Below are 90,195 nucleotides of genomic sequence, written 5' to 3'. Positions count from 1 at the left end.
GTTTCTAGTCTTATTAGGTCTGCTTGATCGTAAAGCTACAGAGGAAGCAAAAGATTATTTGATGAGTTCCATTGAAGGATTAAACCAACAATCCAATTTTTACACTAACGACAGTGTACTAAATTATTTATTGAATGAGAAAATCTCAATTGCTAAAAAGGAACAAATTGATTTCAAAGTTAAGATCTTTCTATCAGAAAAAATTAGTATTGATAACGATATTCTTGCAATAATAATTGGAAACTTAGTCGACAATGCATTAGAAGCTTGCATTAGAATAAAAAGAAGTGAAGACAATGAAATATTACTAGTAATTAAGCAGTTCAATAGAAACCTCTTGATTGATATATCTAATACTTTTGTTCCCTTAGAGACTAATTCTAGAAGAAATCGTCAATATGAAGGAATAGGTGTTAGAAGTATAAATGCTTTAGTTGAAAAGAATGGTGGTCTATATAAGCAGTGGATTGAAAACAAGAAGTATTTTGTAAGTATTGTACTTTTTGATATCTATTAACTTTATACAATCTATTCTTAATCAAATATTTTTAATAGATAATCGCTCGGCCTCAAAATTCTAGCTTTTAAGGTCGAGCGATTATCTATTTTTTGTTTGTTCTGAAAAGGCACATTTGATTCCGAATAAGCGAAGTATTACTGATAGAGTTCGTTATATAGTCTCGCTTTCATCTATTCTTTTACCAACATAACGAAGTATAGGGAGCATCGCCAATAATACACATAAAGCTCCTATGGATGCGAAAAATTGAAAGTTTATCAATGACAGTGCAGAAACGTTAGCTAATACAACAATAGAAATAATGCTAGTAATCACTGTATACATTGTTGATGAAAAATAAATACCAATAAAGCTAGAAAAGAGGACGATTGATAAAGTTAATAGTACACAAACTACTGCAACAAAAATAAAATCCACCCAATAACTTTTAATTGGTTTACCCAGTATTGGAAAAATAGTTTCTCCTATTGAAAAAATTGAGTTGACCAATAGAAGTGCTACAAATTGAGGCAAACCCAAAATACATCCAAATACTATGTTCTTGATTAAATACAATCTACTTCGCTTTATTGGATATAAAAAAACTCTATTTCTATGATCACCAACATAATTTTTAACAATATAACGGCTTATTGCTACAGCTCCATATACTGAAATAATACACATAGTTATTGTGCTTGCTAAACTAAGTATTGCTGGATAACTTGTTAAAATATCATCTCCATCATTTCCCTCAAATTTCCCCACGATTACAAAAAAATAAGTAAAAATCAATTGAGAGAGAAAAGTTAATGCAAATGTTGGAAATATAATTTTCTTCATTTTAGAAATCTCAAAATGATAATAATTCATTTAATAAATACCTCCATTTACTTTCATTTTTCCGCAGTTAATTGGTGATAATAGTCTAATATTCCACCTTCATAAGTACGGTTGATATCATCAATTTTTCTCATCTCACTCGTTCTACCATTTGACATCAAAACAATATCAGTTGAAATATCTTCAAGGTCAGTGAAAGTATGACTTGATATAAGTATAATTTTTTTTCTTGCTAACGATTTCAAAATGTTCTTAACTAATTCAATTCCATCAGGGTCTAGTCCATTAAAAGGTTCATCTAAAATTAAAATTTCCGGATTGTGTGTCAGAGCTACTGCCAATTGTAGCCTTTGCTTCATCCCTAAAGACATTTTTCCAATAACCGCTTCTGGAGAAACATTCAATTTCACTTGCTGCAAAAGAGGGCCCCATGAACTAGGTTTTTTTAACCCATAATAGTGAAAATGTTCTTCAAATAACTCATGAACAGTAAGTTCAGAAATACTGTCTAAAGAAGTAAATATCGTTCCTATTTTCAGTAAGTTTTTATAATTATCCTTTTGTGAAACAAGATTATCACCAAACCAGATTTCTCCCTCATCAACAACAACCAATCCACAGATACTTTTCAACAAAGTAGTCTTCCCAGCACCATTTGGCCCTATTAGTGCATGTATTCCTCCTCTTTTGAAACACAAATACTCCACATCAATCACTAGATCATTCTTAATATATTTTTTTAAATTTATTAGCCTAACTTGATCCATATTGACTTACTCCTTTCTCGATAGGGCAAATAATGATAATCCAAAAGTAAATAGTACCCATATAATAACCACAAATAAATCCACAAATGAAATTGATCCTAGGCCAAATAATGTAGCTCTAATCAAATTACTTGTTGGTACAAAGGGAAGTACATTGTATATAACTGTCATCCAATCCGGAAGTCTATCAGCAGGGTAAGTAATAGGAGAAAACAGTAGACCACCTATCATAATAATTTGTGTCACCAATGCAACAAAATTCGATGGAAGCCAATATGCTATCGCAAAGCCAATAGAAATCATTGTTACTTGTGCCAGCAGGATAACAAGAATACTTGTAAGAGATATGTTGATTGATATATTAAATCTAATCATAGCAGCCAAGCATGACATTAATATTCCGGGTAGTGAAGCGATACCCCATATGATAATATCCGCAATTAGAATACTCATACGATTGACAGGTAAAGTCTTTTGATATTTTACAATTCCATCTTGTTTAGCAGTATTAACTATTTGAGCTGCTAAAACACAACCAACAGCAATAATTCCCAAAGTAATCGCACCTGAAGATAGATATAGTGAAGTTCCTTCATCTATTTCCGGTATCAATAAAGCTAGCCCATATACAATGGCGAGAGCTAAAGCTGCTTGAGCTATACTAAAAGTTGGCAATAAATATTTGTGCCTAATCAGACTCCAACGAATCAAACCCCAAAACTGTAGTAAACTATAGTTTTTTGGCATTACTTCAGCATGTATTTCAAGTCTACTCTTCATTTGTCAACTCTCCGTATAGATTATTTATTGAAGATGGTGCAAGCCGATAGTTGACTACTTCATTTTGACTGATTTTTCTTAACACCCAATTCAAAGCATCTGGAACTTGTTTATGTGTTAGCTCGAAATCATATTGCATCTCTTCATTATTAAAAACAATATCTAATGCTTCTGGAAAATCATTTAAGTCCGACGAATTATTAACCGTTATTGTTAGTAAGTTTGATACAGATAACCCTAATTTCACTTCTCTAATGGGAGAATCCTTAATTAATTTTCCTCGATCCATAAGAAGATATCTGTCAGTGTATTGTTCTACTTCTAACAAATTGTGCGTGACTACAACGATAATATGCCCTTTTTGCGCAAGCTTCCTCAAGTATCTCCAGATGATTTTTCTTCTCACAGGGTCTACATCATTTGTAGGTTCATCTAATAAAATAATAGGTGGGGGTGCTACAACTGCCATAGCAAATGAGGTAAGTCTTTGCAATCCCCCTGATAATTTTTCTCCAGGTTTATTTGCCCATTCCTCAATCTGCAATTCCTGAATTATGTCATCAGTCAGTTGCTTATTTTCATATCCACTAACACCTTTTATTCTTAAAACTGACTCAACAGATTGTCTCAATGTCACACCAGCTAACGGTGCATGAAACTGCGGCATCATTGATATTAAACTTCGGGCAACTTTAGTTTCTTTAACCAAAGAATGTCCCTGATAAGTTATAAAACCTCTATCTGGTTTTGTTACACCAATTATTTGGTTTAAGAATGTTGTTTTACCAGCACCATTGTGACCTGTTAAAGCTACAACTTCACCAGCAGAAAAACAAGTCGATATGTCATCGTTTGCTTGTACATTGCCTTTTCGATAGCTTTTACTAATTGAATAGATGCATAGATCATTTTTCATTTCTTCACCCCTTTATTTTCTTTAAAAATTTAGTGCACTATGTTAATTACACTATGCACGAAAGGAATAAACCATAGAAAAACTAATATGAACGTAACGAAGTATCCTATTAAACGAATTTTACTTAGAAAGGGATTCTGGCTGTTTGAAGCCTTTGAACTAAAATCTATGAAAGGATCATCAATAATCATAGATACCAAAAATTGTCCATCACTTTTTTTGTGAAAGCGCAACTGCCAAAGAATCCTAATCCACAATATGGAACAAGATACAGGAAGAACCCAGCTATTAATCCAGAACTGAGAATAAGTCAAAATTGAAAGGAGGAATAAATCAAAAATTACTCCCGCACTAATTGCAGTAACTCTACCTAAGAATGACCATACCCAGATATGGGACATTGCAACTGTTGCGGTTGCCTTTTTAAAATTCAGATTCAATCCTCCTTTTGTTTTTTTCCAACTATTAGCGAATAGCATGTGCATTACCTCATGAATAGAAGTAGTTACCATGGATAAGAGTATAATAAAAGGAATATTCACCCATATGTTTGTATCTTTAGAGATTAATTTGCTACCAATTGGAATACCAAAAAAGAATGTAGAAACAATTATACTTATTAAAGAAATGAAGCCAACAATCAATATCCCTTTTCTAAGAGTAGTCCACTTTTTCGCGACATTCTCTTCTAAAAATTCAAATTCTTTTGATTCAATAGACTGGATAAATCCAGTTTCAGTAAGAGTATTTATGAACTCTTGGTCATAAATTTCTGGATTAAGAACTCCTGATGATAAAACAGTAACAATCTCTTCGTCAACAACAATTGGTTCGGATTTAGTTGATAAGATTATATAGTCCCCACACTTAAGCTTTCTACTAAACGTTGGATTTAAGACCAATAATTCGGACATAATATACTCACTTTCCACCTTCATAGTATTGAAAGATTTCCCAATCATCTACATTTCCTTCACCACAAGTTGGACATTCTTTTGGAAATCTCGGCCATGAAGGATGTCTAAAAGAGGAACCATCTTCATAATTAATTTCATATTGAGTTCCCAAACTTCTTGGTGCAGCATAATTAGTCACCAATCTGACTAATTCATCAACAATCCCTGAGGTTAATTGGAAAATTCCTGGTCCGTATGCAATGGATGGGGGATCAAAATTAATTTCTCTAAATCCCACAAATTGTTCGATGAACTTTGGATCATTTTTACTGAAATTCAAATTTAAACAGTCGAAACAACCTGTTTCCCTTGGAATCACTGTGTAAACTCGTCCTCTACTTACTTGAGAGGCTCCAAATACGCATGGTAATCCAGCCCGCACAATCGCTTGATTAACAATTCTTTGAATAATAAAAGGAGGTTCATCAATTGCGCAAATTACCACATCCACGTCATTCGTAAATAATAGGACATCCTCAACAGTGACAATTTTTTTATTATGACTCTCAATGATTATGTTTGAATTCATTTGAGAGAGTGCTTCCTCAGCTACTTCGGTTTTCAACCTACCAATATCAGATTCTCTATATAGAAATTGTCTCCCAAGGTTACCTGCTTCAACTCTATCATAGTCAACAATAGTAATTTTTTTTGGACCTAATCCAGCTAAAAGGGTCAAAATATTTGACCCTCCACCTCCAAGTCCCAATAAAAGTATACGTGTATCATTCATTTTTCTTTGAATGTCAAATCGATTACCTTGTGTATTCGTAAATCTGCTGAAATAGTTAACATTGGCAATGTATCTGTCTTGAGTTTCTTGTTCAGGTAGTGCTTCTTCAAGGACTCCTTCACTATCAAGTAATTCTATTCCACCAATAACATCTTCCTCAGTCAAGCTAGGAAACAAGGTCTGCATTTCCTTTACTACTTCATCTATATGTCGTCCGTCCAGTATTTTAGCTAGTTCCCAATACTGTTTTTCTGGATCTTCGAATTCTGTTGTAATCCCCAGTTGAGCTCCAATTCTGAATACTTCGGGATTTAATTGATATAACGGATAAATCGGTTTTATTCGCGGATTTTGAAATGACATAACTAAAGACCTCCTTATGTTATAATTTCTCTGGCGTGTTAATTAGCGAAAGTCATATAGTAGATTTTTGATAACTCAGCTGCGCAGATATCAAAATATCGTTTATGTGTTCTGAAAGAAGTTAAATAAAAACCAAAGGCAAGATTATTAGATAACCTCGCTTTTGGTTTTCGTCTGTCATTAAACGATAATCCACCATGCTGTAGCATCAACCTTTACCGCTTTGCTAACTTTAACATTTTTCATAGCTATCCCTCCCTTCGTATTAAGTTACACCTTTGCATAATAGGTTAGGTGCGTTTAATCACATATAGGGTTTAGATAACAATAGAATTCTTTTAACCTAAAAATTAAAAGAATTTACTTGCTATCGTTACATTCACAATAATGTTAAATTCCAAAAAAATTGGTAAGCTGTAACAATTGACAATCTAGATGTAATAATTAACCTCGTATATGACTCATAAATCAAAAATATGGTCAAATTCTTTCGCCCCCAATCGGAAACAAGAAATAGAAGTTATTTTTACTTTATAAATGCAGTGTAATCTTAACTAAATATCTTCTTGGATTACACTAAAATTGCTAAATCAAGTGCATCTTTATGGAATCTTTTCGATGAAGCCAGTGAACAGCAATTTCAAACAACTAATACCAGAGTAAATACATAAAATGATTGAGAAAATTTTTGTTCATGAACGAGATACAAGCACACAATGAGATTCATAATTTTGGTCTTGGAGGATTAATCATCACAGAAGATGAATTAATCTAACAGGAAAAAAAAGAAAAAAAAAGCAATATGACCACAAATGAGATCAATATTGCTTATAGGTAAATATTTCCTTATGAAAAGTTAAATGGCTTTGGCGTTTTTATTCGTAGCTTAGACGATTCTTTCCGTCACTTTGTCGTTCTATCCATGATTTTGGCGTTCCTATCCACGACTTTGGCTGTTCTTTCCGTCACTTCGGCTCTTCTTTCCGTCGCTCTGATTTCCATCCGTCACCTTGGCTCTTCTTTCCGTCACTCCTCTGATTGTTCGTTAATCCATTGTAACGTTTTTGAGCCTAGACCTCCGGCGCGCCATAAAACAACCTCATTGTAGCGTCTCTTTTGCACGTATGCTGTCCATTTTTCAAGTGTTTCCTGATCGGCATACCAAACTTCATGCTTCACTTTTTGTTCATCTACATACGTGAAATATGCAGCACCACTTGCTTTATCGCGTTGTTTAACCGCTTTCGTTTTGTTCAGTAATTCCTCTGCCTCTATCTCTGTTAAAGCAACTGTTTTGCCTTGATTCACCCATTCAAATCCGCCAGTTGCAAAAGCAATCGCTAGTTTTTGATTGGACTTCTTACTGTTTTTTATTAAGTCATTTAAAAATGAAAAGGTTGCCTTTGCACCTGGACCACTATGATATCCGTGCACATTATAAGCCATCACTGTATATTTAGGTCCATCTGGCAATTTCACATCAAACGGGAAGCTAGGTTCTAGTACGACATGTAATGAAATACCCTTTTTTGATAGCTGTTTATAAAGCTCCTCTAGGAAACGGACATACCCAGGGAGGTCCTCTTTAGCAATCTTTTCATAATCAATTTCGATACCTTTCACATTGTATCGTTCAACAACTTGCATAATATTATCAATATGTCGCTGCCTAAATGACGCATTTTGAAACAATCGATGCAATAACGTACTATCCTTCTGAACTGATGGGGCGTTATCTGTAACAGTATCGTTAATTAACGTAAGTATCACATTATGGGATACATCAAATTGTTGCTGTGTTTGTTTCAACATTTCTATCGCATCTTCTGTTAGTAATAATTGGTCACTCTCATTAAAATAAGCACCAAAAACGCGAATGTCTTGTAAGCCCTGTTCTGAATTTCCCACATCCTCGATGGCAGATTTGATTTGCCATTCAGGTAACCAAATAGATAATTGAAGCTTTTCTTTGTTCTTCAACGGCTCTCTCGCCTTTACAGGTTCTTCTTTACTATTACTACAGGCCGTGATAATTAGTAGTGCTAGACAGATAAACAAAAAAATTTTTTTCACTTAATTTAGTTCCCCCCGTTTTAGAAGGTTTCAATAAAGAAATCAACAACGTTATTAAATAAAGTCATTGTTTTGTGCTTTACTTTATCGAAGTTCGTGTATTGGTTAGTAAAAAGTGTATGATCGTTAACATCTGTAATCAAAATATCTTCGATGAATGTATCATAAATATCATCTGCATACTGTTCATGCGAAGTTTCTTTTTTGCTGAACATCGCACCAAATCCAATTTGTGACCCTTGAATGTCAGGATTTACTTGTATTGTTTTGGATAATACTTTATCTACATCTATCTTTATTTTATCCTTATTAACAGCAATATTAAATACTCTTGTGTTTGTTAGATTTCGTGGATACTCTTCCTTATCAATTCTAGAGCCTTTTTGCGTAGCCTGATAATCGTATACAGTAGCCTTATTAAATGCATACTCTTCTTCATTCCACTTTATTTCATTTAACGGGAAACGCTCCTTCTCAACAACGCCTGATTTTGGTAATTTTTCAGAAACAACAATCTCATTATCTATTAATGCCACCCGAATATAGCTATTATTTTTTTCATCGTAGTTTAAATAAATAGATTGTTGTCCAACGACATTCCCTTTAAAGGCAAAGTTTATATTATATTTCTCTGGAAGTGTTTCCTTCAATACTACCCGACCTTCACTAGAAGGTGCTGATGTTATAATAATCTCATTATTTTCATATTCTGCTGCACCATTCTTTACAGACCATTCTTTTGCCCGTTTAGGATCTCCGACTTCAAATTCTACATTTTGCTTACTAGCTTGTCGGATTTTCATCATCAAGTGATTGGTAGACCAATAGGGCGATACTTGTAATCTACTTAAGTTGTAGAGATTAGCATCCGCATTATTATATGCCCCTAGCTCCAAATTGAAATGCATTTTAAATTTATCTTTAATTTGTTTATTATTCGCACGTTCAACTAACGAATCCATATTATTATAAAGTGAGTTGGCATGCATAATCGCATAAGCATTAGGAACTTCTCCTAATTCTTCCTCATAAATATCTTGCATTAGCTTGTAATCTTTTTGGATACGTTTTTCCATTTCCTGTCGCGTTTCACTTGGAATCATATATTGATTGCGAATGAAGTCCATTAAATAATGATTATAATATTCGATAGTCGTTTTATTCGGCACATTATTTTCATCTATAACACCTAACGACTGTCCTTTATTATTATAAATATTAATATATGTTAGACGGTACCCATTAGAGCCCAACTCCCAATAGCCACTTTTTTCCATGAGTAATAAGTCTTTCGGCTTTAAAAATTTGTTGTCCCGTGTATCCATTTTATTGGCGTACGTAAACATCGTAGCTTTATAGTTTAGATCCTCCATGATATTTTGAGCAAATATACTAGAATCTGTCCGTCCATCTTCAAATGATAAAAACAAAGCTTTTTCTGGCAACGGTTTGTCTTTCTGATAAAAATCTAAAATATCTTGCTGAGTAATTGTTTGATAACCCTGACTTTCAAGTAATGCTAGTTGTTTTTTTAAATTCTCTTTAGATACGTATTTGGGAGATTCACCTCTGCTCACACCAAAATAAGATAATGCGATGAAACCATCTTTATTTTCTAGAGGAACCGTTTCCTCTTCCCTTTTTTCTGTTAAAAACACTACACGTATTAAAATAATCGCTAAAAATATAACGATAATCGCTTGAACAATGGATCGTATTATTTTCCTTCGATTTTTTTTAGCTGGATTTAATACAACATTTTTTTCACTCATTTCTTCTCACCCATTTTTCTATTTAGGATCGAAAATCGAGATTTTCGTAACTTTTGTTTTTCCAATTTCTTTTCTTTGGCGATGATGTCTTGAGGTGTTTCTCTCGTACCCCATGTTGATTTCCAAAATGTAACCCATGCAACAGGCATTTGCCACAGCAAAATAAATTCATAGAAAAGTACAAAGATAAAGCCAAATGTCCATAACTTACTTTTTCTAAAGAAAAGATGGGCCAAGCTCATTAACATTGCCATCAATAACAAGCCCATTAAAAACGTTGTTGGAAAAACGCCATGCATAATTGGCACATAAAGTAGATTGTAAACAACAACAATAGGGGCTGCTATTGGTACGATTAAACCGATGATGAAGAAAAGAAACATAAAAGGTTCCTTCTTCCACATAAATAAAAATGCCCGTAAAGATTCGCGTAGCCATGATCGTTTCCATCTCATTTGTTGAGATAAAAAGACTTTTGTGTCTGATGGAACAATTGTAGAACATACGGCATTGTCTTGATATCCCGTTCGATGTGTTTTTAAAATATAGTTTGTCATACTACGGTCATCCCCGAATGTTGCGGGTTGTCCAAGAAATTTTTGGTTTAACCATGCTGTCTCGTTCTTTAAAATAAGCTCTTTTCGATAACATGCTAATGGACCAGATAAGCAAGTTACTGTATCAAACCAAGACTCAGCAGCTTTCATGATCCGAAAGGCTATATAATAGCGAACGGTTTGCAATTTTGTCAGAGCATTTGTAAATTTATTTTCAACTTCTGTTCTTCCAGCCACACCGCCCATTTTAGGATCTTGGAAAGGCTGCACTATATTTCGAATAGCATGAGGTTCTAAAAAACTATCTGAATCTACGAAAACGACTAATTCGTGTTTAGCAAGATGTACTCCTGCCACTAAAGCCTCACGCTTCCCTCCATTTTGAGGTAGCTTATGGAAACTTAAGCGATTCTTTGTTTTAAATCGCTCACCCTCGCTATGAATAAGTTCAATCATTTCTTTTGCTTTTTCCTCAGTTCTATCTGTTGAATAATCATCTACAACAATAACTTCTAATTTGTCTACAGGATAATACTGATTAATACAGCTTAAAATTGTTCTATGAATCCATTCTTCTTCGTTAAACACCGGAATAATAATAGAAACGCCCGGTTCAAATTTAGGATTTATCGGCACATTCCTATAGAAAATACCGAATAAATATCGACTTAAAAGAAATGTTGCAGCAATAATACTATATAGATATAGGAATTTATTGAATCTGAAATAAATAACACTTTCAGCCCTCATTAATATCACAATGAGAGAAACAATCAATAGAAATAAACTTGCCACAAAAATTGATAGTCCCCAACGTTTTTTAGTCATATAGTCATTTAAAGGCTGTAAAAATTCACATGCATAATAGCATCTTGTTTCACCATCTACTTCTTTCGTAAAATGACGAACAACTTTCGCTTTTACCTTTACCTTAGATTCATAGCCCTCTGGCATCGCACCACCAGGTATAGTAAATTTCATCGTAATAATTTCATCTATTAAAAAATTATCAGGACTATTTGAAAATATAAGGATACCTGTAACCGAAATATCCTCCGCATAATGTTTGTCACTAACCCTTTGCTTTGCTCTTTTAATTTGTACTTCAAAATTAGTTTCATAGCGTAAACTTAACAGCTGTAAACGATATATTTCATTGACATCTGTAGGATCGATTTCTTCCTTTTGATACGAAGCACCCCGTCGATTAACGAGATTTCGTACATTTTCTGGGTCAGGAATATTCGATAAAATGCGTCGATCAGAGCGTGGTATCGTTAAAATCTCTTTTTTCTTATTCATGATTATCAATTCACTTTCTTGTTTGAATCTTCTTCAATCCAAGTCGACATTTTTGCAAAGCTATACCCATCTTTTTGCAACTTTTCAATGATTACTGGTAGAGCTTCAACTGTTTTTGTACCATCTAAAATGTGCATAACAATTACTTTTCCTGGAGCAATCCTACTCATCACACGATTATAAATATCTGAAACGGTAAATTCTAAATTCCAATCGAATGATGCAATATCGTACATAGCAATCGATTTGACACCTGTTGCGGCAATAATTTTCGCTGATTCTTCATTAATAGCACCTTTATTAGGTCTGAAATACAGCAAAGGTTCTTCCTGTATGGCGTATGTTAACGCCTTATGTGCCATCACGACATCCTCTTGTAATTCTTCCGGCGTCATGGTCGTAACATCAAGGTGATTGTAGGAGTGGCTTGCAACCTCATGGCCTCTCTCAACAATTAATCGCGCTAATTGCGGATCCTTTTCCACACCTTTGCCAATTAAAAAGAATGTAGATTGAACATGATACTTATCAAGAACATCCAAAATCTCTTTAAGTCTCTCCTCACTCGCCCAATCATCAAAGGTTAAAGCAACTTCTTTTTTGGAAGTATTTTTACGATAGTACATATTCGGTTTTACATTTTCATAATCCGGATTTACTTTAATAGCATCATAGCCTTCAATTTCCTCTAAGGATTTTACTAAATATTGTTTATCCAAAACGTCCGTTAATGTAGAAAAAACGTATCCTTTTTCTTCGCCCAAATGAGACAATAGTGGAATAACATCAATAATCGCAGGATTAATGTACGTGTTTAAATGAATGATAGATCCACTATCGATAAAGCGATGAATATAATCCATTATTTCTTCAGCACTTTGCATATTTCGATCTTTTGGATTAACGGAAGATCCTACGACTCCCTTCATATTAATGGTTTTAGTTGCTAAACGCATATTGTCCGTTGAATCACCAGAACGACTACGAACGTATTTAGGTGTATACCCTAATTTCTCTTTAAAAACTTCATTCGCTAAATAGATTTCTTTATAAGTTTCTTCATAACTCAAATCAGTCATTTCAGAAAACGTCAATGTTCCATTTTCTACCTCATGACCTTTAGCTAAAATATCCTTCACTAACTCAGGATCTTGTGCCACTCGCGTACCTTCTACGAAAAATGTTGCCTTCATGTTAGATTGATCCAAAGCCTTTAGTAATTTTTGCATTGTTTCATTGTCTGCAAGTCCATTAAAGGTTAAAGCTACCTTTGGAATAAGAATTTTTGCGTGACTATAAAATTCACTCATCGTCCCATCATGTTCCTTTACCTTAACTGCTGAATCAACTGGTTGAACCTGATTAGTTTGAGCAGACGATTGACATCCAGCTAAAAATAAAAGGAATAATAGACTACATATTTTTAGTCGCCTCGCGTTCACAGAACCCCTCCTATAATTTGTAGTATTTTTTATTCTCGAACAAATAATGGGTATTGCGTGTGTCAAAAATTAAAGCAGCGTGTTGATCAATCAATGAATAATCAATAGTTGTATGATTCGTTAAAATGACTACAGCATCTGCTTTTTGAATTATTTCTTTTGTAAGCGAAACGGTGTTAAACATGTAATTACCAACTGTAAATGTATCAATAAATGGATCGATAACTTTTAGACCACACTGCTTGTCCTTTAATTTGTCAATGACATTTAATGCTGGTGATTCTCGATAATCATTAATATTTGGCTTATAGGAAACTCCAATAACTACAATTTCTGCATCATTTATCTCTTTTCCTTGCACATTTAAATAGTTTTCAAGTCTTGCAACTACAAAGTTCGGCATGGAATCATTAATTTTATCTGCGGTCTCAATTAATGTTGCCGCAATACCATGTTGCTGGCCAGCCCATAATAAATATTTAGGGTCTACTGGGATACAATGACCACCTACTCCAGGGCCAGGTGTAAATGGCATAAAACCATAAGGCTTGGTCGAAGCTGCTTCAATTACTTCCCACACATCAATATCCATCTTATAGCAAATCTGACTTAATTCATTGACAAGGGCAATATTAATTTGCCTAAATGTGTTTTCTAGTAACTTTTCCATTTCAGCAACCTTTGGACTTGTTACCGTAAACACCTTTGTACTAATCACCGTTTCATAAAAAAGTTTGGCAACTTCTAAACAAGCTACTGATACTCCGCCAACTACTTTAGGCGTATTCGAAACTGAAAAATTCAAATTTCCAGGGTCCACACGTTCAGGAGAATACGCTAAAAATATATCCTTTCCAATAATAAAGTTACCTTTTTCTAGGATTGGTTGAACTACTTCTTCTGTTGTTCCAGGGTAAGTTGTACTTTCAAGAATAATTAAAGTATTAGAGGATATGTTCTGTGCGATTGCATTAGCTGCATCAACAATATAAGAGATATTAGGTGTTCCATCTGCAGTCGTAGGTGTCGGTACACAAATAATAATGATATCTACATGTTCAAGTTTAGAAAAATCATTTGTCGGGTCAAATTTCTGTTCATTAACGGCTTTCTCTATGATTGTGTTAGACATATCAGCAATATAGCTATCACCGCTTTTTAATTTAGTAATTTTTTCATTGTCTTTATCGAAGCCAATTACCGCAAAGCCTTTATTGACGATTTCCAAGGCTAATGGGAGCCCCACATAACCAAGTCCAACAACTCCAATTGTTGCACTTTTTGTTTTGATTTTATTTGATATAGCTAATTCCCTTGACTCAATTTTTATCCCCATAAACAAATCACTCCTTTGTCTAATATTTTAAAAATTTCAGAGACTACTTTCTACAATTGCTAATTCTTTTACGATTCATTTTTTGCACATGTATCCCTCTCATCTCACATCCATTCCAAGTAATATTATCCCATAATTTGAAATGCGAACTTCTACAATACATATATAGTACTAAATAAAACTAAACATTTTCTATACAATTTCTATTTAAAATGAAAAAATAACTATTTTACCGAAAATTACCCTCCTAACTACATCCACATTTTCTTTCTTTAGAACTATATATTTTCGATAAATCCCTACATAACATGTAATTGTATTAAATTTAACCAAGTAAAAACTGTTATTTTTTTTCACAAAAAATATTTTTACTAGTTTTTAAAAAATAAGTGTTATCTAATTAACTATTAAATCCATAAGAAACGCTTTATTATCACCATTAGCTATTTATCTTGAAAAGTAGCGCTCTCTAATTAATCTTTAAGAGAACTCCAACATATGTTCTTTGAAAAATTGGTTATTATTTTGCAACTAACATCCTAAGCAAAAAAAAATCGCCGTAACAGGCGATTTTTTTTTAGTGATTCTATCGTTCACTCTGATGTTTATTAATTTGTTTTTTTGTTGAAACGATCGACAATCATGGCTAATGCACCATCTCCCGTTACATTTGTAGCTGTACCAAAGCTATCTTGTGCTAAGTACAGTGCGATCATTAGCGCAACCATTGTTTCATCGAAGCCGAGCATTGTTTGCAGTAAACCTATCGCTGCCATGACTCCTCCTCCTGGGACACCTGGTGCAGCAACCATCGTAATACCTAGCATAAAGATAAAGCCGATATATTGTGCAAAACCTATATCCATACCGTTCATCATCATAACACCTAAAGAACAAGTTACGATTGTGATCGTACTACCTGATAAATGAATGGTTGCAAACAATGGGATTGTAAAATTCGTTACTTTTTCTGAAGCTCCCGTTTTTTGTGATTGTCGCAATGTAACCGGAATAGCTGCAGCTGAAGATTGTGTGCCTAATGCTGTAAAATACGCAGGTAGCATAGTTCGAAGTAACATAAGTGGATTTTTCTTATTTAAAGTTCCCGCAGCAGTGTATTGCACTAGCAATATTACCCAATGCATCACAATTACAAGTGCGAAGACAATTGCGAAGACAGAAAATATTTTTGCTACTTGTCCTCCATATGTCATGTTCAAGAAGATCCCGAAAATATGAAATGGTAAAAGTGGAATAATCACAAATGAAATTACCTTTTCAATGATTACATTAAACTCTTCAAAACCACGTTTCATCACATCGCCTTTGATGGCAGTCATACCAATCCCTACGATAAATGCAAAAATTAATGCTGACATCACACCCATTAATGGAGGCATTTCAACTTTAAAGAATGCCTGTGCTAAAAATTCCTCTGGGTTTTTCATGCTTTCCATAGCACCATTTGATATGAAGTTGGGTAACACATTTCGCGCTACCAAAAAGGCGAACATCCCTGCAATGATTGTTGAGAAATAGGCAAAGAATGTTGCCAAGCCTAATAATTTCCCTGAGCCTTTCCCAAGCTGAGCTATGCCCGGAGCAATAAATGCAATAATAATAAGTGGTACAACAAAATTCAAAAAATTACCGAATAAGCCATTAAATGTTGCAAATATACGTACAAATGGCTCTGGCATAAAGCTTCCAAGTATTACCGCTAACAAAATAGCGACAATAATTTTTGCCAATAGACCAAATTTAAACTTCACGATATTGTCCTCCTTAAAAAAACAACTGTCTTTCTCGAATGTATTATTAGTAATTTAACATAAACAGTTGCAAGAATATACAGCTTGCGTAATAGGCGGAATTATAAAATATTTTTCTATTTTCAAACAAAACAGCTCATCACCATAACGTATGGTTAATTTCCGTTCCGACTGGGCACTTTCCTAGGGGCGTCCAGTCTTCACTCCAATCAACTTATCTAAAATTAACAAATGTCATCCATTACTTTTGGGATGAGCCAAAAAAAAAACTTAGAATAGGTAAAAACTCACCTATCCTAAGCCTCCATTTAACTTCTTTCAGCAGAAATCTCCACCTCTATTATAGGTGATGAGATGAATGCGGATTTAAGCTATTTTTCAACGATTATCCAAACACCCGCTGAAATAGAGGAACTCAGTCGTTGCCACTTCCTGTGGCAACGACTGAGTAACCAACATCGTGTTGGCCCAAAGCCTCCGGCGGATGTCACGGAATCGGTAAGGAGTTCAATATAGGATGTTAGCCTAAAACCATCGCATTCATGCGATAACGGCTAACTGACCTGCATCGTGCAGGCCTAAGCACAAAGCCGATTCCGGACGCAATCATGCCGAGGCATAATTGATTAATCTTTAAATAATTTTTGTAAAATATAATATGATTGTTTTAAACGCTCTTCATACTTAGGCGTTTGCCATGGTTCCCATGAATACGCTGAGAGAGCAGGTAAGACATGGTCTTTTGTCTCAGGTAAAGATTTTACAACCTTGCCCTCTTTATCTACAAAGACCGCACCAATATAAATATTATCGACTTTCGTCGAAGCTGTCTCTCCATCTTTATATAAATCTCCCATAAACTCACGCTGGCTTGGATCTTTTGCTTGAATCAGTAGCCAAGGAATTCGTAGCTCAATCACATTATCATCCGTCCACGTGTAGTCTACTAACGAATTATAATCTTTTGCTTTCGGATTAGCATTCCCTTGAAGCAGCTTCCCTGTTTCATAAGAACTAAAATCGGTAGTCCTATTTTGCTCTGGTAAGTACAGCTGTTTATTTAACACATAATAAATCGGTGAAAACTTACCACTATTTTTTGTGGGAACTGCCATACGAGGCGGAATCATATTTAAACTATGACCGTAAAAATAATCATAAAAATCATAGTATTCATCTATGACAACTCGAGAGTCTCCACTTTTATTTAATTCCACCATAAAATCTACGCCATTTGAAAACGTCATGTCTTTTATGGATGTTGCTGAAGTATTCCCTTGATTTGGTACTACATCTAATAAAATACGGGGTGAGGCTTTTTCTAAAACATCACTTTTTAATTTGAGATACAAATATCTTTCATCATAATCGACAGCAAAATCTGTTGAGTCAGAAGGTGAGGTATTGTACATTTGTGTACCTTTCCACTCCTTTGTATCGCCGTCTACTTTTACTTTCAATCGATCAAAGCTTAGTACGCCAAATTGCTGTTCATTCGTTTGTGCATTAGACCAATACGGTCGACGATTTGGATCATCATAATCCATCGTGTTCCACGTCCGCTTAAACCACTCGTCTTGCCATGTAAAGACAAGACCTCCGAGCAAGCCTTCATGCATAATATCTTCATATAAATGTTGAAGCGTTTCACCTTGCTGCTGTTCGGACATATGGCCCTGATTCCATCCATAAACATTTTCATGTGTCATACCACGAGCTGCAGGGATTCCAAACTCCGCAATAAGAACAGGCATACGATGAGCTTCATGTAAGTCTTTTAAATATCCTGCATAACTATTTTTATTGCCCCGGAAATCTTTATAATTTAAATATTTTTGGTCGAAGTTAAAGAAGTCAGGGTAATAAGGATAAACATGATAGGAAGCAAATTGGCCAGGTGCCTGCATCTCACCTTTCGTATAGATGACATTTGGATTTACGCCTACCAAATCTTCATCCTCAGAAGGCTCAGATGGATGGTCTAATAAGTCAGTTGTTACCCAGTTTGTGAAACTCATTGGACGGATCCAATTATATTTATCCTTCTCGTAAACAGTAATAAGATCCATTTGCTCCGCTAACCAATGCTCAAATGGTGCAGCATTTTTCGTTTCAAAGTACTTCCCATTGTAATCGCCTATATTAGCGTGTTTCTCGTTCGTACCAACAACCATATGCGGATACCATTCGATTCCTAGCACCCAGCCTATTATATATTTTGAAACATCCACATCATATAATCCTGAGGCATGTCCTGTTACTGGCTTCACATAAGTATTACCGTGGATAACGTCCACCATTCGCTTCATTTCAAGTTGAAAATCCTCTAAGGTAGCTTCATCATAGGCATCTAATGAATCAACCAAGCCTTCCTCATTAATCCATACACCATGCAATACATACAGTGGTTTATCTGGATTTTCTTCATTGTATTTTGCAAGGGCCCGATAAAAACCTGGCGGGTGTAATGTATAGACACGAATCGTATTGGCATTCATCTCAGCAATTTGACGGAACCATCGATAGTACTCTTCTTCCTTAATAGCAGCCTCGCCAGGGAATGCTCCTGGTTTACCCATACCGATATTAACGCCCTTAAAGACTAGTGGCTCCCATTTCCCATCACGTAAGACTTCAAATGACTCGCCCTTAGTACGTGCGTTATAATTTAATTTGTCATGATTAACGTTTTCTTGAACTTCTTTTTGCTCAAACGTTTCAAAAATTTTATGCATGACTGGTATATAGATCGACCAATAAAATGAACTATCTGCATATTTCTCAGCATATTTATAAATGGTCGGTAATCCCTTTATTTTGTAAAGGGTCGGTACCCGTGACATATCATTGAAGTCTCCAGCAAAATAATAGCTTGTCGTGTAGCGTTTATCCTGTGAAACGATTGCCGCAAATTGCTGTGGAATATCGTTGGCCTCTAATAGTTTTTCCCCTTCTTTTGTTAAGTCCCATTCATAATTAGCTAGAGCATCCTCCGCATATTTAGGTGTGATAATATCAAACCAATAGCCATACTCTGCACGAGCAGAGGTATTAAAGAATTTTTGCCCTTCTTCAGTAAATTGAACCTGGATGCCTTCAGTTTTTACATGCTTGTCCATTTCTAGCACAATGAGCTTTTCTGTTATTTCATTAAATAGAAGAAAGCCTCCGCCCTTGTATGGCCAATTATCACCATGTTCATCGATGACCCATTGTGGAATTTCTTTATTTTTATGATAATCAAGTTCATCAAAATAACGCCCAATCCATCCAGACCATGAAACCCCTAAATAATCCTGTAACTCTTTTCTAACTTCCACTGACGTTGGTGACGCAAATGTATTGTATTCAGCGATCAACATACTTTTCTTGTTGCTTGCTAATCGAGATACAATAGACTGCCATTCATTCATTTCCAAGCCGCCAACAATTTTTTCTGAGCGTTTACCTAGGCGCTTTTTTTCATTTAAATCATCCTTATAAACACCATACGTATCTGCCAAATAAATAACATCATAATTACTATAGTCACTCGGAAACTTTTTTTCTGACACTTTCTTCGTTTTATCATTCGGGATCGTACCATAGTAATTTTTTTGTACATCATACGGATGATCATCAATTGTGTATTTATAATGGTTTAAAAACCAGTTCACACCTAAATGCTCTCGATAAGTTTCATTCGGAACCGTTTTATCTAGAATCGCAACGTTGAGCGGTTTTTCATCGCTGAAATACCACCATGCTATAGGTGTGATCATGAGAATTAGAACGACTATAATTCCTATATATATACGCTTCATACACTTTTCTCCTTTTCACCGATGCCGACACGCTTCATATTACCCCAATCGCTTCTTCTTAGCACAAACCGAATCAATCCCTCACAGCGCCAAAAAAGAGTGAGTGGTCGATACCAGAAAATTTCAGTAAATGCTAAAAGTATCATGCGTAGTAGCTCTCTCGGTCTCGGATAAGTATTCAAGATCCATGCTTCGAATAATATAGAGGCAATTGAAAAAATGACGCCATAAATGACGAAAAGCAGTAACAGGATTATGGCTACTTCATAATAGATTTTCCCTAAGAAAAAGGCCACTACGATATAAATATAACCACCTAGCTCAACTAGTGGTCCTAGGCATTCTACTAGCCAAAAATATGGAAATGAAAGCATGCCGATTAAGCCATATTTTGGATTCAACGTCATCGTCTTATGCTTCCAAAGACTTTCAAATAATCCTTGATGCCAACGTCTACGTTGGTTTCGTAAAACCCCTAATGTCTGAGGTGCTTCAGTCCAGCACACAGGATCTGGAACAAATTCTATACGTTTCTTTTCTTTTTTCTTTCTTATCAAACGGTGAATATTCACGACAAGCTCCATGTCTTCTCCAATAATATTTGTTGAATAACCGCCCGCTTCTACAGCCCATTCCTTCGAAAATACACTAAATGCTCCCGAAATAATAAGCACAAGATTGTATTTACTTAAAGCTATTCGCCCCATTAAAAAGGCTCGCGCATATTCTATTATTTGCATGATGACTAAGTAATTATTTGGTAAGTGTGTTTCAGTAACAGAACCAAGTTGCATTTTCGCTCCATTGGCTATTCGGATATTTCCCCCTGCCGCAATCACTTCGCCATCTGATAAAATAATCGGCTTCATCACACGAAGCAATGACTTTTCATCCAAGATTGAATCACCATCAATAGAGCAGAAGTATGGATATTGAGATACATTAATACCAACATTCAATGCATCTGCCTTACCACCATTTTCTTTATCTACTAAAATACAATTTTTATAGATCTCAGATTCATAAATTTGTTTAACTTGTTTTGTAGGGATATGTGTACGAACAATTTTATCAACGGGCTTCATTCGGAAATGCTCGATAACGGTTTGTAGTGTAGAGTCAGTTGACCCGTCGTTAATAATGATAATTTCCGTTTGTGGATATCGTAAATTCAACAGTGAATAGACTGTGTCTACAACCCCAATCTCTTCATTGTAAGCAGGGACTAATAAGGATACTGGTTTTGAGTAGAAGGCATCTGTATGCGCATCATCATACTCTGAGGGATCTAATTTATAGCGTTTTCGCATAACTAGCATGGCAATAACAAACATTGCGCAATATGAAACAATAACAAATAACATATAAACCAGAATAAATCCACCAAAGAACCACATACAAAAATCTAAAAATACTTTCATTTGTTCCCCTGCTTTCTGACTACTGTTTCCTGTGCCATTTCAATTGCATATTGGTCATTTGAGGACTCCATAAATTGCTGTAATTTTGCAATTCCTTCTCTATTTTCTACAATTGTTTTAGCTGCCTGTGAGCGTACCCACCAATTTTCATCTTGAAGAAGCTGTTCTAAATAAGTGTAGGAATAGTTGAGTGGTACATGATTAAAGATTTTCGCAACCATTAATCTTACTTCCCACATATCTGATGTTACAAACGGAACATAAGGATCGATTTCATCAATTACACCAATTTCATAAAGACCCTTTAATGCTCTTATTTGAATTTCTGGAATCTCATGTGTTAATAGCTGTTTTAACTGATCAATATATTGCATATTTCTTTTGACAGCTGCCGTATCAATTGCAGCAAATTGGATATTTTTTGTCCAGCTATCAAAGTCTTCAAATAATCGAATAAATACGTCATCCTCTAACAATACAAATAATCTTCTATATTCGCTTTCAGAATAATTGATACTCGATTCTTTAATTTTTTCAATAAACAATTCTGGTTGGAAGATAGAGTAAATTTTTAACAGTTGAAAATATTCTCCCTCCGAAATTTTGGTTTTCTCGAATTGTTGACAAGTATCTAATAATGCTTCTATCTGGAAATCAGCAATACGATATAAAGCATTCATCCTTATGCTCCATCGTTTACTGGATAAATCCTTTTCGTAAAACTCTTTTAAATAGAGATTAGAAAACTCTTTTATTTTATGTTCAACTTTTTCATTGATTATATTTTTCAAATAAGATGAAAAGATTATTTCTATAGCTGCTACTTGAGCTCTTCCGCGGGGAACAAGCACTATAGAAAAAATTTCATCATTGATTAAATAGTTGTACCAATGCTGTGAATATTTTTGTAAAAAAGTATCACGCACTTCGGTAAAACGAATTTCTCGATGACGCTGAACAAGTATATAGATCGTAAATAAAAATAGAACTACTAATAAAACAACGATGACCGTTAAAAGAAAAGAAATCGATAGTTGTATCATAGCCAGAACCTCGCAAAAGTACGCTTAATTTTTGCTTCTAACAAACGTAAATTAAATGGTTTTACGATATATTCATCGACGCCACCTTCATATGCATTAAGTGTTGCACCCTCTGAGTTTCGTTCTGACATCATATAAATAATGAACTTTTTCTCATTCGGCATTTCTCGCAAAATGTGCAAAATTTCTAAGCCATTTTTACGTGGTAAAATGTCGTTCATCACAACTAAATGCATATGGCCTGTTTTATAGTTATCGGACTGTAAAAAACTATAGCCATCTTCATAGGTTGACACGTCTAAAGTATAATGAGGAATGTCTAAATTTTTGAGCGTCGTATCTAGCACTTTTCTAAAGATTTCATTTTGTTCAATAATGCTAACCTTTACTTGCTCCGTTGGTTGTACACGATAATCTGTAACCTGTTCTACTGACCAAGTCGGCTGTTCGTCATCAGCTAGTTTGTGCTTATTTTTATCTAACAATGTTTCAAAGTCAACGCTATTATTTCTTATTTCAGTAACGGAAGCTTTTAACGCTATTTGTTGAAATTCCCTTTCTTGCGTTAGAATTGCGAAAATCCGTTTTAAAAACGCCTTTACCTCTACCTCACTACTTTGCAGAAAAAATATTCCCCAATGCATGCCATCTGCTAGTTGAAAAAGTAAATCAGTTTTTCGTATTTTTGATTTTAGAAAAGCTGAAATTTGATGATTCACTTGATTACGTTCTATATCCGTTCCTTGTGAGGAATTCGCTACTTTAAAAAAGACTGCAGTCATTGTTAAACGTGAACGAATAACACTCTCACGCAAAATTTCAAAATAACCCTTCACCTCATGCTCCTGCATGATATCTTCTGCAATGATTAATTTATTCATTGATGTTCACCCCAGTTGATGGAAGAAGCATTTTAATACTCCTTCATTATTTTTCTATCATTTTTTTGATTTATAAACCCAACAACTATAGTAATAAAGATGACTAAACAATTGCTATACAAAATTTTTGGTAAATCGATCACTTTTAAAATATTATTATATTTTTGCTACAAACTACAGGATAATACCTTTTCTGATAAAAAGTTATATTTTTCTGATAAAAGACAACCTTTTATAAATAAGAAGAAAGGGTATGTAAGCTTTATCACTTACATACCCTTTCAGACTACAAAAAACACTATTTTATTTCAGCTTGTCGACTGAGGAATCGTTGATTTTTCACGGAGAGTGGCGACTCCTGCAAGATCAGCTTGTGCTGAAAGCCTGATTAAAGCCAAGCCTCGGAGTGAAAATCAGCTTTTGTTTATTGATACATGATGCCAAGATAAAAAGGGTATGTAAGCTTTATACATACCCTTTTTGATAAATTTCAAATTATTTAACTGGGACAACTGAGCCTTTCCATTCTTCAATAATGAAGTCTTGGATTTCTTTAGATTTTAATACTTCTATTAATTTTTTAATTTCTGGTTTTGTTTCATCACCAGCACGTACAGCGATAATATTTACATAAGGAGATTCTTTATCTTCAAGAGAAATTGCATCTTTCAATGGATTTATGCCGTTATCGATTGCAAAGTTCGAGTTGATCAGAACCGCATCACCTTCATTATTTTCATACATTTGTACAAGCATTTCAGGCGCTGTATTTGCATCGAATTTGAAGTTTTTAGGGTTTTCTGCGATATCTTTTATTTCTGCTGCTGTTTTATCAACACCATCTTTTAATTTAATTAAGCCCTTAGCTTCTAACAATGAAAGCATACGACCGTGGTCTGAAACTGAGCTAGAAAGTAAAATTGTTGCACCTTTTGGTAGATCCTCAAGAGATTTATATTTTTTAGAGTAAATTCCGATTGGTTCAATGTGAATGGCACCAGCATTTACAAAGTCATAGCCATTTTCTTTCATGCTAAGCTCTAAGTAAGGTAGATGTTGGAAATAGTTTGCATCAAGGTCACCTGATTCTAAATGTTGGTTTGGTAATACATAGTCTTGATACGTTTCAATTTTAAGATCGATACCTTCTTTTGCTAAAATAGGTTTTGCTTTTTCCAAAATAATCGCATGAGGCGTATTAGAAGCACCTATTGTTAATGTTACATTTTCTTTATTGTCTGATTTATCACCAGATGATGCGTTTGAGTTTGTATCTTCTTTTTTACCAGCACCACAAGCAGCTAAAACTAGTACTAATACTGATAAAAATAATCCTGCTAATAATTTCTTCATTTTCTTGCACTCCCTTTTATCTTGTTTAAAGTATGTTAGCGGTATAAAACCGAAATAACCTCTCTGATGTCGTAGCGAGATGCGCTTTTTTGTAATTAGCGCCTTTTTAGCGTTTATCTGTTTTGGCTGTAATGAAGTCGCCAATCCATTGAATAATAAATACTACTATTAAGATTAATATAGTTGCCATTAATGTTACATCTGTGCGATTACGTTGGAAACCATCTAAGAATGCTAAGTTTCCTAGACCACCTGCACCGATAATACCTGCCATCGCAGTATAACCAACAAGTGCTACAGCCGTTACAGTAAGACCAGAAATAAGCGCTGGTAACGCTTCTGGAATTAATACTTTCCAAATGATTGTTGACGTTTTGGCACCCATTGAACGAGCCGCTTCAATCACACCTTTATCGATTTCACGCAAGGAGATTAATACCATTCGTGCATAGAATGGTGCAGCTCCGATAATTAGTGCTGGTAAAGCCGCATCTGCACCACGAATTGTGCCGAGTAAAAATTTTGTAAATGGAATTAATAAGATAATCAAAACGATAAATGGAATCGAACGGAAAATGTTAACGATTGAACCTGTTAAAAAGTTCACCAGTTTATTGGCCCATAGCTGGTTTGGACTTGATAAAAATAATAAGATCCCAATCACTAATCCAAGTATAAATGTGATAACCGTAGAGATTGTTGTCATGTACAACGTTTCATACGTAGCGTCCCACATTTTTTCCCAGTCGACATTCGGAAAGAGACTAGTTAGCATTGGCAATCACCTCCGTTTGTACTTCGACTGTATGCAAGTAGCTAAGTGCAGCAGCAACATTCGCCTCTGTGCCATCAATTTGCACAATAAGTGTACCGTACGCGCCGTTTTTCGTTTGTGAAATATTACCATGAACAATACTTACTTCTACATCAAACTGTTTCACAAGATGTGAAATGATCGGCTGCTCTGTTTTTTCTCCTACAAAGATTAGCTTAACAAGTTGTCCATCAGGGTAATTTACTTTAATTTGTGCCACAGTTTCCTGTGTTTCCTTCGTATCTGTAATTTGAGAAACGAATTTTTTTGTAATGGCCGCTTGTGGAGCTTGGAATACTTGTAACACTTCACCACGCTCTACAATTTCTCCAGCTTCCATAACCGCTACACGATGGCAAATTTTGCGAATAACGTGCATTTCATGTGTGATTAACACAATCGTTAAACCTAATCGTTCATTAATATCGACAAGTAAATCTAGAATAGCATCTGTTGTCTCCGGATCGAGTGCGGATGTTGCCTCATCACATAACAATACCTCTGGATTATTAGCAAGTGCACGAGCGATGCCTACACGTTGCTTTTGTCCACCTGATAGTTGTGATGGATACGCATTAGCGCGTCCGTCTAAGCCAACTAGTGTGATCAATTCTTTCACACGCGCTTCACGTTTTGCCTTTGGCACACCAGCGATTTCTAGTGGGAAAGCAATGTTCTCCGCGACAGTTCTAGACCAAAGTAAATTGAAATGTTGGAAAATCATACTGACCTTTTGTCTAGCATCTCTGAGCTTCTGCCCCTTTATGGATGAAAATTCTTGATTGTTAACCGTTACCGTACCAGATGTAGGCTTTTCTAAACCGTTTAACAAGCGAATCATTGTACTTTTACCAGCGCCACTATAGCCGATAATGCCAAAAATTTCACCTTTATTAATAGAAAGGTTGACGTCTTTAACTGCTGTTAATTCGCCATTTGCGGTTTTGTATTTCTTCGTAATATTTTGAAGATTGATCATAGCGAATTCTCCTTTTCTCATATCAATTATGCCTCGGCATAATTGCGTCCGGAATCGGCTTTGTGCTTGCACAAAGAACTCCTTTCCGATTCCGTGACATCCGCCGGAGGCTTTAGGCCTGCAGGATGTTGGTCACTCAGTCGTGTGTTGTTGTTGTTGCTGTCGCTTCGCTTTCGCACAGATAAATTGCCACAGGACGTGGTGTTCTTAGACTGAGTTCCTCTATTTCAGCAGGTTTTGGACACCCGCTGAAAGAAAAAACCCCTTCACTTATAGACAAGTAGAAGGGGTCACGTAACTAATACGTTAAACCGTTCTCTCATCTTTCAAAGATAAAATCTTTGGGTGATTTGGCACCTTTTCACTTTGTGATGGTTGCCGGGCTTCATAGGGCACTTCCCTCCGCCGCTCTTTATAAGAGTTCGATATATTTATTGTTTTTTTAATATATTTGTTACTTTACCACGCGATTAATATTCAGTCAATTAATTTTTCAACAATTCGTATAAATATGGTACCGATTGAAAGGCATAAACCTTTTCTGTCACTTCTCCGCCTTCACAGACGAGCAAACATGGTACACTTTCGATTTTAAGATCATAAGCTATTTGCTCTATAAAATTAATATTCGCTTTACCGACCTGTAGCTGTGGCAGCAATTGCTCAACAACCGTCATCATTTTCGATGCAACTGCACACGTTCCACACATTGGCGTATATAAATAAAAGGCAGCCTTTTCACCGGACTGCACAGCCGCGTCCCACTGCTCTTTTGACCATTCTTCCATCTTTTTTCACGCAACCTTACAAAATATATTCATTATGGATTGAGAAATGTGCACGAAGCAAAATCGCCGCTAACACCTTCCTCGGAGTTGTCTCAACTTCCTTATATGTTGGCATTGTACGTAAATGCTCAGCCTCTGGATAATGTCTGTCCATTAATGCTCGTAGCTTTTCACCCGATGTATCTGCATCAAAAAATGTATAAAGCTCACAGCCCTCATATGGATCGAGTAACTCTTCTAATTGATGCACACCAATTGTACCATTCGTACAAAGTATTTTAACATTTTCATTTAAAATAGGTTCAATTTGAAGCTTATCCGAACGGCCTTCGACAATTAAGCATTTCCCCTCGAACATCACGCCACCCCCGTTTAGACATATCCCTTATCATTCATTATATCAATAAATCTTGTCGTTGATACTGTTAGACACCTATTGATAAGAGATATACTTGCATTCATCCTCATTAACTGTAATGGGGATGAATGCAGATAATAAAAAACGTCGGTAGATTCCGACGTTTTTCTATTACAGGCTTGTCTTATAAGCTTGTCTTATTCTGCAATCATTTCATCGTATTGCTCAGCTGTCATAAGCTTTTCAATTTCTGATGCATCAGCAGGCTCTACAACGACCATCCATGCTTTTTCATATGGTGATTCATTAACGAATTCTGGGCTATCTTCTAAATCTGCATTTACTTCAACTACTGTACCTGAGATTGGTGCGTATAATTCAGAAACTGTTTTTACAGATTCTACGCTACCGAATGGATCATCAGTTTTGATTTCGTCGCCAACTTGTGGAAGCTCAACGAAAACGATATCTCCAAGTTCAGATTGTGCGAAATGAGAAATACCGATACGTACTTTTCCATCTTCTACTTTAACCCATTCGTGCTCTTCAGAGTAACGTAAGTCTTTAGGTGTATTCATGCAAAAACCCCTCCATAAATATGTAATATATTCATTTTCAGTGTGCCATACTTCTTCCATAAAAACAAGATGAAAAGAGGTTATTTCCAAGCTTGCTCAAAATCTGATTCTTTAAACCCTAAAGTAACTTTTTTTCCATCGGTTACAATCGGACGTTTAATCAACATACCATCTGATGCAAGCAGTTCAAGTTGCTCCTCTTCAGTCATTTCAGCAAGTTTATCCTTCAAGCCAAGCTCGCGATATTTCATACCAGAAGTATTGAAAAATTTCTTTAACGGTTGTCCACTTGCATGCCATAAGTTTGATAATTCGTCCTTTGTAGGCGGTTGTTCGACAATGTGTACCTCTTCGTATGAAATTCCATTGTCATTTAGCCATTTTTGAGCTTTTTTACAAGTAGTACATTTCGGATAATGAATAAATTGAATCGTCATTTATAGGCTCCTCTACTATCATTTTAGGACACTACATTTTCAGTGTCTCACTCATTTTCTGTAGTATACCATCATAACCGTTACGAACCAAAATGAAACTCTTCAAGCCAAAGCGTGGGGTTGATTTCCGTTCCGGCTGGGCGCTTTCCTGGGGGCGTCCGATGAGCCGCTTCACTCGCGTTGCTCGCTCCAGGGTCTCATCTGTGACGCTGATCCCCAAGGAGTCGCCCAGCCTCCACTCCAATCAACCAATTCATACAGCTTGTATTCTCTTACATGTTTCTCTGATTTTGAGTAATAAAATCAAACTTTAGCAACCAGTTTTTTTGGTGCGAAAGCAAAGCGTCAGCCGCAACAGATGTACAATTGCCGTCGCTATTCTGATTGATTATGATGAGTAGCCATAGCGTTCTCCTTTGACATACATAAAATTTATTAAAGTTCTACGATATTGTTGATTGGAGTGGAAGGCTACTCGACTCCCGTGGAAAAGCGAGACAGTCGAGACCCTGAGGCCAACACGATGTTGGTCACGAAGGCGTTGTCACAGGACGTGACGCACTTAGCCTTCGTTCCTTTAGCGAAGGAAGCGGCTCGACGCTCGCCCACAGGAAAGCGAGTAGCCTGGAACGGAAATCACCCCCTCATTTTGCAAGAGCTATACTTTTATTTCCAACAAAAAAACCTAGCTATCACATCTCGGATAGCTAGGTAAATTTGCTATATTAAACTATATATTTTTCTGCTTCAATTAATTTAACAGAAGCTTCACGTTTCTTCGCGATTAAGTTGTATGGATTGTTGCGAGTTAATTTACGTAGCGCAGACAATGTCATACGTGCAGCGTCTCCGTCTGCTGAAGCAAGAATCGTATCTTTTGCTTCTTTTTCAATTTCTGCAAATGCTTCTTGGCAGAAGATTTGAGTGTACAGTAATTTTTGATGCGCTTTTTCAGCACCGTCACGAGCAATCGCTTTTTCAGTACGCAACACAGCAGATTCCATAGCAAATAGTTGGTTTGCGATATTCGCAATCTTCACTAATACTTCTTGCTCTTGATCAAGCTTCGCACCGTAGCGTTGTGCTGCTAAACCTGCTGCCAATACAGCAATCTTCTTCGCATTTTTCACAAGATATTTTTCCTGTGCTAACGGCTCTGTGCCTACTTCCTCAGGCATTAGCATAAGAAGTTCTTGCTGTAAATTTTGAGCGACTTTTAGTAATGGCAATTCGCCTTTTATTGCCTTTTTCATAAATGTACCTGGTACAATCATGCGGTTAATTTCATTTGTACCTTCAAAAATACGATTAATACGAGAATCACGGTAAATACGTTCTACTTCGTATTCAGCCATAAAGCCGTAACCACCATGTAATTGAAGCGCTTCATCTGCAATATAATCTAAAGTCTCAGAACCAAATACTTTAGCAATAGAACATTCAATAGCATACTCAGCAATTGCACCAGCAATCACTTTTCCTTGCTTTTGCTCTTCTGGGCTTAGCTGATTTAAGCGGTCCTCAAATAAACCTACTGTTCGATAATTTAATGACTCAGACGCATATAATTGTGAAGCCATTGTCGATAATTTTTCTTTTGTTAGATTGAAATCAGACAGCTTCGTTTTAAATTGCTGACGTTGGTTTGTGTATTGAATGGCAAGCTCTAATGCACGCTTCGAGCCACCAATTGTTCCAACACCTAATTTATAGCGACCGATATTTAAAATATTAAAGGCAATAACGTGTCCGCGACCTACTTCACCTAATAGGTTTTCTACAGGTACTTCTGCATCTTCAAGTATTAATGTACGTGTCGATGAAGATTTGATCCCCATTTTTTTCTCTTCTGCGCCAACTGAAACGCCATTGAAGGCACGCTCTACGATAAATGCCGTGAATTTATCGCCATCGATTTTAGCATAGACAACAAATACATCTGCAAAGCCTGCATTTGTAATCCATTGCTTTTCACCATTTAAAATATAATGTGTCCCTGCATCATTTAATTTTGCAGTTGTTTTTGCACCTAATGCATCAGAACCTGACCCTGGCTCAGTTAATGCGTAAGCAGCAATTAATTCACCTGACGCAAGCTTTGGTAAATACTTTTGCTTTTGCTCTTCATTTCCGAAAAGTACGATTGGTAAAGAACCAATACCTACGTGTGCACCATGCGTAATAGAGAAGCCACCAGCAACTGACATTTTTTCTGCGATTAAAGCAGAAGAAACTTTGTCTAATCCTAGACCCTCATATTCTTCAGGTACATCTGCGCTTAGTAAGCCGAGTTCACCTGCACTTTTAAGTAGACGAACCGAATGCTCAAATTCATGGTGTTCTAAATTTTCAACGACTGGTAACACTTCATTTGCTACATACTCTTCAGTAGTTTTAGCAATCATTTTATGCTCATCTGTGAAATCTTCTGGTGTAAATACACGATCTAATTCCACATCTTCAATAATAAATCCGCCGCCTTTGATGAAATCCGTTGTTTTTTCTGTCATTCTAAATTCCTCCCTATATATCTATTGTTAGTAGCTTTTATCCCCAATGTATAGAAAAGCTTGAAGCACTGTGTTCGGAGGCAACCGGAAACGCTGCACTCCAAGCTGATCTAGCAAAAATTATAGAATTTCAAATACTCCTGCAGCACCCATTCCGCCGCCAATACACATTGTCACGACGCCATATTTCTTACCTTGACGCTTCAATTCATGAATAAGCTTTAATGTTAAAATGGCTCCAGTTGCACCAAGTGGGTGACCTACGGCAATTGCTCCACCATTGACATTTACTTTATTTTGGTCGATGCCTAAATGACGTACGACCTGTAAGGATTGTGACGCAAATGCTTCGTTAATTTCCCATAAATCAATGTCATCAATTGCTAACCCCGCAATTTCAAGTGCTTTAGGTACTGCCACGATTGGTCCAATACCCATCACCTCAGGAGGTACACCACCAACTGCAAAGCCTAAAAACTTCGCCATTGGTGTAAGCCCTTGCTTTTCTGCTTCCTCACGATCCATTACTAGTACTGCCGCTGCACCGTCCGAAGTTTGAGAGGCATTACCAGCTGTAACACTGCCCTTAACATGGAAGGCTGGACGAAGCTTCGCTAAACCTTCTACAGATGTACCTGGACGTACACCTTCATCCATGCTAAACGTGAACTTTTTCACCTGTGGTTTGTTGTTATCATCTACATAATGCTGCTCCACTTCGATTGGTACGATTTCATCATTGAATTTACCTTCTTTAATCGCTTTTTCTGCAAGCTCATGTGAACGCACAGCAAATGCATCCTGATCTTCTCTACTTACATTGTATTGACGTGCCACTTCCTCCGCTGTATGCCCCATCCCCATATAATATTGTGGAGCAGTTTCCGCTAGCGTTGGATTTAAGCGAGGTGTATTACCTACCATTGGCACCATACTCATCGACTCGACTCCACCAGCAAGAATCGCCTTAGAATGTCCTAGCATAATACGCTCTGCTGCAAAAGCGATTGCTTGTAAACCTGATGAACAGAATCTATTAATTGTCAGCGCTGGTGTTGTATCTGGTAACCCGGCAAGCGCTCCTATATTACGTGCTACGTTCATGCCTTGCTCAGCTTCAGGCATTGCACATCCTAAAATTAAATCGTCAATCGGACCTTCATAGCCTGCTCTTTTTAATGTTTCTTTGACAACAACCGCTCCAAAATCATCTGGTCTAACTGTTGCTAAAGAACCCTTTTTTGCTTTTCCAATCGGAGTTCGTGCTCCTGCTACAATAACGGCTTCACGCATCGTATTAATCCCCCTTTGTTTCATGTGCAAGTATGGTTAATTCAGTCTTAAAATTAGTTACTAGTTACGCAGTGGTTTTCCCTTTAAAAGCATGTGCTGCATTCTTTGTTGAGATAATGGATCTGCCACTAAGCTTAGGAACGCCTCACGCTCTAGGTTTAATAGGTACTGTTCATCTACTAATGTGCCATATGGAACTTTACCACCAGCAATGACATACGCTAATTTTTTAGCGATTTTTAAATCGTGTTCACTAATATAGCCTGATTCAAACATTCCTTGCGCACCGATTAGTAGCGTACCGTAGCCTGATGCACCGACTACAGGAACTTTCGCAGGTACAGGCGGTAAATAGCCTGCCTCATAAAGCGCTAGTGCAGCTTGTTTTGCATCATATAGTTGGTGATCTGAGTTAACAGATATCCCGTCAGCAAAGTTTAAGAAGTTATTTTCACGTGCTTCTTCACCAGATGTCGAAACTTTCGCCATCGCAATCGATTCAAATACTTTATTAGCAATATGTTGATAGTCTACCTCAACGCCATTTGGTAACCCTTTAAGGAATTTTTGGTAAAGTGCTTTATTACCGCCTCCGCCAGGAATTAATCCTACGCCGACTTCGACTAAGCCCATATACGTTTCCATTGTTGCTTGAATATGAGAAGCTGGTAAGCAAACCTCTGCTCCTCCACCAAGTGTCATAGCAAAAGGCGCTGCCACAACAGGCTTGCGAGAGTATTTAATCTTTTGCATCGCATCTTGGAATGCTTTAATAACGAAATCTAGCTCAAAAATATTATCATCCTGTGCTTCTACTAAAATCATTCCTAGATTAGCACCAACACAGAAGTTTTTCCCTTGGTTACCGATGACTAAGCCTTTATAGTTAGCTTCTACTTCATCGACTGCAAAGTTAATCATTTGAATAATGTCCAAGCCAATTGCATTTGATTGGGAATGGAATTCTAGTAATGCAATTCCATCACCTATATCTATTAAACTAGCACCTGTATTTGATTTAATAACACCGTGCTTTTTCTTATAACGTTTTAAGTTAATTTCCTTTTCATTGACTGGCACTTTTACATATTCAGAGCCATTATAATACGCTAGGTCACCGTCAATGTCCGAATAGAAAGTTTCAAGACCGCTTGCTAACATATCTTTTACAAATGCCGGCACTTCACGACCCTCTGCCTCCATTTTAGCTACGGACTCTTTGACGCCAATTGCATCCCATATTTCAAATGGACCTTGCTGCCAACCGAAGCCCCATTTCATAGCATTGTCAATGGCAACAATATCATCAGCAATTTCACCGTGTAGCTGTGCAGAGTAAATGAGTGTCGGAGCGAAAATACCCCATAATAACTCTCCTGTACGATCTTTTGCATATGTTAATGCTTTCACTTTATTTGCTAATCCACGAGTTTGTTTTGCCATTTCGATAGAAGGTGTTTTTAACTTTTTAGCTGGGCTATACTCTAGTGTGTTTGGATCAATTTCAAGGATCTCTTTACCTTGCTTTAAGAAGAACCCTTGACCTGATTTTGCCCCTAACCAGCCGTTTGTGACCATTTTCTGTAGGAATTCTGGTACTGCAAATACTTGCTGCTCTTCACCAGTTGTTTGATCATAAACGTTTTTCGCTACATGGATAAATGTATCTAAACCAACAACATCCAACGTTCGGAAGGTTGCAGATTTTGGACGACCGATTAGTGGACCTGTTACAGAATCCACCTCACCAACCGAATAGCTACCCTTCATCATTTCTTGTAAAGTAATTAGTAAACCGTACGTTCCGATACGGTTGGCAATGAAGTTCGGTGTATCCTTAGCAAGTACGACGCCCTTTCCAAGCACATCTTCGCCAAATGTTTTCATAAAGCTTACAACCTCTGGCGCTGTTGTGTTCGCCGGAATGACTTCAAGTAATTTTAAATAGCGTGGCGGATTGAAAAAGTGAGTTCCTAGGAAATGCTTTTGGAAATCTTCTGAACGCCCTTCTGCCATTGCATTAATACTTATGCCAGATGTGTTTGAACTAATAATTGTGCCGGGCTTACGTACAGCATCAACTTTTTCATATAGGTTTTGTTTAATCGCTAAATTTTCAACAACAACTTCAATAATCCAATCTACATCTTTTAATTTCTCTAGATCGTCCTCAAAGTTACCAACCGATAGTAGTGATAAATTTTTCTTAGAAGTAAGTGGTGCTGGCTTTTGCTTTAATAACTTTTGAAGAGCTCCGTTGACGATACGATTTCTTACAGCAGGATGCTCTAAGGAAAGACCTTTCGCTTCTTCCTCTTTCGTTAGTTCCTTCGGCGCAATGTCTAATAATAATGTTGGAATACCGATGTTTGCTAAATGTGCTGCAATTCCAGAGCCCATTACCCCTGAACCTAGAACAGCTGCTTTTTTAATGTTGTACGTCACAAGCAATTCCCCCTTATTCTCCCATTGAATGAATAGCCATTCATTTTTTGACCAAAAAAATATCAAGTTTGCCTTAGCGTATTTTTGTCCAGATAATTTTAGGCATAATCTGTGACATACGACTGAGGCTTATCTCCGTCCAGCTACCATTGTAGTTTTTGAGGTAAATATTTCCGCTGAATGAAGATAAAACTACTTTTTCTGTTTTTAGTGTAGATTATTTTGTTTAATTTAGCAATCATTTTTCTCCAATTATTTTTGCGATATATAACTTTTTTTGTTTTTTACGAGCGAAAACAAGACAATAAGTAGATACCGATTATTCCAAACAGAAAACTTTCAGGTTCCGTTAAAAATGTGTAAAATGGAAAGCAAGGAGAGTGAAATACTAATGAAAACAATTACAACTGCTGACCAATTTAATGAACTGATCTCTGGTGATCAAAAAGTGCTAGTGAAATTTTACGCTGGATGGTGCCCAGATTGCACACGCATGAATATGTTTATCGATCCAATTATCGAAGAATACAACCAATTTGACTGGTATGAACTTAACCGTGATGAGCTTCCAGAAATTGCGGACAAATATGATGTAATGGGTATTCCAAGCCTACTAATTTTCCAAAACGGTGAAAAATTAGCACACTTACATAGTGCTAATGCTAAAACACCTCAGCAAGTTACAGAGTTCTTATCTGCTCAACAATAATAAAAAGCGAGCTGCATTTCTTTTTGAAATGCGGCTCTTTTTAGAAAGGAGATTATGATGCGCCAACAATTGTCGTTACTCGGAAAATCACAATATGATGCAGCCATTTCACCAAACTATCATAATTCCGCTTGTGGACCTACAACTGTACACGTAATCTTAAACTACTTTGAAAATCAAGCTCCTTCGGTAAATGAACTTTATAAACTTCTCGGTGGTACAAAGATCGGGTTATTTAAGTGGCGCCTAATTCGCAATCTTCGCCGGCTTCGTCCGACATGGGAAATTCGCGATTGTACATTAAAGGAGGCTATGCAGGAAATCGATGCAGGTCGCCCTGTCGCCATACGCTTTGACCGATATTTTAGCCTAAATTGGTGCGATAAAAAATCTGCCTTCGCCTATCATTGGGTACCTCTCATTGGCTATGAAATACGAAATGATGAGCTGTGGTTAATGTTCCATGATAATGGTGGTGCTGATCGTGAAAGCAAAATTCGAATGGCTCCTTTTAAAGATAATGAAAAAGTATTGAGTTTCGTGAAAATTACACCGAACTAGGTGAGAGCGTGCCTGTAATATGTTAGACACGTTCTTTTTTCATCAATAATTCAAGGCTTAATTACTCAAAGATTGTATGAAAAAAGCAGAGCATATTTCTATACTCTGCGAAGATGATGTCTATTTATTAAATAAGTGAATACAATGAGCGTGCCTGCTTGGCGATTAATGTGTAGCCATGTTCTTCTATTTCTTTGAACGTTTGGGGCTCGTAATTTGGTAATACTAAGTTCGTTAATTCTGCCTCAATTGGTACATTCGTTTGAATGGTTGCAAGCTCGTGTGACAATTTTAGCATATCTAAATTCTCTTTAATTTTCGTACGTTGACCAGGCTTTAATTCGTCTAATGATGTAAGAACATTTTCAATAGAACCATACGATTGAATTAACGCGAGTGCCTGCTTTGGTCCAATTCCCTTAACGCCTGGGTAGCCGTCACTCGTATCCCCCATAAAAGCTTTGACCTGTGCAAATTGAATAGGTTCGATGCCATATTCCTCTTGAAAACGTGTATGCGTATAAACGTCATACTCTGTGTAGCCTTTTTTCGTAAAAGCAATTTCCGTTGACGGTCTTAAAAGCTGCAGTAAATCCTTGTCTCCGCTAATTACCGTAATGTCAGCCTCATCCTGATATTTTGTAATCATTGAGCCAATTAAATCATCTGCCTCCATTCCTTTAACACCGAAGTTTTGCCAGCCGATTTGTTGCGATAAATTTTTCGCCATATCAAATTGTGGTAGCATTTCCTCTGGTGGTGATGGACGATTAGCCTTATAACCATCAAATAATTCGTTGCGGAATGTATGTGCCCCCATATCCCAACAAACAGCTAGATGGGTCGGCTTCATAATAGATTGTGCCGTTAATACATGACGCACAAATCCTTGGGCACCATTAGAAGGTGTCCCATCCGCAAGGCGAATATAATGCCCCATCGCTGCAGACGCAAAAAATGAACGGAATAATAGCGCCATGCCATCAACAATTAATAGTTTTGGTTTTGTTGTCATAATAATAATCCTCTCTATAACAATACAATGATTGTATTCATCTATAATATTTCAGGTGTGTTGATTAACCATTTGCATCTACGCTCATTAATTAGATAACCGAATTTCTGCTACGGGATACTCGCTTTCCTACGGGTGAGCGTCGAGTAGCCCTCCGCTACAATCAGCTAAAAATGAGCATACATAAACAAAGTATCTACAAAAAAATTCTTTTGTCGGTCAATAATAAACCTATAATTTCCTAATCAACAGGCCTGCCATAATATATTAATATTAAGCATTGTTCTATTATAGCAAACTATCATCAAACTTCATTGTAAATATATACAAGCCATCATTCTACGGCTCATTTTCCAACTACCTAATTTGGGCGTTGCCTTTCTTTTGAATACGATTGCGGTAATCCAGTCGAATACCTGTTAGCCATTGTAAAAATGCTGTCACGCCCAGCTTCACTGTTTCCGGGCGTAGGTCCCCCTCCTTTGGATCTGCGAAGACAAAGTCAATATGGCGGACTCCTTCATTTTCCCCAATGAGCTTTAGGATATCGAATAATTCATAGGCCGTTAATCCACCTGGTGTTGCGGCAGGTACATCTGGGGCAAATGTAATATCGAGTACATCTAAATCGACCGATACATAAATACGATCCACCTCATACATAAGCTGTCGGAGCATTTCGCGAATAGTTAATTGAATACCATCACGACGCATTTGCTTTAACGTAATCATATGTATTCCTTGTTCTTTCGCGTAGTGAATCATTTCTGGTGAATTAAAAAAGCCGTGTAGCCCGACATTATAAACATGTTTCCCCTCTACAATCCCAGCTGCAATGAGCTTCTGCATTGGAGAATCCATGGCTAAACCAATTTCCTCCTGATTTCGGGCATCCAAATGCGTATCAATTTGAATAATCCCGATGCGATCCTTTGGAAAAGCATTCTTTATTCCTCTTAGAGAGCAAGCTGTAATCGCATGATCTCCACCTATAAGACAGGTGAAACTTTTAGAATATGCGGTACTTAAGCTTTCTGCTGCAGCTTCTATAGCTGACTCTGAAAGCATTCTATCAGTCTCGTGGATGGCCACATCGCCAACATCAACGACTGCCAACGAGCGCAAATCTACTTGCTCATCTAAATTATAAGATTGAAAGCTTGGCCAAGCTTTTCGAAACGCTGTTGGATATAGTGCTTTTTCGGAGGGTTTACTTGCATACGATAATAAAGCACCATAGAAAATAATATCTACGTCACTCGGAAGTGGATTTTCTTTTTGCTTAATCCATTGATGCATAGCTGAACCATTTTCTTGCTTATACTGCCATTCTGGTTGAATAAACATGTTAACGACCACCTTCATGCTATTTTTCTATATCTTAGCGTGGGGTTGATTTCCGTTCCGGCTGGGCGCTTTGTAGCTGCCGCTTTGCTTTCGCTACAGAAAACATTTGTTGCTGCCGCTTTGCTTTCGCTACAGAAAACATTTGTTGCTGACGCTTCGCTTTCGCACAGAGCAAAGCTTCCTGGGGGCGTTCAATGAGCCGCTTCACTCGCTTTGCTCGCTCCAGGGTCTCGGGCCAACAGATGTTTTTTGCGCGAAAGCGTAGTGCTAACGCAACGTCAGCAGCACGATGTTGGTCACGAAGGCGTTATCACAGGATGTGATGCTCTTAGCCTTCGTTCCTCTATTGCTGATCCCCGAGGAGTCGCCCAGCCTCCACTCCAATCAATTTATCCACATGACATATGTTTTAACAAAATGTCACCCCGACTCTTGGGCGATGAGCCATATTGAAGTCAATTGCCCTATGCTACTTTATTGTTCTTACAAATATACCTAAAGAATTTCCTTCAACATCATAGTACCATTAGTACATACAATTTCGTCAAAGCTCAGGATTTTCCCTCTTAATTTTAAAAAATCTCCACACTTCATTTACCCCTATAAACACAAAAAAGTAACAAACTAGGCACTTTTCTAGTTTGCTACTTTTTATGTTGGGATAAAGGGGGCTTCTTTCCCCCACCGATTATTAGTCTTCACCAATCGGGCTTTTGCGGGCTAAAGATTGGCAAAGCTCTGCGACCTCATGCATCGTGTAGCTTTGAAAGTTATATTGATGACGCAATTCCTGATAATATAGTAAAAGTTCCTCAAGCATAGCTAAATTTTTTTCAATGTTCTTGCCAAAATTATGAGGGTGCCACCATAAATGGTAAAAAGCTTTAGACATTGCAGCTGCATGCATTCCCTCTTTAATACGTTTAACCTTTAAGCCTTCAAAAAATCGTAATGGGCTACAATAGGGTCTTAAAAATGCACTTGAACGAATGTTAATAAAGGAATCCTTTTGCATGTCCTCAAGCGTTATCAGATGATTTCCTGTTACATTGACATAGCTATCCAGCCATTTTTTTGCACCTAATAGTCGACCTTTTTTCGTGAATTTTTGGGGATCGTATAACGGATGTTTTTCATTTCCTCTATAGCATATAAACCCTACTTCCTGACATGCTGAGAAATATGCTTCATTCACCTGATTACGCGGAAATACAATCGATTTCATCGGTGCGATATATTCTTCACAAATCATTGCAGTTGCGTGTAAGTCTGCACGAAAATCTGCTTCAGTTTGTCCATTTTCTAAACAGTAAAAATGTGAAAATGTATGACTTCCTATTTCTTGATGTGGTGTACGTTTAATCTTCTCAATTAAGGATTTGCCGAAATGTAAGAGGTCATCCTGCTCATCTTCTCCTACTTTTGCAAATTGTGTATGTGCTGCATAATGCCTGTTTTCATATTTTACAGGGATCCCTCTTAAGTAGTGAGCCATTTCTGCTTTTGTTTCTGCAAACAATAGTCCCACTGTGGCCCAAGTCGCATGAATACCATATTGTTCAAACAACTCTAGTATTTTAGGCAATGCCTCACGTACGCCATATAAATTTTTATTGTATTGCCCGTACTTAAACACATCGTGGACACCCCAATTTAGTTCAAAATCCAATGATATGACAAGACCTCCACGATTCACTTCAATTACTACTTCCTCCATTTTTGCACACCCAGTAACAGTGCACGAATTTTTGATTGGGTAATGTAGCCAGAGTATACATCGATGACTTGCCCACCGAAGCCTTGCTTAAACGCTCGAACATTTTGGTCATCAGTTAACTTCCCCATATCATATAAAACAAAGCCCTGCTCCTTTAAATGCAATAAATTGTGCCATAGTAAGAAACGATTTGCATAACGAACTGGTCTTTTTAAATGATCTGGCACCAATTGCGAATGACAAGTCGCTACATAATAGGACATCGCTTTTTTAGCGTATACAATATCGAGTCTATAGCAAAGTGTTTGTCCACAAATACTTCGAATCTCAGACAACCATAGCGCTCCTTTATCTTTTAAGTGCGTAATAGCTTCCATTTGAGACTTAGTAATGAGCTCGAGTTTTTTCCTTTTCGCAAAACTATTATAAAACTGTTGAAAGGCTCGTAAATTTTCATCTGATGGTTCTTTATAAATAAAAACTTGATAGGACTCTTTTTGTGCACGACGAAGTATTTTTCGATTACTTTCTGAAAGAGCAAGATACAATGATAACTCACTATCTGTCAGGTGAATATGAACCGTTTCACTTTTAACAAGCTTACGACTCGGTACAAGTGAATTTGTATACCCAATGACCTTCATCGATTTTCTAACATTGGCTGGCTTTTCTACAAAATAAAAATGCTGCATTGCGATATTCCATCGCTTACTTTTAATGGACAGAATGAACATCGCCCCCACTCTCTGTGTATTTTTCTACATGATTTCGCTCATAACGAGCACATTTAAAATGTTTCATTCGAGAAATACGTTTATAGCCTAGCTGCAATAATCGTTTACGCTTTCGCCATTGCCAAAAGCGTGCAGTAACCCAAAGTGTTTGTGCAGGTTTCATTTTTTGGAAAAAGGCTGTGATAATATCGATATTTTTATAAACATCATAGGTTAAAAAATATGTCTGCTTTGGCAGTGTTTCGACAATTTGCAATTCATCTACACGCCAGTTCACCGCATGTATCGCAAACGCAGGCTTATTCGTTTCTGCAAAAGAATCTTTATAAATAGTGTATCCCTTGTAAAATAAAGAAATAATCTCTTCCTCATCGAGTTCCATCGCCTCCTGAATCGACAACTCCTCAAACAAATCTCCTACAGGTCGATGTGGTGTCTCACTATCTGATGGGGATAATTCATACAAATCCACTTGCTTAAAACGAATAAATTTTTCTACGAATAGTTGTCCATATTCTAGCCAATCTTTTACTTTTCCATACTTTACTAAGTAACGTAATTGGCCTAGAGTATTGCGTTTCCATTCAACCATACGATGATTGCCTTTTAAAAATTCCTTTAGTCGTTCCTTTAGCGTAAAACGACTCGCCAAAAGCTTTGCCCGCTTCGTTCCACTGCTTACGAGCATACGCCTTGTAAAATCAATATTAGAGCGCCAATCGAACTTATACGGCTCATAGCCAATACTCATATCGAACAAGCGATAGTTTTCAGAATAGATTTGCTTGATGGTTTCTTGATTCACTAATCTGCCCGGTCCAAATATATTAAATGTCGGCTCATGTGCAAGTGCGTAAGTAACATAACGTCCTCGACAGCAAATTCCATAGGTAAAGGCAATCCATTGGTCTTCAAAAACAAGTGCGTCTACTTTGACTTGCAATGCCTCCTCTTTTAGAAGCGTTAACTGTTCGAAAAAATCCTTTTTCTTACCTTTTGTAAAATCACTTGTGTCTATTTTTTTTGCCCATCGTCGATTAAATAATCTAAACATTTGCCAAAGCTCGTCCTGCGAAGGTATTTTCCTCGTTAATGAGCCTAATTTTCGTAGCTTCCGTTCTCTTCTATCCACACCATGCATTTTTCTACGTTGATTGAAATAATTATTAAAATCTATATCGTGAAAGGCAAGATACGGTGTCACTACACGAAAAATACTCGGGCGTAACTGCCTTTCAACAAAATATTGCTCAATAACCTTTGTAGAGTCTTTGCTTTCCAATAATCCATGAAATGAAAATAGTAGATGTTTATATTTTTCAATGAGCTGATCAAATACAAAGGTCGTCGCAGGCAACAGCCATTCTTTTTTCGCTACAACACCGGAGTAATTTGCAATATTTTCTCCCGTCAGAGCATAAATTCGTACACCCCATAGTAGCCGAACCGTGAAAGGGAAAAAGGCAATGATCGTACCATTTTCTTCAACAGCATAGAGCTCAACACGCTCTCTACGCCCAACGATTTGCCACCAGTTATAAAACCAAGCAAATTCTATAAATGGATTATCATTGCCCTCCGCTGCTAAAATTCCATCCCAAATATCCTTGTACCACATAAGCTCATCATCTGTTCGAATGCGAATTAATTGCAAATTAATCACCTTTCTTAACGGACTTTGATACAGCCTGTTCGTAGACAAATAGAGTTTTCTGATACATTGGTAGAAACGTAAAATTCCTTAAAAATCGACGCTCACTAGCGTCCCCCATTTTTTGTCGTAAGTTCTTATCCATCAACAATTGTTTAAGCCTGTTCTTTAGTGTGCCCTTATCATCTCGGTTAATTAAAAATCCATTCTCATTGTCAGAAACCAACTCATTGACGCCACCTACATTCGTGGCGATAACCGGAAGTCCCGCTCGCATCGCTTCTATAATTGAGATCGGTAAGCCCTCCCAATCTGATAGCAAAACAAATAAATGACTTTCCTCAAGCAAAGAGGTGACATCTAATTGATTGCCTAAAAATGAGACACGATCCGTTAAACCTTTAGTAACAATAAATGTTTCTAAATTAGGACGTAATGAGCCATCACCTATTAATTGAAGGCGCCAAGGTATATCAGAAAGCTCCGCTAAAGCTTCTAGCAATAAATCCTGTCTTTTTGGCACTTCAAAACGAGCAACCATCACAATTAATGGATGCTCCTCCTTCTCTCTATTAGGTGCTACTTGCTTCTCTATTTGGTCGATGCCATTATGAATCGTTAGCATTTTATGAGCAGGAGCAATTTTTTTCGTTAATGCTAATTTGCGATCGTATTCAGATACCGTAATAATTTTAGCTGTTAACGGCTGAACTGATTTTTCCATTCGACGATACAGCCTCTTTTTTTTATGTGGTACGCCTTCTGTAAAACTCCAGCTATGAGCTGTAAAAACAGTTGGAATGCGTAAAAGCCTACCTACTACACGTCCAATTGCGCCCGCCTTTGATGAATGAGCTGCAATAATATCTGGTTGTATTTTTTTAAATGCGGCTCTTACTTGCCAAAAGGTTTGTAAATCCTTTTTAAAGTGAATCGCTCGCTGCATGTCTGTAATACTAATAACATCAATTTTTTCTTCTTGAAAACGCCACAATGATGGATCATAAAGACCCGTTACAATGGTTACCTCGTGAGCATCTTGCTTCAATTTTATGGCAAGTGCCTCCACATGCTTTTGCGCTCCGCCAATCTTATCCATACGTGTAATAAGCTGAACGATCTTCAGGATCTAACACTCCTTAAATTTTAATAAGCACCTGTTCTCGCTAAAACTACGTAAAATGTTTTGATGATAATTTTTATATCCATCCAAAATGAATATTTACCAACGTATTCTAGGTCATATGAAATTTTTTGTCCGTGAGAAATATTAGAGCGGCCGTTAATTTGAGCAAGCCCTGTTAAACCAGGCTTTACATCTAAACGTCGTGCCTGCAAAGTGTTATAAGCATTTGTGATAGTTGGAACTTCTGGCCGTGGTCCAACAATACTCATATCTCCTTTTAAGACATTAATGAGCTGTGGAATTTCATCAATACTTAACTTCCGAAGAACGGCCCCAACCTTCGTGATGCGTGCATCCTGTTCAGTTTTAAAATAAAAATCATCTGGAATTCCGTCTGCACACAATCTAGGCATTTTCACCGGAACTGCCTGTAAGGTCATTGTCCGCAACTTCCAAATAACAAAGCGCTGATGTTCCTGTCCAGTACGAATTTGTTTAAAAAAAACAGGGCGACCTGTACTAATGAGTAAGATGAGGAAAACTACTAACATAAGAGGAATGGTTAAGAAAAGTAATAGGAGTGCCCCCGCAATATCAAAAATTCTTTTTCCGTACTTACTATAAAATGTCTTAGTCTGAGCTAACTGCTGCTCGTGCAATACATCATCCTTTACATTTTTTTTGCACTTAACTTTATATATTCATTTGGGACATTTATAGAACTACTTTTGATAAAGCATTTTCATAATAATATGTGAAAAAAAGAGGTTCATCACCATAACGTGGGTTGATTTCCGTTCAGGCTAGGCGCTACTCGAAGAGCCATCATATACATGGCATACATCTCAACAAATGGAATACCCCACTTTTAGTGATGCGTCAAAAAAGGAGTTATTTCAAAATTATTTTGAATAACTCCTAACCATGATCATATACTCAGCCACGAATTGAAAGATGTTCCATGTTACCCTTGTATAATTTGCACAGCACATGCTATTTGAACATTTCCTTTTAACGCCTTACTGATCATACATGTTTGTTCTGCCTTCTCAGCTAATCGTTCAATTCTTTTTTGTTCACGTTCAGTTACATCTTGTACAACAATTCTTGGCTTATGTACGATTTTCTCATAAGTAAAAACACCATTCGTGACATCCACAAAACCTTCAGCTTGCATAGACAAATCCAACACAGCAATCTTCGAATTTTCAAGTAACGTAGCCAGTGTAATTAAATAACAGGTAGCTGCCGCTCCAAGCAGCATTTCATCAGGATTTGTTCCGATCCCTGGCCCATTCATTTCTCGAGGAATAGAAATTTTCGTATTTAGATTGTCCGCTATAATAGTACCTGCCCCATTTCTCCCCTCCGACCATTTCAAATTCATATTAAATAAATGTTGAACCATAATAAAATCCTCCTTTTGGTTATGTGGGTATGATTAGAGCGCTTACCTGAGCAGTCCCACACTCTCGGATCAGTTTTCTTGATTACCCGACCAATTCTATTACCAACCGAATCAGTTTGCAAGGTTGCCCCAAGCGGCTCATCGTACGCCCCCAGGAAGCTTTGCTCTGTGCGAAAGCGTAGCGACAGCAACAAATGTTTTCTGTAGCGAAAGCAAAGCGGCAGCTACAAAGCGCCCAGCCGGAACGGAAATCACCCCCACGCTATGATGATGGGTAATAAAAGTGATTATAAATAGATTTTGGCCCATCATCGGAAATTTGGGATGACATTTTGTTAAAACGTATCCCATGTGATTTAGTTGATTGGAGCGGAGGCTGGGCGACTCCTTGGGGATTAGCAATAGAGGAACGAAGGCTAAAACCATCACGTCCTGTGATAACGCCTTCGTGACCAACATCGTATTGGCCCGAGACCCTGGAGCGAGCAACGCGAGTGAAGCGGCTCATCGGACGCCCCCAGGAAGCTTTGCTCTGTGCGAAAGCGTAGCGACAGCAACAAATGTTTTATGTAGCGAAAGCAAAGCGGCAGCTACAAAGCGCCCAGCCGGAGCGGAAATCAACCTTACACTATGGCGATAATCGCTTTTCTTTGAATTATTAATGCAATAATAAAACATCAAATATTTAAGAAAAACAGGAAAACTGATTTTATGGTAGAATAGAAAAAACAATTCTTTAGGAGATTTAAAAAATGATTTTAACAAAGCAACAAGCAATACAAGCACTTAAAAAGAACAAATTTATCGGTTTTACTACTAAAACAGGAAATATTATTATGAAAAAAATGAATAAAACCGATTATAATATTTTCGTATTTGAAGAAGGCAAAGATAAACCAGTGCGTTATGTAGGCTCTATTATGAATGTAATGGCTACAATGAGCGACAAAGCTTCTAACAAGGATTTTGTCATTATGGAACAGCTTGCACCTCAAAATAAAGAAGAGGCTACGACTGTGGACAAAGAGGAAGTTAAAGAAGTAGCTAAGCCTGTAGAGAAAGAAGAAGTTAAAGAAGTAGCTAAGCCTGTGGAGAAAGAGGAAATTAAAGAAGCTACTAAGCCTGTAGAAAAAAATGAAGCAAAAAAAGCAAAGAAAGAAAAAGCAGAAGAATCAGCTGACATCGATGAAGAAAGACGTGCCATTTCCGGTTACGAAGGCTTATATGATGTTACAGCGAGCGGTCGAATCATTAATGTGCGCGTAAATCGTCCATTAGCTCGATGCAACGATGAATATGGTTTCCATATTGTTCGTCTAACAAAAGAAGGTACTGCTTCAAGTCATAATGTATTTGAGCTTTGGAAACAGGCATTCCCAGAACTTGAACAAACTAATTTTAAAGGTGCCTTAAAAGCGAAATATGGTACAGGCTGCAAGTTAACTGATAAACCAGGTGTACACTTTTAATCATTATAAACCCCTAGCGTCGTTGCATTGACGCTAGGGATTTTTTTAGGTAAGAGTGATACTTGCTATTGATCTTCAATCATTTTCACCTTTTGATTGAAGGTAACGGGCTCTTTATACCTTTAGCAAGGTCTGTTCTTCCTTATTAACTGCATTTGCCATATGCGTAGTTGCAATATAGCTTAATGTCATGCCTGGTCCTATTGTTGCACCTGGCCCTGGATATGTTTCGCCCATTATAGAGGCCGAGCAATTCCCTGATGCATATAACCCTTCAATTGCCGTACCGTCTGCCTTTACAACGCGAGCATGCTCATCCACCACTAAGCCACCCTTAGTCCCGATATCTCCAGGATATAAAGCGAGTGCATAAAATGGAGCATTAGTAAGCTCTGCTAGGTTCGGATTCTTCAAAGTAGGATCTCCATAATAATTATCATAAGCACTATCTCCTCGGTGGAAATCTTCATCTCGACCATTCCGAGCAAAGGCATTGAAGCGCTCTACATTTTCTACTAAATTCTCCACTGGAACATTCATTTGCCCTGCAAGCTCTTCGATTGTTTGTGCACTTTTCACTATGCCGTTATCAAACCAACTTTTTGGGAAAGATTGTCCTGGGAATAATCCTGTGAAAATATACCGACTCTTTGCTGTTGCATCGATTACTATCCAAGAAGGTATAGCATTTTTTGTTTTTTGATGGTGAATATGCATATTGTCTACAAATTCATGATAAGGTGCCGCTTCATTCAAATAACGTTTCCCATCACCATCCACAACCGTCATATTAGGAACACCGCGGTCCGCAACAAGGAAAAAAGGATGTCCTTGAGGATCAATAACGGAAGGGGCTCCCCATACTTTATCCATTAAATCTAGTGTCGCCCCTATTTTCACGCTTGGTTCGATAATATCTCCCGTTTGCCCCTCTGGTGAAGAAGTCCATTTTGCATTTGTTGGTGCCGGCAAATATTTTTCACGATATGCTTGATTATGAGAAAAACCACCTGAAGAAAGCACTACTCCACGCTTCGCCTCGATCCGCATCTCCTGCCCATCTCGTTCAACTATGATACCAGTCACTCGATTATTTTCGACGATAAAATCTTTAAATGCAGTCGAGATCCACAGTTCTCCATTCGCTTCTGCAAGTGACATTCGTAAACGAGCAATTAGCGCTTCCCCTAATGCAACAGGCAGACTTCCTGTAACTTTCGATTTCACTAATCGTATACCTAATTTTAACGCAGTTGTTTTCCCTTTTGTCGTGCGGCTAATCATATTTACCTTATGAAATTCAGAACTATTCATCGTAAAGCCTTTAGTGGACAATGTAGAACGACGCATCGTATCTGCTAATGACCCCATTTTCTTCAAATCAAAAATAAGTGGCTCAATCGACCGTCCTTGAGGGAAGCCACCTGGTTTTTCAGGATAATAATCTGAATAACCTTTCGCATATTGGAAACGCATATGCCTAGTATGATTATTTAAATACCTTAACATTTCTGGTCCTCGTTTAATATAAGCTTCCTTTAAAGCCTCTGGTACACGATCACCAATAGTTGAATCTAGGTATAAACGCGCTAGTTTATGTGTATCAGGAACACCCTCACCCTTAATCACATGATTATTTGGAATCCATAGTGCTCCACCAGACAAGGCAGATGCCCCACCATAACGCTCTGTCTTTTCAATGACTAATGATCTCATGCCCTGTAGCTTTGCTGTCAAACCTGCTGTTAACCCTGCTGCGCCTGAACCTACTACTACCACATCATAACTCGCATCCCATTTCATACTTCCATTCCTCACCTTCATTAGTAGTTACTAAATCAATGAATCTGGTATTACTATAAAAAGTATAGAATTTAAATAATTTTCAGTCAATTTAATATCACCCTATTTGTGATTAATGTCTGTTCCGCTTCAATTACGCAGATTTCGTTAATAAAATCCCTAAAAGTAGATTTATCGATAAAATAACCTTTTACTTATTAGTAATGAATACAAAGAATCTTTTTCAAAAACTGGCGATTATCATATTCGTTTCTACTTAGCATATATTTTATCAATTATGCCTCGGCATAATTGCGTCCGGAATCAGCTTTGTGCTTGCACAAAGCTGATTCCGTGACATTCGCCGAAGGCTTTAACTTCTTTCAGCGGTGTTTAGACACCCGCTGAAAGAAGTTAAAACGGCTTAAAGAATATATAGGGTGGAGGAATTTTGTAGTTGAGTGCAATGATACTTGGTGGTTTTCTTTTTTTTAGCGCTAGCATCGGAGGAGCTCTAGCTTGGGTATTCTCTAGGCTATTCCAGCATACAACTCATGGATTATCATTACTAAGTGGAGGATTTTTAGTTGGCATACTTGTAGTAGACGTCATTCCTTCTTCTTTTCAAATGTACAAATCAATCGGCCTTATACTTGGAATTTTGATGGGCTATTTAATGTTTGAAATACTTAATAGTTTATTTCACACTTCCCATACACAAAATCCCTCTGTATCACTACTTGCAATTGCTATCATTATCCACACCATTCCGATGAGTCTTACTGTCGGACAATTACTAGGGAACTCCGCATTAAGTATTGCCATAACAGCTTCCATTATTCTACATCATCTACCAGAAGGCTTTGCACTTTCAACAGCATTACTATCACAAGGAGAAAGGCTATGGAGACTCTTTGTTTATTTTGTAGCATTTTCGATTTTCTTTAGTATTTTCATACAGATCGGCCAATATTGGGAGTTATCTAATGAGGCACAAGGAGTACTAATGGGTGTATCGATTGGGTTAATCGCAACTGCCAGTATTTCAGAATTTATTTTACATCATATTCGTTCAGTATCACGAAAATCCTTTATAGCATTTATTTTATTAGGTTATTTATTAAGTCACTTATTTCATATGCTAGTCGAATAAAAAAGCAATCCACCAGATATTGTGGATTGCTTCTTTTTTATTACTCTTCGTCATCAAGTAACACTAATGTTAGTGTTAAAATTTTAGAGAACTCTGCACGTGTAAGATTACCTTTTGGATTAAATTGACCGTTCACACCATCAATCACACCTAATTGCTTTAATAATCCGATTGCTTCAACAGTTTCTTGTCGCATTTTACTTTTATCTGTAAATGGGTTATTTTTGCTAACTTTACTTACATCATAACCCATTCCTTCTAGATAAATCGCTGTTACATAGGCCATTTCCTCACGTGTAGCAGGTTTATTTGGCTCAAAATTAGCACCATCAAAAATATCGAGTAAGCCATACTCTTCTAAAATCGCTACTTCTTTTGCACCTGGGATATTTGCCAAATCCTTATATGAAGCAGGACCTTCATAATCTTTATTCACATCTAATCCAGAAGCACGGAAAATCATAGAAGCTAATTGTCCGCGTGTTACTTTTCCGTTTGGATTAAACGTTGTAGCAGATGTACCATTAATGATGTCAAATTGATAAAGTACTTGGATATAGCTCTCAGCCCAGTGTCCGATAGAATCTGTGAAGTAACCTCCTGGTTTTAAATCAATCGTTTCATCTTCGAACATTTCTTTAATTATGTCATTTAAATCTTCTTTATCTAAAGGTAACCATTTTCCTTTTTCCAAAACTTCTCCTTTAAATGAATTCCCAGAAGGCGTAAATTTTATTTGCATAGCGTTACCGTACAACTCTTTAAATTCTTTTTGTTCCTGTGCACTCCATGTAGGATCTATTGAGAACTTTGCCGTAATACTATTTTTTGTTGTTACAATACCACGCTCATCAATAGCTAATTTGGAGATTAGCAGTTTTTTATAAAGGTCCTGGTAAGTCATTGATTGCAATGGTATAACTGCTGCAACTGCCTGTTTTGGGTGGATAATGCTAGCAACATCTACTTCTTGCACATTTACTTGTGTATTTACTTGTGCATTTGCTTGTAAACCAAAACCTCCTGTAAAACATGCAATACTAAGTGCGCCAGCTAAAACTGTCTTTTTCATTATTATTCTTGCCCCTTTCAATTCATAACTTCAGTGTACTAAAACAACCATTAGTAAATCTATAAAATTATGTAAGTTATTCAAAATTATAAGAAAGTCCTATTGTTCACAACTTAAAAAATTACTAAATCTCCATGTAAATCCAGAAAGAATATTACACAATTTCTACAAATTTCTACAATATATTAGGTAGTTTTTTCAATAAATCCAACGAATTGTATCATTATTTCTTATTTCGAATAAACATCCTGTTATAAATATGCTTTATTTCTCTTATTAATTTATGTAGAAAAAATAGTAAACTTGTTTATTATTTTTTAGGTATAAAGTATAGTAACGAACACTAAATATGTATATATTTCCAGTTAAAAAGAATCTAAAGAAATAGCTGAGGGTAAAACTATATTAATTGTAGAGGTAAGTAATGGAGAATCATTTGAAATAAAATCTCTTTTCCAAAAAATGAAAATACGCCAAGCTAATGAACACCGCCATTATTTTGGCGGTGTCTTTAAACTAATTAGCTCGACGTTGCTGAATTGTAATATACAGACCTAATAATCGGTCAGTTGTCATTACACCGTTTTTTAAATCTTTTAAATGCGAATCTTGAACAATACCTTCTTTGGTTGCTTGCGCTATATAATTTTCTGTTTCTGTGCGCATTGCTGGTGATGCAGGATTCCATACTTGTGTCACTTTGTTGTCCTCCTTTTTGTCTTCTATAATTAATTGCACTGTTGTTTTGCTACTACTAGGAACGATTACTTGTCCCTCTAACTTATAACCTGTAGGCATCTTCCAAGTCGATTTAACTTCAAAATGCGGTCGGTCAATGCTACCGATCCAATCCCCGCCCCATGTAATGCCAAGCTTGCGAGCGATAGTACCCACTTTATTCAGTATAGTTACATCATAAAGTGTTTTTGGAGGACCAACGGCAATATCCCAAGCTAAACGACTGCTATGGTTGCTTTTAAGCGTCCAAGTAACAACCTGTCCTGGTCGAGTACGTCCTTGGGCATATAAATAATTTTGTCTTTCTTGAGAGCGATATGTTTCGGTAATAAAAACGTTACGAATGCCTGCCTTGTAGCATTCTTGAAATAAAAGTCGACATGCTAATTGTGCAGCCGGTAATAATTGTGCCAAATCTCTACATGTTGTTGTTATATTTGTACTCATTTATTGTCCCCCTCACCCGTTTTATCTTTGACAATCGCTAAAATATTTTTAATAAAAGTTGGTGTAGGTAACCCCATCTTTGTGCCATTCTCTGTTATTGAGATAAACTCTAAAACACAAAAAGCAATGGCAGCTCCATCACCTGCATATTCAATCCCTGGTATCACTAGAGCTAGTAAATAAACCGATCCAACCAACATCAAATAATAGATTTTTCGAATAATACCATTTACACCAATTCGGCTATTTAAATTATGATTAGCTATACCAGACAAAATACCCGTGAGATAATCAATCGCCATAAATCCTATTAAAACCGTTACTGCCATGCCGAAACCATTCACCGAATAAGAAATAAGTGCTCCAATAAAACCACTCCAAGTCGCTATCCATTTGTCCACTCCACCACTTCTTCCTATTTATAGTCCATAAGAAAAGCCCTCCACATATGTGGAAGGCATCTACTCAAAATTGAATAAAAAAATAACGCCCGTCTTAAGACTGCGTTTCTGTTTGTGTGGCTGTCGTTGGTAATACACTCACGATAATGTGCTTATTAATGATAGCCCCACCAATATTTACGAAAGAAATTTTTTGATCGTTTAATGTTGCTGTAAATGCCGTAGCATCGAACTCAGCATTTTTTAAATTAATTGCTTGTCCATTGTTTAGTTGTACTTGATAATCCATAGTTATCATTCTCCTTTTACTTTGTTAATGAAATGTATCCTAAGTCGCTCCCATAAAGCCTAAAATAAATTCTGGGAGAAGTAGAATTATTATTATAGTTAATACTTAAACCTTCCATATTTGCTAGAGCTACATCTTGATAGTTTACAGTTATTTTCTGTGCATTTATGCCATAAAAAGCACCCATTTCTAAACGATCACCACGATGAGCTATTACTCCACCCGTACCGCCACCAAACTTTATCATCTTGGGTTCAGCATCCCAATAATGGTCGCCTATATGCAGAACATTACCTATAAAAACATCATCTGTTATACGAATATTAGCCGAATTTACATTTACACCATTGATTGTACCAGCATTAATAGTACCTAATAGACCAGTAATGTCAGATAAAAAAGTTACTGCTCCTATCAAATTAATCTTTGATGCCTGTATATCAATGGTTGTTGCAGTTTGATTAATCATAGATACAACAGTATTACCAGTAAAATCACTGACGCTTACTTTGTGCTTAATCTGATCGGCTTGTTGTGTAATCTCGCTTTCAGCTGTACTTACACGATTACCTAAACCATTAATTTGTGTTTGCTGGCTAGTCACCGTTGATTGTATTTGCGATGCAGTTTGAGTAACTGACGATACATCATTACGTACTGTTTGGATATTGTTATTGATTGTAGTTACTTGAGCAGTTACTTCACTTCGTATCTCAGTGGCTGTTTGTGTGATACGACTACTTAAATTGTTATTTAAATCTGTGACGCTCTGAGTAATACTATCAGCACGAATATGAATAGCAGCAATCGATGCGCCAATTTCTTCTACTTCTAAATCAATTCGATCATTCGCTTGTTCAAATTTTGAACGATAACGTTTATCGTTAGCATTAATAGTAGCGTGTTGATTTAATAAGGCATCTACAATACTTTTTGCTTGTGTATTTCCAACCTCAACCTCTGAATTACTATAATCTCTTTTTGTCTTTTTACTTAGAATTCGAGTTTGGTATTCTAACTCAAGATCCTCATGTATAAGCCAAACCATGTCCCCTACATTTCCGTCTACTGTTGTGACCTTAACTTTAATGTTCGTTTCAGGTGCTGCAGGTAGCTCTTTTGATAATCGTGTTGTCATTTCTTCAGCAGATTCTATCTTCTCGTCATGAATAGGATCTGCAACGCGTATTCCGATTCGAGGTGAATTAGCTAATGGCGAAGTATAAGTAATATCAATACCCTGTGCACCATACCCACGAATTTGTGTTTTTAAATTTGCAGTATTTACGCTATATGATAAGGTTTCAATGTTATGACGATAGCGGAATTGTATGTCATTATCTGCACCAATTTTCTTGGTGAAGCGAAGAACTTTACCAGGTAGTATCTGACGTTCACAATTAAATGCTGCACATAATTGTTCAATTAAAACAATTAGATTTTCTTCACCGAAATTCGGGAACAATTGATAGCCGTCTACATCTACATTAATGAAAGTCCAACCAGTCCCGGCAAGGATAAATGACATAAAATCATCGAAAGTCCGTGTGCCGCCATAAATATCATATTTATATTCATCAGCTAAAGAAAAGTATATGTGAACAGCAGTCGCCTTTTTAGAAATTGTGTCACCACCGTAATCTTTAACTACATATTCCTGACCATCCTCATCCTCGATAATTGTTTCAAAATCTAACAAAGGATGACCTGGATTTTTTCATGTAAAAAAGAGTTAAATGAGATACGTAACGCCCCATTCAACTCTTCAATTTTTTCGTAATTTGTTTCTAGAAGTGGCTCTATTTGTGAACCGTTTGTTACTATTAGCAAACTCTATCACCTACTTTCAATAAAATATTCTTCAATAAAGTAGATTCCATCTCAAATAAAATTATATTTATTATCCCCAAGCAAAAAACTCAATGCCAACTTTTTGTGCTGGAACGTTAATACTACCAAAATAAGTTAATCTAGCATTAACAGTATTACCTTCTATACCACATTGTAAGTTTCCATTACTGAACAAATAAGGATAAACATCTGCTAACTGTACTCCATCCTGAGTGTGGCCACCTACCTTTAGATATCCACCTTCACCTTTTGTGTATAAGTAAGACACGGTTGCTTCTATTTTCCCATTATTTGCTAAAAAACGATGACAAACTATTAAAGCACTCTTTACTGGAAAACCAGCATTAAAGACCTCTTCAACCTCATGTCTTGAAGCACTATAGTTAATACTTATAGATCTGTATTCACTTTTATAGTTGGATTGTTGTATTGCTAAAATGTTATTAGTCATTGTCGCGAACTCTGCTGTAGGACTAGTAGCTACACCTTTTTGGGTAATGGCGTTCGCAACTTGAGATTTACCATTACTTACAGATGTAAAAAGCCCTTGTAGATCCTGAGACCATGCCGTCCAAGTACCATTATAACAATGTCGTACTTTTAAAGTTGGGGTTGTACCTGATGCATAACTAGTAGCGATTTGACTCTTTTCCCCAGCACTAGTTGATCTATACCATTTCGTTTCTATATACCACCAGCCTCCTCCAGCATTTGCATGGTTAGTAAGAATTAATGGTTTTGAAGTTGTGTTAGGGTCTTCGTTCCCACCAGTATCTGGCGCCACATTCATTCCAGTTTCTGTAGGATTCCATTCAGACCAACCTAAATTATCAGTGAACCACCTAGAATAACTTAATCTATCAGAAATACCAAAAACCTTTTGATAAATAAAATTACCAGTATCATTAACAATAACTTCTCCCATAGCCCATTGATTAAGCGGTGCGTTCCCCTGGGAAATGTAAATACCATTACTAGTTGCACTATTCCAATCATTTGCCATTTTAGCTCTCTTCCCAAAACGAGATGAATCATCCATATGCTGCGAATTGTTTTCTAAATGTTTATTAATTTCATCTTTATTAACATCAACAATTTGCTGCAAATCTGAAATAGTTTGATTTAGTTCGGTAATATCTGCATCTTTTCCTGGTAGCCCTTGCTCTCCCTTTTCTCCTTTGTCTCCTTTATCCCCTCTGTCCCCTTTTTCACCTTTAACATTCCCAACGTTTTCCCACGACAAGCCATTCCAAATATAAAGGCTTCCCTCAATTAAGTATGCATCACCTATATTTGCTTGTTGAGGTAAGTCGTTTACACTACTTAATTTTCCAAGTATATTAATTCCTGCTCCTGGTTCACCTTTTTCACCTTGTTCTCCTTTTTCAACAAACAATGACCAATAATCATTCACTTTATCTTGTTGGTTGGGTAAGGACTCTCCAATAGTATCCTGCAAAGCAATAAATGTAGAGCCATCATAAACTACCATATTATTCTTGTAATACTGTACACTCGGAGACCAAATGCCTCGATGATTTAAATGCTCAATAAAAGATCTAATTTCACTAATTGCTATCATTGTTTGTTCCACAGCATCTAAAGCACTTTGTTTAGCTAAATTTGTCTCAGTTGTAACAGTTTCTGCATTTGAAATTGCCAAATCTAACTGAGTAATCATTTCAGAAAGTGTATTCAAAGCATTTTGCAGTGCAGTATTGTTGGCTTCAATAGCATTTTGGGTTTCTTCATTATTTTTATCGATGGCTTGTTGTACAGCAATATTAGCTTGTTCTATTGCATCATCTAACTTTTGTAGTAATCCATCAATTTCTCCGCCTACTAAAATATTTATCTGAGTTTGTAAATTCGTTAACCCTTCAATAATCCTTTGCCAGTTCTCATTTATTTTAATTCGTTCTGATCGACTGACCGGTGATTGTGTCGTGTGTAAATTAATGACCATCTCTTTTTCTTCACCATCCTTAATTACATATATAAAAATCTAAAATTAAAAACGATACTGTGAACAGTACCGCCTGAGATTGAAAAACTATTATCTCCAGCTGCTAGTGAGAGGAGTTTTTTATTTGTATCTTTAAAAACAGAAGTACCGTTTTTAAACGATCGAATACCGCTAATGTTTAATTCATCAGAAGAAGATAAAGCATCATTAAATTGATACACCTCTCCCGTGATATTATTTGTAATAGTAACGCTATTATCGAAAATTCCTTTTAAAGTAATAGCAAGCTCATTTTGGCGTGGATCCACAGCAACATTTCCGTAATTTTTAATGGTGAAATGGTTGCTATTAAATGAGTAGGCTAAATCTTCATCCCAATCAAGACCCATGCCCCACGCCCATTTATCAATGTCCCATTCCTTTAAATCTAAAGTTGTAGGAACGGATTCTGCATAAATATTTTCACAAATAAATTGTATCTCGAGCTCTCCTACTTTTCGTAATAGCTCATTTGGTTGATAGCTGCTTGCCAGACGTACCTTCCAGCGCTTTCCTGGCTCAGCATCAAAAATAATATAAAAATATTCTTTTCGAGCAAACAGCATATTAATGTCGGCAATAAACAATTTAAAATCGTGATAATCAAATGCTTTATACATAAATTTTGCAGTAATCGTTCGTCCACTAAAACGTGAGCTCGTGAAGATTGCTCCATCACTGCCATCGACCTCAGACGATTGATGCTCTATTGATACAGAAGGAATGTAATATTTTAATAATTTTAAACTGTAGTCGCTCATCAGCATTTCACGGCCATCCTTTAAAATCATCTTCATATACCACTTAACCCCCTCGTCAATGCATGAATGCTTGCATTGCTATATTGTTTGCCGCTTACGACATCTACAACAGATTCACCTAGAACTTGTCCATCTAATATGGATTGTACAACAATAGTTGAAGGCCCTGAATTTTGTGATGTTTTGTTATTCTTAGATTTTTGCATTGGTAATAAAGAAGAAGACTCCTGCATAACACTATTAGCTAAATGTTTACTAACATTAGTAGCTTTATTCATAATGGAGTCAAACCCATCGACTAAACCATCTCCTACCTTTTGCAATAGAGAAGATGTTGGATTTAGATTTAGCACATCTCTTAATGTATCTGAAACATTTTTGACAAGGTTATTTGCTGTTTGCTGTAATGCCGATTGCATTCCCATCATGCCATCAATTAAACCTTGAATAGCATTTTTCCCAATTTCATTCATAGAGCCTAGGGTTTCTTCTGTTCCCAGAACAACATCCTTGATATTCTTTTGCCATTCGCTATTTAGTGTGTTCAATTCCGAGTTTGCTGTTTTACGTAAATCCTTAATTTTCGCCTTTGTTTCAGCTTCTAATGGCTCTAGTTCCTTTATCGCTGATTCACGTGCTATTAGTAGCTTCTTCTCATACAAGTCTTGATATTGAAACATTTCTGAATCTGTCATTCGATTTAAAGCTTCTAGCTGTGCAAGGACACTTGGGCCCATTGCCTCTAGTTCATCGATAATCGCGCTTGATAATCCACGAATTTCAAGTTTTGATAACTCAATTCGCCATTGAGACAAGGCATTCACTTGCTCACTTAAATTTTGCGTTAAGCTGGAAGAATCAACAGGATCGGCTACTTTAACTTCATCAAATAACCCAAAGTAACCTTTGATACTTTTAATACGACTTTCTAGAGCATTATTGTAAGCATCATTAAGCTTTTGCTCGTCATCCAATAATTTTTTGTTAACATCCTGCGTCTGCTTTAAATAATCATTGTTGATAGTTTTAATTTTTTGGCTTATTTCTTTTTTCGTATTATAAAATTTTTCTTCATAAAAAGTACGTTCGTCTGTACCAGCTTCATATTGTCCTAGATATCGTTCATAAAATTTCAATTCTTCTGCTAGAGAGAGTGAATTGTATTTTTTACGTTTTTCAATGTAATCCTTCTCTTTTTCGAATTGTTCTTTAACCATCTCAGAATACGCTTTTTTGAACTCTTTTAATGCATTTGTTTTTTCCTTTGTACCTTCTTTAAACGCCGTTGCACTATAGCGCCAAAATTCAGCTTCTTGTTTTGCCGACATTTCTCCGGCAGATTTCTGAGCTTCAACATATTCTTTTAAGGCTTTGAATTTTACATCTGCAGAGTTAGATTCAACTTTTGCAATTTTATCTGCATATTGCTTTGTAATCGCTTCGCGGTCTTTTAATGATTGTTCTTCTAACTTCTTGATTTGGGCTACCTGATCTGCTGTAAGCGCTACCTGTTTTTTCGCTGCATTGTTTTTGATTGCTGTAATTTTGTCTGAAGCCTGTTGAGAAATTTCAACTTTCTTATTCTCGGCTTCTTTCTGCAATACCTCAATTTCAGCTGCATTGGCTTTTATTACATTACTTACGATTTGCTGGGCTTTTTCGATGGCTTCTTTAGAAATTGATAAACGCTGGGTGAAATCTGGAATTGCAGCCTCTGCTAATTTCTCAGCGGCTCTGTTAACTCCCTCACTGCCTTTCTCAATCCCAATTGCCAACCCTTCGCCAACGCCTTTACCGATTGCTATCATAACTCGTGAAGGAGAATTGATTTTCAAAGTTCCCTTTATTGCATCTCCAATTGATGTTGCAATTGATTTAGCTTTATCCCATACAAGGTCTGCCATATCGCCAATACCATTAATTAGACCTTGAATGATATCTTTACCAATTTTACGCAAATCGAGGGCACTGAAAATACTAAGTATTTTATCCCAAATATCAGTAACAACTTTTTTAGCTTCATTCATCTTTGTTTCTATTGCTACTTTAATATCGAGAAATTTTTGGGTAGTGCTTGTTACTAACTGGGATGCTGTATTTACTACGGTAGTTTTGATAGATTCCCATACATTACTCAAAAAGTTTTTTATCGTATTAAATGTATTTGTTGTCATCTGACTGAACTTTGTCCATCCCGATATAACTAAATCAACAATACTTCCAACCGTGCCTACAATCGTATTTTTCACATTGATCCATACATCACTTAAAAATGACTTAACAGAGTTAAATACGTTTTCGGTAGTCCCTTTTAATTTATTCCATCCAACTTCTATTCCATTAATAATAGTTGTAACTATTTCGATAATCGTAGAGGAAATGGTACCCCATAAATTAGTAGCGATATCAACTATGGATGTCCAGATATTTGATAGACTTTCTACAAAACCAGACCATATTTCTAAAGCACCGTCTATAATTGACGTCCATAATTCTGAGAGTAATTGGCTGAATTCTTCCCATGCGATAGAAGCTATTTCTGTGATATTTGTCCACAACTCAGAGAAGAAGGTCACCATGCCTCCCCATACTTCTAAAGCACCGTCTACAATTGACGTCCATAAGTCTGAAAGTAGTAGGCTAAACTCTTCCCATGCGATAGAGGCTATTTCTGTGATATTTGTCCACAATTCTGAGAAGAAGGTCACCATGCCTTCCCATATTACTAAAGCACCGTCTACAATTGACGTCCACAATTCTGAAAGTAGTAGGCTAAACTCTTCCCATGCGATAGAGGCTATTTCTGTGATATTTGTCCACAATTCTGAGAAGAACTCTACCATGCCTCCCCATAATTCTAAAGCACCGTCTATAATTGACGTCCATAAGTCTGAGAGTATCTGCGTAAACTCTTCCCATGCGATAGAGGCTATTTCTGTGATATTTGTCCACAATTCTGAGAAGAAGGTTACCATGCCTTCCCATATTTCTATTGCTCCGTCTATAATTGACGTCCATAAGTCTGAGAGTAATTGCGTAAACTCTTCCCATGCGATAGACGCTATTTCTGTGATATTTGTCCACAATTCCGAGAAGAAGGTTACCATACCTTCCCATATTTCTATTGCTCCGTCTATAATTGACGTCCATAAGTCTGAGAGTATCTGCGTAAACCCTTCCCATGCGATAGACGCTATTTCTGTGATATTTGTCCACAATTCTGAGAAGAAGGTTACCATACCTTCCCATATTTCTATCGCTCCGTCTATAATTGACGTCCATAAATCTGAGAGTAGTTGAGTAAACCCTTCCCATGCAGCGGAAGCCGCTTCTGTAATGCTTGCCCACAATCCCGAGAAAAAGCTTGCTATGCCTTCCCATATTTCAACTGCTTTTGCGCTAACTACATCCCAATTTTTATATAATGCTATGCCGCCAGCTATAAGTACAGCAATACCAGCAACAATCAAACCTATTGGTCCGGTTAATATTGATAAAGCCGGTCCTAATTTACTAAACGCTCCTATAATTGTACCGACAGTTGATATTACTGTTCCAAATGCTACAAGAACTGGCCCAATAACTGCCGCAATCCCTCCAATAATCGTAATTAGCGTTTTGGTACCATCGCTAAGGTTAGAAAACTTTTCAATCCATGGTTGTAGCTTTTCTAAAAAACTCTTAACGATCGGTATTAAAATATCCCCAATACTAATTCCAATATCTGTTAGTTCGTTTTTCATTGTGGCCATTTGAGACTCTGTCGTTTTATAGCGTTCAGCGGCTTTATCTGATAAAGCCGTGTTTTCCTCCCACGCAGCTGAGGATGAATTAACAGCCGATGACAGTAAATCAGAGGCACCAGCCATGCTTATAAGTACATCTGATTCATCACCGTTAACACCTAAATCTGCAAGTACACTTTTTAGGTTTGCTCCACCTTCTGATGATTCAGCTAACCCCTTCACTAATGCATCTAATGCAGAGGCAGCATCTGTTTCAAAGGCCTTTTTAAAATCTGCACTAGACATGTTGGCCGCTTTAGCAAACCCTGATAAGCTATCGCCACCATCCCCTACTGCTTTTTGGATTTTTTGGAGAACCGAAGTCATCGCCGTTCCCCCGGTTTCAGCGTTAATACCTAGACTAGACATGGTAGCCGCTAGTCCCATAATTTGCGCCTCTGTTAGACCAGCTTTGGAGGCTTGCTCGGCAAATCCCATTCCCATTGCCATAATATCAGAAGCAGAAACGTTCATTTTGCTGCTAAGTTCAACAATTGAAGAGCCTAAACGGTCAAAATCACCTTGCCCCATTCCAACAATATTTGCAAAATCAGCAAATTCCTTCGCCGCCTGCTCACGGGTCATACTCGTGGAATTACCCATATCAATAACTGTTCGTGAGAAAGATAAAAGGTGTTCTTCAGCAATCCCTAGCTGTCCAGCCGATTCAACTACTCCTGCAATTTCGGTAGCACTAACAGGCAGCTCCTTAGCCATACCTCGTATACCATCTTCAAGCTTTTTAAAACCTTCCTCGCTCGTGTTTACCGTTTGACGCACTCCTGCAAAAGCACTTTCAAAATCTACTGCTGCATTAAGAGCAAACGCACCAAAACCTTTAATAGGGGCTGTAATAGAGGTTATGCTATCACCGACAGATTTTACTTTGCCTCCAGCTTCCTGAAATTTATCCCAAGTTGACGTCTGTACATTTAATTGATTGTCTACATCTTGTAACTGTGTAGTTAAACGATTGTATTCAGCAAGAGCTTTATTAACAGCGATTGCCTGTCTTTCAATCGCCTCTGTATTTGCTGACTCGGAAGCTATTAATTCTTCATATTTATTACGTTGCTCCATTAGTTTAAAGTTCGATGCTTCAACTGATCGTGTGAGTATATCTTGTTTTTGGGATAAACCCTCCATAGAGTTTTCGTAATTAGTACCAAGCGCTTGTAAAGCCTTTAATTCAGCCCCCATTGCGGTCAATCGCCTAATAGATTGCTCAATGGATCCATCGAAATTAGAAGTATTTAGACTAAGTTCAACAGCACCAATCTCCGCCATTTTTCATCACCGCCTTTTTTGGAAAATAAATCACAGCCAAGAAATTTCATCTGCTGTGACCTCCTCCATTTCATCAAAATCACTTGTTAGTTCGAACCAAAAATGAATATCCATTTCGTCGACTTCATGTAATTTATAACCTTCTTTTATTAAATCTCGATAAAATTTTTTAATATATTCATAAGGTGTTATTCCACTAGCTTTCCCTCAGCATCATTAGGAGCCGGTTTTGTTTCAAGTCCACCAATATTTAGCACGTTATTGAAAACTCGCATAATTTCATCTTGTAATTTACCGGCCTCTAAACCATCCCATACATCATCAATTGTGAATTGATTATCAAATACGTTCACAACAAAGGAAATCATCTCATCAAATGTTTCTACAGAAATTTCATTACCTTCTTTACGCATTTTTTCGTTCATTTTTAAGGCATTACGGAACACTCGTGCTTTCACAAAGTCATTTGAGAACATTTTCTCTTGTCCGTTCATTTTTAATGTAATTTGCATCATTCATCCATCCTTCTTTTCGTATTATTCGTTAATAATGCTTTCATTGCTTTTCGAAAGAGACTTTAATTAAAAAAGAAAAGAAACCCTTAAAAGGGCTTCTCATCAATTATGGTGTTTCAACTGTTTCATTTGGTTTTGCAACCGTTTTAAAGAAAGTTTCTGCAGTCACTGTTACTCCCGTATCTCGTGTATCTACCGTATGTTTGATAACACCATCGATTAGTGGTAATGCTTCACCGCCGAATGGATATACTTTATAACTTGTTTCACCTTTTTTACGAGTTGTATTTGTTTCTTCACCTGGTTTTAATTTTGCTTTTAATAACCAAACCAGCTTAGAGCCTGATTCAAAACCAATTGCAATCGCGTTTGGTGTATCATTTGCGTTTGTAATAATACCGCCTTCAGCAGATTTTTTGTGTCCATACCAATCTACTAGCACATCTGTTGGTAAATCCGCTGTTTCACCAGCAATTGTGATAGAATCCAATTGTGCTTCTTGATCCACTACACGATCCCCAGCATCTAAATGCGCTTCTGAGAAATTTGGTGTAAGTGTCATGGAGATAGGCATTGTTAAAGTTTTCACTTCACCCCATGTCTCTGTTTGTTCATTTGTCATTAGTGCATAGTGAATACGTTTTAAGCTAATTTTTTGTGGTTTTTCATTTACTGTTGTCATTTACATGACCTCCTAATTGTTTATAATTATTCATCAAATAAGACGAATCGTAGCACCCTATTATAGTGAGACTCGCCTGTCGTAGTTGGTTCATCATATTCTAAAGTTCGCTCATAGCCCGCACTTCCCATCAACCGTTTGATGCTCTCTGCAAGCTGATGATAATTCGAATTGGACCATACATTGATTTGTACAATCCTCTCGATTTCCAATTCATCTCCATCGACTTCAAAGATAGGCTTTGCACTTATCTCTAGAAAGGTAATGAACTGATTTGGCTTTTCTGAGCCCGTAGGATATCCATTAAAGATGATAGGCAGACCTAATGGCTCTAATGTAACAGGTATGTGATTCATTAGATCTCTCATAGTTTTCTCCTAATCTACTTTTTAAATTGTAGGTAAGGCTTTAAAATAATATCTCCTTTCAGTGAATGAAATATTGAACTTCTTAAATAAAGTAAGAGTTCTAATGATGTTGGCTTCTCGGTATATAAAAGCTGTTTACAATTACTGATTTTCGGAATATCAAAAACGCCTACTGAAAAGAAACCAGTAGACGTTTTCATTCTTGTGTTCCTATTCACTTTATTCACCTCCTTTCAAGAGCATTATTTCAATTAGCCTTCAATCAATTTTCTAGCACTAGCCATACCGTTCGAAATTAATTGTTTTAAGTCAGACTCTTTTTTCTTTAGCCCCTCTAGCTCATCTTTTTCAACCCATTTCATTTCTCGATGCAGCTCTCTTAATGCAGCTTGAAGTTTACGTGTATGATCATCCGTGTAAAAACATACATACTCTCGACCACAGTTTGGACAAGTAAAATAAGTTCTCTCAATCGCATCCTGCAGCTTGTCTTTTTTAAAATGTTGAACATAAAATTTGTGCCCACATGATTTATTACACTTTGCGTAAATAGGCTCCATCTACTCACACCCTTCTACTTATTAATTTTCATGAGCAAAAAAACCACTCGACTTAAGTGGTTTCTAGCTGATAGTTATTTATCTTTCCTGTATATGTTGTTCGTCAATCGAACTTTTACACTACCATCTTATAATGGAATTTCAATTGTTTCTATTCTCTTTACTGAGTGTCAGTTATGGGAAAGTTCACTTATCGGAACTTCCCTAAAAAAAGATCACTTTTTTCTAAGTGATCTCTAACTAAAGTATATGTTGTTCATTAACGGAACTTTTACACTACCATCTTATAACGGAATTTCAATCGTTTCTATTCTCATTACTGAGTGTCAGTTATGGGAAAGTTCACTTATAGGAGCTTTCCTTAAAAAAAGATCACTTTTTTCTAAGTAATCTCTAACTAAAATATATGTTGTTCATTAACCGAACTTTTACACTACCATCATATAATGGAATTTCAATCGTTTCTATTCATACTACTGGGTGTCAGTTAAGGGAAATGAGAATCTACCATTGTCCAATAAAAAAGACCACTTTTCACAAGTGGTCTCTAACTACAGTTAATAAGAAATTTCATACTATAAGGTATCAATGTGTAAGTTTTATTTCGTGGGCAAATCTAATCATTTTAGCAATTTCTGCATGTTTTTTATAAATATAGCTTGCACTGTAATTTAACTCTTCAGCTATTTCTTCTAATGTCATACCATCTATATATTTCGATTTTAAAATTTTGTGATTCAATCCATCGAATTTACTAATAAGTTCCATAAAATTCTTCTGTTCAGTAAGCTTAATTTGTAATTCTCTTTCAATTCGCTCTATCCGTTCCTCTAGTTTCGCGCCATCAGATTCTGCAGTAAGCTTTACTCCTGCTAAATCGCCACTGACCCAACGTCTTAACTCTTTTTGTGATCGCTCTAAATTAAATTCCAAATATGTAATCTCATCTTCAATTTGCTGATAATCTCTTAACCATTCATACATACTTAGCACCTGCTTTATTTTTATTTTTTATTAATCTTTGAAAATAAGGTAGCATCATTAAAAATATAAAAATACCTTTAAACGGTACTTTATTATAAAATTTTTTATCTTATTGAGAGATAATACATATAGCAATTCTCTCTATTGCCTTTCTTTGTGAACATCTCTTTGTTTATTTCATTCAAAATCCATCTCCTTGTATTTTTATAGATTCTGTTACTTCCTTATACAATGTAAATTAATAGTAATACCTTTAAACGGTATAGTCAAGTGTAAAATTCCTTTAAAAGGTACTTTAAAGTTTACACAACTACTGATTATCGGTATTATTATAGTTAAGGAGGTGCTTTTATATGGATAAATCAGATAAACTCAAAATCGTCTTCTCCATAAACTTAAAACAACAATTGGATAAAAGAGGTTTAAATCAAACAGATATGGCTAGAGATTTAAATTTACCAGAGACAACCGTTTCTAATTGGATGAAAGCTAGCACATACCCTAGACCGGATAAAATTCAATTAATGGCGAACTACTTTAATATTAGGCGTTCTGATTTAACAGAAGAGCAGCCAACAAATTTAATAGAAATACAGCCAAACTTTATGAAAATTCCAATCTTAGGTACCATCGCTTGCGGGGAGCCTATTCTAGCGGAGCAAAATGTCGAAGGATATATGTACGAGTTTTCCGAGTTATTACCCGCAGGAAATATTTTTGCTTTAGTGGCAAAAGGTGATTCGATGGAGCCGACTATACCAAATGGCTCTAAAGTTTTAATAAGAGAGCAAAGTGAAATTGAATACGGTGAGATAGCAGCCGTACTTGTAAACGGAGATACAGAAGCAACTCTTAAGCGTGTTAAAAAACAAGGTGATACCATTTTACTAATGCCAGATAACCCAAAACATGAGCCTTATATAGTAGACCAAAATAATCCTGCAAAGATTATTGGAAAAGCTATCAGTTTTAAAGTTACGCTATAAGTAGCATGTGAAATTTTATTTTAATACAAGGGCAGCTCAAGGGCTGTTCTTTTTTGTAGCATAAAATTTTAGCTAGATTGTAGTTCTATTTTATTCTATATATTAAAATATTTGATAAACAGAAAGATTTCTATCTAAAGAAAGGAGTTTTAATAGTTGGTAAATACCCTTGTAAATATATTAGTCCTTATCACTCTTATCAGTATCGTTATAGCAGTTGTTTTTCTTCTTCTTGCAGTTTTCCATTTCATCAAAATGGATAGAATTAAAGCTCTAAAAATGCTGAAATTTACTACGATTCCCATAATCTTTATGATCTTATGTATGTTAGCCTATTGGGATATTTCACCTGAATATGAAGCAAATAAATCAAATGCAGCTAATACGTCTGAAAAAAAGCCTGTAGCTAAAGTAGAGGCAACAGAAGATGTAACTTGGCAGGATAAAGTAAAAGAAATTGCTTCTCTTAATAGCCCTCCTACTGAAAAGTTCGATACAATTGTAGCCTACGCTAAAAAGTATCCAGCTACAAAGGCTGAAATCAAAGAATTCGAGGATTACATTATTGCCGAGTATAAAAATAAGAAATATTTAGAAGATGTACAAAACGATGAATATATGCTAGGAAATATTTTTAAGGCATATGTAGTGAATAGATATTATGGAGAAGAAGAAACGCCTATCAACGATTTTGTCTTTGGGTTTTATCAAAATTCTAATTATACTTTTAAGGGACTCGAATCGACTAATAGTAATGCAATAAAATATAATGAACGCCAAATGGATAAATCATTGGAAGATATCAGAAATTAAATGTCACTCTCTCGGGTGGCATTTTTTATTGGTATATTTTTCGGAAAATTAATTCAGCGTAGAACTCTTTATATCATTATAATAACTGAGGCTTTCATTTGATTTTTCAATATCGAAAGAAGTAGTATGGAGTTGTAATAAGGGATGCATACCCTATCCAAACAATTATATTAATGTAACAATTTTAAGGGAGGAATTTAGGATGAATTATCAAAATATTACGGTTGCAGGCAGCGGTGTTCTAGGTAGTCAAATTGCTTATCAATCAGCTTTTAAAGGATTTAATGTAACGGTATACGATATTAATGATGAGGCATTAAAAAATGCACAAGATCGTATCACAAAATTAAAACCGTTATACCAACAAGATTTAGGCGCGACTCAAGAAGAAGTGGATGCTGCATATGCACGTTTATCATTTAAAAGTGATTTATCGGAAGCGGTTGCAAATGCTGACCTTGTGATTGAGGCGATTCCTGAAGTTGTAAAAATTAAAACAGAATTTTACACAAATCTTGGCAAACTTGCCCCTGCTAAAACAATCTTTGCTACAAACTCATCGACTTTATTACCAAGCCAATTTGCAGAAGCAACTGGTCGTCCAGAGAAGTTTATAGCGCTTCACTTTGCAAATACGATTTGGAAAAACAACACAGCCGAAATTATGAAACACCCAGGCACTGATATGAACGTATTCGATGAAGTCGTAGAATTCGCACGTGCAATCGGCATGGTTCCACTACCATTATATAAAGAACAACCAGGCTATATTTTGAACTCATTATTAGTTCCATTTTTAGATGCTGCTGAATCACTATTAGTAAAAGAAGTAGCGGACCCAGAAACAATCGATAAAACATGGATGATCGGAACAGGAGCACCACTAGGTCCATTCGCCATTCTTGACATTGTCGGCATTAACACTGCTTTCAACATTGTAGAAGCGAAAGCCGCTGCTACTGGTGAAGAAAACTTTAAAAAATTAGCCAACCTCTTAAAAACAGAGTATATCGATAAAGGCAAACTAGGTCGCGCAACAGGCGAAGGCTTCTATAAATATCCAAACCCAAACTTCGCAAAGCCTGATTTCCTAAAAGGCTAATCAACCAATAAAAACGATGGACATAGTATCTTGCTATGTCCATCGTTTTTTATTTTTTCAAGGTGTCGGAATTTAGGTTGCAATTCGAATTGTACGGGTTGGCCGTGGCAAGTGATCGGGTAGCTTCTTGATTCGCTCAGGTAGGCCGTGAATGTGATCTGCTATTAGCTTGAAGTGATCCGGTAGTAACTCAAACTGATCGGGTTTGCAGATGAAGTGATCGGGTGGCTACTCGATCTGATTGGGTTGGTTTGGATGGAAATTGAAAAACTAATGGCTTGTTACTGTAAAGCGAGAGAAGTTCAATCATTTTATACAAGCTGTTTAACGAATGACAGTCTTTTTCCAAAAGAACGCGATTTACTAATAAATCTTATTAAAAATGCCAGTACTTCTTCTAATTTATTGAGGGAATATTGTCAGATTCATGCTAATGAAATATGATCCTTTTACAAATAAACCCACCAAATAATTTAGGTTATAGACCCTAAATTTTATTTGGTGGATTTTAATTTTTAATGGAATATTCCATTACCAATTTCCTTACATCTTTCATCCAATTAATGTATGATTGTATGAACAGGAGGGGAATTTATGATAGCCTACAAGAGAATTGCTGTACTATATTTTCTTATTATGTTCCTTAGCATTTTTATTGCTACACAGATAAACAGTATAGTAACTGGTATGTTGGTTCTTGCTTTATTGTATGTGTTGTTTATTGGCCTTCCTTATTTATTACAAAAAAAGGTGAAGTTTTTCGAGATATGTTGGGGTTGGTTAACAACAGGTGGAAGAATAGGTCCTAAAAATTAAAGAGATGAATCCATTACTGACAATACGTATCCTGTACTCCCCCGAAAATGTTAGACCTTTCCTAACATTTTGGGGGTATTTTTTTCTTTAAATTGCGAATTTCACTTTATTATCATCGTCCTTTCATCACTTTATTATGTAAAAGGAGATGAAGATAATGAGCGCAGAAATCATTTTAAAACCAGTGAAAATCGTTAAGTTGTTTAAAGCTCTTAACGCATCCGATAACTTAGATAAGATTCGGGCAAGGGAATTATGGGAAGAAACAGATCAAGGTTCAGAATCTGTTGTTGCTGTATTAGATAGCGGCGTTCAGGTTGACCACCCGAGTTTAAAGGATAATATTATTGATGGCTATAATTTCACAGATGATGATGAAGGTAATCCTATCATTTATCAAGACTATCTCGGGCATGGGACACATGTATCTGGCATTATTGCAGCCGTTGATAACGGTAGAGGGATCACAGGTGTAGCACCCAAAAGTAAACTTCTTATATTAAAAGTCATTAATCATAAGGGCAGAGGTAGCTTTGAGGATTTGATTAAGGCAATTATGTATGCCGTTGACTGGACTGGACCTAATGGAGAAAAAGTAAACATCATGAATATGTCGCTAGGTAGTCCTGAACCACATGAAGAATTGTATAGAGCTATAAAATATGCCCGTTCAAAAGGTATCGTATTAGTTAGCCGCTGCCGGTAATGAAGGCGATGGAGAAAGCGATACTATTGAAATATCATACCCTGGATTTTATAAGGAAGTCATACAAGTCGGCTCCATATCTGACACAGAAACGCCCTCAAAATTTTCTAATACAAATGTAAATTTAGATTTTGTTGGACCCGGTGAAAATATTTTATCTACACATTTGAACAGTGATTATGTAGAGTTGACCGGAACCTCTATGGCAGCGCCTTTTGTTGCTGGTGCCGCTGCACTTATTATAAAGATGATAAATCGTACTGAACCACATTTGATTCCTATGTATGTGTATGATTACTTATTGTCGCATGCTCTTCCATTCGAAAACTTATCCATTAATCAGGTCGGAAATGGTTTTATTCAATTGAAATAAGCAACTACTTAAGGAATGTAATCAAGGCCATGACGTTTAAATTCTTTAGCAGATTTTTATTCCAAGCATACTATACATCAATACAAGGATCGATTGGAGGCAATTATGACTAGCAACAATAAAATTGCATCGACCAATATTGTGCTGTCAATTTTACTTGTTCTAGGTATTACCTATAATTATTTTTACAATCAATCACCCATTCAAATGGAACGCTTAGGTCATTTAGGGTTTTGGTTAGCTTTCCCTTTATCAATAATCAATTTAGTCCTGAGTTTGAAGCTACTGAAAAATAAAACGGGCAAGCGCTAGCAGCTATATACGACACAAAACCCCTAGAAAAGATTCTAGGGGTTTACTTGATAATGGTATCTTAAATTGACTTTTTAAAAGCTCCATTAAACGGACACATCAATAGAACCGCTGGATGTACTGATATGACTTTGATTATTTTGACTTGCTGCTTTAAATGAGCGCCAAGCTTCTGTATAAATCGCATTAAATTCACTTTCACGGAGATGTTCTTCTCGTGTACCAATCGCATGCCAACCATTATGGGGCGAATAGGTAGAAGTAATATTCCCCCTCGCATCCTTCACCTCTAAATAGCTCACATTTCCACGCTGCATGAATGGTAATTGCCTTAACATTTGTGCTATCGAGCCTTTACGATCAGGTGATGCTACAGATACAAAACTCTTCTTTAATGTCCTATAAGAAGAATTTTTATGACCACCAAATTTGTCATTTTCAAAATCTTTTTTAGCTTGTCCAATAATTGCTTCCTTATATTTTTCTTCACTCATCGCTGGAGCTGATTTTGTCGGCATCGCATTTATTCCTGAAAAACTTGGCATTGAAATAGGTGTTAATTTACTTTCAACACCTAACAATTTTAATGCATCACTACTTATAGTTGGAAATCGCATTTGTACCTCCTATATTTGAGAGAACAATATAATTAGTTACATTATTATTTACTCATAGTTATAGTAAACAGTTAATTTTGGAGAGGAATATTTCTTCCATGAACTACCTGCTAAAATACTTACATTTGTCCCATTATAATAAATAGACCATGTACCGGCAGCTGGTTGTCCTATAACTCCAGTAGTTATTTCAGTTTTATTAAGCGAACTCCAAGGGGCAGAAGTATAATTGTCCATAGAATCATTTTTGATATGCACTCTATTAGAAACAATTGCTCCGTTACCTCCATATGTGAGACCACTATTGGCATCAACTACCACTTTAGTAACTACAGCATTAGATGGTAATCCAGAAAAATTAAATGTAGCTACACTAGAATCTCCACTTGTTTGTTGAGCAAGAGTTAGACTCATTGTATCCCTAAAAGTAACCGTTTTTGAAGATGATGCAGCAAGTGTTGTAGATGTTGTGAACGAAAACATCATTACTACTACAAGCAGAAAACTAAAGAATTTCGTAAATTTCATTTCAATGATCCTTCTTCGTAAAGATAATTAGGTATTATTACCAAAAATAAACCTAACATTGTTATTGTTAGTATTTATTTACAATAAAACCTCTATTATCATATCGGATAGGCAACCAAAATTTTTAGTTTAAATTATTGAACGCTCGCTATGCTTATGAAATAGATGTTCTACTAATGTTACAAAAACATAATAAGTAGCTATATATTTGTAAAGGTCGTAGGAATCTCCGACCAAGTCAGTTTCATGTACTTTCACCACAAAAGTCCCTAAAATGGAAATAGCAGCATAAAGGAGATTCTAAATTATGAAATCTAACAATATGGCGCATCATTTTCATACATTACAAGAGCAGCGAATACACTACCTACCTTGTATTCAATCACTCTCGCTGGAACAACTCTGGCATCGTGAGAAAGAAGAAAAATGGTCTATCGGTGAACATTTCTATCACCTTTATCTCATCCTAAAAATGCTAAAAACAGCAACAAAATTTTCCTTACTACTCACCCCTTACGCAAGAATGCGAAGAAACAAGCCATTCGCCACTGAAATACATGATATTTACGAAGAATATAAAAACAAAAAAGGGCGAGGCATGAGAGCTCCTGGCATATTAGTGCCACCTTCAAAAATACGTTTTACGCTGAACAGTGACGAAATCGAACAATTACTAGTAAACGAAACGAGCGCAATGCAAGAATTAGTAAAAAATATGGAGGAAGATATTGCCGGGCATATTGTCTTTCCTGATCCCATCGCCCACTATCCTAACCTTATTCAGTCGATCCAGCTACTTGCCATCCACAAAAAGCATCATTTTAGAATGATGGAGGGGCAATATAATAGATTGATTGCGTCCAGCGAAGTTTTAACTTAAGCGTTTTAGAAAATTGGAGATTTTGAAATAAAAAAATTATGTCCAGTTCATTAAAGAAAAGAGGTTAGAACTATGATTATTCTAGGAAATGTTATTGATGAGCAAGGAAGATGTACACACTATTCTAAGAAGCAAGATACTATTTCAATAAAATTCAAATGTTGTGGCGCGTATTATCCTTGCTATAAATGTCATGAGGAAAATTCAAATCATAAAATTCAGCCATGGAAACAAGAGGATTTTGATGAAAAGGCAATATTTTGTGGTGTCTGTAAAAAGGAATTAACGATTCATGAATATATGAATAGCACAAAATGTAAGCATTGTCATACTCTTTTTAATCCAAATTGTAGTAAGCATTTTCATATATACTTTGGGACGGATCATAATTCTACATGTACTTTCTAAAAGCGTTTAACAAAACCTTGAAGAGTTAGTTTCTTAAAGGCTTTTTCTTTTGAGCGTAAAGAAAAGAGAGTTCCACATCCCGGTTAGCCCGTTCAGTAAAAAGGGCCATCGACCGCTTACCCGGGATGTGAAGGGGTAATTGATGTTTCTTACTCGTTTTATGCTACTGTGCTACATGATTTTCTCATATCATCTGGTGTTTAATATTCAAGACATTGCTTAGCAACCTTCAACTTTAGAAAACTCTTCTAGCCACTCCGTCATTCTGCTCTTAGCATAATCCTGCTCAAATTGGTACCAATGATTTTCGATGCCTAGTTCATAAATTTTTTCCTTAAAAAATCGTAAAGGCTTGTTTCCGTTCAGTACGTTGATTAAATGGATGGTAATCGAATCTGGTTGCTTTTTAGCAAAGCGCACCATGGCATCATACATTTCAGACGATGAAACGGTTGGAATTATCACTAAATCCGCAGCCACTTCCTCGTCATCCCAATCAATTTCAGGCTCACCAGTTAAATCCTCTGACGCATCCAAAAGAACTTCACCTGTTCGACGGTTTAACACATACGACATTTCATCACTCAATCCATCTAAAAATGCTTCCGCAAGTTCATCTAGTAGTTTCAATTTCCTCACCTCACAATAGATCTACAACACAAATCACATTTCATATTACAAAAAATACCCGCAACCATCAATCGTGGCTACGGGCTGTTTCCTATTTCATTGAACATTATTGTGAAAGTGCCATGATTTAGAGGGTTAGAATGCTTAAGTTCAGTTTAAAGAAACTACATAAAAAAAGAACCGAAAAGATTCGATTCGACTTTTATTCATACATTCCTATACTGAGCTCCCTACAAAACGATTCGATCGTGTCACGCTCTTCTTTCGGCAATGCTTCGTACTCAATCAGATATTGTGCTGAAAGATCTTCTAGCTCCTGATAACTGACGTCTCTTGTCAGGACGATTCCATTAATCTCATGAGCCAATTGGTTTGCTGCCACAATATCCGTAAACGCAAAGGCCTGTTCTTCATCATCTGTGAATGGTTGAAGGTCTATTTCGCCCTGGTAATAGCGATCATTTACTTGCACTACGTGATATCTAATTGAATCCATTATACACCTCCCCAATTCATGATTTTCATTAGGTCCTTTTACAAAAAATCCATCCTCCGTTAAGCTGTATAGGCGTTACCACCAATTAACGTGTTAAAACACTAAGATTTCTAAAGTAGCATTCTTAAAAACTTTTCAAAATTCACGCCTGCTTCGCGCGGAATTTGCTCTTTCGACGTAGCTTCAATCGAAGCGGCTAAAAAGGTTTCAGCAAGCTTCATCGATTCAACTAAATCCTGCCCGCGCATCATGCCACCCATAATGACGGATGCAAACAAATCACCTGTGCCTGAATAACTCTCGCCGTTGTATTCTCGAATGCTAGAAAATGAACGATCTGCATCGACATACATATTGCCTACATAGCGCTTGTCCGCATCTGCTGGTGGCGGATTCAAACCGGTAATAATGACGTTCGCTCCGGTTGTCTGCTGTAGCTGATGGCCCGCTTCCTCTAACGCTTGAAGATAATCTGAATCGGCTTGATAACTTTGTAGCTTCTCGTATGACAAACCCGTAAGCAAGCAGCATTCTGTAATATTAGGCGTAATAATGTCTGCACACTTCACTAGCGCTTTCATACGATCAAGCAACTCGCCTGTATACAATTTATACACCTCGCCCAAATCACCCATTACCGGATCGACAAGCAACGTTGTTTTACTTGAGTGAAACACGTTTAAAAATCGAAAAATGTTATCAATTTGCTCTTTCCCTGTCACAAAGCCTGTGTGTATGCCATCAAAGGTCGCACCAAGCTTGCTCCACTCATCCACAAAGTAATCCATCTTTGACGTTAAATCCTCGCAATAAAAACTCGGATACCCCGTTTGCGCCGTTAAAATCGCAGTTGGTAGTGGCACCGCCTGAACACCCATCACTGACAGCACAGGCATCGCAGCCGTTAACGAGCACTTCCCAAAGGATGACATATCTTGAATTACAGCAACTTTTTTCATCATACTCTCCACCTAACCCAGCTTGTACTCTCTTCATCGTATCATAATTAGAAAGATGCGAAAATGTGCATATTTATAAAAAACCAAACTGACCTTTAATATTTTTATCAAATTGGCACTTTTACGATAGTCAGTCCTTTGCTAAAGTTAAAATTATCGAAAAATTCATCATAGTGAGGACATGCATATGCAAACTATACAAGGTCAATCGTATACAAAATCACGCACGAAAACATTCGATTTGGTGATTACATCCATTTTAGCAGCACTTGTTTTCGTCGCCACAATGTTTATTAATATTAGGCTACCATTTGGGCAAGGCGGCCTTATTCACTTAGGGACATCCATGCTTTTAATCACGTCGATTTTATTCGGTCCTAAAAAAGGAGCTCTTGCCGGAGCAATCGGAATGGGCTTATTCGATATCGTAGGGGGTTGGTTAATTTGGGCGCCAACTACAATACTCTCCCGCGCATTACAAGGCGCCATCGTTGGGAAAATCGCTTGGTCTAAAGGACATAGAGGCGACGACATCCGATTAAACATATTAGCAGCCGTTGTTGCTATGCCCGTAATGATGGGGGTTTACTATATCGGGCAAGCAATTATGTTCAAAAGCTGGGTTGCCCCGATGGCATCCATTCCAGGAGACTTAATCCAAAACGTTGTCGGGTTAATCATCGCCATTCCAGTATGTGTCGTGATGAAAAAAACACCGTACTTCAAAAAGAATTTTTAACTTCTTTCAGCAAATGCTCTTTGTAGCGAAAGTGAAACGTCAGTTACAGAAGACTCCTACCTCTATAGGTGGTAAGATGAATGCGGGTATAAGTTATCTTTTCAGCGGGTGTCCAAACACCTGTGCCTGCCGCTACGCTCTCGGTACAAAAGACATTTGCTGAAATAGAGGAATTCAGTCTAAGAACGCCACGTCCTGTGGCATTACCGAAATGACCGATATCGTGTCGGCCCTCGTGCAGGCCTAAGCACAAACGATTCCGGACGCAATTATGCCAAGGCATAATTGATTACTACAACATAAACACACCATCTATTTGTGATTATTTAGCAGCCTATTTATACAAAAATAAGAAGATCCCTATATGGGCTTCTGCAATTGGCATGGCACTTTTAATTCCGGTAATAGTCGGTAGTTTTGTGTATTTAGGGGTTAGTTATGCTAAAGCCTTTGAACCAGATAACACACGAGAAGGAATTGCATTTGCAGGAGGATTTATAGTGGTAATCCTTGCATTAAATGCAATCATTATGTTCGTTATAGGCGTTATTTTAAATATTTATACGTTCGTTAAAAATAAATGAAAGATTTAAAGAAATCATGTGTATAAAGCACATGATTTTTTTCTTTCGCATAACTGCTTATACATAAAAGTGCATTGGTACCCCACTTTCACGAAAGTCATTCGAAATGACGTTTCAACCTTTTCTTATCGATCATCACTTTTTCCAAATGAATATTTTTTCAATAATGTATGCTCTTTTTCATACTATAAGGTGGAGGTGAAAAAATGCCAAGAGTAAAATATATAAATTCTGACGTTGACTTAGTGGCAAGGATGATGAGAGCAGAAGCTGTAGGTGAAGGAAACCAAGGAATGCTATATGTTGGCAATGTCATTGTGAATCGTGTGATAGCAGAGTGTCCAGACTTTAAAGATTTAAGAACCATTAATGATGTCATTTATCAGGTACAAGGAGGAAATTATTCTTTTGAAGCGGTTCAAAAAGGGAATATGTTTTACCAAAGAGCGCGATCTTCCGAAAAAAGATTAGCTAAACTGACTTTGGATTATTGGAGAGAACATCCAGCGAAGTTCGCACTGTGGTATTTCAATCCATACGCACCATGTCCTCCAACATGGTACGGTCAGCCTTTTACTGGTCAATTTAAAAATCATTGCTTCTATGAACCAGCACCTGATACATGTGAAAGTGTGTATCAAGGATAGGTAGCCATTTTGCATTTTTGGTAATACCCTTAACAGAAATATCTATTTTTCATCTAAAAAAAGAAATCCCATGGAAAAGTCTACACCCTTTCCGTGGGATTTTATGTGGTTGGCGAAATGGTTTAAATCACTAGATAATTTTTATTACCTTTAAAATTTGTATTGAAAGTATATTAACTTGCTAAAGTCAGGAAAATGAGTGGAATAATCATACACTATTCTTTTAAATAAATCCATTTGTACAGTTTTCATAAACTCTTTCACGTCTCAAATACTAGGGAATTTACTTTCTACAAAGTCCATCCTAACAGTATTTTTCTGATTTTTATCAATTTTTGTTTAATTTATAACAAAAGTTGATTTTGTAATATTTATAGCTACTGATATGCTTAATATACTCGGGAAAAGTAAAGTAGGAGGAAATATCATGCTAAAAACAAGACCGGGTGTTTATGGCAATGAAGATATGACTAAATACAATGTGAAGAAATATAATGGAGCAGGAATATACACTAGTTCCACGACAAAATATATAAGCAATGCATCAAGTACGTATGTTAAGAGTAGAAATAAATAGAGAGTAGTATGCCGTATGAAAAACAAAAAAACATTTTGGATTATTGGTACAACAATACTTATAATTGCCTTACTTATAACTGTTGATAAGGTTTACGAGAGCAAACACAATCTTGTGGAGATGCTGAAAATTCAAGATACAGTCTATGTAGTAACCAATGAACCAGTTGGAAAATCGCAAGCAGTAAGGAAATTGGGGGAGATTAAGCAAAAAATAGATAGAAATCAAGTTCCGAATACTAATTTTGAGTCTAATTCTTTAAATGAGGGTACTCCTATATATGAAAGAAAAAATGGAGATGCGTTTCCAAAATCTGTAGTGTATAAACGAGAGGGTAAATTTTATATTGCTACTGAAGTAATAAACCGTAATAATTAGGAAATTGATTGAGCAACAACCTCTTTTTTAGAGATAAATTGTAAAAATGGCTGACTTTTTTTGAAGGTTAGCCTCTGAAATACTTGTACCACATTTGTGCCGAAGTGATGTAAGCATTTTTTGATTTAAAACCATGGTTAAAGTAAGTTACGAAATATATCTTTTTTCACCTTAAAAAAAGAAAATCCCACGGAAAAGTCTTCAACCTTTCCGGGGGATTTTGTGTGATTGGATATTTACTAATTCACTATTCTTCAAATAAATCCATGGGCATGGTTTTCATAAATTCTCTCACTTCTCGAATACCAGGGAGTTCGCTTTCTACAAGTTCCACCCCTACAATTTTTGCTAGTGGTTGAAGTATTGGTCTTAACTCTTTAGAGACAAATATTTTACTTGGTCTTACCTCTAAGCTTTGTAAAAATGCCCATAAAACGCCTTGTGCAATTGGTGGCGTTTTAGGTATAGGGAACATTTCATGTCCAATAACTAAATTGCTCCCTCGTTCAACAAGCATACCAACAATCGGATAAACAGTGCGGTTCGTTTCTTCTATTTCTACGCCATAAGGCATGTAAAATACATCATATTCTAGCTGTAACGCGCTTTTAGGCTTTTTCTTATATTGTGCTTTTTCAAACATAGAAATTTCCTCGTAGCACTCATACGTTGGCTTTGCCATATTTATTTGCAACATATAGATTTCTTGTAACTCACCATCCATTTGCACTTTAAACGCTGGATATTGATGTGCAGCTACCTGTGGATATTCCCAGCCATCCTTACGAGCTTCTATAATATTAATCATCGTATTGACAACATCAATTAAAAGCTCTACCTCTAGATAGCTTGGTCTTTCAGGATGCGTCCCCTCCTGATAGCTACGGAATTGAATCCAGTTCTTCTTCCCTCTATACGACAGCCCACAATCTTTAATGAGCAGATAATCTGATGTATCTAACTCTTCTCTATCAACAAAATTCACAGTTAAAGCATTTAAACCATAGGAAAAATCGCTCGATTCATTTTTCTCATAAAGAATCTTTGCTAAGCTATTATAGCCAAGCTCCATGTCAAAAATCATTAACCCAAACTCTTCACCACCTGCTCCCATAACAGAAACAAGTACTTTGTAATCTGCATCTTCAATGTCAATGACAACGACTTCATCATCCCTTAAGTATTGCCATGGCTTTAATTTTTTTAGGTCATTCGCAAGCTCCAATAAAGTAAGATAATCTGGCTCTAGGCTTTCAAGTTCATCCTCCCGTATCCATTCATTAATTTCCTCCAAATTGATCTTGTCCAATTTACCCGTGTGAATATTGCCTGCTCCAGCAATACATTTAGGAGTTTCAGAGTTCATCGGTAATTCCACATAGCTATCTAATCGAATAGTAAATGAATCCATAGTATCATTAACGTGTGCAACAGCTCCATCACCAGATTTTACAAGCCATTCAGCGACCAACTCATCTTCTGTATCTAAATCCGTATCATTTTCAGGTAAAAAACAAATCTTTTCTTTAGATACTCGTCCATCTTTTTTAACAATTTCAAAATCAAAATAGTCCGAAGCATCCAAATCAAAACTTAGTAATATAATTTCATCTAGCAAGGAAAAACTACTGTTCATCGGTACCAATAACTTTCGATATATTTCCGGTTTTTTCTTACTTTCGATATGTAACTGTATCATTGTTTATCCTCCTTCTTCTATTTGTTAAAGCGATGCTTATGAAGCTACGGCTAATCTACTTTCACACAGAAAAGTAATAATCACTTGCTTCATCTCTTCAATCAATTATGCCTCGGCATAATTGCGTCCGGAGTCGGCTTTGTGCTTAGGCCTGCACGAGGGGCGACACGATGTCGGTCATTTCGGTAATGCCACAGGACGTGGCGTTTTTACCGATGCAGGTCAGTTTGCCGTTATCGCATGGATGCGATGAATTTAGGCTAACATCCTTTGTGAACTCCTTTCCGATTCCGTGACATCCGCCGGAGGCTTTGGGCCAACATGATGTTGGTCACTCAGTCGTTGCCACAGGACGTGGCGTTCTTAGACTGAGTTCCTCTATTTCAGTAGGTGTTTGGATACCCGTTGAAAAGTAACTTAAACCCGCATTCATCTCACCACCTATAGAGGTGGGAGACTTCTGCCGAAAGAAGTTAAACACTTCTACTTTGTATCTATTCTCAAAATGAACCACTTTCTATTCACTTTACTAACAACCTGTCCGTTCTGCAATACTTCAAAATTCATTCCCCAATTATCATTCACTTCTATACTTGCCATGTTAATTGTGCGAAACACTCTAAGTGTTGTCTAGTAACAGCTCCCTATTGGAATTACAAATTCATTTTTTAGAAAGCAAAAGATAGTTTTCTGACTTTTATCAATTTTTGTTCATTTTCCAACAAAAGTTGATTTTGAAATTTTCAGAGCTAATGGTATGGTACTACTTAAGAGAGGGATTTTTAAATTTCACTTTAAATTTAACATTGATTAGTGCATTTATTTATAAAATCTTTCCAAATCTATAGGTTGATTATTTTAATTATCATAAGACTTCATAGTATTTTCTTGTTTTACTCCTTAAAAGGATTATCGAATAATTTCAAAAAAATTGGGAGGTAGAGATGAAGAAATCACATAAAACTATTGCTGCTATTCTATTTAGTATTATTGCTTTTACTTTAATTACGTATTTAGGAACTATTGCTATTGTGTTATTTAATGTAGAATCTTTTAATTTTCAACCTACGATTTTTGGTCAAGATATTGTTTATGTTCATGTACAAGATAATGTATTTAAAGCGAACGTACCATGGACAGGTGTAATTATATTTGGTCTTTTAGGTGGTTGTATTCAACTTCTTATTAATAAATTTAGTAAGTCAGGTAAACAGGCGTATAGATGAATCTAAATATAATTTTCATTCATAAAGAATCCGGTTAAAGGTAAGGTAGCACAAAGAAACTGAAAACTCTAGCTGTCCCTTTTGCTTTTAGATTAATTAGTTGTAAAGGAGGTAATAGCGATGAGTATGAATTACCTTGATATTTCTTTTACAATAGGTTTTTTCGCTTTTTACACAATTATCATCGTTTTGATTGTGAAATTCTTTAATAATAAGAAGTCTAAGTTTAATAATTAGTTAAGTTGCAGCAAGTTTCGGTAATAGGCAAAGAAAGAACGTGAGAACTCACTCAAATGTTCTTTCTTTTTTCGCTATTGGCCTCGCAAAAGAAAAGTTAGGGGGGATTTATATTGTCCTTGACTACAAATAAGAAAAAGTTAAGTGAATCCGGAGTTCTAGGTCCATTGAGTAATGCATTTTTATGTAGCATTAGTATATGGAATGTTATTCGTTTCTTTAATGCTCGTAACAGGCAAAGAGCTTACAATTAATGTTCTAGCTATACCAGCTTTAATTTTATTTTTGGTTGTTAGAGTTACTGAATATTTTGTGACGAGAGGCGGAAAAAAAGGATACTCCTCAACGGATGATTGTAGGGGCATTTGTTATCGCTTCTCTTACTGCGATAGGTATGGCGGTTATTTTAAATTAAAGGTGTGCTCTATTACTAGGAAGCTGTATTAAAAAGTGCTTTATTTACAGGGACATATAGTAAAGTAATCTAAAGGAAAAAGGAGAATAAAGGTGACGCCTAAAATATTAAGAAACTATGTTTGCTACTTACGTTTCCGAGGTGTGGACATGTGAAGAGAAACTATATTGCTATTATTAGTTTGGTGATTGCATTTATTTTAGGGATTCCGTTTAAATGGATTCAGTATAAAGGATCAGAAGATGTATCTATTCTTCAAATAACAGATTTAGGGATTGATAATTTATTTTTTGATTTTATTTTATTAGGCTTAAATACTTTAATAATTTATTTAGTAAAAATGCGGGTTAAATGATGCGTGAAAGGTTGTGATATGGATGTCAAAGTGATATTGGTTTGGCGATTACTCATTATCTTAGTATTAGTGATATTACTTATGAGTAAGGTTATTTCGCTATCACCCTTCATAGCTATTATTTAGGCACATACCCAACGCTTTATTTGCGAGTAATTTGGTATGTCATGTTTTTCCGCTAATAATTTATAACCTAAAGGACCTTTCATATATTCATTAACCACATTTATTTTGAATTCTTCACTGTATTTCACCATAAAAAACACCCCTAAGGTTAGATTTTTGACTCTAACTTTAGGGGTGCAGGACCATATGGCCATACCTATTGAGCTTTTTAATTCGTCTCATAATTCTCAGGTTTTATTACTAAACAATATTCAAAAGAGAATTTAAATTAACGCTTTACCGAATGCTTCTACAACATCTTCCCCATCTAAGTTTGAGATTGGTTTATCCATTGCAACACTTATCAAGTTCAGTAACGATTTTGCTCTTTTGATAAAATATTCTTCGAAATTATCATTTTTCAAATCTTCAATACTAATTAAATGTGTTTCAAGATAATTATTTAGATTTTTTTCAGTTACTCGATTATCAATTATAATTTTTTGAGAATATTTACTTGGTGCAGAACCACCAATTCCTCGATTTGTTTTAGCAAATAATGGGGTTTTATTCACAACGGAATTCCATTTTCGTTTTTCTAACTTGTTATCCTCACAATATTTACGAGGGAATATATGATGTATATCTGTACTTTCATCTAAAAATGTAGTAAAGTCCATTGAGCTACCTGTAATGAAGTCTAAACAACCCTTTTTTAGTATTAGTGCATTTACTCCTTTATACGCAGCACTTAACCGAGATTGTAAAGAAAGTAATCTGGTAGGTTGGAAGTATGCTCGTTGTACAGTATCTGGTTCTTTTCCTCCATCAATCCATTCCATCATTCCAGAAACATCCGTAGCAAATCTAGTTTCATTTGCTCCTCCATACATCTCACCAAATACACCACACCAATACCAACTAGATATTTTTTGTTTCACTGTGCTATCCTGTGCTTTGCTTTTAAGTACCGTGAACATAACCGATAATGGGATTAATTGAGTACTGTATGGTAAATCACGTGCAGTAAAAATCCGTTGTTCCTTCAAAAAGTTAGCCGCTTGAATAAAGCCTTCCATTAAATCCTCTGAATACTTTTGATATTTCTCTAAGGTTAGTTTTAAAACATCACGTTTTTTACAACTTATTGCTTCCCCACCATTTTTACGAACATAATAGCGATCTAAAAGCGTTATCGCAGTTAAAAAATCTGATGAAGATACTACTTTTAGTAGTGCTTGATCTTGATTTGCATACGATAAAGCAGACAAATCGATCATTTTTTTCATTCGTTCTTCCCAATCTTTTCGAAGTTCAAAATTATCTGCAGCAAAAGTAGCTGTTACCAATTCAAAAACAGTTAACGAGACTCCGCCAGTATTTACATTTTCAAAAACTTGGCAAACGGCATCTTTAGGTGTATTTTTTCCTAAAGTAATAACTGGCACTTTATACGTTTGAATTGGTACTAGTACTTCTTTGTTAAATTCTATATAATCTTGAAAGATTAAAGGGTCGTAATTATAGAATTTTTGATACTCACTCATCCACATCATGCATTCCACAGAATCATAGACAATGTTTAATGGAAACATTTTATTAGCAAATTCTTTCTCTCGCGTACTAACATCTAGCTCTATATCTCGCCCAAAATTTGTTCGGATAATTTTATCTTCTGGAACAGAAATTACTGCATCTACACGGTCCGTTGTACTATTCAAGCTTTTTTCAATATCTAAATAATAATAGCGTTGGATTTCTTTATTTTTTTCAGTACGCGTTTGTACCGGTTTTCTCGAATATAAAGAGTTAAAAATTGACGTCATCCTTTGCTGTCCATCCAAGACTAAAATTTCTGGACTATCTGCTGCATTAGCACCTGTAAACGGGCGATATTTAAAACGAATTTCACCATTTTCACTAAACTCCAAAAACATCAATGCTCCAACAGGGTATGCATTTGAAATACTTGCGATTAATGCTTTTATACGATGATCATCCCAAACCCATCCACGCTGGAAATCTGGTAGTTGAATTTGTCCATTCTCTATATTTTTTAAAATATCTACAATTGCTGTATCATTTGACTTAAATGTGCTACTCATTTTAATCTCCTTTTTTCATCTTATTATATCTTTCTTAAAAATAACTTGATTTCCCAATTGAATTGATTGAGTTTTGTAACCAGCGTCAACCCAAGAGTGCGCTTGTGTATGAGAACCAATATTATTACTCCACCAAGCAGAATATTTATATGCTGAGTCGGGAAGTTTAAAACCTAAAATCATTTCGATATTTCCAAAAGAAAGTGTAATACACTCTGAACCATTTGATTTTAAAAATTGTTGTAGTTGCAAATACTTTTCCCCACGCATTATATCCCTCCTCCGGTATTAAATCACACAAACTCTAAATGTGGACGCTTCCCTTACATAAAAGGTAAATGTTTCACGTAATTATTTCCTATATTTATGGCTGACTTCAAGACCAATAAAACACTCAGGATGTGTTCTTTCTTCCAATAAGCTGTTTAATCTCCAATTCTACTTCTTATCAAAACGCCCTAAAAATGGCATTAAATTATATTTTTTCCTTATACCTATATTATACATAATATTAAGTCCCACATCTTATACAATTATCGTAAAATAAAAATATAGATTTTTTATATTAATACAAAGGAATGACTCACTTGCAAATACCTACTTATGAACAATTTATGTATCCCTTTTTAGACTATCTAAAAGATGAAAATGAGCATACATTAAAAGAATTGTATGAATTTTTACCTCACTATTTCAATTTATCAGAAGAACAAGTAGAAGAACTTCTCCCTAGTGGAAATCAAACAGTTGTCGTTAATCGAATAGGTTGGGCACGTACTTATCTTAAAAATGCCGGTCTAATAAGTAGTCCAAAACGTGCTGTATTTAAAATTACATCCGAAGGCTTAAAACTTCTTAAAGATTCGTCTGATAAAGAAATCAATCAGAAAGTATTAGAACGTTATCCTCAATTTTTAGCATTTAAAAATCGTACAAAACCTTCCACAGATTCTGATATACAAACAGTTATTTCTGAGGATTCCAGGACCCCCTTAGAAATTATGAATGAAAACGATCAAATCTTAAAGCAATCATTGCAAACCGAACTATTAGAAAAAATTATGGAATGCTCTCCTCAATTCTTTGAGCAATTAATTGTAAAATTAATCGTAGCAATGGGTTACGGAGGATCGATTTCTGATGCTGGGAAGCGGTAGGAAAATCTGGTGATGGTGGAATCGATGGCATTGTGAAAGAAGACATCTTGGGGTTAGATAAAATCTACTTACAGGGAAAACGTTGGACAAATCCAGTTTCAAGACCTGATATCCAAGCATTTGTAGGAAGCTTAGTAGGCTTTAAAGCTAACAAAGGGATTTATATCACTACATCTCGTTTTACAAAAGAAGCAATTACATATTCCGAGAGTATCGATAAATCATTAATATTAATTGATGGAATGAAACTTACTGAGCTCATGTTTTTATACAATGTAGGTGTATCGAATGTACAGATCTTTACAATAAAGCGTATGGATTTAGACTTTTTTGAGGAAGGTTTATAACCCGGAGGCAAAATGCAGCAAGCTTATTTGAAGTTTGCTGCATTTTTTAAGATATATCGAGTCTTTCTTATGTAGAGAAAAATCCTATTCTTTATCGTCAAGTATAGGAGAATTTATTTTGAAGTTTAATAATTCATTTATTGTTTTCTACTCGTGTGCCATATACATCAATTGTTGATGGAATATATGCATACTTACGTGTCAACAAATCATTTACTGAGTTATAACTACTAAAGTCATTATCTATTTCCATTTTCATCTCACTTTTCTTGCCTACACCATATACACGTACTAGCCACATTTCATCCTTATACTGAATAATTTTTTCCAATTCAGGATAAGAAATTGAGTAGACTGCACTTGTATTTGTTGATGTTGTACCCTTAACTTTAATTTTTATTGGTTTTGGAGGAGACTGTGGCTGTAAATAATCAAATGCTGTAATATCGTATCCTAATCCATCACCTTGCGTTTGCTCTACATGCTCTACCTGTTCTCCGTATTTTTCACCGAATACTTCTATTACTTTCTTTTTCACATATTCAAATACTTTTTGCTCTGCAGTATCACCAATTTTTTTACGTTTTTTCAAGTCTTTTTGTAGCTTTTTTCTAACTCTAGACTCTCCCTGCTCGTAACTAGAAGTCGCAAACATTTCCTCGTTAATTTCACCATCTTCTATTAGTTCTGCTTCAGGGCTATCTTCGTTAAAAAAGTTGTCAAACAAGCTAGCCCAAGCTTTAGGACAGGGAAATAAGTAAGCCTGATTCCCTCGTCCATTTTCTTGAAAGGCTGAATATTTTTGCGGACGATCAGATTCCATATCTCCCCAAACATCTCTAATCATAATTGGACGTTCTAAAATTGTGTAATCTACATCCACCTTATATCCTTCATCTGACCATAGATTTTTCTCCTGTAGCTCATGCGGTTGTTCTGCAATATAACAATCTGACGTTGCTATACCTACCGCTCGAATTGCTTGATCATAACAGCTGTAAATTTTATTTCCAGCCTTAATTGTAGCCATTCGTTCGTACGCATGATTACTATTTCCATTTTTGTTTTTTTGAGGGGACCACATATATCCTCCGATGATTTCTTCTTCGTGTGTAGCATTTTGCATTACAATAAAATTACTCATATGTTCACCCTTAGTTTCAGGAAACGTTCCATTTCAATTTTAATATTTTTTGAATTTTGTATTTTTACTATAATTTATGATTATTACATTGTCAAAAAGTTCATTAATAGATGAATAATCTTAAACGTTTATAGTTTGGCTCTATTTATGATTACGGGCAGTGTGTTTTTAATTACGAGAGATTAAAGACACTAAATTTCACGAAGATTTAAAGCTTCTCTCATTTTGCCGTGGTAGCCTTAAAGTAAAGTAAACTTTTTTGAGAAAATGTACTTTGATGTCGTTTTGAAATTCAGTTTGATTAAAAATAAGTTGCAAATATAGATGTTTTATTATAACATTTTATTATTGTACAAAAAATAATATGTTTTTCTTCTTATCAAGAGAGATGGAGGGACTGGCCCTATGAAATCTCGGCAGCGGAACTTTGTGAGTAAGTTACTGTGCCAAATCCAGCAAGCAATGGCTTGATAGATAAGAGGAGTGTTTTATAGATATAAGACCTCTTCTTGTTATTTCAAGAAGAGGTCTTTTTTAGGAAGAGAATGGACAAAGACGTATCCATTTTTAATTTTTGGAGGTAGAACAATGAAGAAAGAGAATCCATGGGCGTTAATCCCATTTGTTGTTTTTTTGGTTTTATTTATTGGTTCAGGGGTTATTACAGGTGATTTTTACGCCTTCCCTGTCATTGTAGCCATTGCCATTTCGGGCGCTGTGGCTCTGGCGATGAATCGAAAAGAATCGTTTTCGCAAAAGGTTGATATTTTTTGTAAAGGCGCAGGAAATTTAAATGTCATGCTGATGGTTGTTATTTTTCTATTGGCTGGAGCCTTTTCAGAGGTAGCAAAAGGCATGGGGGCAGTGGACTCCACTGTTAACTTTGCTCTGTCAGTCATTCCGCCAAACTTACTTGTCGTAGGCTTGTTCATCATTGCCTGCTTTATCTCCCTATCAATGGGTACTTCGGTAGGAACAATTGTTGCACTGGCACCAATTGGAGTTGGGATCAGCGAGCATACCGACTTTTCCATGGCTTTAGTAATGGCAGCGATTGTTGGCGGTTCGATGTTTGGCGATAATTTATCCTTTATTTCAGATACAACCATCACTGCCGTTCGTTCACAAGGTGCACAAATGAAGGATAAATTTAAGGTGAATTTTTGGATTGTGTTGCCGGCAGCTATTGTAACGAGCATTATTTTAGGGGTTATCACAATGGGTGAAACGGCGACACAAGTAGAGCATTTAAGCTATAGCTGGGTAAAAATTGTTCCCTATGTTTTGGTTATTATTTTTGCGCTAGTAGGAATGAATGTTTTCCTTGTCCTTGCATTTGGGATTGTTCTCGCCGGGGCTGTTGGCTTAGCGGATGGTAGCTATCAGTTAATGGACCTTTTTCAAAAGATTGGCGAAGGAATGTCAGGCATGTATGAAATGGCATTTCTCGCGATCTTAATAGCTGGAATGGTGGAGATTATTAAGCTTAACGGGGGAATTGACTTCCTACTTCACCTTGCCACACGAAGAATTAAATCAAAAAAGGGTGCTGAATTCGGGATTGCCGGCCTTGTGAGTCTTACTAATTTCTCTACTGCCAATAATACAATTGCTATTTTAATTGCTGGTCCACTTGCAAAAAATATTGCTGATCAGTATGGGATTGAGCCGAGAAAGTCCGCAAGTATATTAGATATTTTCTCCTGTACGATCCAAGGTCTTCTGCCATATGGGGCCCAATTCCTGGCAGCCGCAAGTGTAGCTGGAATATCGCCAGTGAGCATGCTGCAATACTCTTTTTACCCGATTTTGATAGGAATTTGTGGGATTATCGCTATCCTTAGTGGATACCCGAAACCAAAGAAAGTCTGAACTTCATTACTTTAAAGTGACGGGTGTAGCTTTTAAAAATATTGATTTTACATTGAAATAATCCAATTGTTTTGAAAGAAAGATTAATCAAAACGATTGGATTTTTTATTTGAGGTTATTCTTCTTTGTAATAAATTTCGATAAAAATCTTAAAAAGGTTGATTAAATTCACCTGTACCTTTAATCTCCACAGTTTCCTAACTTTTATCAATTAGTCTTTAACAAATAGGGCCAGGAGTTCAACTCCCGTTCACTATTCCAAATCTCAAAAATTATTAATATAACTGCGTTTCACATCCAATCTATGTATAGAGACAGCGGGAGTCGAACCGGCGTCTCCTAAAAGCGCTGTTTTATCAGTATTTATAAGGGCTTTTAGCTATTCTTGAAAATCTCTGACCTAGTTTTGACCAAGGTTTTGAAAAACACCTTACGGAGGCAAGTTTTTATAAATTGTTATATACATTTTCAATTTATCGCGACATATTGTTTATTAAATTAATCTTTTGCACTGTTACATAGCTAATAAAAACTTGAAAATAGAGTTTTAATCTTCAGAATAAATGCGTAATACTTTATAAATTATCAATAACTGCTTTATATTCACTTTTAAGTAAAGTATTTTTATATTTATGATATTTTTTTATATACTCTTTGAAAACCATTTGTTCAATTGGGTTTTTTATTTCTTCTAATATACTTAAATATAGAGCTTGTTGAATAGAATTACTTAATATCTTTATATCAGACTTTAAAAGGTTATTTCTCGCTACATTTGGCATAATTGATTTATTGTATATATTTAACTTAAATTTTAGTTTATTTCTCCAAAAGAATATCCCATTATTAAAAATTAGTTTGGCTTCTTCAACAAAAACATTTCGCACATATAATTTTGCTGATTTTACGTCACCATTGGATTTGATTTCAACATATTTATTCATACCTTCAATACCAAAAAAATCCAATTCAAAATCATGGTAAAACGTCCCAGATGAGTTATCATGATAGAAATCCTCCAAATCTTCTAAATCACTAAAGTTCAAACCTTCAATAATTGTTTCACCTTCTAATAAACCATTAGGAAATTTTTTATATTCAATAGTTGGTGAAATGGCTATTACAATATCTTCATCATGGTAGTTCTCTCTATAATATTCCTCGATATCATCAATGTACTCTTCAGCTTCAATAATCTCATTTAAATCACTCGAATCATTAATCTCCAAAAAACTAATTAATTTCATATAATTATTTCCTATAAATTTATTTAAAGAGATATTTTTTTCTATTACAGAGTCTACATTTAGTCCATCAAAACAATATTGAATTTTTACTTTTTCCACCTCATCCAAGTACTCAATAAAATTAGGGGATAACTGCTTTGTCCCATATAAGGTAACATCTACATCTTCTAAATATTTCGATAAATCTATCTCTAACTTTTTTTCATCTTCATAAGATTTCACTTGAAATCTATTTTCATTAACAATATCAACAATTATTTGAATATCTTTAATTAAAAAGTTATCCCTTATATATTCTTCAATTTCTGAAACACTTTCAAAAACATTGAAAAATTGTTCATAATCTAATATGATTTCTGTTCCTTTAAAAACTAAATCATTTTGTTCTTTAATTGAAACATATTCATTATCTTTAAAAATATCAACTTCAATGAGTTTATTTTCTCTATAATCTCTTGTTCTAACTTTTATAGAATCACTTAACATAAAACTTGCCAAGAAACC

At 36.1% G+C, this 90,195-nt stretch carries 90 protein-coding genes and 2 riboswitches; of the genes, 27 read left to right on the top strand and 63 right to left on the bottom strand.

Annotation, left to right across the window (positions count from 1 at the left end; translation table 11 throughout):
* The coding region (locus ACFCYJ_RS14705) for a GHKL domain-containing protein (RefSeq protein ID WP_376074684.1) at window positions 1-517 on the top strand (517 nt) is incomplete at its 5' end.
* Window positions 518-670: 153 nt separating this feature from the next.
* Here ACFCYJ_RS14705 and ACFCYJ_RS14700 read toward each other — a convergent pair.
* From ACFCYJ_RS14700 to ACFCYJ_RS14565, 28 genes are all read right to left on the bottom strand, one after another.
* Entirely contained in the window at window positions 671-1,372 is a 702-nt protein-coding gene (locus ACFCYJ_RS14700; protein ID WP_376074683.1) for a hypothetical protein, read from the bottom strand.
* Between the two features lie 23 nt (window positions 1,373-1,395).
* Entirely contained in the window at window positions 1,396-2,109 is a 714-nt protein-coding gene (locus ACFCYJ_RS14695; RefSeq protein ID WP_376074682.1) for an ATP-binding cassette domain-containing protein, read from the bottom strand.
* 6 nt (window positions 2,110-2,115) lie between these two features.
* A complete protein-coding gene (locus ACFCYJ_RS14690; RefSeq protein ID WP_376074681.1) occupies window positions 2,116-2,889 on the bottom strand; it encodes an ABC transporter permease in 774 nt (257 codons plus the stop codon).
* Window positions 2,879-3,805 (bottom strand): ABC transporter ATP-binding protein, encoded by a 927-nt coding sequence (locus ACFCYJ_RS14685; protein ID WP_376074680.1) that lies wholly within the window; start codon window positions 3,803-3,805, stop codon window positions 2,879-2,881. The genes ACFCYJ_RS14690 and ACFCYJ_RS14685 overlap by 11 nt, the downstream gene beginning before the upstream one ends.
* A 29-nt stretch (window positions 3,806-3,834) precedes the next feature.
* Window positions 3,835-4,719 carry a hypothetical protein gene (locus tag ACFCYJ_RS14680; protein ID WP_376074679.1) on the bottom strand — a complete coding sequence of 295 codons (885 nt, stop codon included), beginning with the start codon at window positions 4,717-4,719 and terminating at the stop codon, window positions 3,835-3,837.
* Window positions 4,720-4,726: 7 nt separating this feature from the next.
* The gene (locus tag ACFCYJ_RS14675) at window positions 4,727-5,857 is read right to left on the bottom strand and encodes a ThiF family adenylyltransferase (RefSeq protein ID WP_376074678.1); all 1,131 of its coding nucleotides are present in this window, start codon (window positions 5,855-5,857) and stop codon (window positions 4,727-4,729) included.
* 1,026 nt (window positions 5,858-6,883) lie between these two features.
* Complete coding sequence (locus ACFCYJ_RS14670; protein WP_376074677.1) at window positions 6,884-7,930, bottom strand: glycosyl hydrolase family 18 protein; 1,047 nt, start codon at window positions 7,928-7,930, stop codon at window positions 6,884-6,886.
* A 20-nt stretch (window positions 7,931-7,950) separates the two neighbouring features.
* On the bottom strand, window positions 7,951-9,702 hold the full coding sequence (locus tag ACFCYJ_RS14665) for a polysaccharide deacetylase family protein (protein ID WP_376074676.1): 1,752 nt from the start codon (window positions 9,700-9,702) through the stop codon (window positions 7,951-7,953).
* Window positions 9,699-11,561, bottom strand: a complete 1,863-nt coding sequence (locus ACFCYJ_RS14660; RefSeq protein WP_376074675.1) for a glycosyltransferase family 2 protein — start codon at window positions 11,559-11,561, stop codon at window positions 9,699-9,701. The genes ACFCYJ_RS14665 and ACFCYJ_RS14660 overlap by 4 nt, the downstream gene beginning before the upstream one ends.
* Window positions 11,562-11,566: 5 nt before the next feature.
* Window positions 11,567-13,003: a polysaccharide deacetylase family protein gene (locus tag ACFCYJ_RS14655; protein ID WP_376074674.1), complete on the bottom strand. Its 1,437-nt coding sequence runs from the start codon at window positions 13,001-13,003 to the stop codon at window positions 11,567-11,569.
* A gap of 10 nt (window positions 13,004-13,013) precedes the next feature.
* A complete protein-coding gene (locus tag ACFCYJ_RS14650) occupies window positions 13,014-14,339 on the bottom strand; it encodes a nucleotide sugar dehydrogenase (protein WP_376074673.1) in 1,326 nt (441 codons plus the stop codon).
* Between the two features lie 608 nt (window positions 14,340-14,947).
* Window positions 14,948-16,111 (bottom strand): dicarboxylate/amino acid:cation symporter, encoded by a 1,164-nt coding sequence (locus ACFCYJ_RS14645; protein WP_376074672.1) that lies wholly within the window; start codon window positions 16,109-16,111, stop codon window positions 14,948-14,950.
* Between the two features lie 626 nt (window positions 16,112-16,737).
* Complete coding sequence (locus tag ACFCYJ_RS14640) at window positions 16,738-19,914, bottom strand: hypothetical protein (protein WP_376074671.1); 3,177 nt, start codon at window positions 19,912-19,914, stop codon at window positions 16,738-16,740.
* Complete coding sequence (locus tag ACFCYJ_RS14635) at window positions 19,911-21,335, bottom strand: glycosyltransferase family 2 protein (protein ID WP_376074670.1); 1,425 nt, start codon at window positions 21,333-21,335, stop codon at window positions 19,911-19,913. The genes ACFCYJ_RS14640 and ACFCYJ_RS14635 overlap by 4 nt, the downstream gene beginning before the upstream one ends.
* Window positions 21,332-22,378, bottom strand: coding sequence for a HEAT repeat domain-containing protein (locus ACFCYJ_RS14630; RefSeq protein WP_376074669.1), 1,047 nt, complete (start codon window positions 22,376-22,378; stop codon window positions 21,332-21,334). The genes ACFCYJ_RS14635 and ACFCYJ_RS14630 overlap by 4 nt, the downstream gene beginning before the upstream one ends.
* Window positions 22,375-23,259 carry a response regulator gene (locus ACFCYJ_RS14625; RefSeq protein ID WP_376074668.1) on the bottom strand — a complete coding sequence of 295 codons (885 nt, stop codon included), beginning with the start codon at window positions 23,257-23,259 and terminating at the stop codon, window positions 22,375-22,377. Before ACFCYJ_RS14625 ends, ACFCYJ_RS14630 begins: the two co-directional genes overlap by 4 nt.
* 495 nt (window positions 23,260-23,754) lie before the next feature.
* Window positions 23,755-24,612 (bottom strand): MetQ/NlpA family ABC transporter substrate-binding protein, encoded by an 858-nt coding sequence (locus ACFCYJ_RS14620; protein WP_376074667.1) that lies wholly within the window; start codon window positions 24,610-24,612, stop codon window positions 23,755-23,757.
* A gap of 106 nt (window positions 24,613-24,718) precedes the next feature.
* Window positions 24,719-25,387 carry a methionine ABC transporter permease gene (locus ACFCYJ_RS14615; RefSeq protein ID WP_376074666.1) on the bottom strand — a complete coding sequence of 223 codons (669 nt, stop codon included), beginning with the start codon at window positions 25,385-25,387 and terminating at the stop codon, window positions 24,719-24,721.
* Entirely contained in the window at window positions 25,377-26,405 is a 1,029-nt protein-coding gene (locus tag ACFCYJ_RS14610; RefSeq protein ID WP_376074665.1) for a methionine ABC transporter ATP-binding protein, read from the bottom strand. The genes ACFCYJ_RS14615 and ACFCYJ_RS14610 overlap by 11 nt, the downstream gene beginning before the upstream one ends.
* A 136-nt stretch (window positions 26,406-26,541) precedes the next feature.
* Window positions 26,542-26,685, bottom strand: a complete 144-nt coding sequence (locus ACFCYJ_RS14605) for a hypothetical protein (protein WP_376074664.1) — start codon at window positions 26,683-26,685, stop codon at window positions 26,542-26,544.
* Between the two features lie 36 nt (window positions 26,686-26,721).
* Window positions 26,722-26,826: riboswitch (SAM riboswitch) on the bottom strand.
* A 64-nt stretch (window positions 26,827-26,890) separates the two neighbouring features.
* Window positions 26,891-27,193 (bottom strand): thioredoxin family protein, encoded by a 303-nt coding sequence (locus tag ACFCYJ_RS14600; protein ID WP_376074663.1) that lies wholly within the window; start codon window positions 27,191-27,193, stop codon window positions 26,891-26,893.
* A gap of 16 nt (window positions 27,194-27,209) precedes the next feature.
* Window positions 27,210-27,551: a toprim domain-containing protein gene (locus ACFCYJ_RS14595; protein WP_376074662.1), complete on the bottom strand. Its 342-nt coding sequence runs from the start codon at window positions 27,549-27,551 to the stop codon at window positions 27,210-27,212.
* Window positions 27,552-27,748: 197 nt separating this feature from the next.
* The gene (gene gcvH, locus ACFCYJ_RS14590; protein WP_376074661.1) at window positions 27,749-28,129 is read right to left on the bottom strand and encodes a glycine cleavage system protein GcvH; all 381 of its coding nucleotides are present in this window, start codon (window positions 28,127-28,129) and stop codon (window positions 27,749-27,751) included.
* Between the two features lie 80 nt (window positions 28,130-28,209).
* Complete coding sequence (locus ACFCYJ_RS14585; protein WP_376074660.1) at window positions 28,210-28,566, bottom strand: arsenate reductase family protein; 357 nt, start codon at window positions 28,564-28,566, stop codon at window positions 28,210-28,212.
* Window positions 28,567-28,597: 31 nt separating this feature from the next.
* Complete coding sequence (locus tag ACFCYJ_RS14580) at window positions 28,598-28,786, bottom strand: hypothetical protein (RefSeq protein WP_376074658.1); 189 nt, start codon at window positions 28,784-28,786, stop codon at window positions 28,598-28,600.
* 505 nt (window positions 28,787-29,291) lie between these two features.
* Complete coding sequence (locus ACFCYJ_RS14575; protein WP_376074657.1) at window positions 29,292-31,076, bottom strand: acyl-CoA dehydrogenase family protein; 1,785 nt, start codon at window positions 31,074-31,076, stop codon at window positions 29,292-29,294.
* A 120-nt stretch (window positions 31,077-31,196) separates the two neighbouring features.
* Window positions 31,197-32,369 carry an acetyl-CoA C-acetyltransferase gene (locus ACFCYJ_RS14570; protein ID WP_132361843.1) on the bottom strand — a complete coding sequence of 391 codons (1,173 nt, stop codon included), beginning with the start codon at window positions 32,367-32,369 and terminating at the stop codon, window positions 31,197-31,199.
* A 60-nt stretch (window positions 32,370-32,429) separates the two neighbouring features.
* A complete protein-coding gene (locus ACFCYJ_RS14565; protein ID WP_376074656.1) occupies window positions 32,430-34,814 on the bottom strand; it encodes a 3-hydroxyacyl-CoA dehydrogenase/enoyl-CoA hydratase family protein in 2,385 nt (794 codons plus the stop codon).
* Window positions 34,815-35,178: 364 nt separating this feature from the next.
* Between ACFCYJ_RS14565 and ACFCYJ_RS14560 the strand changes: the two genes are divergently transcribed.
* A complete protein-coding gene (locus ACFCYJ_RS14560; protein WP_376074655.1) occupies window positions 35,179-35,523 on the top strand; it encodes a thioredoxin family protein in 345 nt (114 codons plus the stop codon).
* 57 nt (window positions 35,524-35,580) lie between these two features.
* Window positions 35,581-36,084: a C39 family peptidase gene (locus tag ACFCYJ_RS14555; protein ID WP_376074688.1), complete on the top strand. Its 504-nt coding sequence runs from the start codon at window positions 35,581-35,583 to the stop codon at window positions 36,082-36,084.
* Window positions 36,085-36,211: 127 nt separating this feature from the next.
* On the opposite strand, the gene ACFCYJ_RS14550 is transcribed toward ACFCYJ_RS14555, so the two are convergent.
* The 3 genes from ACFCYJ_RS14550 to ACFCYJ_RS14540 all read right to left on the bottom strand — a co-directional run bounded on the left by ACFCYJ_RS14550 (window position 36,212) and on the right by ACFCYJ_RS14540 (window position 38,654).
* Window positions 36,212-37,099, bottom strand: coding sequence for a 5'-3' exonuclease (locus ACFCYJ_RS14550; RefSeq protein ID WP_376074653.1), 888 nt, complete (start codon window positions 37,097-37,099; stop codon window positions 36,212-36,214).
* Window positions 37,100-37,456: 357 nt separating this feature from the next.
* On the bottom strand, window positions 37,457-38,446 hold the full coding sequence (locus ACFCYJ_RS14545) for an agmatinase family protein (protein WP_376074651.1): 990 nt from the start codon (window positions 38,444-38,446) through the stop codon (window positions 37,457-37,459).
* A 34-nt stretch (window positions 38,447-38,480) separates the two neighbouring features.
* Window positions 38,481-38,654, bottom strand: a complete 174-nt coding sequence (locus ACFCYJ_RS14540) for a hypothetical protein (protein ID WP_376074650.1) — start codon at window positions 38,652-38,654, stop codon at window positions 38,481-38,483.
* Window positions 38,655-38,695: 41 nt separating this feature from the next.
* Here ACFCYJ_RS14540 and ACFCYJ_RS14535 point away from each other — a divergent pair, with 41 nt between their 5' ends.
* Window positions 38,696-38,899, top strand: coding sequence for a hypothetical protein (locus tag ACFCYJ_RS14535; RefSeq protein WP_376074649.1), 204 nt, complete (start codon window positions 38,696-38,698; stop codon window positions 38,897-38,899).
* Between the two features lie 238 nt (window positions 38,900-39,137).
* Here ACFCYJ_RS14535 and ACFCYJ_RS14530 read toward each other — a convergent pair whose 3' ends face one another.
* The 6 genes from ACFCYJ_RS14530 to ACFCYJ_RS14505 form a co-directional block, all read right to left on the bottom strand.
* Window positions 39,138-40,163 carry a polysaccharide deacetylase family protein gene (locus tag ACFCYJ_RS14530; RefSeq protein WP_376074648.1) on the bottom strand — a complete coding sequence of 342 codons (1,026 nt, stop codon included), beginning with the start codon at window positions 40,161-40,163 and terminating at the stop codon, window positions 39,138-39,140.
* Window positions 40,151-40,897: a hypothetical protein gene (locus ACFCYJ_RS14525; RefSeq protein ID WP_376074647.1), complete on the bottom strand. Its 747-nt coding sequence runs from the start codon at window positions 40,895-40,897 to the stop codon at window positions 40,151-40,153. The genes ACFCYJ_RS14530 and ACFCYJ_RS14525 overlap by 13 nt, the downstream gene beginning before the upstream one ends.
* Window positions 40,878-42,560, bottom strand: a complete 1,683-nt coding sequence (locus ACFCYJ_RS14520; protein WP_376074646.1) for a GNAT family N-acetyltransferase — start codon at window positions 42,558-42,560, stop codon at window positions 40,878-40,880. The genes ACFCYJ_RS14525 and ACFCYJ_RS14520 overlap by 20 nt, the downstream gene beginning before the upstream one ends.
* Window positions 42,553-43,647 carry a glycosyltransferase family 4 protein gene (locus ACFCYJ_RS14515; RefSeq protein WP_376074645.1) on the bottom strand — a complete coding sequence of 365 codons (1,095 nt, stop codon included), beginning with the start codon at window positions 43,645-43,647 and terminating at the stop codon, window positions 42,553-42,555. Before ACFCYJ_RS14515 ends, ACFCYJ_RS14520 begins: the two co-directional genes overlap by 8 nt.
* A gap of 47 nt (window positions 43,648-43,694) precedes the next feature.
* The gene (locus tag ACFCYJ_RS14510) at window positions 43,695-44,333 is read right to left on the bottom strand and encodes a sugar transferase (protein WP_376074644.1); all 639 of its coding nucleotides are present in this window, start codon (window positions 44,331-44,333) and stop codon (window positions 43,695-43,697) included.
* 305 nt (window positions 44,334-44,638) lie between these two features.
* Complete coding sequence (locus ACFCYJ_RS14505) at window positions 44,639-45,082, bottom strand: SACOL1771 family peroxiredoxin (RefSeq protein WP_376074643.1); 444 nt, start codon at window positions 45,080-45,082, stop codon at window positions 44,639-44,641.
* Between the two features lie 124 nt (window positions 45,083-45,206).
* Here ACFCYJ_RS14505 and ACFCYJ_RS14500 point away from each other — a divergent pair, with 124 nt between their 5' ends.
* The 3 genes from ACFCYJ_RS14500 to ACFCYJ_RS14490 all read left to right on the top strand — a co-directional run bounded on the left by ACFCYJ_RS14500 (window position 45,207) and on the right by ACFCYJ_RS14490 (window position 46,551).
* The gene (locus ACFCYJ_RS14500) at window positions 45,207-45,350 is read left to right on the top strand and encodes a hypothetical protein (RefSeq protein WP_376074642.1); all 144 of its coding nucleotides are present in this window, start codon (window positions 45,207-45,209) and stop codon (window positions 45,348-45,350) included.
* A gap of 120 nt (window positions 45,351-45,470) precedes the next feature.
* Window positions 45,471-45,722 (top strand): hypothetical protein, encoded by a 252-nt coding sequence (locus ACFCYJ_RS14495; protein ID WP_376074641.1) that lies wholly within the window; start codon window positions 45,471-45,473, stop codon window positions 45,720-45,722.
* Window positions 45,723-45,834: 112 nt separating this feature from the next.
* Window positions 45,835-46,551: an NUMOD4 domain-containing protein gene (locus ACFCYJ_RS14490; RefSeq protein WP_376074640.1), complete on the top strand. Its 717-nt coding sequence runs from the start codon at window positions 45,835-45,837 to the stop codon at window positions 46,549-46,551.
* A 114-nt stretch (window positions 46,552-46,665) separates the two neighbouring features.
* Here ACFCYJ_RS14490 and ACFCYJ_RS14485 read toward each other — a convergent pair whose 3' ends face one another.
* A complete protein-coding gene (locus tag ACFCYJ_RS14485) occupies window positions 46,666-48,354 on the bottom strand; it encodes an FAD-binding protein (RefSeq protein WP_376074639.1) in 1,689 nt (562 codons plus the stop codon).
* 445 nt (window positions 48,355-48,799) lie between these two features.
* Here ACFCYJ_RS14485 and ACFCYJ_RS14480 point away from each other — a divergent pair, with 445 nt between their 5' ends.
* Entirely contained in the window at window positions 48,800-49,486 is a 687-nt protein-coding gene (locus ACFCYJ_RS14480; RefSeq protein ID WP_376074687.1) for a ZIP family metal transporter, read from the top strand.
* Between the two features lie 40 nt (window positions 49,487-49,526).
* Here the strand turns inward: ACFCYJ_RS14480 and ACFCYJ_RS14475 are convergent, their stop codons facing one another.
* From ACFCYJ_RS14475 to ACFCYJ_RS14410, 14 genes are all read right to left on the bottom strand, one after another.
* Complete coding sequence (locus tag ACFCYJ_RS14475; protein ID WP_376074638.1) at window positions 49,527-50,558, bottom strand: S-layer homology domain-containing protein; 1,032 nt, start codon at window positions 50,556-50,558, stop codon at window positions 49,527-49,529.
* Between the two features lie 516 nt (window positions 50,559-51,074).
* Window positions 51,075-51,743, bottom strand: a complete 669-nt coding sequence (locus tag ACFCYJ_RS14470) for a M15 family metallopeptidase (protein WP_376074637.1) — start codon at window positions 51,741-51,743, stop codon at window positions 51,075-51,077.
* A complete protein-coding gene (locus tag ACFCYJ_RS14465) occupies window positions 51,740-52,144 on the bottom strand; it encodes a phage holin family protein (RefSeq protein ID WP_376074636.1) in 405 nt (134 codons plus the stop codon). Before ACFCYJ_RS14465 ends, ACFCYJ_RS14470 begins: the two co-directional genes overlap by 4 nt.
* A gap of 94 nt (window positions 52,145-52,238) precedes the next feature.
* Complete coding sequence (locus tag ACFCYJ_RS14460) at window positions 52,239-52,433, bottom strand: hypothetical protein (protein WP_376074635.1); 195 nt, start codon at window positions 52,431-52,433, stop codon at window positions 52,239-52,241.
* Between the two features lie 16 nt (window positions 52,434-52,449).
* Window positions 52,450-54,132 (bottom strand): phage tail protein, encoded by a 1,683-nt coding sequence (locus ACFCYJ_RS14455; protein ID WP_376074634.1) that lies wholly within the window; start codon window positions 54,130-54,132, stop codon window positions 52,450-52,452.
* A 201-nt stretch (window positions 54,133-54,333) separates the two neighbouring features.
* The gene (locus ACFCYJ_RS14450) at window positions 54,334-56,250 is read right to left on the bottom strand and encodes a pyocin knob domain-containing protein (RefSeq protein WP_376074632.1); all 1,917 of its coding nucleotides are present in this window, start codon (window positions 56,248-56,250) and stop codon (window positions 54,334-54,336) included.
* A 23-nt stretch (window positions 56,251-56,273) separates the two neighbouring features.
* Window positions 56,274-57,086, bottom strand: a complete 813-nt coding sequence (locus ACFCYJ_RS14445; RefSeq protein WP_376074631.1) for a distal tail protein Dit — start codon at window positions 57,084-57,086, stop codon at window positions 56,274-56,276.
* The gene (locus ACFCYJ_RS14440) at window positions 57,083-62,122 is read right to left on the bottom strand and encodes a phage tail tape measure protein (protein WP_376074630.1); all 5,040 of its coding nucleotides are present in this window, start codon (window positions 62,120-62,122) and stop codon (window positions 57,083-57,085) included. The genes ACFCYJ_RS14445 and ACFCYJ_RS14440 overlap by 4 nt, the downstream gene beginning before the upstream one ends.
* A 188-nt stretch (window positions 62,123-62,310) precedes the next feature.
* Window positions 62,311-62,637, bottom strand: a complete 327-nt coding sequence (gene gpG, locus ACFCYJ_RS14435; protein ID WP_376074628.1) for a phage tail assembly chaperone G — start codon at window positions 62,635-62,637, stop codon at window positions 62,311-62,313.
* Window positions 62,638-62,743: 106 nt separating this feature from the next.
* The gene (locus tag ACFCYJ_RS14430; protein ID WP_376074627.1) at window positions 62,744-63,319 is read right to left on the bottom strand and encodes a major tail protein; all 576 of its coding nucleotides are present in this window, start codon (window positions 63,317-63,319) and stop codon (window positions 62,744-62,746) included.
* A gap of 26 nt (window positions 63,320-63,345) precedes the next feature.
* On the bottom strand, window positions 63,346-63,687 hold the full coding sequence (locus ACFCYJ_RS14425) for a hypothetical protein (protein ID WP_376074625.1): 342 nt from the start codon (window positions 63,685-63,687) through the stop codon (window positions 63,346-63,348).
* 14 nt (window positions 63,688-63,701) lie between these two features.
* Complete coding sequence (locus ACFCYJ_RS14420) at window positions 63,702-63,905, bottom strand: hypothetical protein (protein WP_376074624.1); 204 nt, start codon at window positions 63,903-63,905, stop codon at window positions 63,702-63,704.
* Between the two features lie 33 nt (window positions 63,906-63,938).
* Window positions 63,939-64,247 (bottom strand): hypothetical protein, encoded by a 309-nt coding sequence (locus ACFCYJ_RS14415; RefSeq protein ID WP_376074623.1) that lies wholly within the window; start codon window positions 64,245-64,247, stop codon window positions 63,939-63,941.
* 585 nt (window positions 64,248-64,832) lie between these two features.
* Window positions 64,833-65,231: a hypothetical protein gene (locus tag ACFCYJ_RS14410; protein ID WP_376074622.1), complete on the bottom strand. Its 399-nt coding sequence runs from the start codon at window positions 65,229-65,231 to the stop codon at window positions 64,833-64,835.
* 353 nt (window positions 65,232-65,584) lie between these two features.
* On the opposite strand from ACFCYJ_RS14410, the gene ACFCYJ_RS14405 reads away from it, so the two are divergent.
* The 7 genes from ACFCYJ_RS14405 to ACFCYJ_RS14375 all read left to right on the top strand — a co-directional run bounded on the left by ACFCYJ_RS14405 (window position 65,585) and on the right by ACFCYJ_RS14375 (window position 70,339).
* Complete coding sequence (locus ACFCYJ_RS14405) at window positions 65,585-66,217, top strand: LexA family protein (protein ID WP_376074621.1); 633 nt, start codon at window positions 65,585-65,587, stop codon at window positions 66,215-66,217.
* Window positions 66,218-66,373: 156 nt separating this feature from the next.
* The gene (locus ACFCYJ_RS14400) at window positions 66,374-67,030 is read left to right on the top strand and encodes a hypothetical protein (protein ID WP_376074620.1); all 657 of its coding nucleotides are present in this window, start codon (window positions 66,374-66,376) and stop codon (window positions 67,028-67,030) included.
* A 202-nt stretch (window positions 67,031-67,232) separates the two neighbouring features.
* Entirely contained in the window at window positions 67,233-68,132 is a 900-nt protein-coding gene (locus tag ACFCYJ_RS14395) for a 3-hydroxyacyl-CoA dehydrogenase (protein ID WP_376074618.1), read from the top strand.
* Between the two features lie 594 nt (window positions 68,133-68,726).
* Window positions 68,727-68,948 carry a hypothetical protein gene (locus ACFCYJ_RS14390; RefSeq protein WP_376074617.1) on the top strand — a complete coding sequence of 74 codons (222 nt, stop codon included), beginning with the start codon at window positions 68,727-68,729 and terminating at the stop codon, window positions 68,946-68,948.
* A 157-nt stretch (window positions 68,949-69,105) separates the two neighbouring features.
* Window positions 69,106-69,654, top strand: a complete 549-nt coding sequence (locus tag ACFCYJ_RS14385; protein ID WP_376074616.1) for a S8 family serine peptidase — start codon at window positions 69,106-69,108, stop codon at window positions 69,652-69,654.
* 25 nt (window positions 69,655-69,679) lie between these two features.
* Window positions 69,680-70,027 (top strand): S8 family serine peptidase, encoded by a 348-nt coding sequence (locus ACFCYJ_RS14380; RefSeq protein ID WP_376074686.1) that lies wholly within the window; start codon window positions 69,680-69,682, stop codon window positions 70,025-70,027.
* Window positions 70,028-70,132: 105 nt separating this feature from the next.
* Window positions 70,133-70,339, top strand: a complete 207-nt coding sequence (locus ACFCYJ_RS14375) for a hypothetical protein (RefSeq protein ID WP_376074615.1) — start codon at window positions 70,133-70,135, stop codon at window positions 70,337-70,339.
* 86 nt (window positions 70,340-70,425) lie between these two features.
* Here the strand turns inward: ACFCYJ_RS14375 and ACFCYJ_RS14370 are convergent, their stop codons facing one another.
* On the bottom strand, window positions 70,426-70,956 hold the full coding sequence (locus tag ACFCYJ_RS14370) for a hypothetical protein (protein ID WP_376074614.1): 531 nt from the start codon (window positions 70,954-70,956) through the stop codon (window positions 70,426-70,428).
* 48 nt (window positions 70,957-71,004) lie between these two features.
* Window positions 71,005-71,484, bottom strand: a complete 480-nt coding sequence (locus ACFCYJ_RS14365) for a hypothetical protein (protein WP_376074613.1) — start codon at window positions 71,482-71,484, stop codon at window positions 71,005-71,007.
* Between the two features lie 307 nt (window positions 71,485-71,791).
* Between ACFCYJ_RS14365 and ACFCYJ_RS14360 the strand changes: the two genes are divergently transcribed.
* Entirely contained in the window at window positions 71,792-72,364 is a 573-nt protein-coding gene (locus ACFCYJ_RS14360; protein WP_376074612.1) for a DinB family protein, read from the top strand.
* A 72-nt stretch (window positions 72,365-72,436) separates the two neighbouring features.
* Complete coding sequence (locus ACFCYJ_RS14355) at window positions 72,437-72,772, top strand: CHY zinc finger protein (protein ID WP_376074611.1); 336 nt, start codon at window positions 72,437-72,439, stop codon at window positions 72,770-72,772.
* A gap of 219 nt (window positions 72,773-72,991) precedes the next feature.
* Here ACFCYJ_RS14355 and ACFCYJ_RS14350 read toward each other — a convergent pair whose 3' ends face one another.
* The 3 genes from ACFCYJ_RS14350 to ACFCYJ_RS14340 all read right to left on the bottom strand — a co-directional run bounded on the left by ACFCYJ_RS14350 (window position 72,992) and on the right by ACFCYJ_RS14340 (window position 74,860).
* Window positions 72,992-73,402: a UPF0158 family protein gene (locus tag ACFCYJ_RS14350; RefSeq protein ID WP_376074610.1), complete on the bottom strand. Its 411-nt coding sequence runs from the start codon at window positions 73,400-73,402 to the stop codon at window positions 72,992-72,994.
* A 202-nt stretch (window positions 73,403-73,604) separates the two neighbouring features.
* Window positions 73,605-73,898 carry a hypothetical protein gene (locus ACFCYJ_RS14345; RefSeq protein ID WP_376074609.1) on the bottom strand — a complete coding sequence of 98 codons (294 nt, stop codon included), beginning with the start codon at window positions 73,896-73,898 and terminating at the stop codon, window positions 73,605-73,607.
* A 110-nt stretch (window positions 73,899-74,008) separates the two neighbouring features.
* Window positions 74,009-74,860, bottom strand: a complete 852-nt coding sequence (locus tag ACFCYJ_RS14340; RefSeq protein WP_376074685.1) for a pyridoxamine kinase — start codon at window positions 74,858-74,860, stop codon at window positions 74,009-74,011.
* Between the two features lie 184 nt (window positions 74,861-75,044).
* Here ACFCYJ_RS14340 and ACFCYJ_RS14335 point away from each other — a divergent pair, with 184 nt between their 5' ends.
* The 5 genes from ACFCYJ_RS14335 (at window position 75,045) to ACFCYJ_RS14315 (ending at window position 77,782) form a co-directional block, all read left to right on the top strand.
* Window positions 75,045-75,596: an ECF transporter S component gene (locus ACFCYJ_RS14335; RefSeq protein ID WP_376074608.1), complete on the top strand. Its 552-nt coding sequence runs from the start codon at window positions 75,045-75,047 to the stop codon at window positions 75,594-75,596.
* Window positions 75,597-75,979: 383 nt separating this feature from the next.
* Window positions 75,980-76,180, top strand: a complete 201-nt coding sequence (locus ACFCYJ_RS14330; RefSeq protein WP_376074607.1) for a hypothetical protein — start codon at window positions 75,980-75,982, stop codon at window positions 76,178-76,180.
* A gap of 206 nt (window positions 76,181-76,386) precedes the next feature.
* Window positions 76,387-76,827: a cell wall hydrolase gene (locus tag ACFCYJ_RS14325; RefSeq protein ID WP_376074606.1), complete on the top strand. Its 441-nt coding sequence runs from the start codon at window positions 76,387-76,389 to the stop codon at window positions 76,825-76,827.
* Between the two features lie 427 nt (window positions 76,828-77,254).
* Window positions 77,255-77,404: a hypothetical protein gene (locus ACFCYJ_RS14320; RefSeq protein ID WP_376074605.1), complete on the top strand. Its 150-nt coding sequence runs from the start codon at window positions 77,255-77,257 to the stop codon at window positions 77,402-77,404.
* Between the two features lie 15 nt (window positions 77,405-77,419).
* Complete coding sequence (locus tag ACFCYJ_RS14315) at window positions 77,420-77,782, top strand: hypothetical protein (RefSeq protein ID WP_376074604.1); 363 nt, start codon at window positions 77,420-77,422, stop codon at window positions 77,780-77,782.
* Window positions 77,783-78,029: 247 nt separating this feature from the next.
* Here the strand turns inward: ACFCYJ_RS14315 and ACFCYJ_RS14310 are convergent, their stop codons facing one another.
* Window positions 78,030-79,481 (bottom strand): DUF7309 domain-containing protein, encoded by a 1,452-nt coding sequence (locus tag ACFCYJ_RS14310; RefSeq protein ID WP_376074603.1) that lies wholly within the window; start codon window positions 79,479-79,481, stop codon window positions 78,030-78,032.
* A gap of 944 nt (window positions 79,482-80,425) precedes the next feature.
* On the opposite strand from ACFCYJ_RS14310, the gene ACFCYJ_RS14305 reads away from it, so the two are divergent.
* Together ACFCYJ_RS14305 and ACFCYJ_RS14300 are read left to right on the top strand one after the other, a co-directional pair.
* Window positions 80,426-80,707 (top strand): hypothetical protein, encoded by a 282-nt coding sequence (locus ACFCYJ_RS14305; RefSeq protein ID WP_376074602.1) that lies wholly within the window; start codon window positions 80,426-80,428, stop codon window positions 80,705-80,707.
* Window positions 80,708-81,510: 803 nt separating this feature from the next.
* Entirely contained in the window at window positions 81,511-81,714 is a 204-nt protein-coding gene (locus ACFCYJ_RS14300) for a hypothetical protein (protein ID WP_376074601.1), read from the top strand.
* Between the two features lie 122 nt (window positions 81,715-81,836).
* Here ACFCYJ_RS14300 and ACFCYJ_RS14295 read toward each other — a convergent pair whose 3' ends face one another.
* From ACFCYJ_RS14295 to ACFCYJ_RS14285, 3 genes are all read right to left on the bottom strand, one after another.
* The gene (locus ACFCYJ_RS14295; protein ID WP_376074600.1) at window positions 81,837-81,971 is read right to left on the bottom strand and encodes a helix-turn-helix domain-containing protein; all 135 of its coding nucleotides are present in this window, start codon (window positions 81,969-81,971) and stop codon (window positions 81,837-81,839) included.
* A gap of 132 nt (window positions 81,972-82,103) precedes the next feature.
* A complete protein-coding gene (locus ACFCYJ_RS14290) occupies window positions 82,104-83,924 on the bottom strand; it encodes a GmrSD restriction endonuclease domain-containing protein (protein ID WP_376074599.1) in 1,821 nt (606 codons plus the stop codon).
* Between the two features lie 15 nt (window positions 83,925-83,939).
* Entirely contained in the window at window positions 83,940-84,194 is a 255-nt protein-coding gene (locus tag ACFCYJ_RS14285; protein ID WP_376074598.1) for a DUF7662 domain-containing protein, read from the bottom strand.
* A gap of 317 nt (window positions 84,195-84,511) precedes the next feature.
* Here ACFCYJ_RS14285 and ACFCYJ_RS14280 point away from each other — a divergent pair, with 317 nt between their 5' ends.
* Together ACFCYJ_RS14280 and ACFCYJ_RS14275 are read left to right on the top strand one after the other, a co-directional pair.
* Window positions 84,512-85,081, top strand: a complete 570-nt coding sequence (locus ACFCYJ_RS14280; protein ID WP_376074597.1) for a winged helix-turn-helix domain-containing protein — start codon at window positions 84,512-84,514, stop codon at window positions 85,079-85,081.
* Window positions 85,082-85,113: 32 nt separating this feature from the next.
* Window positions 85,114-85,428 (top strand): restriction endonuclease, encoded by a 315-nt coding sequence (locus tag ACFCYJ_RS14275; protein WP_376074596.1) that lies wholly within the window; start codon window positions 85,114-85,116, stop codon window positions 85,426-85,428.
* A 133-nt stretch (window positions 85,429-85,561) separates the two neighbouring features.
* Here the strand turns inward: ACFCYJ_RS14275 and ACFCYJ_RS14270 are convergent, their stop codons facing one another.
* Entirely contained in the window at window positions 85,562-86,572 is a 1,011-nt protein-coding gene (locus ACFCYJ_RS14270; protein ID WP_376074595.1) for a protein NO VEIN domain-containing protein, read from the bottom strand.
* Window positions 86,573-86,945: 373 nt separating this feature from the next.
* Window positions 86,946-87,053, top strand: a riboswitch (SAM riboswitch).
* 107 nt (window positions 87,054-87,160) lie between these two features.
* On the opposite strand from ACFCYJ_RS14270, the gene ACFCYJ_RS14265 reads away from it, so the two are divergent.
* On the top strand, window positions 87,161-88,444 hold the full coding sequence (locus ACFCYJ_RS14265) for a Na+/H+ antiporter NhaC family protein (RefSeq protein ID WP_376074594.1): 1,284 nt from the start codon (window positions 87,161-87,163) through the stop codon (window positions 88,442-88,444).
* A gap of 575 nt (window positions 88,445-89,019) precedes the next feature.
* Here the strand turns inward: ACFCYJ_RS14265 and ACFCYJ_RS14260 are convergent.
* A partial coding sequence (locus ACFCYJ_RS14260; RefSeq protein WP_376074593.1) for a hypothetical protein occupies window positions 89,020-90,195 on the bottom strand: 1,176 nt, incomplete at its 5' end.

Origin of the sequence: Lysinibacillus sp. NPDC056232 (genome assembly GCF_042267565.1) — a bacterium.
Taxonomy (GTDB): domain Bacteria; phylum Bacillota; class Bacilli; order Bacillales_A; family Planococcaceae; genus Lysinibacillus.
This window is presented reverse-complemented; position numbering and strand designations above follow the sequence as displayed.

Bases quoted from the DNA above. Each gene is read 5' to 3' on its own strand.
- ACFCYJ_RS14700 (WP_376074683.1), bottom strand. From the start codon at position 1,372: ATGAATTATTATCATTTTGAGATTTCTAAAATGAAGAAAATTATATTT.
- ACFCYJ_RS14695 (WP_376074682.1), bottom strand. From the start codon at position 2,109: ATGGATCAAGTTAGGCTAATAAATTTAAAAAAATATATTAAGAATGAT.
- ACFCYJ_RS14690 (WP_376074681.1), bottom strand. From the start codon at position 2,889: ATGAAGAGTAGACTTGAAATACATGCTGAAGTAATGCCAAAAAACTAT.
- ACFCYJ_RS14685 (WP_376074680.1), bottom strand. From the start codon at position 3,805: ATGAAAAATGATCTATGCATCTATTCAATTAGTAAAAGCTATCGAAAA.
- ACFCYJ_RS14680 (WP_376074679.1), bottom strand. From the start codon at position 4,719: ATGTCCGAATTATTGGTCTTAAATCCAACGTTTAGTAGAAAGCTTAAG.
- ACFCYJ_RS14675 (WP_376074678.1), bottom strand. From the start codon at position 5,857: ATGTCATTTCAAAATCCGCGAATAAAACCGATTTATCCGTTATATCAA.
- ACFCYJ_RS14665 (WP_376074676.1), bottom strand. From the start codon at position 9,702: ATGAGTGAAAAAAATGTTGTATTAAATCCAGCTAAAAAAAATCGAAGG.
- ACFCYJ_RS14660 (WP_376074675.1), bottom strand. From the start codon at position 11,561: ATGAATAAGAAAAAAGAGATTTTAACGATACCACGCTCTGATCGACGC.
- ACFCYJ_RS14650 (WP_376074673.1), bottom strand. From the start codon at position 14,339: ATGGGGATAAAAATTGAGTCAAGGGAATTAGCTATATCAAATAAAATC.
- ACFCYJ_RS14640 (WP_376074671.1), bottom strand. From the start codon at position 19,914: ATGAAGCGTATATATATAGGAATTATAGTCGTTCTAATTCTCATGATC.
- ACFCYJ_RS14635 (WP_376074670.1), bottom strand. From the start codon at position 21,335: ATGAAAGTATTTTTAGATTTTTGTATGTGGTTCTTTGGTGGATTTATT.
- ACFCYJ_RS14630 (WP_376074669.1), bottom strand. From the start codon at position 22,378: ATGATACAACTATCGATTTCTTTTCTTTTAACGGTCATCGTTGTTTTA.
- ACFCYJ_RS14625 (WP_376074668.1), bottom strand. From the start codon at position 23,259: ATGAATAAATTAATCATTGCAGAAGATATCATGCAGGAGCATGAGGTG.
- ACFCYJ_RS14620 (WP_376074667.1), bottom strand. From the start codon at position 24,612: ATGAAGAAATTATTAGCAGGATTATTTTTATCAGTATTAGTACTAGTT.
- ACFCYJ_RS14615 (WP_376074666.1), bottom strand. From the start codon at position 25,387: ATGCTAACTAGTCTCTTTCCGAATGTCGACTGGGAAAAAATGTGGGAC.
- ACFCYJ_RS14610 (WP_376074665.1), bottom strand. From the start codon at position 26,405: ATGATCAATCTTCAAAATATTACGAAGAAATACAAAACCGCAAATGGC.
- ACFCYJ_RS14600 (WP_376074663.1), bottom strand. From the start codon at position 27,193: ATGGAAGAATGGTCAAAAGAGCAGTGGGACGCGGCTGTGCAGTCCGGT.
- ACFCYJ_RS14595 (WP_376074662.1), bottom strand. From the start codon at position 27,551: ATGTTCGAGGGGAAATGCTTAATTGTCGAAGGCCGTTCGGATAAGCTT.
- gcvH (WP_376074661.1), bottom strand. From the start codon at position 28,129: ATGAATACACCTAAAGACTTACGTTACTCTGAAGAGCACGAATGGGTT.
- ACFCYJ_RS14585 (WP_376074660.1), bottom strand. From the start codon at position 28,566: ATGACGATTCAATTTATTCATTATCCGAAATGTACTACTTGTAAAAAA.
- ACFCYJ_RS14575 (WP_376074657.1), bottom strand. From the start codon at position 31,076: ATGACAGAAAAAACAACGGATTTCATCAAAGGCGGCGGATTTATTATT.
- ACFCYJ_RS14570 (WP_132361843.1), bottom strand. From the start codon at position 32,369: ATGCGTGAAGCCGTTATTGTAGCAGGAGCACGAACTCCGATTGGAAAA.
- ACFCYJ_RS14560 (WP_376074655.1), top strand. From the start codon at position 35,179: ATGGAAAGCAAGGAGAGTGAAATACTAATGAAAACAATTACAACTGCT.
- ACFCYJ_RS14555 (WP_376074688.1), top strand. From the start codon at position 35,581: ATGCGCCAACAATTGTCGTTACTCGGAAAATCACAATATGATGCAGCC.
- ACFCYJ_RS14550 (WP_376074653.1), bottom strand. From the start codon at position 37,099: ATGACAACAAAACCAAAACTATTAATTGTTGATGGCATGGCGCTATTA.
- ACFCYJ_RS14545 (WP_376074651.1), bottom strand. From the start codon at position 38,446: ATGTTTATTCAACCAGAATGGCAGTATAAGCAAGAAAATGGTTCAGCT.
- ACFCYJ_RS14530 (WP_376074648.1), bottom strand. From the start codon at position 40,163: ATGGAGGAAGTAGTAATTGAAGTGAATCGTGGAGGTCTTGTCATATCA.
- ACFCYJ_RS14525 (WP_376074647.1), bottom strand. From the start codon at position 40,897: ATGTTCATTCTGTCCATTAAAAGTAAGCGATGGAATATCGCAATGCAG.
- ACFCYJ_RS14515 (WP_376074645.1), bottom strand. From the start codon at position 43,647: ATGGATAAGATTGGCGGAGCGCAAAAGCATGTGGAGGCACTTGCCATA.
- ACFCYJ_RS14505 (WP_376074643.1), bottom strand. From the start codon at position 45,082: ATGGTTCAACATTTATTTAATATGAATTTGAAATGGTCGGAGGGGAGA.
- ACFCYJ_RS14490 (WP_376074640.1), top strand. From the start codon at position 45,835: ATGATTTTAACAAAGCAACAAGCAATACAAGCACTTAAAAAGAACAAA.
- ACFCYJ_RS14485 (WP_376074639.1), bottom strand. From the start codon at position 48,354: ATGAAATGGGATGCGAGTTATGATGTGGTAGTAGTAGGTTCAGGCGCA.
- ACFCYJ_RS14480 (WP_376074687.1), top strand. From the start codon at position 48,800: ATGATACTTGGTGGTTTTCTTTTTTTTAGCGCTAGCATCGGAGGAGCT.
- ACFCYJ_RS14475 (WP_376074638.1), bottom strand. From the start codon at position 50,558: ATGAAAAAGACAGTTTTAGCTGGCGCACTTAGTATTGCATGTTTTACA.
- ACFCYJ_RS14470 (WP_376074637.1), bottom strand. From the start codon at position 51,743: ATGAGTACAAATATAACAACAACATGTAGAGATTTGGCACAATTATTA.
- ACFCYJ_RS14460 (WP_376074635.1), bottom strand. From the start codon at position 52,433: ATGGATTATCAAGTACAACTAAACAATGGACAAGCAATTAATTTAAAA.
- ACFCYJ_RS14450 (WP_376074632.1), bottom strand. From the start codon at position 56,250: ATGGTCATTAATTTACACACGACACAATCACCGGTCAGTCGATCAGAA.
- ACFCYJ_RS14445 (WP_376074631.1), bottom strand. From the start codon at position 57,086: ATGAAGATGATTTTAAAGGATGGCCGTGAAATGCTGATGAGCGACTAC.
- ACFCYJ_RS14440 (WP_376074630.1), bottom strand. From the start codon at position 62,122: ATGGCGGAGATTGGTGCTGTTGAACTTAGTCTAAATACTTCTAATTTC.
- gpG (WP_376074628.1), bottom strand. From the start codon at position 62,637: ATGATGCAAATTACATTAAAAATGAACGGACAAGAGAAAATGTTCTCA.
- ACFCYJ_RS14430 (WP_376074627.1), bottom strand. From the start codon at position 63,319: ATGACAACAGTAAATGAAAAACCACAAAAAATTAGCTTAAAACGTATT.
- ACFCYJ_RS14425 (WP_376074625.1), bottom strand. From the start codon at position 63,687: ATGAGAGATCTAATGAATCACATACCTGTTACATTAGAGCCATTAGGT.
- ACFCYJ_RS14415 (WP_376074623.1), bottom strand. From the start codon at position 64,247: ATGGAGCCTATTTACGCAAAGTGTAATAAATCATGTGGGCACAAATTT.
- ACFCYJ_RS14410 (WP_376074622.1), bottom strand. From the start codon at position 65,231: ATGTATGAATGGTTAAGAGATTATCAGCAAATTGAAGATGAGATTACA.
- ACFCYJ_RS14405 (WP_376074621.1), top strand. From the start codon at position 65,585: ATGGATAAATCAGATAAACTCAAAATCGTCTTCTCCATAAACTTAAAA.
- ACFCYJ_RS14395 (WP_376074618.1), top strand. From the start codon at position 67,233: ATGAATTATCAAAATATTACGGTTGCAGGCAGCGGTGTTCTAGGTAGT.
- ACFCYJ_RS14390 (WP_376074617.1), top strand. From the start codon at position 68,727: ATGATAGCCTACAAGAGAATTGCTGTACTATATTTTCTTATTATGTTC.
- ACFCYJ_RS14385 (WP_376074616.1), top strand. From the start codon at position 69,106: ATGAGCGCAGAAATCATTTTAAAACCAGTGAAAATCGTTAAGTTGTTT.
- ACFCYJ_RS14375 (WP_376074615.1), top strand. From the start codon at position 70,133: ATGACTAGCAACAATAAAATTGCATCGACCAATATTGTGCTGTCAATT.
- ACFCYJ_RS14370 (WP_376074614.1), bottom strand. From the start codon at position 70,956: ATGCGATTTCCAACTATAAGTAGTGATGCATTAAAATTGTTAGGTGTT.
- ACFCYJ_RS14365 (WP_376074613.1), bottom strand. From the start codon at position 71,484: ATGAAATTTACGAAATTCTTTAGTTTTCTGCTTGTAGTAGTAATGATG.
- ACFCYJ_RS14360 (WP_376074612.1), top strand. From the start codon at position 71,792: ATGAAATCTAACAATATGGCGCATCATTTTCATACATTACAAGAGCAG.
- ACFCYJ_RS14355 (WP_376074611.1), top strand. From the start codon at position 72,437: ATGATTATTCTAGGAAATGTTATTGATGAGCAAGGAAGATGTACACAC.
- ACFCYJ_RS14345 (WP_376074609.1), bottom strand. From the start codon at position 73,898: ATGGATTCAATTAGATATCACGTAGTGCAAGTAAATGATCGCTATTAC.
- ACFCYJ_RS14340 (WP_376074685.1), bottom strand. From the start codon at position 74,860: ATGATGAAAAAAGTTGCTGTAATTCAAGATATGTCATCCTTTGGGAAG.
- ACFCYJ_RS14335 (WP_376074608.1), top strand. From the start codon at position 75,045: ATGCAAACTATACAAGGTCAATCGTATACAAAATCACGCACGAAAACA.
- ACFCYJ_RS14330 (WP_376074607.1), top strand. From the start codon at position 75,980: ATGGCACTTTTAATTCCGGTAATAGTCGGTAGTTTTGTGTATTTAGGG.
- ACFCYJ_RS14325 (WP_376074606.1), top strand. From the start codon at position 76,387: ATGCCAAGAGTAAAATATATAAATTCTGACGTTGACTTAGTGGCAAGG.
- ACFCYJ_RS14320 (WP_376074605.1), top strand. From the start codon at position 77,255: ATGCTAAAAACAAGACCGGGTGTTTATGGCAATGAAGATATGACTAAA.
- ACFCYJ_RS14315 (WP_376074604.1), top strand. From the start codon at position 77,420: ATGAAAAACAAAAAAACATTTTGGATTATTGGTACAACAATACTTATA.
- ACFCYJ_RS14310 (WP_376074603.1), bottom strand. From the start codon at position 79,481: ATGATACAGTTACATATCGAAAGTAAGAAAAAACCGGAAATATATCGA.
- ACFCYJ_RS14305 (WP_376074602.1), top strand. From the start codon at position 80,426: ATGAAGAAATCACATAAAACTATTGCTGCTATTCTATTTAGTATTATT.
- ACFCYJ_RS14295 (WP_376074600.1), bottom strand. From the start codon at position 81,971: ATGGTGAAATACAGTGAAGAATTCAAAATAAATGTGGTTAATGAATAT.
- ACFCYJ_RS14290 (WP_376074599.1), bottom strand. From the start codon at position 83,924: ATGAGTAGCACATTTAAGTCAAATGATACAGCAATTGTAGATATTTTA.
- ACFCYJ_RS14285 (WP_376074598.1), bottom strand. From the start codon at position 84,194: ATGCGTGGGGAAAAGTATTTGCAACTACAACAATTTTTAAAATCAAAT.
- ACFCYJ_RS14270 (WP_376074595.1), bottom strand. From the start codon at position 86,572: ATGAGTAATTTTATTGTAATGCAAAATGCTACACACGAAGAAGAAATC.
- ACFCYJ_RS14265 (WP_376074594.1), top strand. From the start codon at position 87,161: ATGAAGAAAGAGAATCCATGGGCGTTAATCCCATTTGTTGTTTTTTTG.